105 protein-coding genes, 2 tRNA genes and 2 riboswitches (1 of these 109 running past the window's edge) are annotated in these 109,868 nt (G+C 72.3%); of the genes, 58 read left to right on the top strand and 49 right to left on the bottom strand.

All coding sequences use genetic code 11. The annotated features are described in order from the left end of the window. Window positions 1–311 carry the 3' portion of a ferric iron uptake transcriptional regulator gene (fur, locus tag G5B56_RS13110; RefSeq protein ID WP_009855794.1) on the top strand. The gene continues 121 nt to the left of window position 1, outside the view, so 311 of the gene's 432 nt are visible here — the last part of the coding sequence; its start codon lies off the left edge, out of view; its stop codon occupies window positions 309–311. A 31-nt stretch (window positions 312–342) separates the two neighbouring features. Here fur and hprK read toward each other — a convergent pair whose 3' ends face one another. From hprK to G5B56_RS13085, 5 genes are all read right to left on the bottom strand, one after another. Continuing rightward, window positions 343–1,296 (bottom strand): HPr(Ser) kinase/phosphatase, encoded by a 954-nt coding sequence (gene hprK, locus G5B56_RS13105; protein WP_009855793.1) that lies wholly within the window; start codon window positions 1,294–1,296, stop codon window positions 343–345. A 13-nt stretch (window positions 1,297–1,309) separates the two neighbouring features. Beyond that, complete coding sequence (locus G5B56_RS13100) at window positions 1,310–1,780, bottom strand: PTS sugar transporter subunit IIA (RefSeq protein ID WP_009855792.1); 471 nt, start codon at window positions 1,778–1,780, stop codon at window positions 1,310–1,312. A gap of 248 nt (window positions 1,781–2,028) precedes the next feature. After that, window positions 2,029–2,370 carry a ribosome hibernation-promoting factor, HPF/YfiA family gene (hpf, locus tag G5B56_RS13095; protein ID WP_009855791.1) on the bottom strand — a complete coding sequence of 114 codons (342 nt, stop codon included), beginning with the start codon at window positions 2,368–2,370 and terminating at the stop codon, window positions 2,029–2,031. 290 nt (window positions 2,371–2,660) lie between these two features. Next, complete coding sequence (locus G5B56_RS13090) at window positions 2,661–5,096, bottom strand: ATP-binding protein (protein ID WP_164963471.1); 2,436 nt, start codon at window positions 5,094–5,096, stop codon at window positions 2,661–2,663. A 46-nt stretch (window positions 5,097–5,142) separates the two neighbouring features. Beyond that, window positions 5,143–5,841: an HD-GYP domain-containing protein gene (locus tag G5B56_RS13085; RefSeq protein ID WP_230247307.1), complete on the bottom strand. Its 699-nt coding sequence runs from the start codon at window positions 5,839–5,841 to the stop codon at window positions 5,143–5,145. Between the two features lie 184 nt (window positions 5,842–6,025). Here G5B56_RS13085 and G5B56_RS13080 point away from each other — a divergent pair, with 184 nt between their 5' ends. Both G5B56_RS13080 and G5B56_RS13075 read left to right on the top strand, forming a co-directional pair. Beyond that, window positions 6,026–6,649, top strand: a complete 624-nt coding sequence (locus G5B56_RS13080) for a response regulator (protein WP_009855788.1) — start codon at window positions 6,026–6,028, stop codon at window positions 6,647–6,649. After that, on the top strand, window positions 6,646–7,374 hold the full coding sequence (locus G5B56_RS13075) for a response regulator (RefSeq protein ID WP_164963469.1): 729 nt from the start codon (window positions 6,646–6,648) through the stop codon (window positions 7,372–7,374). The genes G5B56_RS13080 and G5B56_RS13075 overlap by 4 nt, the downstream gene beginning before the upstream one ends. Window positions 7,375–7,422: 48 nt before the next feature. Here the strand turns inward: G5B56_RS13075 and G5B56_RS13070 are convergent, their stop codons facing one another. Beyond that, the gene (locus G5B56_RS13070; protein ID WP_164963468.1) at window positions 7,423–9,591 is read right to left on the bottom strand and encodes a prolyl oligopeptidase family serine peptidase; all 2,169 of its coding nucleotides are present in this window, start codon (window positions 9,589–9,591) and stop codon (window positions 7,423–7,425) included. A gap of 163 nt (window positions 9,592–9,754) precedes the next feature. Here G5B56_RS13070 and G5B56_RS13065 point away from each other — a divergent pair, with 163 nt between their 5' ends. The 5 genes from G5B56_RS13065 to G5B56_RS13045 all read left to right on the top strand — a co-directional run bounded on the left by G5B56_RS13065 (window position 9,755) and on the right by G5B56_RS13045 (window position 15,636). Then, window positions 9,755–10,858 (top strand): sensor histidine kinase KdpD, encoded by a 1,104-nt coding sequence (locus tag G5B56_RS13065; protein ID WP_009855785.1) that lies wholly within the window; start codon window positions 9,755–9,757, stop codon window positions 10,856–10,858. A gap of 32 nt (window positions 10,859–10,890) precedes the next feature. Further along, window positions 10,891–11,262, top strand: a complete 372-nt coding sequence (locus G5B56_RS13060) for a response regulator transcription factor (RefSeq protein ID WP_009855784.1) — start codon at window positions 10,891–10,893, stop codon at window positions 11,260–11,262. Then, window positions 11,262–13,886, top strand: a complete 2,625-nt coding sequence (locus tag G5B56_RS13055; RefSeq protein WP_164963467.1) for a PAS domain S-box protein — start codon at window positions 11,262–11,264, stop codon at window positions 13,884–13,886. The genes G5B56_RS13060 and G5B56_RS13055 overlap by 1 nt, the downstream gene beginning before the upstream one ends. 165 nt (window positions 13,887–14,051) lie before the next feature. Continuing rightward, complete coding sequence (gene corA, locus G5B56_RS13050) at window positions 14,052–15,029, top strand: magnesium/cobalt transporter CorA (protein WP_009855782.1); 978 nt, start codon at window positions 14,052–14,054, stop codon at window positions 15,027–15,029. Between the two features lie 124 nt (window positions 15,030–15,153). Next, window positions 15,154–15,636, top strand: a complete 483-nt coding sequence (locus G5B56_RS13045; protein ID WP_029718848.1) for a hypothetical protein — start codon at window positions 15,154–15,156, stop codon at window positions 15,634–15,636. 176 nt (window positions 15,637–15,812) lie between these two features. On the opposite strand, the gene G5B56_RS13040 is transcribed toward G5B56_RS13045, so the two are convergent. Genes G5B56_RS13040 through G5B56_RS13005 form a run of 8 tightly spaced genes read right to left on the bottom strand, consistent with a single transcriptional unit; the run spans window position 15,813 to window position 22,696 of the window. Further along, entirely contained in the window at window positions 15,813–16,259 is a 447-nt protein-coding gene (locus tag G5B56_RS13040; protein WP_009855780.1) for a nuclear transport factor 2 family protein, read from the bottom strand. Continuing rightward, window positions 16,256–17,041, bottom strand: a complete 786-nt coding sequence (locus tag G5B56_RS13035) for an SDR family oxidoreductase (protein WP_164963466.1) — start codon at window positions 17,039–17,041, stop codon at window positions 16,256–16,258. Before G5B56_RS13035 ends, G5B56_RS13040 begins: the two co-directional genes overlap by 4 nt. Window positions 17,042–17,046: 5 nt before the next feature. Further along, entirely contained in the window at window positions 17,047–17,574 is a 528-nt protein-coding gene (locus tag G5B56_RS13030) for a DUF3833 domain-containing protein (RefSeq protein ID WP_164963465.1), read from the bottom strand. Beyond that, the gene (locus tag G5B56_RS13025; protein WP_230247054.1) at window positions 17,571–18,869 is read right to left on the bottom strand and encodes an MFS transporter; all 1,299 of its coding nucleotides are present in this window, start codon (window positions 18,867–18,869) and stop codon (window positions 17,571–17,573) included. Before G5B56_RS13025 ends, G5B56_RS13030 begins: the two co-directional genes overlap by 4 nt. Next, the gene (locus tag G5B56_RS13020; RefSeq protein ID WP_009855776.1) at window positions 18,866–19,405 is read right to left on the bottom strand and encodes a chalcone isomerase family protein; all 540 of its coding nucleotides are present in this window, start codon (window positions 19,403–19,405) and stop codon (window positions 18,866–18,868) included. Before G5B56_RS13020 ends, G5B56_RS13025 begins: the two co-directional genes overlap by 4 nt. Beyond that, entirely contained in the window at window positions 19,406–20,629 is a 1,224-nt protein-coding gene (locus G5B56_RS13015) for a cyclopropane-fatty-acyl-phospholipid synthase family protein (protein WP_009855775.1), read from the bottom strand. Window positions 20,630–20,642: 13 nt separating this feature from the next. Beyond that, complete coding sequence (locus G5B56_RS13010; protein ID WP_009855774.1) at window positions 20,643–21,404, bottom strand: DUF1365 domain-containing protein; 762 nt, start codon at window positions 21,402–21,404, stop codon at window positions 20,643–20,645. Then, entirely contained in the window at window positions 21,404–22,696 is a 1,293-nt protein-coding gene (locus G5B56_RS13005) for an NAD(P)/FAD-dependent oxidoreductase (protein WP_164963464.1), read from the bottom strand. Before G5B56_RS13005 ends, G5B56_RS13010 begins: the two co-directional genes overlap by 1 nt. 480 nt (window positions 22,697–23,176) lie before the next feature. Between G5B56_RS13005 and G5B56_RS13000 the strand changes: the two genes are divergently transcribed. Both G5B56_RS13000 and G5B56_RS12995 read left to right on the top strand, forming a co-directional pair. Beyond that, the gene (locus G5B56_RS13000) at window positions 23,177–24,115 is read left to right on the top strand and encodes a MerR family transcriptional regulator (RefSeq protein WP_009855772.1); all 939 of its coding nucleotides are present in this window, start codon (window positions 23,177–23,179) and stop codon (window positions 24,113–24,115) included. Window positions 24,116–24,190: 75 nt separating this feature from the next. Further along, on the top strand, window positions 24,191–25,030 hold the full coding sequence (locus G5B56_RS12995) for a ferritin (RefSeq protein WP_009855771.1): 840 nt from the start codon (window positions 24,191–24,193) through the stop codon (window positions 25,028–25,030). A gap of 30 nt (window positions 25,031–25,060) precedes the next feature. On the opposite strand, the gene G5B56_RS12990 is transcribed toward G5B56_RS12995, so the two are convergent. After that, on the bottom strand, window positions 25,061–25,960 hold the full coding sequence (locus tag G5B56_RS12990; protein ID WP_164963463.1) for a DMT family transporter: 900 nt from the start codon (window positions 25,958–25,960) through the stop codon (window positions 25,061–25,063). 8 nt (window positions 25,961–25,968) lie between these two features. After that, window positions 25,969–28,698 (bottom strand): bifunctional [glutamate--ammonia ligase]-adenylyl-L-tyrosine phosphorylase/[glutamate--ammonia-ligase] adenylyltransferase, encoded by a 2,730-nt coding sequence (gene glnE, locus G5B56_RS12985; protein WP_164963462.1) that lies wholly within the window; start codon window positions 28,696–28,698, stop codon window positions 25,969–25,971. Window positions 28,699–28,822: 124 nt separating this feature from the next. Here glnE and G5B56_RS12980 point away from each other — a divergent pair, with 124 nt between their 5' ends. Continuing rightward, entirely contained in the window at window positions 28,823–29,623 is an 801-nt protein-coding gene (locus tag G5B56_RS12980) for a carbon-nitrogen hydrolase family protein (RefSeq protein WP_009855768.1), read from the top strand. Here the strand turns inward: G5B56_RS12980 and G5B56_RS12975 are convergent, their stop codons facing one another. Beyond that, window positions 29,624–30,775 (bottom strand): FAD-dependent monooxygenase, encoded by a 1,152-nt coding sequence (locus tag G5B56_RS12975; RefSeq protein WP_009855767.1) that lies wholly within the window; start codon window positions 30,773–30,775, stop codon window positions 29,624–29,626. It abuts the gene before it with no gap. 32 nt (window positions 30,776–30,807) lie between these two features. Further along, the gene (locus tag G5B56_RS12970; RefSeq protein ID WP_009855766.1) at window positions 30,808–31,476 is read right to left on the bottom strand and encodes a histidine phosphatase family protein; all 669 of its coding nucleotides are present in this window, start codon (window positions 31,474–31,476) and stop codon (window positions 30,808–30,810) included. 96 nt (window positions 31,477–31,572) lie between these two features. On the opposite strand from G5B56_RS12970, the gene G5B56_RS12965 reads away from it, so the two are divergent. Continuing rightward, window positions 31,573–32,553: an aldo/keto reductase gene (locus G5B56_RS12965; RefSeq protein WP_009855765.1), complete on the top strand. Its 981-nt coding sequence runs from the start codon at window positions 31,573–31,575 to the stop codon at window positions 32,551–32,553. 90 nt (window positions 32,554–32,643) lie between these two features. Continuing rightward, window positions 32,644–34,833, top strand: a complete 2,190-nt coding sequence (locus G5B56_RS12960) for a PhoX family phosphatase (protein ID WP_164963461.1) — start codon at window positions 32,644–32,646, stop codon at window positions 34,831–34,833. Between the two features lie 18 nt (window positions 34,834–34,851). On the opposite strand, the gene murU is transcribed toward G5B56_RS12960, so the two are convergent. Next, entirely contained in the window at window positions 34,852–35,544 is a 693-nt protein-coding gene (gene murU, locus G5B56_RS12955) for an N-acetylmuramate alpha-1-phosphate uridylyltransferase MurU (protein WP_164963460.1), read from the bottom strand. A gap of 78 nt (window positions 35,545–35,622) precedes the next feature. On the opposite strand from murU, the gene tkt reads away from it, so the two are divergent. Both tkt and gap read left to right on the top strand, forming a co-directional pair. Next, the gene (gene tkt, locus G5B56_RS12950; RefSeq protein ID WP_164963459.1) at window positions 35,623–37,650 is read left to right on the top strand and encodes a transketolase; all 2,028 of its coding nucleotides are present in this window, start codon (window positions 35,623–35,625) and stop codon (window positions 37,648–37,650) included. A 168-nt stretch (window positions 37,651–37,818) separates the two neighbouring features. Further along, the gene (gene gap / locus G5B56_RS12945) at window positions 37,819–38,814 is read left to right on the top strand and encodes a type I glyceraldehyde-3-phosphate dehydrogenase (protein WP_009855761.1); all 996 of its coding nucleotides are present in this window, start codon (window positions 37,819–37,821) and stop codon (window positions 38,812–38,814) included. A gap of 190 nt (window positions 38,815–39,004) precedes the next feature. On the opposite strand, the gene G5B56_RS12940 is transcribed toward gap, so the two are convergent. Genes G5B56_RS12940 through G5B56_RS12930 form a run of 3 tightly spaced genes read right to left on the bottom strand, consistent with a single transcriptional unit; the run spans window position 39,005 to window position 41,062 of the window. Further along, window positions 39,005–39,652, bottom strand: coding sequence for a hypothetical protein (locus G5B56_RS12940; protein ID WP_009855760.1), 648 nt, complete (start codon window positions 39,650–39,652; stop codon window positions 39,005–39,007). Then, window positions 39,646–40,569, bottom strand: coding sequence for a biotin--[acetyl-CoA-carboxylase] ligase (locus G5B56_RS12935; RefSeq protein WP_009855759.1), 924 nt, complete (start codon window positions 40,567–40,569; stop codon window positions 39,646–39,648). The genes G5B56_RS12940 and G5B56_RS12935 overlap by 7 nt, the downstream gene beginning before the upstream one ends. 4 nt (window positions 40,570–40,573) lie before the next feature. Beyond that, window positions 40,574–41,062, bottom strand: a complete 489-nt coding sequence (locus G5B56_RS12930; protein ID WP_029718853.1) for an SET domain-containing protein — start codon at window positions 41,060–41,062, stop codon at window positions 40,574–40,576. 98 nt (window positions 41,063–41,160) lie between these two features. On the opposite strand from G5B56_RS12930, the gene G5B56_RS12925 reads away from it, so the two are divergent. Then, the gene (locus tag G5B56_RS12925; protein ID WP_164963458.1) at window positions 41,161–43,755 is read left to right on the top strand and encodes a DNA topoisomerase III; all 2,595 of its coding nucleotides are present in this window, start codon (window positions 41,161–41,163) and stop codon (window positions 43,753–43,755) included. Then, window positions 43,752–44,063, top strand: coding sequence for a DUF167 domain-containing protein (locus tag G5B56_RS12920; RefSeq protein ID WP_164963457.1), 312 nt, complete (start codon window positions 43,752–43,754; stop codon window positions 44,061–44,063). The genes G5B56_RS12925 and G5B56_RS12920 overlap by 4 nt, the downstream gene beginning before the upstream one ends. 1 nt (window position 44,064) lies before the next feature. Here G5B56_RS12920 and G5B56_RS12915 read toward each other — a convergent pair whose 3' ends face one another. After that, window positions 44,065–44,682: a LysE/ArgO family amino acid transporter gene (locus tag G5B56_RS12915; RefSeq protein ID WP_009855755.1), complete on the bottom strand. Its 618-nt coding sequence runs from the start codon at window positions 44,680–44,682 to the stop codon at window positions 44,065–44,067. Between the two features lie 92 nt (window positions 44,683–44,774). Here G5B56_RS12915 and G5B56_RS12910 point away from each other — a divergent pair, with 92 nt between their 5' ends. The 3 genes from G5B56_RS12910 (at window position 44,775) to G5B56_RS12900 (ending at window position 47,242) form a co-directional block, all read left to right on the top strand. After that, complete coding sequence (locus G5B56_RS12910) at window positions 44,775–45,242, top strand: Lrp/AsnC family transcriptional regulator (protein WP_029718854.1); 468 nt, start codon at window positions 44,775–44,777, stop codon at window positions 45,240–45,242. Window positions 45,243–45,408: 166 nt separating this feature from the next. Next, window positions 45,409–46,692, top strand: coding sequence for a glutamate-5-semialdehyde dehydrogenase (locus G5B56_RS12905; protein WP_164963456.1), 1,284 nt, complete (start codon window positions 45,409–45,411; stop codon window positions 46,690–46,692). A 4-nt stretch (window positions 46,693–46,696) separates the two neighbouring features. Then, complete coding sequence (locus G5B56_RS12900) at window positions 46,697–47,242, top strand: LemA family protein (protein ID WP_009855752.1); 546 nt, start codon at window positions 46,697–46,699, stop codon at window positions 47,240–47,242. 1 nt (window position 47,243) lies between these two features. Here the strand turns inward: G5B56_RS12900 and G5B56_RS12895 are convergent, their stop codons facing one another. After that, window positions 47,244–47,669: a BLUF domain-containing protein gene (locus tag G5B56_RS12895; protein ID WP_009855751.1), complete on the bottom strand. Its 426-nt coding sequence runs from the start codon at window positions 47,667–47,669 to the stop codon at window positions 47,244–47,246. A 10-nt stretch (window positions 47,670–47,679) separates the two neighbouring features. Beyond that, window positions 47,680–48,429 carry a GTP cyclohydrolase I gene (gene folE, locus G5B56_RS12890; RefSeq protein ID WP_164963455.1) on the bottom strand — a complete coding sequence of 250 codons (750 nt, stop codon included), beginning with the start codon at window positions 48,427–48,429 and terminating at the stop codon, window positions 47,680–47,682. 91 nt (window positions 48,430–48,520) lie between these two features. On the opposite strand from folE, the gene rsmB reads away from it, so the two are divergent. The 6 genes from rsmB (at window position 48,521) to G5B56_RS12860 (ending at window position 53,640) form a co-directional block, all read left to right on the top strand. After that, window positions 48,521–49,852 carry a 16S rRNA (cytosine(967)-C(5))-methyltransferase RsmB gene (gene rsmB / locus G5B56_RS12885; protein WP_230764692.1) on the top strand — a complete coding sequence of 444 codons (1,332 nt, stop codon included), beginning with the start codon at window positions 48,521–48,523 and terminating at the stop codon, window positions 49,850–49,852. Window positions 49,853–49,871: 19 nt separating this feature from the next. Next, window positions 49,872–50,450 (top strand): DUF4390 domain-containing protein, encoded by a 579-nt coding sequence (locus tag G5B56_RS12880; RefSeq protein WP_009855748.1) that lies wholly within the window; start codon window positions 49,872–49,874, stop codon window positions 50,448–50,450. Further along, complete coding sequence (locus tag G5B56_RS12875) at window positions 50,447–52,738, top strand: ATP-binding protein (RefSeq protein WP_164963454.1); 2,292 nt, start codon at window positions 50,447–50,449, stop codon at window positions 52,736–52,738. Before G5B56_RS12880 ends, G5B56_RS12875 begins: the two co-directional genes overlap by 4 nt. Window positions 52,739–52,747: 9 nt before the next feature. Further along, window positions 52,748–53,461 (top strand): response regulator, encoded by a 714-nt coding sequence (locus G5B56_RS12870; RefSeq protein WP_029718855.1) that lies wholly within the window; start codon window positions 52,748–52,750, stop codon window positions 53,459–53,461. 26 nt (window positions 53,462–53,487) lie between these two features. After that, a tRNA-Phe gene (locus G5B56_RS12865) sits at window positions 53,488–53,563 on the top strand. Window position 53,564: 1 nt separating this feature from the next. Continuing rightward, window positions 53,565–53,640, top strand: a tRNA-Gly gene (locus tag G5B56_RS12860). A gap of 58 nt (window positions 53,641–53,698) precedes the next feature. Here G5B56_RS12860 and G5B56_RS12855 read toward each other — a convergent pair. The 5 genes from G5B56_RS12855 to G5B56_RS12835 are packed head-to-tail and all read right to left on the bottom strand — an operon-like array spanning window position 53,699 to window position 59,279. Continuing rightward, a complete protein-coding gene (locus G5B56_RS12855; RefSeq protein ID WP_164963453.1) occupies window positions 53,699–54,436 on the bottom strand; it encodes an ABC transporter ATP-binding protein in 738 nt (245 codons plus the stop codon). Window positions 54,437–54,438: 2 nt separating this feature from the next. Continuing rightward, window positions 54,439–55,413, bottom strand: coding sequence for an iron ABC transporter permease (locus G5B56_RS12850; protein WP_164963452.1), 975 nt, complete (start codon window positions 55,411–55,413; stop codon window positions 54,439–54,441). Next, window positions 55,410–56,339, bottom strand: a complete 930-nt coding sequence (locus tag G5B56_RS12845) for an ABC transporter substrate-binding protein (RefSeq protein ID WP_164963451.1) — start codon at window positions 56,337–56,339, stop codon at window positions 55,410–55,412. Before G5B56_RS12845 ends, G5B56_RS12850 begins: the two co-directional genes overlap by 4 nt. Then, complete coding sequence (locus G5B56_RS12840) at window positions 56,333–58,465, bottom strand: TonB-dependent receptor (RefSeq protein ID WP_240920811.1); 2,133 nt, start codon at window positions 58,463–58,465, stop codon at window positions 56,333–56,335. Before G5B56_RS12840 ends, G5B56_RS12845 begins: the two co-directional genes overlap by 7 nt. Window positions 58,466–58,496: 31 nt before the next feature. Beyond that, entirely contained in the window at window positions 58,497–59,279 is a 783-nt protein-coding gene (locus G5B56_RS12835; protein ID WP_164963450.1) for a class I SAM-dependent methyltransferase, read from the bottom strand. Between the two features lie 66 nt (window positions 59,280–59,345). Further along, window positions 59,346–59,571, bottom strand: a riboswitch (cobalamin riboswitch). A 35-nt stretch (window positions 59,572–59,606) separates the two neighbouring features. Then, window positions 59,607–59,866: riboswitch (cobalamin riboswitch) on the top strand. Between the two features lie 169 nt (window positions 59,867–60,035). Between G5B56_RS12835 and G5B56_RS12830 the strand changes: the two genes are divergently transcribed. The 7 genes from G5B56_RS12830 to G5B56_RS12800 all read left to right on the top strand — a co-directional run bounded on the left by G5B56_RS12830 (window position 60,036) and on the right by G5B56_RS12800 (window position 68,125). Continuing rightward, window positions 60,036–60,686, top strand: a complete 651-nt coding sequence (locus G5B56_RS12830) for an energy-coupling factor ABC transporter permease (protein WP_164963449.1) — start codon at window positions 60,036–60,038, stop codon at window positions 60,684–60,686. A gap of 12 nt (window positions 60,687–60,698) precedes the next feature. Next, entirely contained in the window at window positions 60,699–61,268 is a 570-nt protein-coding gene (gene cobO / locus G5B56_RS12825) for a cob(I)yrinic acid a,c-diamide adenosyltransferase (protein WP_164963448.1), read from the top strand. Between the two features lie 6 nt (window positions 61,269–61,274). Further along, on the top strand, window positions 61,275–62,321 hold the full coding sequence (gene cobW, locus G5B56_RS12820) for a cobalamin biosynthesis protein CobW (protein WP_164963447.1): 1,047 nt from the start codon (window positions 61,275–61,277) through the stop codon (window positions 62,319–62,321). Beyond that, window positions 62,321–66,100 (top strand): cobaltochelatase subunit CobN, encoded by a 3,780-nt coding sequence (gene cobN, locus G5B56_RS12815; RefSeq protein WP_164963446.1) that lies wholly within the window; start codon window positions 62,321–62,323, stop codon window positions 66,098–66,100. Before cobW ends, cobN begins: the two co-directional genes overlap by 1 nt. Beyond that, the gene (locus G5B56_RS12810) at window positions 66,097–67,104 is read left to right on the top strand and encodes an ATP-binding protein (protein WP_164963445.1); all 1,008 of its coding nucleotides are present in this window, start codon (window positions 66,097–66,099) and stop codon (window positions 67,102–67,104) included. The genes cobN and G5B56_RS12810 overlap by 4 nt, the downstream gene beginning before the upstream one ends. Window positions 67,105–67,211: 107 nt before the next feature. After that, window positions 67,212–67,760, top strand: coding sequence for a VWA domain-containing protein (locus tag G5B56_RS12805; RefSeq protein WP_240920810.1), 549 nt, complete (start codon window positions 67,212–67,214; stop codon window positions 67,758–67,760). After that, window positions 67,757–68,125 carry a DUF1636 domain-containing protein gene (locus G5B56_RS12800; RefSeq protein ID WP_009858490.1) on the top strand — a complete coding sequence of 123 codons (369 nt, stop codon included), beginning with the start codon at window positions 67,757–67,759 and terminating at the stop codon, window positions 68,123–68,125. The genes G5B56_RS12805 and G5B56_RS12800 overlap by 4 nt, the downstream gene beginning before the upstream one ends. A gap of 101 nt (window positions 68,126–68,226) precedes the next feature. Here G5B56_RS12800 and G5B56_RS12795 read toward each other — a convergent pair whose 3' ends face one another. Beyond that, entirely contained in the window at window positions 68,227–69,060 is an 834-nt protein-coding gene (locus G5B56_RS12795; protein ID WP_029718859.1) for a nidogen-like domain-containing protein, read from the bottom strand. 316 nt (window positions 69,061–69,376) lie between these two features. On the opposite strand from G5B56_RS12795, the gene G5B56_RS12790 reads away from it, so the two are divergent. After that, entirely contained in the window at window positions 69,377–70,933 is a 1,557-nt protein-coding gene (locus G5B56_RS12790; RefSeq protein WP_164963444.1) for a methyl-accepting chemotaxis protein, read from the top strand. Window positions 70,934–70,948: 15 nt separating this feature from the next. Here the strand turns inward: G5B56_RS12790 and G5B56_RS12785 are convergent, their stop codons facing one another. After that, window positions 70,949–71,518 carry a bifunctional adenosylcobinamide kinase/adenosylcobinamide-phosphate guanylyltransferase gene (locus tag G5B56_RS12785; protein WP_240920809.1) on the bottom strand — a complete coding sequence of 190 codons (570 nt, stop codon included), beginning with the start codon at window positions 71,516–71,518 and terminating at the stop codon, window positions 70,949–70,951. Between the two features lie 73 nt (window positions 71,519–71,591). Here G5B56_RS12785 and G5B56_RS12780 point away from each other — a divergent pair, with 73 nt between their 5' ends. Continuing rightward, on the top strand, window positions 71,592–71,969 hold the full coding sequence (locus G5B56_RS12780; RefSeq protein WP_237704896.1) for a cysteine-rich small domain-containing protein: 378 nt from the start codon (window positions 71,592–71,594) through the stop codon (window positions 71,967–71,969). A gap of 1 nt (window position 71,970) precedes the next feature. Here the strand turns inward: G5B56_RS12780 and G5B56_RS12775 are convergent, their stop codons facing one another. After that, on the bottom strand, window positions 71,971–73,485 hold the full coding sequence (locus G5B56_RS12775) for a cobyric acid synthase (RefSeq protein WP_164963442.1): 1,515 nt from the start codon (window positions 73,483–73,485) through the stop codon (window positions 71,971–71,973). Next, window positions 73,482–75,011, bottom strand: a complete 1,530-nt coding sequence (locus G5B56_RS12770; RefSeq protein ID WP_164963441.1) for a cobyric acid synthase — start codon at window positions 75,009–75,011, stop codon at window positions 73,482–73,484. Before G5B56_RS12770 ends, G5B56_RS12775 begins: the two co-directional genes overlap by 4 nt. A gap of 186 nt (window positions 75,012–75,197) precedes the next feature. Here G5B56_RS12770 and G5B56_RS12765 point away from each other — a divergent pair, with 186 nt between their 5' ends. Beyond that, window positions 75,198–76,193 (top strand): recombination-associated protein RdgC, encoded by a 996-nt coding sequence (locus G5B56_RS12765; protein ID WP_009858483.1) that lies wholly within the window; start codon window positions 75,198–75,200, stop codon window positions 76,191–76,193. A gap of 11 nt (window positions 76,194–76,204) precedes the next feature. Continuing rightward, window positions 76,205–76,807 (top strand): rhomboid family intramembrane serine protease, encoded by a 603-nt coding sequence (locus tag G5B56_RS12760; protein ID WP_009858482.1) that lies wholly within the window; start codon window positions 76,205–76,207, stop codon window positions 76,805–76,807. On the opposite strand, the gene G5B56_RS12755 is transcribed toward G5B56_RS12760, so the two are convergent. Beyond that, a complete protein-coding gene (locus tag G5B56_RS12755; protein WP_009858481.1) occupies window positions 76,808–76,990 on the bottom strand; it encodes a DUF3563 family protein in 183 nt (60 codons plus the stop codon). Window positions 76,991–77,230: 240 nt separating this feature from the next. Here G5B56_RS12755 and G5B56_RS12750 point away from each other — a divergent pair, with 240 nt between their 5' ends. The 5 genes from G5B56_RS12750 to G5B56_RS12730 all read left to right on the top strand — a co-directional run bounded on the left by G5B56_RS12750 (window position 77,231) and on the right by G5B56_RS12730 (window position 82,349). Further along, window positions 77,231–78,511, top strand: a complete 1,281-nt coding sequence (locus G5B56_RS12750; protein WP_164963440.1) for an HD-GYP domain-containing protein — start codon at window positions 77,231–77,233, stop codon at window positions 78,509–78,511. Then, window positions 78,508–80,604 (top strand): bifunctional diguanylate cyclase/phosphodiesterase, encoded by a 2,097-nt coding sequence (locus tag G5B56_RS12745; RefSeq protein ID WP_164963439.1) that lies wholly within the window; start codon window positions 78,508–78,510, stop codon window positions 80,602–80,604. The genes G5B56_RS12750 and G5B56_RS12745 overlap by 4 nt, the downstream gene beginning before the upstream one ends. Window positions 80,605–80,686: 82 nt before the next feature. Next, window positions 80,687–81,004: a DUF1840 domain-containing protein gene (locus G5B56_RS12740; protein ID WP_009858478.1), complete on the top strand. Its 318-nt coding sequence runs from the start codon at window positions 80,687–80,689 to the stop codon at window positions 81,002–81,004. Window positions 81,005–81,049: 45 nt separating this feature from the next. Continuing rightward, window positions 81,050–81,679, top strand: coding sequence for a YbhB/YbcL family Raf kinase inhibitor-like protein (locus tag G5B56_RS12735; RefSeq protein WP_009858477.1), 630 nt, complete (start codon window positions 81,050–81,052; stop codon window positions 81,677–81,679). Between the two features lie 31 nt (window positions 81,680–81,710). Beyond that, entirely contained in the window at window positions 81,711–82,349 is a 639-nt protein-coding gene (locus G5B56_RS12730) for a histidine phosphatase family protein (RefSeq protein WP_009858476.1), read from the top strand. An 18-nt stretch (window positions 82,350–82,367) separates the two neighbouring features. On the opposite strand, the gene G5B56_RS12725 is transcribed toward G5B56_RS12730, so the two are convergent. The 7 genes from G5B56_RS12725 to ruvB all read right to left on the bottom strand — a co-directional run bounded on the left by G5B56_RS12725 (window position 82,368) and on the right by ruvB (window position 89,952). Continuing rightward, on the bottom strand, window positions 82,368–85,712 hold the full coding sequence (locus G5B56_RS12725) for a pilus assembly protein (protein ID WP_164963438.1): 3,345 nt from the start codon (window positions 85,710–85,712) through the stop codon (window positions 82,368–82,370). Window positions 85,713–85,715: 3 nt separating this feature from the next. After that, window positions 85,716–86,276, bottom strand: coding sequence for a hypothetical protein (locus tag G5B56_RS12720; RefSeq protein WP_081467643.1), 561 nt, complete (start codon window positions 86,274–86,276; stop codon window positions 85,716–85,718). Window positions 86,277–86,281: 5 nt separating this feature from the next. Further along, entirely contained in the window at window positions 86,282–87,367 is a 1,086-nt protein-coding gene (locus G5B56_RS12715) for a PilW family protein (protein WP_164963437.1), read from the bottom strand. Continuing rightward, on the bottom strand, window positions 87,360–87,818 hold the full coding sequence (locus G5B56_RS12710) for a pilus assembly protein PilV (RefSeq protein ID WP_240920808.1): 459 nt from the start codon (window positions 87,816–87,818) through the stop codon (window positions 87,360–87,362). The genes G5B56_RS12715 and G5B56_RS12710 overlap by 8 nt, the downstream gene beginning before the upstream one ends. Further along, window positions 87,818–88,285 (bottom strand): GspH/FimT family pseudopilin, encoded by a 468-nt coding sequence (locus G5B56_RS12705; RefSeq protein WP_164963435.1) that lies wholly within the window; start codon window positions 88,283–88,285, stop codon window positions 87,818–87,820. The genes G5B56_RS12710 and G5B56_RS12705 overlap by 1 nt, the downstream gene beginning before the upstream one ends. Further along, window positions 88,273–88,698: a type IV pilin protein gene (locus G5B56_RS12700; protein WP_009858470.1), complete on the bottom strand. Its 426-nt coding sequence runs from the start codon at window positions 88,696–88,698 to the stop codon at window positions 88,273–88,275. Before G5B56_RS12700 ends, G5B56_RS12705 begins: the two co-directional genes overlap by 13 nt. Window positions 88,699–88,887: 189 nt before the next feature. Further along, on the bottom strand, window positions 88,888–89,952 hold the full coding sequence (gene ruvB / locus G5B56_RS12695; protein WP_164963434.1) for a Holliday junction branch migration DNA helicase RuvB: 1,065 nt from the start codon (window positions 89,950–89,952) through the stop codon (window positions 88,888–88,890). 80 nt (window positions 89,953–90,032) lie between these two features. Between ruvB and G5B56_RS12690 the strand changes: the two genes are divergently transcribed. Continuing rightward, complete coding sequence (locus tag G5B56_RS12690) at window positions 90,033–90,503, top strand: copper chaperone PCu(A)C (protein WP_009858468.1); 471 nt, start codon at window positions 90,033–90,035, stop codon at window positions 90,501–90,503. 119 nt (window positions 90,504–90,622) lie between these two features. Here G5B56_RS12690 and ruvA read toward each other — a convergent pair whose 3' ends face one another. The 3 genes from ruvA to embS form a co-directional block, all read right to left on the bottom strand. Then, window positions 90,623–91,201: a Holliday junction branch migration protein RuvA gene (gene ruvA / locus G5B56_RS12685; RefSeq protein ID WP_009858467.1), complete on the bottom strand. Its 579-nt coding sequence runs from the start codon at window positions 91,199–91,201 to the stop codon at window positions 90,623–90,625. Between the two features lie 43 nt (window positions 91,202–91,244). Then, entirely contained in the window at window positions 91,245–91,889 is a 645-nt protein-coding gene (gene embR / locus G5B56_RS12680; protein WP_009858466.1) for a response regulator transcription factor EmbR, read from the bottom strand. Window positions 91,890–91,951: 62 nt separating this feature from the next. Beyond that, the gene (gene embS, locus G5B56_RS12675) at window positions 91,952–93,820 is read right to left on the bottom strand and encodes a sensor histidine kinase EmbS (protein ID WP_164963433.1); all 1,869 of its coding nucleotides are present in this window, start codon (window positions 93,818–93,820) and stop codon (window positions 91,952–91,954) included. Window positions 93,821–93,902: 82 nt separating this feature from the next. Between embS and G5B56_RS12670 the strand changes: the two genes are divergently transcribed. Then, window positions 93,903–94,871: a PhoH family protein gene (locus G5B56_RS12670; protein ID WP_009858464.1), complete on the top strand. Its 969-nt coding sequence runs from the start codon at window positions 93,903–93,905 to the stop codon at window positions 94,869–94,871. Next, on the top strand, window positions 94,861–95,304 hold the full coding sequence (gene ybeY / locus G5B56_RS12665) for an rRNA maturation RNase YbeY (RefSeq protein WP_009858463.1): 444 nt from the start codon (window positions 94,861–94,863) through the stop codon (window positions 95,302–95,304). Before G5B56_RS12670 ends, ybeY begins: the two co-directional genes overlap by 11 nt. Here ybeY and G5B56_RS12660 read toward each other — a convergent pair whose 3' ends face one another. Genes G5B56_RS12660 through hemB form a run of 3 tightly spaced genes read right to left on the bottom strand, consistent with a single transcriptional unit; the run spans window position 95,305 to window position 98,291 of the window. Then, entirely contained in the window at window positions 95,305–96,186 is an 882-nt protein-coding gene (locus G5B56_RS12660) for a DMT family transporter (RefSeq protein ID WP_009858462.1), read from the bottom strand. A gap of 13 nt (window positions 96,187–96,199) precedes the next feature. After that, window positions 96,200–97,276 carry a magnesium transporter CorA family protein gene (locus tag G5B56_RS12655; protein WP_164963432.1) on the bottom strand — a complete coding sequence of 359 codons (1,077 nt, stop codon included), beginning with the start codon at window positions 97,274–97,276 and terminating at the stop codon, window positions 96,200–96,202. 10 nt (window positions 97,277–97,286) lie between these two features. Then, window positions 97,287–98,291 (bottom strand): porphobilinogen synthase, encoded by a 1,005-nt coding sequence (gene hemB / locus G5B56_RS12650; protein WP_029718861.1) that lies wholly within the window; start codon window positions 98,289–98,291, stop codon window positions 97,287–97,289. A gap of 244 nt (window positions 98,292–98,535) precedes the next feature. On the opposite strand from hemB, the gene G5B56_RS12645 reads away from it, so the two are divergent. The 10 genes from G5B56_RS12645 (at window position 98,536) to G5B56_RS12600 (ending at window position 105,919) form a co-directional block, all read left to right on the top strand. Further along, entirely contained in the window at window positions 98,536–98,964 is a 429-nt protein-coding gene (locus G5B56_RS12645) for a CopD family protein (protein ID WP_164963431.1), read from the top strand. A gap of 16 nt (window positions 98,965–98,980) precedes the next feature. Then, entirely contained in the window at window positions 98,981–100,096 is a 1,116-nt protein-coding gene (locus tag G5B56_RS12640; protein WP_164963430.1) for a VanZ family protein, read from the top strand. 46 nt (window positions 100,097–100,142) lie between these two features. Next, complete coding sequence (locus G5B56_RS12635) at window positions 100,143–100,469, top strand: ferredoxin (protein ID WP_009858457.1); 327 nt, start codon at window positions 100,143–100,145, stop codon at window positions 100,467–100,469. Next, window positions 100,466–101,083: an alpha/beta hydrolase gene (locus tag G5B56_RS12630; RefSeq protein ID WP_009858456.1), complete on the top strand. Its 618-nt coding sequence runs from the start codon at window positions 100,466–100,468 to the stop codon at window positions 101,081–101,083. Before G5B56_RS12635 ends, G5B56_RS12630 begins: the two co-directional genes overlap by 4 nt. Before the next feature lie 19 nt (window positions 101,084–101,102). Further along, complete coding sequence (locus G5B56_RS12625) at window positions 101,103–102,248, top strand: D-alanyl-D-alanine carboxypeptidase family protein (protein WP_009858455.1); 1,146 nt, start codon at window positions 101,103–101,105, stop codon at window positions 102,246–102,248. Between the two features lie 37 nt (window positions 102,249–102,285). Continuing rightward, entirely contained in the window at window positions 102,286–103,176 is an 891-nt protein-coding gene (locus G5B56_RS12620) for a D-amino acid aminotransferase (RefSeq protein ID WP_164963429.1), read from the top strand. Between the two features lie 7 nt (window positions 103,177–103,183). After that, the gene (locus tag G5B56_RS12615) at window positions 103,184–103,459 is read left to right on the top strand and encodes a DUF493 family protein (RefSeq protein ID WP_164963428.1); all 276 of its coding nucleotides are present in this window, start codon (window positions 103,184–103,186) and stop codon (window positions 103,457–103,459) included. A 5-nt stretch (window positions 103,460–103,464) separates the two neighbouring features. Further along, on the top strand, window positions 103,465–104,130 hold the full coding sequence (gene lipB / locus G5B56_RS12610; RefSeq protein WP_164963427.1) for a lipoyl(octanoyl) transferase LipB: 666 nt from the start codon (window positions 103,465–103,467) through the stop codon (window positions 104,128–104,130). 82 nt (window positions 104,131–104,212) lie between these two features. Then, the gene (gene lipA / locus G5B56_RS12605; protein ID WP_009858451.1) at window positions 104,213–105,181 is read left to right on the top strand and encodes a lipoyl synthase; all 969 of its coding nucleotides are present in this window, start codon (window positions 104,213–104,215) and stop codon (window positions 105,179–105,181) included. Between the two features lie 60 nt (window positions 105,182–105,241). Next, window positions 105,242–105,919 (top strand): DUF4197 domain-containing protein, encoded by a 678-nt coding sequence (locus tag G5B56_RS12600; RefSeq protein ID WP_164963426.1) that lies wholly within the window; start codon window positions 105,242–105,244, stop codon window positions 105,917–105,919. A gap of 9 nt (window positions 105,920–105,928) precedes the next feature. Here the strand turns inward: G5B56_RS12600 and G5B56_RS12595 are convergent, their stop codons facing one another. Next, window positions 105,929–107,176, bottom strand: coding sequence for a CaiB/BaiF CoA-transferase family protein (locus G5B56_RS12595; RefSeq protein ID WP_164963425.1), 1,248 nt, complete (start codon window positions 107,174–107,176; stop codon window positions 105,929–105,931). 98 nt (window positions 107,177–107,274) lie between these two features. Between G5B56_RS12595 and G5B56_RS12590 the strand changes: the two genes are divergently transcribed. Genes G5B56_RS12590 through ptsP form a run of 3 tightly spaced genes read left to right on the top strand, consistent with a single transcriptional unit; the run spans window position 107,275 to window position 109,763 of the window. Then, entirely contained in the window at window positions 107,275–107,724 is a 450-nt protein-coding gene (locus G5B56_RS12590; protein ID WP_009858448.1) for a PTS sugar transporter subunit IIA, read from the top strand. Further along, window positions 107,693–107,962: an HPr family phosphocarrier protein gene (locus tag G5B56_RS12585; protein WP_009858447.1), complete on the top strand. Its 270-nt coding sequence runs from the start codon at window positions 107,693–107,695 to the stop codon at window positions 107,960–107,962. Before G5B56_RS12590 ends, G5B56_RS12585 begins: the two co-directional genes overlap by 32 nt. A gap of 22 nt (window positions 107,963–107,984) precedes the next feature. Next, window positions 107,985–109,763, top strand: a complete 1,779-nt coding sequence (ptsP, locus tag G5B56_RS12580) for a phosphoenolpyruvate--protein phosphotransferase (RefSeq protein ID WP_164963424.1) — start codon at window positions 107,985–107,987, stop codon at window positions 109,761–109,763. Window positions 109,764–109,868: the final 105 nt, after the last annotated feature.

Raw genomic sequence — 109,868 nt, 5'->3', positions numbered from 1 at the left:
CGCTGCTCAACGAAGGCGCCGACATCGGCCTGGCCACCGTCTACCGCGTGCTGATGCAGTTCGAGCAGGCGGGCCTGCTGTCGCGCAGCAACTTCGAGTCCGGCAAGTCGGTCTTCGAGCTCAACGAGGGCCAGCACCACGACCACCTGGTGTGCATGGACTGCGGCCGCGTCGAGGAGTTCTACGACCCGGAGATCGAGGTCCGCCAGCGCGCCATCGCGTCGCAGCGCGGTTTCGAGCTGCAGGACCACGCGCTGGCGCTGTACGCACGCTGCACGCGGCCGGACTGCAAGCACCGCCACGGCAAGTGAGCGGCGCGCGCGGCCGGCGCGCGTTACGTCGTCAGCCCTGGCCGCGTTCCATCGCGCGCTGGTGGCGCTCGATGAATTCCTGGTAGGTGTCGATGCCGCGCAGCTGCAGCACCGTGTTGCGCACCGCGGCCTCGACGAGCACCGCGAGGTTGCGCCCGGCGTCGACCGCGATCACCACCTTGCGCACCGGCAGGCCGAGGATCTCCTCGTACAGCGGCTCGTAGGGCAGGCGCTCGAACTCGCGCTCCATCGTCTCCTTGCGCACCAGGTGCACGATGAGGCGCAGGCGCATCTTCCGCCGCACCGCGGTCTCGCCGAAGATCGCCTTGATGTCCAGCAGGCCGATGCCGCGCACCTCGAGCAGGTTCATCAGCAGCTCGGGGCAGCGGCCCTCGAGCGCGGTCTGCGAGGTGCGGTACAGGTCGACGGCGTCGTCGGCGACGAGCCCGTGGCCGCGCGAGATCAGCTCCAGCCCGAGTTCGCTCTTGCCCAGGCCCGATTCGCCGGTGAGCAGCACGCCCAGGCCGAGGATGTCCATGAACACGCCGTGGCGCGTCGTGCGTTCGGCGAACAGGTGCGCGAGGTAGGCGCGCACGACGTCGATGACGTGGCCGGCCGATTCGCGCGTGATGAACAGCGGGATCTCGGCGCGGTCGCACATCGCCACCAGCCGGTCCGGCGGCACCTGCTCGTCGGCGACGATCAGCACCGGCGGCTCCAGCGTGACGATGCGCGCGATGCGCCGTTCCTGGTCTTCCGGCGCGCTGGCGACGAGATAGGCGATCTCGCGCCGGCCGACGATCTGCACCCGGTACGGGTGGATGTAGTTCAGGTAGCCGACGAGGTCGGCCGCGGAGCGTGCGTCGCGCACCGCGCTGTCGTCGAAGCGGCGCTCGGGGTGCGCGTGGCCGGCGATCCACTCCCAGCGCAGCGCGGTGCGATGCGCCTCGAACAGTGCCTCGGCGCTGATCGATGTCGGCTTCATCGCGCGTGCGCCGTCATGCGACGGACTTCAGCGGTTCCCAGTCGTGGATCAGCTTGTGCACCGCGGCCGCGTCGGCCTCGGTCTTGAGCTTCTCGCGCAGTTCGCGGTCGGACAGCATCTCGGCGATCTCGGAGAGGATCTCCAGATGCCGCTGCGTCGCCGCCTCGGGCACGAGCAGGAAGATCAGCAGCGACACCGGCTCGTCGTCCGGGGCGTCGAACGGGATCGGCTGCTGCACCCGCAGCACGGCGGCGAGCGGATTCTTCAGGCCCTTGATGCGGCCGTGCGGGATCGCGACGGCGTGGCCCAGACCGGTGGAGCCCAGGCGTTCGCGAGCGAACAGGTTGTCGGTGACGAGGCCGCGTGCGATCGAATGCTGGTTCTCGAACAGCAGCCCCGCCTGTTCGAAGACACGCTTCTTGCTCGTCGCTTCGACGTTCACCAGCACGTTGCTGGCAGGCAGGATGGCGGCGAGTCGGTTCATGGGGACTTCCCCTCGCGGGCCGCGTTTCTGCTGCGCTGCTGCCGCGTCGTGTTGCTAGACGATGGATGATAGCAATCGGGGTTCCGACCGGCTCGCGAGCGGGCCACCCGATGCAGGGGAACCGAGAATTCTTGCGGCTGCATCACAACAAGTGTTTGCGGCAGATGAAAAACCCTGTGCCCGCGCGCCGCGGCGGTCCATGAAAAACGGCCCCCTCGGGGCCGTCGCAGAGGCCGGGCGCGGCGGCGTCAGCCGGCGTTGGCCTCCAGGCGCTTGGCCGTGGCGTGGTGGTGATCCTGGACCTTGTCCTTGTGGCGCACGACCTGGCGGTCGAGCTTGTCCATCAGCTGGTCGATCGCCGCGTACAGATCCTCGTGGGCCTGCTCGACGAAGATGTCGCGGCCCTTCACGCGCAGCGTCACCTCGGCCTTCTGGCGGCGTTCCTTTTCCTTGAGCTTCTCGACGGTGAGCAGCACCGTGACGTCCACGACCTGGTCGAAGTGGCGCGTGACGCGATCCAGCTTGGTGAGCACGTACTCACGAAGGGCCGGCGTGACTTCGAGGTGGTGGCCGCTGATCGTCAGGTTCATCTAGACCTCCTTTGAGAGGGGTGGGAACGCGCCGTGCCCTGGTGGTGCGAGCGGGCCCGGCTGGGTGAAAAGGCGGGAGTTCGGTAGCGGTGCTGGGAGGGGGGCGGAAGGGGCTTTTCGAGGGCCGTCCGGGCCAGTGTGCACCCGTTGCAGAACGATGACAAGCGGGCTCCGGAGCGGTCGTGAGGGCGTTCCGAACGGCGGTTTCAAAGCCCTTGACGGCGCGCAGAAACACACGATCCACAACCCCCGCCGGCCGCTGCCGCGCGGCATGATGGGCAGTTGTCCGGTCAGACGACGGTATCCGCGAAGCCGCGCGCCGGCACCGCGATCGTGAAGCGGCTGCCGCCGCCGTCGGCGTTTTCGGCCTGGATGCTGCCGCCGTGCGCCTCGACGATCTTGCGGCAGATCGCCAGGCCCAGCCCGGTGCCGCCCGAGCCGTCCTTCGTCTTGCTCGACTGCACGAAGGCCTCGAAGATCTTCTCCAGTTCGCCCGGCGGGATGCCCGGGCCGTGGTCGCGCACCGCGACGACGATCTGGTTGCGGGCGTCGACGTCGCCGCGCACCGTGATCGTCTCGCCGTCGGGCGAAAAGCGCACCGCGTTGGCGAGCACGTTGCGCACCACCTGCTGGAAGCGCATCGGGTCGACCTTGGCGACCAGCGGGCCTTCGCTGAGCGCCAGGTCCAGGTGCAGGCGTCGCCGCGCCAGCAGCGGGTCGATCTCGCGCGCGACCTCGCGCACCAGCGGCCGCAGGTCGGTGCGCTCGAGGTGGAAGGTGCCCACCGTGCTCTCGATCTTGGAGACGTCGAGCAGGTCGTTGACCAGCGCCAGCATGCGCTGCCCGGCGGCGTGGATGTCGCCGAACATCGACGCCAGGCGCTCGTGCGCGCGGCCGCGCACCATGCCCAGCTCGGAGAAGCCGATGATCGCCTGCAGCGGCGTGCGCAGCTCGTGGCTGATGTTGGCGATGAACTCGGACTTCGCGCGCGAGGCCTCCTCGGCGATGTCGCGCGCCTCGCGCATCGTGCGGTCGGCCTCGCGGAACTCGGTGATGTCGGTCAGCGCCGCGATCAGCCCGCGCGGGCGGCCGTCGGCGTCGGTCACGGCGGCCTTGGTCACGGCCATCGTGCGCCGCGTGCCGTCGGCCTGCGAGACCTCGGACTCGTAGCTCAGCGAGCCGCCACGCTCCAGCACCTCGCGGTTGTGGCGTTCGTGCACCTCGGCCTCGGCCGGCAGCAGGTAGTCGCTCGCCCGCTTGCCGACCAGGTCCTCGCGCGGCATGCCCGACTGCTGCTCCCAGGCCCGGTTGACCGTCACGTAGGCGGCCTCGCGGTCCATCAGCGCCACCGGCAGCGGCATCGTGTCGAGCATCAGCGCCGACAGCGCGAGCTGCTCTTGCAGCTCGCGTTGCGCCGCGCAGCGCTCGGTGACGTCGACCGCGCTGCCGGCGTGGCCGACGACCCGGCCGCCCTCGATCAGCGGCGACACGGCGAGGTCGAACAGGCGCTGCTCGGTGCCGGCGAAACTCACCTGGGCGGCGCGCGAGCCGCTGGCCGACGGCGCCAGCAGCGCCGCGACCGCCTCGCGCGACGACGGCGCCATCAGGTCGACGAGGGCCTGGCCGATCAGCCGTTCGCCCGGCTGCCCGGTGGCGGCCAGCCAGCGCGCGTTGACGAAGGTGAGCCGGCCCTCGGCGTCGGTGCGGAAGATCAGCTCCTGCACGCTCTTGACGATGACGCTCAGCTCGCGTTCGCGCAGCGCCACCGCGAGCTGCGCGGCGTCGCGCTGGCGCCGGGCGGCCTCGCGTGCGCGCACGCTGCGTTCGGCGACGAAGGTCATCGCCGCGATCAGGGCGGCGGCCGCGGCGGCCCCGGCGGCCAGCCACGCGACCATCCGCCGCCAGGTGGCCAGCGCGACGTCGAGGTCGCGCGTGACGAGCACCGTCAGCTCGGGCTGCGAGGCCAGCGTGCGCGCCGCGGTGACGTGCTGCGGCAGGTCGTCAACCGTGAAGCGGCCGTCTTCGCCGGCGGCGATGCGTTCGCCGGCGGCCCCGACGGCCGCGGGCGTCGCGCTCAGCACCAGCCCGTCGCGCCGCACCAGCATCGCGCTGGTGCCCGGGTCCTCGAGTGCGTGGCGCTGGAAGCGCGCCAGCTCGGCGGGGTCCAGCAGGCCCACCAGCGTCAGCGGCCGGCCGTCGGCGGCGAGCACGCCGCGCAGCACCGGCACCGCCGCCCGAGCCGGCAGCACCGGCGACGCGTCGGCGAGGTAGCCGCCATAGGCCAGCTGCCCGGGCGCCGGCAGCCGGGAGATCCGCGCCAGCTCGATCGTGCGTCCGCGTGCGCCCGGCACGCTGGACGCGAGGACGAGGCCGCGGCTGTCCACCAGGACGGTGGCGGCGACCAGCGGCTGGCCGGCGGCGGTCTGCGCGAACGCGGTGCCCAGTTCGGCATGGCGCTCCACCGGCACGCGGCTCGCCACGTCTGCGGCGGCGGCCAGCACCCGGCCGGCGTCTTCGAACTCGTGCGTCGCGTGCTCTTCGACCATGCGGGCCAGCAGTTCGGCCCGGTCCAGCTGAACGTCCCGCGCTTCGCCGTACTCGTAGGCGGCGATGGCGCCCGTGACGGCCAGCAGCAGCGCGACCAGCGCCGCGCCGCCGCCGATGACGAGGCGTGCGGTCAGCGGCCGCGGGCGTCGGCGGCGAGGGTTGGCCGCCTGCGTGTTCACGGCGACAACCCGCGGCCGGTTCCGCCAGGCAGCGACGAGCCCCGGCTCATGGCGCGAGGGCTTCGGCCGGGGTCGGGCCGTCGACGAGTTCGCCGAAGCTGGGCTTGCGGCGGTTGATCGTGTCGCGCAGCCGGATCAGCTGCGGCGCATGGTCCAGGAATGCCGCGGCGATGCGCGGGTCGAAGGCGCGTCCGGCCTGCTCCCGAAGCATCTGCAGGGCCTGGGCGTCGGAGAAGGCCTTGCGGTAGCAGCGGTCCATCGTCAGCGCGTCGAAGAAGTCGACGACGGCGACGATACGCCCCGACAGCGGAATCGTGTCGCCTTTCAGCCCCGATGGATAACCCGTGCCGTCCCAGCGCTCGTGGTGCGACAGCGCGACCTCGGCCGCCAGCCGGAACAGCGGAATGCGCGACTGGCCGAGGATCTCCGCGCCGATGCGCGCGTGCTCGTTCATCGTCGCGCGCTCCTGCTCGTCGAGCACGCCGGGCTTCTGCAGCACCTTGTCCGGGATGCCGATCTTGCCGACGTCGTGCATCGGGGCGGCCTTGCGCAGCATCGCGGCCCAGCGGTCGCTGCGCCCGACGGCCAGCGCCAGCGCCTCGCACAGGAAACCCATGCGGATGATGTGCTCGCCGGTGTCGCTGTCGCGGTACTCGGCCGCCAGCGCGAGGCGAAACAGCGTCTCGTGGTGGGCGCGCGTGACCTCCTGGTACATCTCGCCGAAGTCACGCAGGAAACACTCCATCTGTGCATGCGCGGCCTCGTCGAAGCGGTTTGCTGACGCGCTCGAGTCCGGGGGGCTGGGGTGGCCTGTCGCGGCGGCCATGGGCGAAGAATCGTTCATCGGTCGTGATGGATTATCAGCAATGATGTTTTTATCACTTGCTCCCAGGCGTTCCGCGAGCCCGGAAATTCGGCAGAATTACTCGATGGCCGAGACCCCGATGCCCGACGACGTACGAGACACCTTCAGCACGCTGGAAGTCGCGCGCCTGCTCGGAATGGCCGTGCGTTCGGTCCAGATGATGGTCGACCGCGGCGAGCTCGAGGCCTGGAAGACACCCGGCGGACACCGCCGCATCTCGCGCGAATCGGTCGAACGCTGGCGCGAGGGTCGGCGCTCCGGTCCGGCGCGCCCGGCGCCCGTGGCGCGAGCCGTCCCGGCGGCGCGGCGCGTGCTGCTGATCGAAGACTCCGCGCATTACCAGAACCTGGTGTCGCTGCTCGTGCGGCAGCACCTGCCCGGCGTCGAGCTGCACGTCGCCGACGACGGCATCGCCGGCCTGGCGCTGGCCGGCCAGTTGCAGCCCGACGTGCTGATCGTCGACATCCTGCTGCCGGGCATCGACGGCGCGACGCTGATCACCAGCCTGCGTTCGCACTCGCAGTTCAGCCGCAGCCGGCTGGTCGTGGTGACCTCGCTGGACGAGGCCGGCCGCGCGCCCTATGCCTTCGCGCTGGAGGGCGTGCCCGTCGTGCACAAGCCGCAGCTCGTCGCGCAACTGCCCGGCCTGCTGAAGGCGGCACTCGAAGCCACCACGGCGGCCGCATGACGGTGGCGCCCGCCGACGACGTCACGGCGTCGTTGCCGCGGGTGCTGCTCGTCGAGGACGATCCTTCCATCCGCCGTTTCGTCCAGATCGCGCTGGAGGAACTGCCGCTGCATCTGGTCGAGGCGGCGACGCTGGCCGAAGCGCGCGCCGCGCTGTCCCGGGAGCCGGTCAGGCTGGTGATCTGCGACCTGATGCTGCCCGACGGCAACGGCGTGGACCTGCTGCACGAGCTGGCCGCCACCGGCCCCGCGCGGCCGCGGCTCGTCGCCTTCAGCGCCGGCATCTCGGCCGAGCGCCGCCACGAACTCGAGGCCCTGGGTGTCGACGAGGTCCTGTCCAAGCCGGTGCCGCTGGACGAGCTGGAATCCTGCGCCCGCCGGGCGCTGCACGATCCGGCCGCCCCGCCACCGGTGCCCGCCCCGGGCGCCGTGGCGCAGTTCTTCGCCGGCGACGCCGTGCTGTACGAGGCTTATCGCGCCAGCTGCCTGCCGCAGTTCCTGCGCGACGTGCGCCAGGGTGACGCAGCACTGGACGCCGGCGACCTGGCGGCGCTGCGCCGCCTGGCGCACAGCCTGAAGTCGGTGCTGCTGACGCTGGGTTACGCCGCCGACGCCGAACGCGCCGCGGCGCTCGACCGCGCGTCGGCTGCCGGCGACGCGGCGGCCGCGCGCGACGGCTGGGCCCTGCTGCGCGGCGCGTTGCTGGCGATCGTCGAAGCCGGCTGAGACGGCACGGCCGCCGCGCCGGCCGGTCCGGCCCGCCCTCGCCGCGTGTCAGCGTGCGCTGCCCGTCGCCTGCCAGCGCAGGAAGGCGTAGATGTCGGCCGTCTCGGCGGCCTGCTGGGCGCGGGTCGCGCCACCGCCGTGGCCGCCGGCGTAGTCCAGCCGGAGCAGCACCGGCTTGCCGCTGGCCGTGGCCTGCCGCAGCCGGGCGGCCATCTTCAGGCTCTGCCAGACCTCGACGCGGGCATCGTTGACGCCGTGCGTCAGCAGCACCGCCGGATAGCGCACGCCGTCGCGCACCTGGTGGTAGCTGCTCATCGCCAGCAGCGCACGCAGTCCGTCCGCGGTGGCGACGCTGCCGAACTCGGGGATGTTGGGCGGGCCGTTGGGCTCGAGCTCGGCACGCACCATGTCGAGCGCGCCGACCGACAGCACCGCGGCCCCGAACAGGTCGGGCCGCTCGGTGATCGCGCGGCCGACGAGCACGCCGCCGGCGCTGGCGCCCCAGGCCCCCAGCCGCGCCGGCGTCGTGTAGCCCTCGGCGACGAGGTACTCGGCGGTGGCGATGAAGTCCTTCCAGCTGTTGGGTTTGGTCTCGCGCAGGCCGCCGCGGTACCAGTCCTGGCCGAAGGCGCCCGAGCCGCGCGGGTTGGCGACGGCAAAGACGCCGCCGCGGTCCAGCCAGGCCAGCCGGGTGGCCGAGAACCAGGGTTCGTCGGTCATGCCGTAGCTGGCGTAGCCCCAGAGCAGTGCCGGCGCGCGGCCGTCGAGCTTCAGCCCGGCGCGGTGCACGATGGCCAGCGGCACGCGCACGCCGTCGTGGCCGGGCACCAGCACCTCGCGCACGACGTAGCGCCCGGCCGCGGGCGTGCGTCCCGGGCGCAGCAGCCGGGTGTCGGTCACCGTCACCGCGCCGTCGGCGCCGGGGGCCACCGACCACAGGCGCTCGGGCTCGGTCCAGCCTTGCAGCGCGAGCATCACGCCGGGCAGGCCCGGGTCCGCGCCGGCGAACTCGAAGGCGCCGCGCAGCGGCAGCGCGACTTCCGTGGGTGCGGCGCCGCCGTCCAGCGGCAGGCGCAGCAGCGACGAGGCGCTGCCGTCGCGGCGGCGCAGGTACAGCGCGTCGGCGCCGCGCGCCAGCCCCGTCAGCACGCCTTCGCCCTCGGGCACGAGGACACGCGCGCCGGCCGGGTCCGGCGCCGCGACCGAGGTTTCCAGCAAGCGTGAGCGTGGCGCGCCGAGGTGGCTCAGCAGGAACAGCCGCTCGCCGGCGGTCTCCAGCGCCGTGACCCCGGCCTCGCGCCCGAACGCCGGGCGCCAGCGTGCGGTGCCGGCGACGGCGTCGGCCAGCGGCGCCACCCAGACCGCGAGCTCGCGGTCGGTGCCGTGGCTGACCAGCCCCAGCGCCCAGCGCGTTCCGGGCACCGGCAGCACCGACGGCGAGTCCTGGGCCTCGTCGATCGCCACGCCGGGCGACTCGAAGGACAAGGCCACCGGGGCGTGTTCGGGGTCGGCGCCCAGGCGCACGAAGACGGCGCGCGAACCGGCGTACTTGTCGGCCGGCGCGGCGTCGGCGGCCGGGGCGCGCAGCCGGGTGAAGAAGAAGCCGCTCTCGTCGTCGAGCCAGGCGACGTTGCCGTACTGGGCGCGCTCGACCGGGCCGAGCACGCGCCGGCCGCTGCGTGTGTCGACGACGTGCAGCCGGGCGTTCTCGGAGCCGCCTGCGGACAGGCCGAAGGCGACGTAGCGCCCCTGCGGCGAGGCCACGAAGTAGTCGATCGCATGCGGCGTGCCGCGCGGGCGGCCCAGCGCCTGCGGGTCCACCAGCAGGCGCTCGCGCCCGCCCTGGCGCAGGTAGAGGCGGAACTGGTCGTCGCGTGCGCCGCGCTTCTCGTAGAACAGCCGCCCGCCGGGGCGGCGCTGGACCTCGCCGAGCCGCGTGCCGGCGTCGGCCATCAGGCGCGCGACGTCGCTGGCCATCGCGGCGCGGCCGGGGATCTTGTCGAGCGTGCGCCGGGCCTCGCGCGAACGCGCCCGCATCCAGGCCGCGACCGCCGGGTCGCGCACGTTCTCGAGGTGGCGGAACGGGTCGGCCACCTCGATGCCGTGCAACGCCTCGACGACCGGGCGCGGGCTGCCGGCGTCGGGGGCCTTTGCGGGCGAGGCGGGCGCCGCGACGGCGACGAGCAGCGAGGCGGCGGACAGGAGCAGGCGGATCACGGCGCGGCCTTCCAGCGATGCGGGGCGCCCAGGATAACGAGCGGGCCGCGGCACGGCCTGCGGCGGGCCGCGGCGGCCGGCCCCCGGCTTGAAAGCGTGACCGATTACCGCGTGCAAAAGTGATAAAGATGCAAAATGCGATCCCAAGGGACGAACGCTGATCATGCATTCCACGCTGACCGAACTGCTTGAGAACATGAAGTCGGGGCTGCTGTGGGTTCACCGCGACGCCACGGTGCGTTATGCCAACAGTGATGCCGGCCTGCGCACCGGGCTGGCGCCGGGGCACCGGCTCTTCGACCCCGACCTCGCCGCCGCGGTGGCCGCCGCGGTGACGCAGCAGACCGCGCGCAAGCTGGTCTCGGTCGGTGTGGCGCCCGCGCCCGGGCTGCCGCCGCCGGACCTGCAGTGCCGCGTGATCCCGGGGCTGTCGCGCGAGGACGCCTTCGTGCTGATCGCGCCGGAGGCCGCCGACGACGCCGGCTCGGCCTTCGACAACCTGATGCAGGTGATCCGCGCCGACCTGCGCGACCCGCTGGCCGAGACGCGCGGCGCGATGGCCCTCGCCCGCGAGCACGGCGGCGGCCCGGAGCTCGACGCGCTGGTCGACGGCGTGCAGGAGCTGGTGCGTGTGCTCGACAAGCTGGTCGACCTGGCGCAGCTGTGGGGCAGCGGCGCGCTGTTCGCCAACGACCGCATCGAGCTGTGGGCGCTGCTGCAGTCGGTCTGGGCCGAGGTCGAGCCGGTGGCGCTGGCGCGCCAGATCAAGGTGCGTTTTCGCGCCCAGTCCGACGCCGCCAGCCTGGCGACGCTGTACGGCAGCGAGCACTGGCTGCGCCGCGTCTTCCTCGAGTGCCTGGAGTCGGCGCTGCGCAGCTCGCCGTCCGGCGCGGTGCTGGACATCGAGCACCGCCAGATGGGGCCGCGTGCGGTGATCGTGTTCCGCGACTGCGGCATGTTCGCGCCGCGCGTGGCCGATGCCGTCGACCTGCCGCGCAATCCGCCGTCCGGCCGCCGCGCGCCGGCCAAACGCGACGCCCGCGACCAGATCGGCTTCAAGCTCTGCCAGCACATCGTCTCGCTGCACGGCGGCCAGCTGCGCGAGGAGGACGACGACGGCATGCGCAACTTCGTCATCGACCTGCCCACCGGCGCGCCGCACCGCAGCGAGCAGCCGCAGCTGGACATCATGCAGGCCCAGCAGTACGCCCGCGACCTGGCCGAGCTGATGTCGCGTGCCCGCAAGCGCGACGCCGCCGCGCGCTGAGCAGCCTCCCACCCGTTTCACCAGGAGCCGCCATGAAGCGTGTTCTCATCGTCGAAGACCAGGCCGACATCCGCAAGCTGATCCGCATGACGCTGGAGTTCGAGGCCTACGAGATCCACGAGGCCGCCGACGGCGCCTACGGGCTGCGCCTGGCGCTGGCCGTCAAGCCCGACCTCGTGCTGCTCGACGTCATGATGCCCGGCGAGCTCGACGGCCTGCAGGTCTGCCAGCGGCTGAAGAACGACCCGTCGACGCGGGGCATGAAGATCGTGCTGCTGACCGCGCGTGGCCAGGCCCGCGACCGCGAGGCCGGCCAGGCCGCCGGCGCCGACGAGTACCTCGTCAAGCCGTTCAGCCCGCTGCAGCTGATCGACACCATCGAGCGCCTGCTGGAGACCGCCTGATGGCCCCGCGGCCATGGCCCCTGGCGGCCTGGCCGCGGCGGCTGCGGCACCAGTTGCTGGCGCTGCTGGTGCTCAGCACGGCGCTGGCGATGCTGCTGCTGCACCGCGTCTCGGCCTCGCGCCTGGACGAGGTGGCCACGCTGACCAGCCTGCGCTGGGCGGAGTCGATCGCCCAGGGCGTGTCGGCCGCGGCCACCGTGCCGCTGGAGGCCGGTGACGACGCCGAGCTCGAGAGCGTGCTGCGCAGCTTCGCCGGCATGCCGGGTGTCGAGCGGCTGGAGGTCGTCGACTCGCGCGGCGTGCAGCTGCTGTCGCTGCGCCAGTCGGCCGAAGGGCTGGTCGCGCGCGAGACGCCGAGCGCGGCGCCGGCACGCGGCGCGCCGGCCGTGGCCGGCCGTGCCGCGCGCGTCGGTGACGACGCGGTCCAGGTCTGGGCTCCGGTCGGCCCCGGCGGCCGCCTCGGCAGCTTCGGCGTGACCTACTCGCTGCAGGCCGAGCGCGAGCGCCTCGGCGCGCTGTCGTACGAGGCGGTGCTGGCGATCGCGCTGGTCAGCCTGCTGACCATCGTCGTCAGCTACGGCTTCATCCAGCGTGCGCTGGCGCCGCTGCAGCGGCTGGTGCGCTTCTCCACCGAGCTCGGCCGCAACGCCGGCGCCCGTCTCGAGATCGACGGCGGCAGCCGCGAGTTCCGCGAGCTGGCCGAGGCCTTGAACGACACCTCGTCGCGGCTGCGCGACCAGATGGCGGCGATCGGCCGCGCCGAGTCGCGCAACGAGGCCATCCTGCAGGCCGTGCCCGACGTCATCCTCGGCCTCGACGCCGGCGGCCGCGTGTGCGTCGTCAACCCTGGCGTGAGCAGCATCTTCGGCCTGCAGCCCGAGGAGGCGCTGGGCCGCCCGGTGTGCGACCTGCTGCCCGGGCTCGACTGCGACGAGGCCGAGCGGCGCACGCTGGCCGGCCTGTACATGCGCTCCAGCGGCACCTACGTCGCGCGCTTCGAGATCGAGGCGCTGCGCCGCGGCGGCACGCCGTTCCCGGCCGAGGTGTCGCTGTCGCGCACCGAGACCGCCGACGGCCTGCGTTATGCCGCCGTGGTGCGCGACATGACCGAGCAGCGCATGACCTTCTCGATGCTCAACCTGTACAGCCGGGCGCTGGAGTGCACGACCAACGGCGTCGTCATCTGCGACATGTCGCTGCCGGGCTATCCGGTCTTCTACGCCAACCCGGCGTTCGGCCGCATCACCGGCTACGCCGCCGACGAGACGACCGGCCGCAGCTGCGCCTTCCTGCAGGGCGACGACCGCGACCAGCCGCAGCTCGCCGAGCTGACGCGGGCCATCGGCCGCGGTGAGTCGACCCAGGTCGTGCTGCGCAACTACCGCAAGGACGGCACGCTGTTCTTCAACGAGCTGACGGTCTCGCCGGTGCCCAACGCCGAGGGCGCGCCGCAGCACTACGTCGGCGTGCTCAACGACGTCACCGAACGCGAGCGCGCGCGCATGGCGATCGCCGAGCGCAGCGAGCGGCTGAACGCGGTCTTCGACCTGTCGCCCGACGGTTTCGTCGTCTTCGACGGCGTCGACGGCGGCCGCCTCGTCTACGGCAACCCGGCCTTCTTCGCGATGACCGGCTGGGACTCCGGCGTGCTCGACGCCGGGCTCGGCGTCGACGACTTCGACCGCCGCTTCCTCAAGCAGTGCGACGCCTCGACGCCCTACTCCCCGGTGTCGCTGGCGCTGGCCGCCGGCGACCGTGCCGACGGCCCCGACCTGCTGCAGCTGGTGCGCCCCGAGCGGCGCGTGCTCGCGCGCATGGCCCGCCGCGCCGGTGCCGGCCACCACGAGACCATCCTGTTCTTCCGCGACATCACGCGCGAGACCGAGGTCGACCGCATGAAGAGCGAGTTCCTCAGCACCGCGGCGCACGAGCTGCGCACGCCGATGGTCAGCGTCTTCGGCTTCACCGAGCTGCTGCTGCGCCGTCCGGTCTCCGAGGAGCGCCGCCGCGACATGCTGCAGACCATCCACCGCCAGGCCTCGCTGCTGATCAACATGGTCAACGAGCTGCTGGACCTGGCGCGCATCGAGGCTCGCCAGGGCAAGGACCTGAAGCGCGAGCCCTGCCGGCTGGACAGTCTGGTGACGCAGGCCGTCGGGCCGATGCTGATCCAGGGTGGCGCGCACGAGCTGCAGATCGACGTCGCCCATCCCGACTGCGTGCTCGACGTCGACCCCGAGAAGACCAACCGCGCGCTGACCAACGTGCTGTCCAACGCCGTCAAGTACTCGCCCGACGGCGGCACGATCCTGGTGACGACGCAGTCCGGCGAGCTGCACGGCGAGCCGGCGGTCGGCGTGCGCGTGACCGACCACGGCATCGGCATGACGCCCGAGCAGCTGGCGCGCGTCTTCGAGCGCTTCTACCGCGCCGACCCCTCCGGCAACATTCCGGGCACCGGGCTGGGCATGAGCCTGGTCAAGGAGATCGTCGAGCTGCAGGGCGGTCGCGTCGACGTCGCCAGCACCCCCGGACGGGGCACGACGGTGACCTTGTGGCTGCCGCTGTCGCGTGCCGCCGCGGCCCTGCCGTGGAGCCCCGATACCGCGGGCGCGGTGCAATAATCTGTCCTTCCCCGTCCACCGGGACACCTCATGGAACAGCCACCTAGTCGCTGACCGTCGGCTCCGGCGTCGAACCTGGAGCGCGGCGGTCCGTCCAGCCCCTTCAGCCCATCGACCGGCCGCTGCGGACGCAGGTTCCGCCGTGGCACGACGCCGAGACTCGCGATGCTCAACGTCTTCACGCTGGCCAACGGCCGGCTGTTCCAGGAAGAGATCGACAACCCGCAGGCGCTGGCCGGCGTGCAGCCGGTCTGGGTCGATCTCGAAGCCCCCACCGCCGAGGAGAAGGGCTGGGTCCGCGCCCGCTTCGGCCTGGCCATCCCCGAGGACGTCGTCGACGAGGATCTCGAGGAGTCGGCCCGCTTCTACGAGGAAGACAACGGCGAGCTGCACATCCGCTCGGACTTCCTGATCGACGGCGACAACGGCCCCGACGGCCAGGGCTCGCGCAACGTGCGCGTGGCCTTCATCCTCTACGAGAAGGTGCTGTTCTCGGTGCACGCCGAGGACCTGCCGGTGTTCCGCCTGCTGCGCCTGCGTGCGCGCCGCATCCCGGCGCTGATCGAGGACGCCAAGGACGTGCTGCTCAAGCTCTACGACGCCGACGCCGAGTACTCGGCCGACGCGCTCGAGGGCGTCTACGACAACCTGGAGAAGGTCAGCGCGCGCGTGCTGCGCCAGGACGTCGACGACCGCAGCGCCGGCGAGGCGCTGGCCGCGATCGCGCGCGAGGAAGACCTGAACGGCCGCATCCGCCGCAACATGATGGACACGCGGCGCGCGCTCAGCTTCCTGATGCGCAGCCGCATGCTCAACGCCGAGCAGTTCGAGGAGGCGCGCCAGATCCTGCGCGACATCGACTCGCTGGACTCGCACACCGCGTTCCTGTTCGACAAGATCAACTTCCTGATGGACGCCACCGTCGGCTTCATCAACATCAACCAGAACAAGATCATCAAGATCTTCTCGGTGGCCTCGGTCGGGCTGCTGCCGCCGACGCTGATCGCGAGCATCTACGGCATGAACTTCCGCTTCATGCCCGAGCTCGAGTGGCAGTACGGCTATCCGTTCGCGATCGCGGTGATGGTGTCCTCGGTCGCCGCGCCGTTCCTGTACTTCCGCCGAAAAGGCTGGTTGCGTTAGTTCCTGCTCGCTCATTGCGGCGCCGGCGCATCCGCGTCAGCATGCGTGCGCCACCGACCATCGTGTAGTCTCCTGTCGCGGCCGCGCCCTGCGGCCGCGCCTCCACGATTCGGACGCAGGACCCATGAATCGACTCCCGCCCCTGACCGCGAGTGCCCGCCTGCGACATGCCGCCGCGGTGGCCGCGCTGGCGGCCCTGGCGTTCGCCGGCCCGGCCCGGGCCCAGTTCGCCACCGTGCCCGCGCCCGTGCTGGACCTGCCGCCGGCGGCCTCGTCCGCCGAGCACGAGAAGCAGTACCGCGTCGAGGCTGCGCGGCACGTCTACGCCGCCTATCCGGCACGCATCTACAAGGGCCGGCTGCCGCCGCTGCTGTACTCGGTGATGGTCGTCGAGACCGAGATCGACGCGACGGGCCAGGTCGCCGGCGTGCACGTCGTGCGCAAGCCCGCGGCCGACGAGGTCGCGCCCTGGGTCGTGGCAATGATCAAACGCGCCGCACCCTACCCGGCGCCGGCGCGCCTGGGCGGCGCACGCTTCACCGAGATCTGGCTCGTCGACAAGAGCGGGCGCTTCCAGGTCGACGCGCTGACCGAAGGGCAGCGCTAGACGCGGGCGGCGAAGCCGCCCGCGTCTAGCGCTGCGGTGACCGTTGAGCTCCCCCGAGCCCCCTCCGGGAGGGTGCTCCAGCTCGTTCGACGGCACCCTCCAGCCTCCCTCCGCGAGGGAGGCTCCAGACGGTTTGACGATGGGCGGCGTGCGTGCGCGCGAGGCACGCCCCGCGATCAGCTCGACGCGCGGCGCTTGAGCCAGCGCATCGCGGCACCGACGGCGGGCAGCTTTTCGTACAGTTCCTCGGCGGCGTCCCAGTAGTCGCGGTGCAGCACGACGCGGCCGTCGGCGGCAAAACGGACGTGGGTTGCGCCGCGGATCGTCTGCTCGCCTTGCACGAAGCGTTTCATGCGGTAGTGCATGTCCCAGGTCAGGAAGCACTGGTCGCCTGAAGCCACCGCCTCGTGCACGACGAAACGCGGCGCCTCCAGCGAGCGGAACATGTGCTCGAAGATCGCGGCGATCGCCGGCACGCCGCGCACCTCGTTGAACGGGTCCTTGAAGACGGCGTCGGGCGCGTAGACCTCGCCCAGCCGCGCCAGCGCGGCCGGCGACAGCGTCTCGAAGGCTTCCACCAGGCGCTGCACACGCGGGTCGGGATGCGGGCTCTTCATCGTCACAGGCCGGTGGAGCGCCGCACCGCGGCGAAATAGGGGCCGTAGCCGACGTGGCGCAGCGCCTTCAGCCACAGCGTGAAGCGGCGCGGGAAGTGGATCTCGAAGTCGCCGCGCGCCCAGCCGCGCAGGATGGCCTCGGCGGCTTCTTCGGGCGTCAGCAGGGCCGGCATGCGAAACCCGTTGTTCGCCGTCAGCGGCGTCTCGACGAAGCCCGGGTTGACGATGGACACGCCGACGCCGGCCGGGTGCAGGTCCAGGTACAGCGTCTCGGCGAGGTTGATCAGCGCCGCCTTCGTCGGCCCGTAGGCCAGCGACTGCGGCAGGCCGCGGTAGCCGGCGACGCTGCCGACCAGGCTCAGGTGCGCGCCCTGGCCGGCGGCGGCGCGCTCGCGCATCGCCGGCAGCAGCGCGTCCAGCCAGTGCAGCGCGCCGGCGTAGTTCACCTGGACGTGGCGCAGCGCGACGTCTAGGTCGAAGGCGGTGGCGCGCATCGGCGTGTAGGTGCCGGCGCAGTACAGGGCCAGGTCGGGGGTGCCCGAGCCGGCGATCACCTCCCGGGCCGCGGCCTGCACCGCGGCTCGGTCGGTCACGTCCAGTGGCAGCGCGACGCTGCCCGGATGCGCGGCGACGAAACGCGCCAGCGCGTCGGCGTCGCGCGCCGAGACGGTGACACGCGCACCCAGCGCGTGCAGCCGCGAGGCCGTCGCGCGGCCGATGCCGGTGGAGGCGCCGACCAGCCAGGCGCTGCGGCCCTGCCAGTCGCGCAGCGGTGGGTTCAGGGGCATGGTGTTCAGCGCTTGTGGAAGGCGAGCGTGACCTCGCCGAGGCGGACGCCGAACTTGCTCATCTCGGCCTTGTTCAGCATCACCTTGTCGTCCATCTGGAACATCCAGTCGTCGAACTGGACCTCGTAGACGCTGCCGTCGACCGGCAGCCGCAGCGTGTAGCGCCAGTTCAGCGCGTTGCCGGCGGCCGTGCCCTGGGCGACACCGACGACGTCGTCGGCGCGGCCTTCGTAGCGGCCGTTGCCCAGCGACTTCAGCTTCCAGACGCGGCGCTCGGTCTTGCCGTCGCTGTAGGTGAAGTGCTCGTCGAGCACGCCGTCGTCGCCGCTCCAGGTGCCGGTCATCTGCACCGTGAAGCGGCGCACGACCTTGCCCGAGCGGTCGCTGAAGATGCCGTGGGCCGTCATCTCGCCGTCGAAGAAGGTCTTCAGGTCGAGCTTCGGGGTCTCGGCGGCGTAGTCGGCCGGTGTCGGGCCGGCGCAGCCGGCCAGTACCGCGGCGGTGGCCAGGCCGAGCAGCAGGCGTCGCTTCATCGTGGGTTCTCCTCGTCGAGTCGGTGCCGCCAACGCCACAGCAGTGCGGCGGCGGCGGTCTTCAGCACACAGGGCAGCAGGCAGTAGGCGGCGGTGAGCGCCGCCAGCGCCTCGGGTTCGCGTGCGCCGGGCGCGTAGCCCAGCAGCCCGAGCAGCGGCAGCGCCAGCCCGGCGGCCAGCGCCAGGTTGAGCTTGGTGGCCAGGTTCCACCAGCCGAAGTACGCGCCTTCGCCGCCGCCGTGGCCGGCGCGGCGCACGATGCCGGCCAGCAGCGCGCCGGGCAGCGCCAGGTCGGCGCCGAGCGCGACGCCGCTGGCGACGCAGACCGCGACGAATCCGGCGGTGTCGCCCGGCCCCAGCGTCGCCGCCCAGACGAAGGCGGCTACGGCCAGCGCCATGCCGGCCAGCCAGGCGCCGGCCAGCCCGAGGCGCGCCACGAGCCGCACCCACAGCGGCATCGCCAGCGCGCCGGCGGCGAAGTAGGCGGCCAGGAACACCGGCTCCCAGGCCGGGGCCTGCAGCCGGTCGCGCACGAAGAACAGCACCAGCGTCGCCGGCACCGCGCTGGCGATGCCGTTGACGAGAAAGACGGCGAGCAGGCGGCGGAAGGCCGGCGTCGCCAGCGGCGCTCGCCAGTCGACCCGGGCCGCGGCCGGCGTCGCCTCGGCGCGCGGTGCGCCGGCCAGCAGCACGAGGCCGATCACCAGCGTGACGGCGAACACGGCGCTGGTCGCCGCCAGGCCGGCGGTCGACGGCAGCACGCTGGCCACCAGCACGCCGGCCAGCGCCAGGCCTTCGCGCCAGGACACGATGCGTGCGCGCACCGCGGCGTCGCCGCCCAGGCGCGCGCCCCAGGCCTGGTGCAGCACGGCGAGCAGGCTGTAGGCCAGGTAGGCGGCGACGAGCAGCGCCGCGCACCAAGCCAGCAGTGCCGTGCCGGCCGTCACCGGCGGGAAGAACAGGCCGTGGAAGGCCGCGGCCAGCAGCAGCGCCGCCGCCGCGGCGACGGCCAGCAGCCGAGCCGGCGAGCCGGTGAACAAACGGTCGACCAGGCGGCCGAGCGCCGGGTCGATGACGGCGTCGAGCAGCCGCACCGCCAGCAGCAGCGCGCCCAGCGTCGCCAGCGGCACGCCATATTCGGCGGCGTAGTGTGGCGGCAGCAGCACGTACAGCGGCAGCGCGACGAAGGCCAGCGGCAGCCCCAGCGCGCCGTAGCGCAGGCCGTCGGCCAAGCCGCCGCGCCAGCGGGCCGCCGGGGTTGCGGGCCCGCGTGCGTCCAGGCCCGCCGTGTTCATGCCGTCTGCCCGAACAGGCGCGCGCGCAGCGTCGGCTGCGAGGTCTGCGGCGCCAGCCAGATGCCGAAGAAGCGGCGGCCGAACTCGGTGTCGTCGACCTCGCCCAGGCGCCGGCCGTTGGCGTAGAAGCGTGTGCCGCCGTCGGCGCGGCGCACGCCGACCAGGCGGTCACCCGGCTTCACGTCGGGGAACAGTGCCGCCATCGTCTGGCGCCAGCGTTGCGCCTGTGCCTCGGGCAGTTCGCCCTGGCGACGCATTTCGTCCAGCGAGCGGGAGGCGATGTCCGCGCCGTCGAAGGCGCGGGTGTAGCGGATCTCCAGCGCCAGCGGCGCGTCGGCCCAGCGCTCGGGCGTGAAGCCCTCTCCGACCCACAGCCGGGCGTCGTAGACGGCGAAGCCCAGCACGCGCAGCCGGCCTTCGCCCTGCAGTGCCAGCGGCGCGTAGGCGGCGAGCTCGGGTGGCGGCGGCGTCCGGGCCGCGGCCGCGTACGCCGGGACCAGCGCGGCGGCGAGCAGGGCGCGGCGGGTGCGGTCCATTCAGGCACGGCGCAGCGTGAACTGCACGACGTTGGTGTTGCCGGTGGCGAAGGCCGCCTCGCAGTACGCGAGGTAGAACTCCCAGATGCGCACGAAACGCGTGTCGAAGCCCTGGGCGCGCACCGTGTTCTCGTTCGCGAGGAAGGCGACGCGCCAGCGGCGCAGCGTCTCGGCGTAGTCGGCACCGAAAGCCAGCTCGCCGACGACCTCCAGCCCGGCCTTGCGGGCTTCGGCGCGGAACGCCGACGCGCTGGGCAGCAGGCCGCCGGGGAAGACGTACTGCTGGATGAAGTCGGTCGATCGCACGTAGCGCGCGAACAGGTCGTCGCGGATCGTGATCGACTGGATGCAGGCGCGGCCGCCGGGCTTGAGCCGGTCGCGCACGGTGCGGAAGTAGCTGCCCCAGTACTCGCGGCCGACGGCCTCGAACATCTCGATCGAGACGACGGCGTCGAAGGGGCCGTCCTGGATGTCGCGGTAGTCCTGCAGCCGCAGGTCGGCCTGCGTGCCCAGGCCCAGGCGCGCCAGGCGTTCGCGGGCGTAGGCCAGCTGCTCGGTCGACAGCGTGACGCCGGTGACGCGGGCGCCGAACTCGTTGGTCGCCGCCTCGGCCACCGCGCCCCAGCCGCAGCCGATCTCGAGCACGCGGTCGCCGGCGCGCACGCCGCACTCGCGCAGCGCGCGCCGCACCTTGGCGCGCTGGGCCTCGGGCATCGGCTTGTCCGTGTCGCCGTCGAACCAGGCGCTGGAGTAGTTCATCGTCTCGTCGAGCCAGAGACGGTAGAACGGGTTGCCCAGGTCGTAGTGGGCGTGGATGTTCTTGCGGCTGCCGCGGCGCGAGTTGCGGTTCAGCAGGTGCTTGAAGCGGTGCAGCAGCGAACCCCACCAGCGGCCGTAGATCGCCTCCTCGACCGCATCGCGGTTGGCGATGAACAGCTGCAGCAGCGCGACCACGTCGGGCGAGGTCCACTGGCCGTCGATGTAGGCCTCGGCGAAGCCGATGTCGCCGCTCTTCAGCGTCGCCGAGCAGACGCCCCAGTCGATCATGCGCATCGACGCGCGGGGCTCGCCGTCGCGGCCGGTGCCGAAGTGGGCCAGGCTGCCGTCGGGCAGCTGCACGTCCAGCGTGCCGACGGCCAGCCGGCGCAGCAGGCGGAAGACGGTGCGTGCGGCCGCGGGGGCGGACTCGGGCAGGGCGAAGGCGTCGGCGGTCGTCGTCGTCATGGCGGTTCCTGGGTCAGCGGGTGGTGAAGGCCCGGGGCGGTTCGGGCTTGCTGAAGAACGGCACGCGCTTGAGCCACAGCTGCAGCGCCTGCCAGTGGATGCGCACGATGACGCCCAGGGACATCATCGGCATGCCGAAGAAGGCCGCGCGCGCGGCGGCCGTGGTCAGCGGGGCCAGGCGGCCGCTGACGCTGGTCAGCAGCAGCGGGCCTTCGTCGTCGTCGTGGTCCACGCGCGCCACCGTGCGCTCGGCGGTGCGCAGGAAGCGGAAACGGTAGCGGCCTTCGACGCGGCAGAACGGCGACACGTGAAAGACCTTGCGCGCGACGAGCTCTCGGCCCCAGCGCAGGTCCTCGCCGGCGAGCAGGTAGCAGTGGCGCTCGCCGAAGGTGTTGTTGACCTCGGCGACGATCGCCGCCAGCGAGCCGTCGCGGCGCTCGCAGTACCAGAAGCTGACCGGCTTGAAGACGTAGCCCAGCACACGCGGGTAGGTGTGCAGCCAGATCTCGCCGTCGGCGTCGGCGATGCCTTCGGCGGCCAGCAGCTCCTCCAGCCAGGCCAGCGAGTCGGCGCGGCCGTCGCCGTGGTCGGCGTCGTGGAAGGCGACGAGGCCGAAGCGGTTGCGCCGCACCGCGGCCTCGGGCTGCGCCCGCAGCCGCCGCATCGGCAGCAGCATGAAGTAGGTCGGGTACTCGAACGTGTGCCCGGCCGGCTTCAGCCGCCGGTGGCGCACGACGCCGGTGCCCAGCAAGGCCTGCGGGGTGGTGCCGTCCATCACGTCGCCTCGTGCAGCGCCGGGCGGCCGGCCTGCCAGTGCGAACGCAGCGAGCGCACCGCGTCCAGCGCCGAGGCCAGCCCGTCCTCGTGGAAGCCGTAGCGGGTCCAGGCGCCGCAGAACCAGGTGCGGGCGCGGCCCTGCAGCGCCGGCACGCGGCGCTGGGCCTCGATCGCGCCGAGGTCGAACACCGGGTGCGCGTACTCGATCTCGCGGAACACGGTGCCCGGTGCGGGCTCGGTGACGGGATTCAGCGAGACGACGACCGGCGTCGTCCACGGCAGCGGCTGCAGCCGGTTGAGCAGGTAGTGCAGGCAGACGGCCGCCTGCTCGCGGCCGCGGTCGGGCGAGCGCACGTAGTTCCACGACGCCCAGGCCAGCTTGCGCTTGGGCAGCACCGAAGCGTCGCTGTGCACGACGGCGCGGTTGGGCTGGTAGCGGATCGCGCCGAGCACGGCGCGCTCGTCGTCGCTGGCGTCGGCCAGCAGCGCCAGCGCCTGGTCGCTGTGGCAGGCGAGCACGAGCTCGTCGAACCGTTCGGTGCCGGCCGGCGAGGTGACGCTCACGCCGTCGGCGTCGCGGCGGATCTCGAACACCGGGCAGGAGACACGCGCGTCGGCGATGCGCGGCAGCATCTTCCGGACGTAGTTGCGGGCGCCGCCCTTGACCGTGTGCCACTGCGGCCGGTCGTTCACCTGGATGAGCCCGTGGTTGTGGCAGAAGCGGATCATCGTCGCCACCGGGAAGCGCAGCATCTGGTCGGTCGGGCAGGACCAGATGCAGCCGATCATCGGCAGGAAGTACCAGTCGCGGAAATCGTTGCCGAAGGCGTGGCGGTCCAGGAACTCGCCGATCGGCTCGGCCAGCGCGTCCTCGGCGGCGGCTTCGGCGATCGCCGTCGCCAGGCGGTTGAAGCGCACGATCTCGGCCAGCATCTTCAGGAAGCGCGGGCGCAGCAGGTTGCGGCGCTGCGCGAAGACCGTGTTCAGGTCCGAGCCGCTCCACTCCAGGTCGTGCTCGCGCGCCTGCACCGAGAACGACATGTCCGACGGCGCCGTCTCGACGCCGAGTTCGGCGAACAGGCGCAGCAGGTTGGGGTAGGTGCGGTGGTTGAACACCAGGAAGCCGGTGTCCACGCCGTGCGTGACGCCGCCGATCGTCAGGTCGATCGTGTTGGTGTGGCCGCCGAAGTAGTCGCCCGCCTCGAACAGCGTGACGCGGGCATCGGCGGACAGCTCGTAGGCAGCGGCGAGGCCGGAGATTCCGGAGCCGACGACGGCGACGCGGCGCATCAGCGGCTCCCCGCCGCGCCATGCGCGTTCAGCGGGCCGTGGCCCCGCAGGGCCGGCGCACCGCGCGAGGCGGTGCGCCGGGAAAGAAAAGCCGTCGTGCGGCGGCGCTGAGCGAACGAGGGAGGGAGGGAGGAGGAGGAGAAACGCTCAGGCTTGGCAGACAGGGAACCCGTGAGTCCGCACGACGTGAGAACCGTGGCCGCGGTGGCGACCTGCTTGCCCGCTGTGACCGGGACCGTCGCGCAAAGTTCCGCGGCCAATGGCGACGCGGGGGAGGCGAACCTGGGGATCGGCTGCGGCTTCGGTGTCATGTGAACCTCTCGGTATGAGGATGACTATACAGTCATCTTTCAGGTCTTGCAGTTCATGCCACGTCGTTGACGAGGCCGTGTCCTGTTCAAAACCTGGGCTTGGGCCTATATTAGGCCAACTTTTGAAATCAAGCATGGTTTTGTCCAGGACAACCACAAGGCGGAACGGATGAGCGATCGCACCACGGCTGAAGCGCTGACGCTGTCGATCGCCGCTGTCGAGCGCGACACCGGGCTCAGCAAAGACACCTTGCGGGTCTGGGAGCGGCGCTACGGCTTCCCGTCGCCGTCGCGTGACGCGCAGGGCGAGCGGGCCTACCCGCTCGAGCAGGTCGAGAAGCTCCGCCTCATCAAGCGCCTGCTCGACGCCGGGCACCGGCCGGGCCGCATCGTGCCGATGCCGGCCGCCGAGCTCAACGAGCTCACCGCGTCGACCGTCGACCAGCCCCAGCGCCGCGCCGAGAACCCGGTGGCGGCGGCCGATCTCGACCGCGCGCTCGAACTGCTGCGCCGCCACGACCCCGCCGCGCTGCGTCGCGAGCTCGGCCGCATGCTGGTGCGCCACGGCATCTCGCGCTTCGTCGTCGACGTCGTCGCGCCGCTGAACACCGCCGTCGGCGACGCCTGGCTGCGCGGCCAGGTCGAGGTCTACGAGGAGCACCTGTACACCGAGACCGTGCAGAGCCTGCTGCGCCAGGCCATCGCCTCGGTGCCCGAGCCGCTGGACGGCGGTGCGCCGTCGGTGCTGCTGACCACCTTCCCCGGCGAGCCGCACGGCCTGGGCCTGCTGATGTGCGAGACGCTGATGGCGATGGACGGCTGCCGCTGCGTCGCGCTGGGCACGCAGACGCCGCTGTGGGACATCGTGCTGGCCGCGCGCAGCTACCGCGCCGACGTCGTCGCGCTGAGCTTCTCCGGCTGCATGAGCCCCAACCAGGTCGTCGACGGCCTGGCCGAACTGCGCGAGAAGCTGCCGGCCGGCACCGGGCTGTGGGTCGGCGGCAGCGCGCCGGTGCTGTTCCGCCGCCGCATCGACGGCGTCACCGCCCTCGACTCGCTGGAGCGCATCGGCGTCGAGCTGCAGCGCTGGCGCGAAGCGCGGGGATGAAGCCGGAACAACCCGCCGCGCACGCGGGAGGCCGCCGCTGCCTAGACTGCAGCGTCGCGACACCTTTGCCCCGTCATGCTGTATCCCGAACTCTTCAAGCAGCTCGAAGCCGTGCGCTGGAACCTCGACACGGACATCCCGTGGGAGCGTTTCGACGCCGCCCTGCTCAGCGACGAGCAGGCGCAGACGATCAAGATGAACGCCATCACCGAGTGGGCGGCGCTGCCGGCCACCGAGATGTTCCTGCGCGACAACCGCGGCGACAGCGACTTCTCGGCCTTCATCAGCGTCTGGTTCTTCGAGGAGCAGAAGCACTCGCTGGTGCTGATGGAGTACCTGCGGCGCTTCCGCCCCGAGCTCGTTCCGACCGAGGACGAGCTGCACGCGGTGCGTTTCGAGTTCGACCCGGCGCCGGCGCTGGAGACGCTGATGCTGCACTTCTGCGGCGAGATCCGTCTCAACCACTGGTATCGCCGCGCCGCCGAGTGGCACACCGAGCCGGTGATCCGGGCGATCTACGAGACCCTGGCACGCGACGAGGCGCGCCACGGCGGCGCCTACCTGCGCTACATGAAGCGCGCCCTCGTGCGCTTCGGCGACGAGGCGCGCACCGCCTTCGCCAAGGTCGGCGTGCTGATGGCCAGCGCGCGCCGCACCGCGCAGGCCCTGCACCCGACCAACCTGCACGTCAACGCCAGCCTGTTCCCGAACGACACCGTGCAGAGCCGCCTGCCCGACCCGGCGTGGCTCGAGGCCTGGCTGGACCGCCAGATCCGCTTCGACGCCGAGTGGGAGGGCCGCGTCGTCGAACGCATCCTGCACAACCTCGGCCTGCTGTTCGGGCGCAGCTTCGCCAACGTCCAGGACCTGAACCGCTACCGCAAGGAACTGGGCCGCGGCGCCCAGCCGGCCTGAACCCCGGCGCAGCGCCGCCGCCGCGCGCGATCAGCCGCGGTTGACCAGCGCGATGCCGGCGCAGACGGCGGCCAGCGCCACCAGCAGCTGCGCCGTCGCCGGCTCGCCGAGCAGCAGCACGCCGGCGAGCAGCCCGAACACCGGCGTCAGCAGCGTGAACGCCGACAGCCGCGTCGCCGGGTAGTGGCGCAGCAGCCAGAACCAGACGAGGTAGCTGGCGAAGGTCACGACGACGATCTGGAAGGCCAGCGGCGCCAGCGAGGCCGGCCCCGGCATCGCCGCCAGCGTCTCGCCGCCGGCCCACGACGCCGCGGCCAGCGCGACGGCCGACACCGCCAGCTGCCACAGCAGCGTCTTCTCCGGCGCCGCGCTCGCCAGCCGGCTGCCGCGCAGCGTCAGCGTCGTCAGCCCCCAGATCACCGCCGCGGCGACGCCGAGCGCATCGCCCAGCCACTGGCGCTCGCCGGCCGTCGGCGCCTGCAGCCCTTCGGCGAAGGCCCAGACGACGCCGGCGAAAGCCGCCGCCAGCCCGGCCAGCTGCGCCGGCTGCAGGCGCTCGTCGTGCACGACGAAGGGCATGCCCAGCGCGACGACGAAGGGCGCGAGGTAGATGAAGACCACCATGCGCGACGCCGCGGTGTGCTGCAGGCCGATGAAGATGCAGCCGAACTCGAGCGCGAACAGCAGCCCCATCGCCAGCCCGGCGCGTGCCGTGCCGTCGGCCTCGAACAGCCGGATGCCGCGCCAGCGCGCCCAGGCCGCGACCAGCAGCGCGGCGCCCGCCGAACGCAGCGCGGCCTGCATCAGCGGCGGGATCTCGGCCAGCGCGAGCTTGGTCGCCACCTGGTTCAGGCCCCAGAGCGCGCAGCAGACGACGACGAGCACGATGGCGCGCGCGTCCAGCCGCGCGCGGCGGTCGGTCGGGGACATCGGGCGCGTCAGCCTTCGCCGAAGACCGCGCGCCACAGCGCCAGCACGGCGTCGCGCTGCGGCGCCAGACGCTCGGGCTCGAACTGCGTCGGCTGCTCGTCCAGGCGCGCGGTGTGCTGCGCGCGGCGCAGCTCGCGGTAGGCGTCGGCGGCGGCGCGGCCGACGCCGGCCGGCAGCAGGCCGCCGTCCTCGGCCATCACCAGCAGCGCGATGTTGCCGAGGTTGCCGATCAGCTCCGGATGCGTGCGCGAGTGCGCGAGCACCAGGTACTGGACGGCGAACTCGACGTCCATCATGCCGCCCGGCGAGTGCTTGACGTCGTAGCGCCCGGCACGCACCGGGTGCGCGTCGCGCACCTTGCGGCGCATCGCGCCGATCTCCTCGCGCAGCGCCTGCGGGTCGCGTTCGGCGACCAGCACCGCACGCCGCGTGGCGTCGAAGGCCGTGGCCAGCGCCGGGCCGCCGGCGGCGCAGCGCGCCCGTGTGATCGCCTGGTGCTCCCAGGTCCACGCGGTGTTGCTGCCGCGGCCGACCTGGTAGCGGTCGAACGAGGCGATCGAGGTCACCAGCAGCCCCGAGTTGCCGTTGGGGCGCAGCGCGGTGTCGATGTCGAACAGCTCGCCGGCCGCGGTGCGCAGCGTCAGCCAGGTGATCAGCTTGCGCACGAAGGCGCCGTAGATCTCCTGCGCGCGCGCCGGGTCGGCCTCGTCGGCGTCGTCGAAGAGGAAGACGACGTCCAGGTCGCTGCCGTAACCCAGCTCCTTGCCGCCGAGCTTGCCGTAGGCGATGACGGCCAGCGCCGGCTGCTCGCGGTGGGCCTGGCGGAAGCGGCTCCAGGCCCAGCGCACGGTGATCGCGAGCATCGTGTCGGCCAGCGCCGACAGGTCGTCGGCGACCTGCTCGACCGTCAGCTCGCCTTCGACGTCGCGCACCAGCGTGCGGAAGACCTCGGCGTGGTGCGCCTGGCGCAGCATGTCCAGCAGCCGCTCCTCGTCGCACTCGCCGGCGCGCTCCCAGGCCAGGCGCCGCTCCTCCAGCTCGGCGGCGAAGCTCTCGCGGTCGAAACGCTGGTGCTGCAGGCGGGCGTCGGCCAGTTCGTCGATGACACCCGGGTGGCGCATCAGGTACTGCATCGGCCAGCGCGCCAGCCCCAGCAGGCGCAGCAGCCGGCGCTGGACCTCGGGGCGCTCGGCGAGCAGCGCGAGATAACTCTCGCGGCGCAGCAGCGGCTCGACCCAGTCGACGAAACGCAGCGCCGCCTGCTCGGTGCAGCCGCCGTCGGCGATGCCGCGCGCCGCGGCCTGCATCAGCCGGCCCAGGCGCAGCCGGCTCTCGTCGCGCAGCGCCTGCACGCGCGGCTGCGTCGCCCAGTGGCGCAGGCGCTCGGCCAGCGCCGGCGGCATCTTCTCGAGCAGCTGTTCGCTGTCGATCGGCAACGGCCCGGTGCCGCACTGGCGGCAGCCGTTGCGGCCCTGGCCGTTGCCGCCCGCGGCACCTTCCATCAGCAAGGCGTCGAACTCGGCGGCGACCGTCTCGCGCGCCTCGCAGAGGCGGTCGAGCATCGTGCCGGTGTCGCCGCCGTCCAGGCTGGCGGCGATCCAGGCCAGGTCCTCGTCGCCGGTGGGCAGCAGATGCGTCTGCTGGTCGTCGAGGTACTGGATGCGGTGCTCGATGCGCCGCAGCAGCGCATAGGCGTCGGCCAGGCGCTGCGCGGTCTCGGCCGACATCAGCCCGCGTGCCGCCAGCTTGCCCAGCGCACGCAAGGTGCTGCGCGTGCGGATCTCGGGGAACTGGCCGCCGCGCACGACCTGCATCAGCTGGACGATGAACTCGATCTCGCGGATGCCGCCGCGCGACAGCTTGACGTCGTTGGCGCGCTCGGGGCGGCCGGCGGCGCGGCGCTGGGCCTCGTCGCGGATCTTGCGGTGCAGCTGGCGCAGGCCCTCGAAGACGCCGTAGTCCAGGTAGCGGCGGTAGACGAAAGGCGTGACCAGCGAACGCAGCGCCAGCGCACGCTGCGTGCCGACCGCCGCACGCGGCGCGACGATGCGGCTCTTCAGCCACGCGAAACGCTCCCACTCGCGGCCCTGGACCTGGAAGTACTCCTCCAGCATGCCCAGGCTGACGACCGGCGGCCCCGAGTTGCCGTTGGGCCGCAGCGCCAGGTCGACGCGGAAGACGAAGCCGTCCTCGGTGGTCTCGCCAACCAGCGTGTACAGGCGCTTGGCCACGAAGGCGAAGTACTCGTGGAACGAGACCGGGCGCGGCCCCGTGGTCTGGCCTTCGTCCTCGTAGACGTAGATCAGGTCGATGTCCGACGAGACGTTGAGCTCGCGTGCGCCGAGCTTGCCCATGCCGATGACCCACAGGTCCACCGGGCGGCCGTCGGCGTCGATTGCCGCGCCGTAGCGTTCGTCGGCGTCGAGCCGGGCCTGGGCCAGCGCCAGCTCCAGCGCGGCCTCGGCCAGCCAGGTCATCGTCGCGGTGACGGTCTCCAGCGGCGCGCCATCCTCGACGTCGAGCACCGCCAGGCGTTCGAGCACCAGCTGGCGCGCGACGCGCAGCGCGGCCGGCAGCTCGCGGCCGCGTTCGCGCAGCGTGGCGACGAGCGTGACGATGGTCTCGAAACCGGGCGCTCCCGGCGGCAGCAACGCACGCTCGGCTTCGTAGCGGCGCCGGATGCGCTGCACGAATCGGCTGTGCGCCGCTGACACTGCGGCGCTCTGGACGGCTGACATGGACGACCCTCCGAAGGTCTTTGCTCTTGTCGAGGGCGCCGATTCTGCGCTGAAGCCCCGTGGCGTGCAGGCGGCAGGGCTGAGTCCGGGCCCTGTGGGGCCGCCCTGACGCAGAATGGCCTGCATGAAGGTCGCCGCCGTCCAGATGGTCAGCACGCCCGATCTCGGGCGCAATCTCGAAGCCGCCGCCCGCCTCGTCGGCGAAGCCGCGGCCGCCGGCGCGGGGCTCGTCGCGCTGCCCGAGTACTTCTGCCTGATCGGCCTGCGCGACACCGACAAGCTGCCGTTTGCCGAACCCGAGGGCGACGGCGCGATCCAGCGTTTCCTCGCCGACATCGCACGCCGCCACGGCGTCTGGCTGGTCGGCGGCACGCTGCCGCTGCGTGCGCCCGACGGCCAGCGCGTCTACAACCGCTGCTGCGTCTACGGCCCCGACGGCGTCGAAGCCGCGCACTACGACAAGATCCACCTCTTCGCCTTCGACAACGGCCGCGAGCGTTATGCCGAGGCGACGACGCTGGCCGCCGGCGACACGCCGATCGCGCTGCAGTGCGGGCCGCTGCGTGTCGGCCTGTCGGTCTGCTACGACCTGCGGTTCCCCGAGCTGTACCGCGCGCTGATGGCGCCGCCCTGCGACCTGCTGTGCGTGCCGGCGGCCTTCACCTACACGACGGGCCGCGCGCACTGGGAGCTGCTGCTGCGCGCCCGCGCCGTCGAGAACCAGTGTTACGTGCTCGCGCCGGCGCAAGGCGGCCAGCACGAGAGCGGTCGCCGCACCTGGGGCCACAGCCTCGTCGCCGACCCCTGGGGCGAGGTGCTGGCGGTGCGGCCGGAAGGTGAAGGCGTGGTGCTCGCCGAGGTCTCGCCGCAGCGCCTGGCCGAGGTGCGCACGCAGTTGCCGGCGCTGGCGCACCGGCGGCTGTAGTCAGCGCGATCCGAACATCATCCTGCGTGCCAGCCAATGGCGCGCCGGCGTGATCTGCTGCAGCGCTGCCAGCCCGAGGCCACGCGCCAGGCCCAGCCCGGGCAGCTGCCAGGTGAAGCTGCGTGCCAGGAAGTCGGTCGTCGCGATCGTCGCCCAGCGGTCGGGCGACCGTGCCCATTCGACACGCGCCAAGGCGCTGTCGACATCGGCCGCGTGCCGCAGCGCGGCGACGAGTTCGTGCGCGTCGCGCAGGCCGAGGTTCAGTCCCTGGCCGGCGACCGGGTGCAGCGTCTGCGCGGCGTTGCCGATGCGCACCGAGCGGCCGTCGACCAGCGTGCGTTCGGCGTTCAGGCCGAGCGCGAAGTCTTTCAGCGGCGTGATCTCGCGCGGCCGGCCGGCGGCCGCCGGCAGGCGCTCGGCCAGCAGCGCCAGGCGCTGGCGCGCGGCCAGCGGGCGCACCGGGTCGTCGTCGCTGGGCACGCACCAGACCAGCGAGGCGCGGCCGTCGGCGCGCGGCAGCAGCGCCAGCGGCCCTTCGCGCGTGAAACGTTCGAAGGCCACGCCCTGCGGCAGCCCGTCCAGCGCCAGCGTGCCGACCCAGGCCGTCTGGCGATAGTCGTGCACGACGGCCTTGCGCACCTGGCCGGCGAAGACGCCGCCTTCGGCGACGACGGCGAGGTCGAAACACTCGGCGATGTCGGCGTCGAGCTCGACGCCGCCGGCCATCGGCTTGACCGCCTGCACCGCGGTGCCCAGGCGCAGCCGCAGCCTGCGCGGCTCGGCGGCCACCGCCGCTTCCCAGCCGCGCTGCAGCGGCGCGACGACCTCGCCGTACGTCGCCACCGCACCGAGCAGCGGCACGCCGAGCTCGGCGGCGCGGATGTGCACTTCGGCGTCGCCGAAGGACGGCGGCTGCTGCGACACCTGCACCTCGGCGATGGCCTGCGGCGGCGTCCAGTCGACGAGGCGCTGCAGGAACTGCACGCTGCCCAGCGACAGCGCCAGCGTGCGCGGGTCGGCGGCGACGTCGTGTGTCGCCGCGCGGGCGTCGAAGACGGTGATGCGGGCGGCGGGCAGCACGCGCGCGGCGTGCAGCGCCAGCGCCAGCCCGACCGGGCCGGCGCCGACGACGGCGATGTGGACCTCGTGCATGGGCCGATTCTCGCCGGCCGGCTTGGGCCCGCTCAGGTCGAGGTCACCCAGCCCCGGCGCTCCGGATGGTCCAGGTGCGGCAGGTGGTTGAAGGCGACCAGCATCAGCCGCTTCGGTGTGATCGCGACCTCGGTCAGCGCGCTGTTGCGGAGGCGCAGGTTGAGGTCGATCGTCACCTCGTGCGGCGTGCGCAACAGGTGGCCGAGCGCGGTGCAGATCGGCCCGCCGCTGGCGACCAGCAGCACGTTGCCGTCCTGGACGCGCTGCACCTCGTCGAGCACGGCGACGATGCCGGCGCGCCAGTCGACGTAGCTCGGCATGCCGGCCGGTGCGATCTCGCCGGCCATCCAGCGCGCCAGCGCTGCGCGCAGCAGCTGGAAGTAGCGGCGGTAGGACTCGGGCGTGTCGGCCGCCGGCAGCGGCTCGGGGTGCGCGGCCTTCAGCAGCGCCAGGCTGTCGTACTCGTCGAGCTGCGGCCGCAGCGCCGCCGGCGGCACCGCACCGTGGCCCTCGGCGATCGCCTCGTACGAGGCGCGCTGGCGCTTCAGCGAACCGTGGAAGGCGGCGTCGAAGCGGATGCCGCGCTCGCGGAACCAGATGCCGAGCTGGCGGCACTGGCGCTGGCCCAGCTCGCTGAGCACGTCGTAGTCGTCGGCGCCGAACGAGGCCTGGCCATGGCGCACGAGGTAGAGCGTTCCCATCGCGCCGATTGTGGACGCCCGCCGCCGGGCCGGCTGTCGCCGCAGCGACCCACTAGCATCGGCCTCCTGTCTCTCATCGTGCCTTCCGCCACCACCATGCAATACCGCCGTCTGGGCCGCTCCGGCCTGCGCGTCAGCGCGCTCTCGCTGGGCTCCTGGGTCACGTACCACAACCAGGTCGACGTCGACGCCGCCGTCGAGATGATGGCCGCCGCCTACGACGCCGGCGTCAACTTCTTCGACAACGCCGAGGCCTATGCCGGCGGCCAGAGCGAGCTCGTGATGGGCCAGGCGCTGCGCCGCCTGGGCTGGCCGCGGCTGAACTACGTCGTCACCAGCAAGTACTTCTGGGGCCTGGACCGCAGCGGCGAGGCCGTCAACCGCAAGGACACGCTGAACCGCAAGTACCTGATGCAGGCCGTCGACGGCTCGCTGCAGCGCTTCGGCCTGGACTTCATCGACGTCATCTACTGCCACCGCCCGGACCCGAACACGCCGATCGAGGAGACCGCGCGCGCGATGAACGACCTCATCGTGCAGGGCAAGGCGCTGTACTGGGGCACCAGCGAATGGAGCGCCGCCGACATCCGCGCCGCCTGGGAGCTGGCCGATCGCCACGGCTGGCACAAGCCGGTGGTCGAGCAGCCGCAGTACCACCTGTTCCACCGCCGCCGCGTCGAGCAGGAGTACGCCCGCCTCTACGAAGACCTGGGCCTGGGCCTGACGACCTGGAGCCCGCTGGCCTCGGGCCTGCTGACCGGCAAGTACCGCGGCGGCGTGCCTGCCGGCAGCCGCGGCGCGATGGAGAACATGGCCTTCCTGCGCGACGGCCTGACCGACGCGGCCAAGAACGAGGCCGTCGCGAAGCTCGAGCCGATCGCCGCCGAGCTCGGCGGCACGCTGGCGCAGCTGGCGATCGCCTGGGTGGCACACAACCCGCGGGTCAGCAGCGTCATCACCGGCGCCTCGCGTGTCGAGCAGCTGAAGGCCAACCTCGGCGCGATGGCGCTGGTCGAGCGCCTGACGCCGGAAGTCCTGTCCCGCATCAACGGGGTTACCCAGGGTCTAGCGGACTGACGTTTGTCATGCATCTGTCGCGGGCGCCCGGGAGCATCCGGGGTTTCGCGGCAGGCCCCCGCCTGCCCAGCACCCCAGCAGGAGCCAGGCATGAAGGGCAAGCAGCATCCGCGCAACGACGTCTCCCTCAATCCGTCGACCTCGCGTGACATCCACGCCGTCGTCGACGCCGTCGACCCGGCGCGCCGGCGTTTCGTCGGCGGTGGCCTGGGCGCCGCGGCGCTGGCCTCGGCCGGCGGGCTGACGCTCGGCGGCCTGGTCGACAGCGTCGAGGCGCGTCCGCTGGGCCGCCCCGCCGCAGCGGACGGCGGCCTGCCGGGCATCGGCTTCACCAGCGTGCCGCCGAGCCTGGCGCCGGTGGCCGACCGCGTCACCGTGCCGGCGGGTTACACCGCGCGCGCCTTCGTCGCCTGGGGCGACCCGATCATGCCGGGCGGCCCGGCCTTCGCCGGCGATGCGCGCGAGAGCGCCGCCGAGCAGGCGCTGCAGTTCGGCATGCACAACGACGGCATGCACTTCTTCCCGTTCCCGCGCCGCGACGGCCGCGAGAACCCCGAGCACGGCCTGCTGTGCGTGAACAACGAATACACGCACGAGGAGGTGCTGCACCCCGACGGGCTGGTCGGCGCCGGCTACACGCTGGCCAAGACGCGCAAGTCGCAGGCCGCACACGGCGTGTCCATCGTCGAGGCGGCGCGTGTGCGCGGCCAGTGGCGTGTCGTCAGGCGCTCTCCGTTCGGCCGCCGCATCACCGCCAACACCTTCATGCGCATCTCCGGTCCGGCGGCCGGCCACGCGCTGCTGAAGACGCGCGAGTTCACGATCACCGACGCCGCGACCACGCCCACCGGCGGCACGACCGACGGCACGGTGGCCTACGGCACGATCAACAACTGCGCCCACGGCTGGACGCCCTGGGGCACCTACCTGACCTGCGAGGAGAACTGGAACGGCAACTTCGGCGCCACCGGCGCCCTGGACACCACGACCGCCACCGAGACGGCCAAGCTCAACCGCCGCTACGGCCTGAGCACCTCGGGCAACGGCTACCGCTGGCACACCACCGATCCGCGTTTCGACCTCAGCACCAACCCGAACGAGCCGCACCTGTTCGGCTGGGTCGTCGAGATCGACCCCTTCCGCCCCGACAGCACGCCGGTCAAGCGCACGATGCTCGGCCGCTTCAAGCACGAGAGCGTGCAGCACGTCGTCGACGACGATCACCGCATCGCCTTCTACATGGGCGACGACGAGCGCAACGAGTACATCTACAAGTTCGTCGCCAAGCGCCGCTACAACCCGGCGCTGCGCGCGGCCAACCGCAACCTGCTCGACGAGGGCACGCTGTACGTCGCGCGTTTCGACAGCGACCTGACCGGCGTCTGGATCGCGCTGGCGCCCGACACCGTCGGCATCGACGGCGTCAAGCTGCGCGACAACCCGAACTTCGCCGGCGCCGACGACGCCGAGGTCCAGGCCAAGATCCTGATCAAGACGCGCATGGCCGCCGACGCCGTCGGCGCGACGATGATGGACCGCCCGGAGTGGACCGGCGCACGCCCGCGCATCGGCGGCTTCGAGGAGATCGAGGTCTACTGCACGCTGACCAACAACAACCGCCGCGGCACCAGCACCGCTTCGTCCAACGCCGCCGACGGCAGCACCGCCGCCGGCTCGGCGCGCCCGCCGGTGGACGCGGCCAACCCGCGCGAGGACAACGTCTACGGCCACATCATCCGCTGGCGCGAAGCCGGCAGGAGCGTCGCCGCGACGCGTTTCGCCTGGGACCTGTTCGTGCAGGCCGGCGACAGCGCGACGACGAAGACCGCCAAGCCGAGCAACGACTACCGCGGCAACATCGCCGACGACCCGAACGGCAGCGCCGACTACGGCGCGCCCGACGGCCTGTGGTTCGACCCCTTCGGCCGCCTCTGGGTGCAGACCGACCAGGCCGGCAACGCCCAGGGCGACTGGGTGCACATCGGCGCCAACTGCATGGTCTGCGCCGACCCGGCCACCGGGGCCACGCGCCGCTTCCTGACCGCGCCGCCGAACGCCGAGGTCACCGGCGTGACGATGACGCCCGACGGCCGCACGATGTTCGTCGGCGTCCAGCACCCGGGCGAGGACTCGAGCGCGGCCAACCCGACGCAGTACTCGAACTGGCCGCAGTCGCAGTGGTCGGTCGAGTCCGACGGCGTGACGCCGCTGCCGGGCGGGCGCCCGCGTTCGACGGTCGTCGTCATCACCAAAGACGACGGCGGGATCATCGGGACCTGAGGCCGCTGTCGGCGCTGCTCAGTCCAGCGCCGCGAGCTGCTGGGGCGTGCCGACGTTGTGCCACTCGCCGCGCCAGGGCTCGCCCGACAGGCGGCCCGCCGCGGCAGCGGCGAACAGGTGCGGGCCGAGTGGCGCACGCGTGCCGGCTTGCAGCCCGGCGACGATCGCCGGGCGCAGCAGCGCCAGGTTGGCGTAGGTCCAGGCGCGTTCGCCATCGCGCGACAGGCGGCCGCCGGGGCCGAGCGCGAAGTCGCCGCGGGTGTTGAAGTCCGGGTTGGGCACCAGCCACAGGTGGCCCAGGTCGCCGCTGTCCTCGAAGCGGCGGCGCTCGGCGTCGTCGAAGCCGAAATCTGGCGCGACGATGTCGCCCGAGACGACCCAGAAGGCCTCGTCGCCGTTCGGCGCCAGCCAGGGCAGCGCGGTGGCGATGCCGCCGGCCGTTTCCAGCGCACCGCCCCAGGCCGCCCCCTCGGCCGACCAGCGGATCACGAGGCCCCAGCGCGAGCCGTCGCCCAGCGCGGCCGGGAACTGCTCCTCCAGCCAGGCGGTGTTGATGACGACCTCGCGCACGCCGGCCTTGGCCAGCGCGAGCAGATGCCACTCGATCATCGGCCGCCCGCGCACCGGCAGCAGCGGCTTCGGTGTGGTGTCGGTCAGCGGTCGCATGCGCTCGCCGCGGCCGGCGGCGAGGATCAGGGCTCGGGCGCTCATCGGCCGGCAGTGTAGGGGCGCCCTAGAATCGAAGGCTTTCTTCACCCACGGCGGCGCCCTCGCGGTTGCCGGCGCAGCATGGCCAAGACCTCCTCCCCTGACACCGCGCTGATGGCCAACGCGGTGCGAGCGCTCGCGATGGACGCGGTGCAGCAAGCCAACTCCGGCCACCCCGGCGCCCCGATGGGCATGGCCGAGATGGCCGTCGCGCTCTGGGGCCGCCACCTCAAGCACAACCCGGCCGACCCGAAGTGGGCCGAGCGCGACCGCTTCGTGCTGAGCAACGGCCACGGCTCGATGCTGATCTACGCGCTGCTGCACCTCACGGGCTACGACCTGCCGGTCGAGGAGCTGCGCAACTTCCGCCAGCTGCACAGCAAGACGCCGGGCCACCCCGAGGTCGACGTCACGCCGGGTGTCGAGACGACCACCGGCCCGCTGGGCCAGGGCATCACCAACGCCGTCGGCATGGCGCTGGCCGAGAAGCTGCTGGCCCAGCAGTTCAACCGCCCGGGCCACGAGATCGTCGACCACCGCACCTACGTCTTCCTCGGCGACGGCTGCCTGATGGAAGGCATCAGCCACGAGGCCTGCGCGCTGGCCGGTGCCTGGAAGCTGAACAAGCTGGTCGCGCTGTACGACGACAACGGCATCTCGATCGACGGCCAGGTCGCGCCCTGGTACGTCGACGACGTCGCCAAGCGTTTCGACGCCTACGGCTGGAACGTCGTCGGCCCGGTCGACGGCCATGACGTCGCCGCCGTCGACGCGGCGCTGGCCCAGGCTCGCGCCTCGGCCACCAAGCCGACGCTGGTGATCTGCAAGACGACGATCGGCAAGGGCTCGCCGAACCGCGCCGGCACCTCCAAGGCGCACGGCGAGCCGCTGGGCGCCGCCGAGATCGCGCTGGTGCGCGAAGGCCTGGGCTGGGCCCACGAGCCCTTCGTCGTGCCCAAGACCGCCTACGCCGCCTGGGACGCGCGCAAGACCGGCGCCGCCGCGCAGGCCGCCTGGAACAAGGCCTTCGCCGCCTACCGCGCCGCCTTCCCCGAGCTGGCCGCCGAGTACGAGCGCCGCATGAAGGGCGAGCTGCCCGCCGGTTTCGCGCGCATCGCCGCCGACGCCGCGATCGCCGCCCACGACAAGGCCGAGACGGTCGCCACGCGCAAGGCCAGCCAGCTGGCGCTGGAAGCCTTCACCCAGGCCCTGCCCGAGCTGCTCGGCGGCTCGGCCGACCTGACCGGCTCCAACCTGACCAACACCAGCTCGACGCCGGCGCTGCGCTTCGGCGACGACGGCGCGGCCAACGGCGGCCGCCACATCAACTACGGCGTGCGCGAGTTCGGCATGGCGGCGGTGATGAACGGCGTCGCGCTGCACGGCGGCTTCATCCCCTACGGCGGCACCTTCCTCACGTTCAGCGACTACAGCCGCAACGCGATCCGCATGGCGGCGCTGATGAAGCAGCGTGTCGTGCACGTCTTCACCCACGACTCGATCGGCCTCGGCGAAGACGGCCCGACGCACCAGAGCGTCGAGCACGCCGCGTCGCTGCGCCTGATCCCGAACCTGGACGTCTGGCGTCCGGCCGACACCGCCGAGACGACGGTGGCCTGGACGGTGGCGATCGGCAACACCGATCGCCCGACGGCGCTGCTGCTGTCGCGCCAGAACCTGCCGTACGCGCCGAAGGCGACGCTGGAGGACATCGGCAAGGGCGCCTACGTGCTCGCCGAGCCCAGCGAGGTGGGCCTGAAGAAGGCGCCGCAGGCGGTGATCATCGCCACCGGCAGCGAGGTCCAGCTGGCGCTGCACGCCCAGGCCCAGCTGGCCGCCGCCGGCATCGCCGTGCGTGTCGTCAGCATGCCCAGCACGACGACCTTCGACCGCCAGAGCGTCGAGTACAAGCTCTCGGTGCTGCCGGCCAAGCTGCCGCGCATCGCCGTCGAGGCCGGCGTCACCGACGGCTGGTGGAAGTACGGCTGCGCCGCCGTCGTCGGCCTCGACCGCTACGGCGAGAGCGCGCCGGCCGGCGTGCTGTTCAAGCTCTTCGGCTTCACGCCGGAGAACGTCGCCGCGGTCGTGCGCAAGGTGCTCGACCGCTGACCGCCGTGGGCTGCGCCACTCGCGTTTGCCCTCCACCGCCCGCGGGCCGGCGCGTGACCCCTCGCGCCGCCTGCGGCAAGATCGCTCCCTAATGGCGCCGGCCGGGCCGCGAGGCCCGGTCGCCCAGGCGCCGAAGCCCGTTCACCTTCACCGTTCAGGAGAGACGACATGACCATCAAGATCGGCATCAACGGCTTCGGCCGCATCGGTCGCATGGTGTTCCGCGCCGCGATCAAGCACTTCGACGACATCGAGGTCGTCGCGATCAACGACCTGCTGGAACCCGACTACCTGGCCTACATGCTGCAGTACGACAGCGTGCACGGCCGCTTCAAGGGCGACATCGCCGTCGACGGCAACACGCTGATCGTCAACGGCAAGAAGATCCGCCTCACCGCGATCAAGGACCCGGCCGAGCTGAAGTGGGGCGAGGTCGGCGCCGACATCGTCGTCGAGTCGACCGGCCTGTTCCTGACCAAGGAAACCGCCGAGAAGCACCTGGCCGCCGGCGCCAAGAAGGTCATCATGAGCGCGCCGTCCAAGGACGACACGCCGATGTTCGTCTACGGCGTCAACCACGAGACCTACGCCGGCCAGGCCATCGTCTCCAACGCCAGCTGCACGACCAACTGCCTGGCGCCGGTCGCCAAGGTGCTCAACGACACCTTCGGCATCAAGCGCGGCCTGATGACCACGGTGCACGCCGCCACCGCGACGCAGAAGACCGTCGACGGCCCGAGCAACAAGGACTGGCGCGGCGGCCGCGGCATCCTCGAGAACATCATCCCCAGCTCCACCGGCGCTGCCAAGGCCGTCGGCAAGGTCATCCCCGAGCTGAACAAGAAGCTCACCGGCATGTCCTTCCGCGTGCCGACCTCCGACGTCTCGGTCGTCGACCTGACCGTCGAGCTGAACAAGGACGCCTCGTACGAGGAGATCTGCGCGGCGATGAAGGCCGCCAGCGAGGGCCCGATGAAGGGCGTGCTCGGCTACACCACCGACAAGGTCGTCGCCACCGACTTCCGCGGCGAGAGCTGCACCTCGGTGTTCGACGCCGACGCCGGCATCGCGCTGGACAAGACCTTCGTGAAGGTCGTGGCCTGGTACGACAACGAGTGGGGCTACTCCTGCAAGGTGCTGGAGATGGTGCGCGTGATCGCCTGAGCCCCCGGCCGCCTGGCGGCCGCCCCCCGAGGGGGCTCCGAACCCGACCGGGAGACCCGGATCGGGTTCGGCCCGCGCCGGGTGACGCCGCTCCCCCTGACCGCCTGCGGCGGTCTGTCCCCGAGGGGAGTTCGGCGGCTTGGCGATGACGACGGCCCCCACGCGGGGCCGTTTTTCATGGGCGGCGCGTTCAGCGCGGGCAGCGGTGGAAGCGGGTGCCGCCGGGCAGCGCGGTCTCGCCCAGGCGGGCCTGCAGCGTGGCGTCGGCGCGCGGCACACGCAGCCAGTGCTGCGGCGGCGGGGGCGGCAGCGCGACGGCGCGCGCGGTCTTCACGCCCTTGGCCGAGGCGGCGGCCAGCGCCCGTTCGGCGTCTTCGCGCGAACCGTGGCGCGACAGCACGAGACCGGGGGCGAGTTCGGCTGGCGCGTCCAGCGCTTCGTGGGCCACACGCAGCTTCTGCAGCGCGTCGCTGCGGGCGCGCCGCTGCGCGGCGTCGTTGAAGCGGCCCATGTAGACCAGCCAGACCGGCGGCGGCTGCAGCTCGCGGCGTTTCCAGAGGTCGCCGGGCAGGCCGGCGGCGATCAGCGCCTGCTCGGCGCTGCCGACGTCGGCGTCGTTGAACGGGCCGGCCTCGACGCAGGCGACGCTGGCTGCCGCCGCGCTGGCGGCCTGCGGGCTGACGATGCGCAGCGTGTCGGCGTTGAGCTGGGCGGCCAGCCGCGCCGGCTCGCGCTGGCCGTGCTGCGGCGGCGGCACCGCCGGGTCCAGCCAGCCCCGGGCCCAGGCGAAGAACAGCAGGTTGGCGCCGATCAGCAGGGCGGCCAGCGCTCTCAGCATGCGTCGTCCCGCAGGCGCACGCTGACCTCGCCGCTGACCAGCGTGTGCAGCGTGCCGGCGCGCACGCGCAGCGCGCCGCGTTCGTCGACGCCTTCGGCCACGCCGTGCAGAGGTTCGGCCCCGGTGGTCGTCACCGGCAGGCCGGCCAGCAGGTCGCGGCGCTCGAAACCGGCCTGGAAGGCGGCGAAGCCTTCGGCCTCGAAACGCTGCAGCGCACGCACCAGCGGCGCGGCCACCGCGGCCAGCGCACGCGGCGCGCTGGTGTCGCCGTCGAGCTCCTGCAGGCAGGCGTAGCCGTGTGTCAGGCCCTCGGCCGGCTGCGGCAGCACGTTCAGGCCGACGCCGACGATGCACATGCGGCGCTGGTTGACCGGCACGGTCTCGATGAGGATGCCGCCGAGCTTGCGGCCGCGGCCCGGGCCGTCGAGGATCCACAGGTCGTTGGGCCACTTCAGCCCGATGCGCGGCGGCGCGATGTCCAGTGCCTCGGCGAGCGCGACGCCCACCGCGAGCGACAGCCCCGACCAGTCGCGCGGCGCCAGCGGCAGTGCCAGCGAGAAGGTCAGCGACGCGCCCGCAGAGCCCAGCCAGTCGCGACCGAGGCGGCCGCGGCCGCCGGTCTGGTGTTCGGCCACCAGCAGGCAGGGTTCGGTGTCGCCGGCGCGGCGGCCGTAGGGGGCACGCGGCACGTCGCCGACGTCGCGCAGCTCGCCCGGCCGCGAGACCGGCGCGTCGCGCTGGCCGGCCTGGGCGCGGGCGCGTTCGATCAGGCGTGTGTTCGTCGAGTCGGTGCGCGCGACGACCTCGACGCTGACCCCGGGCAGCAGCGGCTGCAGCTGCTGCCAGATGTCCTCGGCGCCCCAGCGCAGCGGCGCGCCGCTGCTGGTGTGGAAAGGCGAGGGAACCGGGGCGTCCATCGGGTCAGCGGCGTTTGGGTGCGAGCATCGTGCCGCGGCAGTTCGGGCTGCCGCAATGGCAGGCGTATTCCTTCTTCAGCCTGGCGGTGTAACGCTCGTCGATCACCAGGCCGTAGTCGTAGAACAGCTCCTCGCCGGGCTGGATGTCGCGCAGCGCGTCGATGAAGACGCGGCCATCGTCGAGCTGCTGGGCCTCGCAGTTCGGGTCGCAGGCGTGGTTGATCCAGCGCGAGGCGTTGCCGCCGACGTTGGCGTCGATGACGTGCTCGTCGTCGACGTGGAAGTAGAAGGTGTGGTTGGGCTGCGCCGGGTCGTGCGGGTGGCGGCGCAGCGCCTCGGGCCAGTCGATCAGCTCGCCCTTGTATTCGATCAGCCGGGTGCCCGCGGCGATGGCCTGCAGCGCGAAGACACCCTTGCCGTGCACCCCGCTGCGCCGCACCTGGATGCGCCGCGAATCGCTCTTTGGCGCCGCCGGTTGCACGGTCTTATTCATTGGGTACATTGAAATTACAGGGGCGCGCGCGTGTGTGCGTGCGCGCGAAAGACGGCGGATTGTAGGCACGGCTTGCGTCGCCGTGAGCCAAGGCAGACATGACCAAGACTCTCATCATTGCGGAGAAGCCCAGCGTCGCGCAGGACATCGCGCGAGCGCTGACGCCGGTGGCCGGCAAGTTCGAAAAACACGCCGACCATTTCGAGAACGACCGGTACGTCGTGACCTCGGCGGTCGGCCACCTCGTGGAGATCAAGGCCCCCGAGGCCTACGACGTCAAACGCGGCAAGTGGAGCTTCGCCCACCTGCCGGTGGTGCCGCCGCATTTCGAGCTGGCGCCGATCGACAAGTCCAAGTCGCGGCTGTCGGCGGTGGTCAAGCTGGTCAAGCGCAAGGACGTCACCGACCTCGTCAACGCCTGTGACGCGGGGCGCGAGGGCGAACTGATCTTCCGCCTGATCGTCCAGTACGCCGCGGCCGGCAAGCCGTTCAGCAAGCCGATCCGCCGCCTGTGGCTGCAGAGCATGACGCCGCAGGCCATCCGCGACGGCTTCGACAAGCTGCGCAGCGACGAGCAGATGCAGGGCCTGGCCGACGCCGCGCGCAGCCGCTCCGAGGCCGACTGGCTGGTCGGCATCAACGGCACGCGGGCGATGACGGCGTTCAACTCGCGCGACGGCGGCTTCTTCCTGACCACCGTCGGCCGGGTGCAGACGCCGACGCTGTCGATCGTCGTCGAGCGCGAGGAGAAGATCCGCAAGCACGTCGCACGCGACTACTGGGAGGTGCGCGCCGCCTTCGACGCCCAGGCCGGGCAGTACGAGGGCAAGTGGTTCGACCCGAAGTGGAAGAAGAACCCCGACGATGCCGAAGCGCGTGCCGACCGGCTGTGGAACGAAGCGGATGCCCAGGCCATCGCCGCCGCGGTGCGCGGCCAGCCGGCCACCGTCACCGAGGAGGCCAAGCCCAGCTCGCAGAGCAGCCCGCTGCTGTACGACCTGACGACGCTGCAGCGCGAGGCCAACTCGCGCTTCGGCTTCTCGGCCAAGACCACGCTGTCGATCGCCCAGGCGCTGTACGAGAAGCACAAGGTGCTGACCTACCCGCGGACCGACTCGCGCGCGCTGCCCGAGGACTACGTCGGCGTCGTCAAGCAGACCTTCGCGATGCTTGCCGATGAAGAGCTGCCGGGGCCGCTGGCGGCGCTGTCGCAGCATGCGCGCAAGGGCCTGGACGCCGGCTACGTGAAGCCGACCAAGCGGGTCTTCGACAACACCAAGGTCTCGGACCACTTCGCCATCATCCCGACGCTGCAGGCCCCGAAGAGCCTGACCGAGATCGAGGCCAAGCTCTACGACCTGGTCGTCAAGCGTTTCATCGCCGTGTTCTATCCGGCGGCCGAGTACATGGTCACGACGCGCATCAGCAAGGTCGCGGTGGCCGAGGCGACGCACCACTTCCAGACCAACGGCAAGGTGCTGGTCAATCCGGGCTGGCTGGCCGTCTACGGCAAGGAAGCCCAGGACGAGGATGCCAACCTGGTGCCGGTGACGCAGGGCGAGACCGTGCGCACCGAGGGCGTGGACGTCAAGCAGCTGAAGACCAAGCCGCCGGCGCGCTACACCGAGGCGACGCTGCTGTCGGCGATGGAAGGTGCGGGCAAGCTGATCGACGACGACGAGCTGCGCCAGGCGATGGCCGAGAAGGGCCTGGGCACGCCGGCCACGCGCGCCGCGATCATCGAAGGCCTGATCCTCGAGAAGTACATGCTGCGCGAGGGCCGCGAGCTGCAGCCCACCGCCAAGGCCTTCCAGCTGATGACGCTGCTGCGCGGCCTGGCGATCGAGGACCTGACCAAGCCCGAGCTGACCGGCAACTGGGAGTACCAGCTGTCGCAGATGGAGCACGGCAAGCTGAGCCGCGAGCGTTTCATGGCCGAGATCGCCAAGATGGCCGAGCGCATCGTCAAGAAGGCCAAGGAATACGACCGCGACACGATCCCGGGCGACTACGCGACCTTGTCAACGCCGTGCCCGAACTGCGGCGGCGTGGTCAAGGAGAACTACCGCCGCTTCGCCTGCACCGGAGCCGCCGGTTCGCCCGAAGGCAGCGGCTGCGGCTTCAGCATCACCAAGCTGCCTGCCGGCCGCACCTTCGAGGTCGCCGAGGCCGATGCGCTGCTGCGCGACAAGCGCCTGGGCCCGCTGGACGGCTTCCGCTCCAAGGCCGGCTGGCCGTTCAGCGCCGAGCTGCGCATCGTGCACGACGAGGAGATCGGCAACTGGAAGCTGGAGTTCGACTTCGGCGACGACGACAAGCCCGCCGAAGGTGAAGGCGAGCCGGTCGACTTCAGCGGCCAGCAGAGCCTGGGCCCGTGCCCGAAGTGCCGCAGCCACGTCTACGAACACGGCAGCAGCTACGTCTGCGAGCACGCCGTCGGCGCGCACACGACCTGCGACTTCAAGAGCGGCGCCGTGATCCTGCAGCAGCCCGTCACCCACGAGGAGATGACGCGATTGCTGACCACCGGCCGCACCAAGCTGCTCGAGGACTTCGTCTCGAACAAGACCAAGCGCAAGTTCAAGGCCTTCCTCGTCTACGACGCCAAGGAAGGCAAGGTCGGCTTCGAGTTCGAGCCGCGTGCCGCGCGGCCGCCGGCGAAGAAGGCGCCGGCGCGCAAGACCGCGGCGTGAACGACGCGCCGCCGTGCCTGAGTGCGGCCGGCGCGGCGGCCAGCCGGCTGCGCGTGGCGGTGGTGCCCAACGCGCGCCGCACCGGCGCCGACGGCCTGCACGACGGCGCGCTGCGCGTGCGACTGAACGCACCGCCGGTCGACGGCAAGGCCAACGACACGCTGCTCGCCTGGCTGGCCGACGAGCTGGACCTGCCCAAACGGGCGGTGCGGCTGACGCACGGCCAGACCGGCCGCCGCAAGACGATCGAGCTCGACGCCGCGCCCGAGGCCGTGGCGGCCTGGCTGGCGCGCGTGCTCGGCGCCTGAATCAGCGCGCCAGCGCCGCCAGTTGCCAGAGCGCGAAGCCGGCGAGCAGCGCCGCCGACGCCAGGTTCACCCGGTGCTGCCAGCGCGCGTCGAAACGCGTGCGCAGCCGGCCCACCGCGCCGGCCAGGATGAACCACCACAGCGCCGAACCCGCCGCGACGCCGGCCACCATCACCCACGGCGAGGCGACCGCGCTGCGCCCGGCCAGCGCGCCGAAGACGGCGATGAAGGACAGGATCGTCGTCGGGTTGGCCAGCGTCAGCACGAAGGTGCCGGCGAACAGCCGCGCCAGCGGCGCGCGTTCGCCGGGGCCGCCGTCGCGCCGCGCCGGCGGCTGGCGCGCGATGCGCCAGGCCATCCACAGCAGCAGCGCCGAGCCGCCGCCGGCCAGCAGCGTGCGCTGCTCGACGAGGAAGGTGATCAGCGCCGTGACGCCGAAGGCGCCGACGGCGCCGTAGATCGCGTCGGCGACCGCCGCGCCCAGCCCGGTGGCGATGCCGGCGGCCGAGCCGTACTGCAGCGTGCGCTGGATCGCCAGCAGGCCGATCTGGCCCACCGGCGCGGCGATCGACAGGCCGATCGCGGCGGATTGCAGAAAGAGGGTGAGTTGCGGGTCCACGGCTTCATTGTGAGAAGCTGCTGGCGCTCGATCCAGATGATTCTTCAGGTGGTCTGGTTGCTTGTAGTTGAAATTTCAGGCCAAACTGCTGCATGACTGAAAACGTGCTCGACGACAAGGCCTGGAAGCTGCTGCTCGCGCTGCAGCGTGACGGCCGCGCGCCGCTGAAGGTGCTGGCCGAAGCCGCCGGGCTGTCGATCCCGGCCACCGCCGAGCGGCTGAAGCGCCTGCAGGACGCCGGCGTCGTGCGCGGCGTCGTCGCCGACGTCGACGCGGCGCGCGCCGGCTACACGGTGCGTGCGATCGTCGGCCTCACCGTCGCCGGCCAGCCGGCGAAGAAGGCCTTCCTCGAGCAGATCGGCCGCGCCGCCGAGGTGCTGGAATGCCACCACGTCGCCGGCGCCGATTCCTACCTGCTGACCGTCGTCGCCGCCGACCTGCCGGCGCTGGAGGCCTTCCTCGGCTCGATCAACGCCTGGGGCGAGACACGCACCCAGATCGTGTTCTCGACACCGATCCCGCGCCGCGGCCTCGTGCCGCCGGGCACGCTGCGCGGCTGATTTCGATCTGGGGTCAGGTCTCTGCGGCCAGGGGGTCAGGTCTCACGAGACCTGACCCCGCCTGCTCCTCGAGACCTGACCCCTGCGAGACCTGACCCCGCCTGCTCGCGCGAGACCTGACCCCGCCCCGAGGTGCCGCCGGCGCATTGCGGGACAATCCCGCGCCATGAACCCGACCGACGACATCGCCGCCTACATGGACCGCGTCGGCGCCGCCGCGCGTGTGGCCGCCACCGCGATGGCGCGTGCCGGCTCCGCGGCCAAGGACGACGCGCTGCGCCGCCTGGCCGCCGCGCTGCGCGCCAACCTCGGCCCGCTGCAGCAGGCCAACGAACTCGACCTCGCCGCCGCGCGCGCCGCCGGGCTGGCCGAGCCGATGGTCGACCGGCTCAAGCTCACGGCCAAGGTCGTCGAGACGGTCGCCGAAGGCTGCGAGCAGATCGCCGCGATGCCCGACCCGATCGGCGAGATCAGCGAGCTGCGCCGCCGCCCGACCGGCATCTCGGTGGGCCGCATGCGTGTGCCGCTGGGCGTCTTCGGCATGATCTACGAGAGCCGCCCGAACGTGACGATCGAGGCCGCGTCGCTGGCGATCAAGAGCGGCAACGCCTGCATCCTGCGCGGCGGCTCGGAGGCGCTGCATTCCAACCTCGCGCTGTGGAAGCTGGTGCAGGGCGCGCTGGTCGAAGCCGGCCTGCCGGCCGACGCGGTGCAGCTCGTCGAGACCACCGACCGCGCCGCGGTCGGCCGGCTGATCACGATGCCGCAGCACGTCGACGTCGTCATCCCGCGCGGCGGCAAGGGCCTGATCGAACGCATCGCCGCCGAGGCGCGTGTGCCGGTCATCAAGCACCTGGACGGCAACTGCCACGTCTACGTCGACGCCGAGGTCGACCTGGAGCAGGCGGTCACCGTCACCGACAACGCCAAGACGCAGAAGGTCAGCCCCTGCAACGCGACCGAGTCGCTGCTGGTGCATGCGGCGCAGGCGGCGGCCTTCCTGCCGCGCATCGGCGCCGTCTTCGCCGCCAAGGGCGTCGAGATGCGCTGCTGCCCGGCGGCCAAGGCGATGCTCGCCGCCGTGCCCGGCGCGCGCGTCGTCGACGCCACCGAGGCCGACTGGGACACCGAGTACCTGGCGCCGGTCATCAGCATCAAGGTCGTCGCCAGCCTCGACGAGGCCATCGCCCACGTCAACCGCCACGGCTCGCACCACACCGACACGATCCTGACGACGAACCACCCGAACGCGATGCGCTTCCTGCGCGAGGTCGATTCGGCCAGCGTGATGGTCAACGCCAGCACGCGTTTCGCCGACGGTTTCGAGTACGGGCTGGGCGCCGAGATCGGCATCTCGACCGACAAGTTCCACGCCCGCGGCCCCGTCGGCCTGGAGGGCCTGACCTCGCTGAAGTGGATCGTGCTCGGCCAGGGCGAGATCCGGCGCTGACGCCGTGTCCTCCGGGCAGATCCTCGTGCTGGCCCTGGCGGCCGTGCTCGTGTTCTGGATGGTCGGTGCCTACAACCGGCTGATGGCGCTGCGCACGGCGATCGCCGCGGCCTGGCAGCAAGTCGCCGAGGCGCTGGCGCGCCGCGGCGAGGCGGCGCAGGCCCTGGCCCAGGCGCTGCGCGAGCCGATGGCCGGCGAGGCCAAGGCGCTGGACGCGCTGCTCGCCGCCGAGGCCCAGGTGCGCGAGGCCGCCGACGCGCTGGGCGCACGCCCGGTGCGGCTGGAAGCGGCGCTGGTGCTGGTCAAGGGCGAGGCGGCGATGGGCGCCGCCGCCAGCCGCGTGCTCGCGCTGCTGGAGCAGCACCCGCTGCTGAAGGTCGAGCCGGCGATCGCCGAGCAGGCCGCGGTGCTGGCCGACGGCGGCTCGCGGCTGGCCTTCGCGCGCCAGCGTTTCAACGAAGCCGGCGCCGCCTACGACGAGGCGATCGCCGAGTTCCCGACGCGGCTCTTGATCCGGCTGTACCGCTTCGGCCCCGCCGGGCGGCTCTGACTCAGGACTGGCCGACGATGGCCGCGGTGGCCACCAGTTCGTCGAACAGCGCCTTGCTGACCTGGCCCGAGACGGCGTAGGGGTCCAGCGTCGCGGTCTCCGAGTACTTCAGCAGCAGCGCCGGGTTCAGCCGCGCGACGCTGACCTGGCCCATCGACCAGCCGGCGAAACGGCGTTCGGCGATCTCCTCGTAGACCAGGATCTCGACCTCGGTGTGGCGCGGGTCGCCGACGATGCGCGCGTACAGGCGGTTGACGGCGCTGCGGCCGCCTTCGAGCACCTGCACGAAGATCCCGTCGGAGTAGCAGAGCACCCCGGTGATGCCGAGCGCCGGGTTCTGCGCGCGCGAGGCGCGCAGGATGGCCTGCAGCTCCTCGGGGTCCAGCGCCGGCACGGCGCGGCTGACGTACATGAGGCGGACGAGCATCGCGGCCCTTTCAGTCTTGCTTGCGCGGCAGCAGCGAGAGGAATTCGCGCCGCAGGTTCGGGTCCTTCAGGAACGCGCCGCGCATCACGCTGTTGACCATCGCGCTGTCGGTGTCCTTGACGCCGCGCCAGTGCATGCAGAAATGGTCGGCTTCCATGACGATGGCCAGGCCGTCGGGGCGCACACGCTCCTGCAGCTCGTTGGCGAGCATTGTCACCGCCTCTTCCTGGATCTGCGGCCGGCTCATGATCCAGTCGGTGATGCGGGCGTACTTGGACAGCCCGATCAGGTTGCTGTGCTCGTTGGGCAGCAGGCCGATCCAGACCTTGCCGAAGATCGGGCACAGGTGGTGGCTGCAGGCGCTGCGCACGGTGATCGGGCCGACGATCATCAGCTCGTTCAGGCGCTCGGCGTTCGGGAACTCGGTCACCGCCGGCATCGGGTGGAAGCGGCCGCGGAAGACCTCGTCGATGTACATCTTGGCCACCCGCTTGGCCGTCTCCTGCGTGTTGTGGTCGCTCTCGGTGTCGATGACCAGCGCGCGCAGCAGCTCCTCCAGCTTGGCCTGGACTTCCTTCTTCAGCTCGGGCAGCTCGCCCTCGCGCACGAAGTCGGCGATGTTGTCGTTGGCGTGGAAGCGCTTGTCGGCGCAGACCAGGCGGTAGCGGATGCGCTCGGACACCGGCATCGAGGCCAGTTCCTCCTCGCTGCGCAGCAGGCGCGGCGGCGTGGACTCCGGGAGCGGGACGGTCTTGGCCATGGGGATGGGCGGGCCGGTCGGCCGGGGGCGAAGGGAGCCGGTATTGTGCGGCGCGCTTCGTCGGCGTGCAGGCAGCGCTTAGACTGCCCTGGTGACCACTCCGACTTCGTCCGTGCCGCTGTCGCGGCTGCTCGATCTGACCGCCGACGCCGTGCACGCGGTGCGCCAGGGCCGCTCGCTGACCGACGTGCTGGCGCGTGTGCCGCCCGACGCCCGCCCAGGCGTGCAGGCGCTCAGCTTCCACGTCATGCGCTGGCTCGGCAGTGCCGGCGAGGCGCGCGCGCTGATGGCACCGAAGTCGCCGCCGCCGCACGTCGAGTCGCTGCTGCTGACGGCGCTGGCGCTGCTCTGGCCGACCGGCGAGCCCTCGCCCTATGCCGACCACACGCTGGTCGACCAGGCGGTGCACGCCGCCCACCAGCGCACGCCGGTGGCCGCCGGCTTCATCAATGCCGTGCTGCGCCGCTTCGTGCGCGAGCGCGACAAGCTCGCTGCGGCGGCGCGCCACCAGCCGCTGGGCGCGTTCAACCACCCGCTGTGGTGGATCGAACGCGTGCGCCACGACTGGCCGACGCAGTGGCAGGCGCTGCTGCAGGCCTCGAACGTGCATCCGCCGTTCACGCTGCGTGTCAACCGCCGCCGCGGCAGCGGCGAGGCCTATGTGCAGCGCCTGGCGGCCCAGGGCCGAGCCGCGACGCTGGTCGACGACGCGGCGCTGGGCGGCCAGGCCGTCGTGCTGGCCGAGCCCTGTCCGGTGACGCAGCTGCCCGGTTTTGCCGAAGGCGAGGTCTCGGTGCAGGACGCGGCGGCGCAGCGTGCGGCGCCGCTGCTCGTCGGCGACGGGCTGCCGGCCGGCGCGCGTGTGCTCGACGCCTGCGCCGCCCCGGGCGGCAAGACCGGGCACCTGCTCGAGCTGGCCGATCTCGACGTGCTGGCGCTGGACAGCGACCCGGTGCGCCTGGCGCGTGTGCAGGAGAACCTGAACCGGCTGCAGCTGCAGGCCACGCTGCGCGCCGGCGACGCCCGCGACACCGCACGCTGGTGGGACGGCCGGCCCTTCGACGCCATCCTGCTCGACGCGCCCTGCAGCGCCGCAGGCATCGTGCGCCGCCACCCCGACGTGCGCTGGCTGCGCCGCCCCGACGACATCACCGCGCTGGCACGGTTGCAGGGCGAGATCCTCGACGCGCTGTGGCCGCTGCTCGCGCCTGGTGGCCGCCTGGTCTACGCCACCTGCTCGCTGTTCCGCAGCGAGGGGGCCGAACAGATCGACGCGTTTTTGCAACGCCACGCCGACAGCGGCGCGAGCCTGGATCCGCTGTCGCCCGGGCACCTGCTGCCGCTGGCCGACAATCCCTCGCAGCCGTCGGCGCGCCAGGCGCTGCACGACGGCTTCTACTACGCCCTCGTCCACAAGGCCTGACGCCCGAGCACCACCCGTCATGCGATCGCCGCCGGTCCGCCGAAGACTGCTGCTGGGCCTGGGGCTGTGGGCCGTGCTCGGCTGGCTCGGCCTGGGGGCCGCGCCGGCACGGGCCCAGGGCGTCGAGCTGATCCAGCTGCAGTCCGGCCGCAGCGACGGCGCGCTGACGCTGGAGTTCGCCGCCCGCGTGACGCTGCCCAAGGCCGTCGAGGACGCGATGGCACGCGGCGTGCCGGTCTACTTCGTCGCCCAGGCCACGCTGCGGCGTGACCGCTGGTACTGGCGCGACGAGCGTGTGGCGCGGGTCTCGCGCAGCTGGCGCGTCGTCTACCAGCCGCTCACCTCCAGCTGGCGTGTCGGCCTGGGCGGCCTGAACCAGACCTACGCGACGCTGGCCGAGGCGATGGCCGCGGTCACGCGCAGCGCCGGCTGGCGCATCGCCGAGCTGTCGCAGCTCGAGCCGGGCAAGGACTACTACATCGAGTTCAGCTGGCGGCTCGACACCAGCCAGCTGCCCAGCCCGATGCAGATCGGCCTGGGCGGCCAGGCCGACTGGGCGATCGGCGCGGAGCGCGAGTTGCCGGTCGAGCTGCCATGAACCGTCCGGCGCGCTGGATCTGGATCGTCGCGCTGGTCGCGGGCATCGGCGCGGCGCTGGTGCTGGCCTTCGTGCTGTCGCTGTCGACGGCCGGCGGCGGCTTCTACGAGCGCCACTTCGTCTGGCTGTTCTGGGTCAACGCGGCGGTCGCGGCGCTGCTGGTGCTGGTCATCGGCGTGGCGGCGGTGCGCCTGGTGCTGCGGCTCAAGCGCGGCAAGTTCGGCAGCCGGCTGCTGATCAAGCTGGCCGGCATCTTCGCCCTCGTCGGCGTGCTGCCGGGCCTGGTGATCTATGCCGTGTCCTACCAGTTCGTCTCGCGCAGCATCGACGCCTGGTTCGACGTCAAGGTCGCCGGCGCACTGGACGCCGGGCTGGCGCTGGGCAAGACGACGCTGGACGCGCTGCAGGCCGACGTCGCCGGCAAGGCGCGCCTGGCCGCCGAGCGGCTGGGCGACTCGCGCCAGCCGTCGCCGCTGGTGCTCGAACGCCTGCGCGAGCAGACCGGGGTGCGCGAGATCGCGCTGCTCAACCACAGCGGCCAGATCCTTGCCACGGCCGGTGTCGCGCCGGGCTCGTCGCCGCCGGAGCGGCCGCCGACGACGCTGCTGCGCCAGGCGCGCTCGCTGGGCGTGGCCAGCCAGATCGAGGGCCTGGATGACGAGGCGCTGAGCGCCAGCGACGGCGCCGGCGGGGCGCCGCGCCTGCGTGCGCTGGCGCTGCTGCCCGACGCCAGCATCCGCCTGTCGCCCGGCGACGACCGCTTCCTGATGGTGGTGCAGCCGCTGCCACGCAAGCTGGCGGTCGACGCGCTGGCCGTGCAGGCCGCACACGGCGAGTACCAGCAGCGCGCGCTGGCGCGCGACAGCCTGTCGCGCATGTACATCGGCACGCTGACGCTGGCGCTGATCCTCGCCGTCTTCGGCGCCGTGCTGCTGGCCATCCTGCTGGGCAACCAGCTCGCGCGGCCGCTGCTGCTGCTGGCCGACGGCATGCGCCAGGTGGCCGCCGGCGACTTGAAGCCCAAGCCGGTGTTCGCCTCGGGCGACGAGCTCGGCGGGCTGACGCGCTCGTTCGCCGACATGACGGCGCAGCTGGCCGACGCGCGCGAGCAGGTGCAGCGCGGCGTCGACCAGCTCGAAGGCGCGCGCACCCGGCTGCAGACCATCCTGGACACGCTGACCGCCGGCGTCATCGTCTTCGACCGCGAAGGCTGCATCGACACCGTCAACCCGGGCGCGACGCGCATCCTCGGCCTGTCGGTGGCCGCCTGGCGCGGGCGCCACCTGGGCGAGCTGCCCGAACTCGAGGGTTTCGCGCGCAGCGTCGAGCAGCGTTACGAGCAGCTCGCCGACCGCAGCGAACTCGGCGGCGACCACTGGCAGGACGCGTTCGAGCTCGCGCGCCCCGAAGGCGTGACCCTGACGCTGCTGGTGCGCGGCGCACCGCTGCCCGGCGAGCAGCGGCTGATGGTCTTCGACGACATCACCGAGGTCGTCTCGGCGCAGCGTTCGCAGGCCTGGGCCGAGGTCGCGCGGCGGCTGGCGCACGAGATCAAGAACCCGCTGACGCCGATCCAGCTGTCGGCCGAGCGGCTGCAGCACCGGCTGGAGAGCAAGCTCGAGGGCAGCGACCAGGCGCTGCTGCTGCGCTCGGTGGCGACCATCGTCGCCCAGGTCGACGCGATGCAGCGCTTGGTCAACGAGTTCCGCGACTACGCGCGGCTGCCGGCCGCGCAGATGAAGCCGCTGGACCTGAACGCCCTGGCCAACGAGGTGCTGGCGCTGTACGGCCAGGCGCACGATCGCGGCCAGCTCGTCGTGCGTCTGACCGAGCCGCTGCCGCGCATCCTGGGCGACGCGACGCAGATCCGCCAGGTCATCCACAACCTGGTGCAGAACGCGCTGGACGCGGTGTCCGAGCGTGCCGACGGCCGCGTCGAGATCGGCACCGCGCGCTCGTTGGGCGACAACGGCGAGCTGCGTGCGGTGCGGCTGTTCGTGCAGGACAACGGCCCCGGGTTCCCGGACAAGGTGCTCAAGCGCGCCTTCGAGCCCTACGTCACGACCAAGGCCAAGGGCACCGGTCTCGGGCTGGCGGTCGTCAAGAAGATCGCCGACGAACATCACGCGCGGCTGCGGGCCGTCAACATGCACTTGGACGAAGCCCCGGAATCCCCGGTGACCGGGGCCCGAGTTTCGCTATCATTTTCCTTACTCGCACCTGCGCCGAACCCCGAGACCGACGGCGGTCCGGCCACCGCTTCCGGTGACGCAACACAGGTGCTTTGACCTCAGCGCATGGCAACGATTCTGGTAGTGGACGACGAGCTGGGCATTCGCGCCCTGCTCTCGGAGATCCTCAGCGACGAAGGCCACACGGTCGAGCTGGCGGAAAACGCGGCTCAGGCACGCCAGGTGCGCGAGGCCTTGCGCCCCGACCTCGTGCTGCTGGACATCTGGATGCCCGACGTCGACGGCATCTCGCTGCTCAAGGAGTGGGGCACGAGTGGTCTGCTGACGATGCCGGTCATCATGATGAGCGGCCACGGCACGATCGACACCGCGGTCGAGGCCACCAAACACGGGGCCGTCGCCTTCCTCGAGAAGCCGATCACGCTGCAGAAGCTGCTGCGCGCCGTCGAGCAGGCGCTGGTGCGCCCGGGCCAGCGCCTGGCCGCGGCCGGCGTCGCGCCGGGCGGTGCCCGCGAGCCGCTGCCGGCGTCGAGGCCGTTCCTCAACGGCAGCCCGGCCCTGGTGTCCACCGGTGTCGCGGCTGCGCCGGTGCCGGCGGTGCCCCCGGGGCCGCGCCCCGAGCAGAGCTTCGATCTCGACCGCCCGCTGCGCGAGGCGCGCGACGCGTTCGAGAAGAGCTACTTCGAGTTCCACCTTGCCAAGGAAGGCGGCTCGATGACGCGCGTGGCCGAGAAGACCGGCCTCGAGCGCACCCACCTGTATCGCAAGCTCAAGCAGCTGGGTGTCGATCTCACGCGCAACAAGCGTGGCGTTTCCTGAAACCTGTGCTATAGTCGCGGGCTCTTGGCCTGGTAGCTCAGTTGGTAGAGCAGCGGATTGAAAATCCGCGTGTCGGTGGTTCGATTCCGCCCCAGGCCACCAAGCGGGATTAGCTCAGTTGGTAGAGCGATACCTTGCCAAGGTATAGGTCGAGAGTTCGAGCCTCTTATCCCGCTCCAAGATTCGAGGGCCCGGTTTCGTAAGAAGCCGGGCCCTTTGTCTTTTCCGCGACCCGCTTCAGCTCTCGGCCGTGAAGAAGCTCTGGCGGCCCAGGTCGCAGCGCGCCACGGCGCTGCCGTAGGCCTGGCTCAGCGAAGCGCTGCTCAGCACCTCGTCCGGATGGCCGGCGGCCAGCACGCGGCCGCCTGCCAGCAGCGTCACGTGGTCGCAGTAGCGTGCCGCCAGGTGCAGGTCGTGCAGCACCACCAGGACCGCGGCGTCGGCGGCGCAGGCGCGCAGCAGGCGCATCAGCTGGTGCTGGTGCGGCAGGTCCAGGTGCGCGGCCGGCTCGTCGGCCAGCAGCAGCGGCGGGCGGTGCGCGATCGCGCGCGCCAGCGCGGCGCGCGCCGCCTCGCCGCCGGACAGCGTGTGCAGCCGGCGCCGCATCAGCGGCCCGAGTTCGCAGGCCTCGATCAGCGCCGCGTCCGGCGGCGCCAGCGCCAGCTGCAGCAACTCCTCGACCGTCAGGTCCCAGTGGCTGTGCGTCTGCTGCGGCAGGTAGCCGATGGCCTGGGCCAGCGCGCGCGGCTTCCAGGCGGCCAGCGGGCGGCCGAGCAGGCGCACCTCGCCGGCGTGTGCCGGGCGCAGGCCGATCAAGGCCTGCAGCAGCGTGCTCTTGCCGGCGCCGTTGGCGCCGACCAGCGCGAACAGGCCGCGCGCCGGCCACGACGCGGTGATGCCGAGCAGCAGCGTGCGCGCGCCGGCTCGCACTTCCAGCCCGTGCGTCGCCAGGGCCGGCGATGTCGTCGTGTCCATCGTCACTCCCGCCGTCTCAGCAGCAGGCCCAGGAAGAATGGCCCGCCGACCAGCGCCGTCAGCAGCCCGGCCGGGATTTCGCTGGGCGCCAGCGCCGCGCGGGCGATCAGGTCCACCAGCACCATCGCCGTGCCGCCGGCGAGTACGCAGGCCGGCACCAGCCGGCCGTGCAGCGGCCCCAGCCACCAGCGCAGCAGATGCGGCACCACGAGGCCGACGAAGCCGATCAGCCCGCCCCAGCAGACCGCCAGCGCGGTGGCCAGCGCCGCCAGCAGCACCGCCTGCGCGACCAGCCGCGGCACGCGCACGCCCATGCCGTGCGCCGCCTGTTCGCCCAGGCCGAGCGCGTCCAGCCCGAAAGCCAGCCGCCGGGCGCCGGCGGCCAGCAGCACCAGCAGCGGCACGAAAGCCGCGCACTGCGCTGCGGTCGGTGTCTGCACGCCGCCCAGTTGCCAGGAGATCAGCGCGCGCAGATTGGTCGACTCGTCGCCGAAGAGCATCAGCAGCAGCCCGCGCAGCGCCGATAGGATGGCCGCCAGCGCGACGCCGGCCAGCAGCAGCCGTGCCGGCTGCCAGCCGCCGCCGGCGCGGCCGACGGCCAGCACCAGCCAGCTTGCGCCCCAGGCACCGGCGAACGCCAGCAGCGGCAGCGACCAGCCCGGCGGCAGCCACTGCGGCAGCAGCAGCGCGACGGCCGCGCCCACCGCGGCGCCCGAGGCGCTGCCCAGCAGATAGGGCTCGGCCAGCGGGTTGCGGAACACGCCCTGGAACAGCAGCCCGGCCAGCGCCAGGCAGGCGCCGACGAAAAACGCCGCCGCGACACGCGGCGCGCGCCAGACCCAGACCAGGTCGTGCATCAGCCCGTCGCCGCCCAGCCACTGCGCCGGCGCCACCCAGGCCGCGCCGCCGCTGAGCGCCAGCACCAGCGCCACCAGCAGCGCCGCGGCCAGCAGCGGCATCGCCTGCCGCGCCCTCATGCCGCCGCTCCGAAAGCCTGCGGATGCAGCGCACGCGCGTAGGCCAGCACGGCCTCGGCCTGGCGCGGCCCGGGGATCAGGAAGTGGCTGCGCGGCAGCACGACGACGCGCCCTTCGCGCACCGCGCGCAGCCGCGACCAGCCCGGCCGGGCCGCGATCTCCTCGGCCGGCCGTGGCACGGCCTGCAGCGACACGATGACCTCCGGGTCACGCAGCAGCACCGCCTCGGCGCTGACCTGCTGCGCGCCGGCCAGGTCGGTAAAGACGTTGCGCCCGCCGGCGCAGGCCAGCGCGTCGTCGGCGTAGTGCCCGCGGCCGACGGTCTGGTAGGCGCCGCGTGCGGCGGCCGCGGTCTCCAGGTACACGCTCGGCTGTGGCCGGCCCTGCCAGGCCTGGCGGATGGCCGCCAGCGCGCCGTCGAAACGCGCCAGCAGCGCCGCCGCGGCGGCTTCGCAGCCGGTGGCGCGGCCGACGAGGTCGATGTTGCGCCGCACCGCCGCCAGGTCCGGATGCGCCAGCACCAGCACCGCGACGCCGGCGCGCTCGAATGGCTCGACGAGGCCCAGCGCGCTGCCGTGCGACGGCGTCAGCACGATCAGGTCGGGCTTCAGCGCCGCCAGCGCCTCGGGCGAATAACCCAGCGCGCCGCCGACCGACGGTTTGGCCAGCGCCGCCTCGGGATATCGCACGCGGCCGCCGATCGCCGCGACACGCGCCTCCAGCCCGAGCGCAAAGACGATCTCGATGTTGCTCGGAAAGATCGCGACGATGCGCTGCGGCGGCGCGGCCAGCCGCAGCCTGCGCCCCAGCGCGTCGACGACGCTGCGCGGCCAGGTGTCCGCGGCCTGTGCCTCGCGCCCGGCACAGCACAGCGCGGCACCCGCCAGCAGCGCCCGCCGCGCCGGCGACGAAGGCCCGCTTACCACTGCGCCTTCAGCCGCAGGAACAGGCTGCGCGGCGTGCCGAAGCAGCCTGCTTCCTGCGACGAGAAGTCGTCGGCGATGTACTCGACGTCGGCGAGGTTGTCGACGCCGGCCTGCACCGACAGCCGCGGCGTCGCCTGCCAGGTGACGGCCGTCGCCAGCAGCGTGTACGACGGCAGGATCTGCGAGTGCTCGACGTTGTCGCGCAGCGGACGGCGGCCGACGTGGTTGGCGCTGCCCGTCCACTGCCAGTCGCCTTGCGACCAGGCGAGGCCGGCGCCGGCGATGTGGCGCGCCGACATGCGCATGCGGTTGCCGGCGTAGTTCGGCCCCGGGTTGCCGGCGCTGTCATAGGTCGGGAAGTCGCGCAGCCGCGCGTCCTGCCAGGTGTAGTGGGCGTAACCCGACCAGGCCGCCGACAGCCGCGCGCGCAGCAGCGTCTCCAGCCCGCGCACGCGCGAGCTGGCATTGGTGAAGATGAAGCTGTCGGGCCCGGTGCGAAACGATCGCTGGCCGTCGGTCTTGTCGGCCTGGAACAGCGCCACCTGGTAGCTCCAGCGGTCGTCGAGCGCGCGGCCCTTGGCGCCGATCTCGAGGCTGCGCGTGACTTCCGGGCGCAGCAGCGCCGGCACGACGACACCCGAGCGCGTGTTCAGCGCCACGGCCTGCGGCCGGAAGCCTTCGGCCCAGTTGGCGAACAGCGCGTTCTCGCTCGCCGCCGAGGCCGCGTAGCGCCAGTCGGCGCCCAGCCGCGGGCTGGTGCGGCTGGCCTCCTGGCCCGCCTGCACGGCGGTGCCGCTGCGCTGCAGCGTCTGCTCGAAGCGGTCGTGGCGCAGGCCGGCGCTGAGGCTCAGCGCGCCGATGTCGATGCGGTCCTGCAGGTACAGGCTGCGCACGCGCTGGTCGAAGCGCGAGTCGGTCACCGGGCCGCGGATGCCGCGCGGATCGCTGCCGACGTTGCTGACCGGCGTGTCGTAGTCGGGGCCGCGATAGGTCGGTGCGCCGCTGAACGACGGCGAGGCCTGGTCCTGCCAGCCGGACTCGAGGTTCAGCCCGAGCTGCAGCGCGTGCCGTGTCACACCGAGTTCGGCCTTGGCGTTCAGCGTGAACTCGTGGAACAGCCCGCGGTCCTGGGTGTCGGTCTCCGACCAGCCCTTGGTGACGGCGGCCGGCGGCGGCACGATGGTGATGCCGCCCTGGAACAGGCGGTCGTAGCGCGCCATGCTGCTCAGGTGCTCGAAGCTGATCGCCGGCGTCAGCCGCACGCGGTTGCGCCAGGCCAGGCTCAGGTACTCGCCGTCGACGTGCGCGCCGGGGATGCCGTAGTTGTCCTCCGGGGCTATGCCGAACATCGGATGGCCGTCCTTCAGCGGCACGATCGAGCCGCGTTTGGCGTTCACCTGGCTGGAAAAGAGCTGCACGCTGCTGGCCCAGTCGCGGGTCATCGCCAGCTCGCCGCCGACGCTGGCCGTGGCCTGGTCGCGCGGCGTGCCGTCCTGGAAGCCGTCGACGCGGCTGTAGGCGGCGCCCACCGACAGATGGCCGCGTTCGCCGTCCCAGCGCTGGCGCAGGCCGAGGTCGCGGCGGCCGAAGCTGCCCAGCGTCGCGCGCGCGCTGCCGCCTTCGGCCTCGGGTTCGATGAACATCTGCACGACGCCGCCGATCGCGTTGCGGCCGTACAGCGCCGAAGCCGGGCCCTTGATGAACTCGATGCGTTCCAGCAGGTCGGGCGCGACCAAGGTCAGGTCGGCGTTGCCCTGCAGCAGGCGCAGCGGCACGCCGTCGATCAGCACCAGCACGTCCTGGGTGTCGCGCAGGCCGCGGGTCTCGAACCGCGTGAAGTAGTTGCCCTGGGTGCCGTGCTGCAGCCCGGGCACCGCGCGCAGTGCGTCTTCCAGCGTGCGCGCGCCGACGGCGTCCATCTCGTCGCGGCCGACGGCGTAGGTGCTGAACGGCAGATCCAGCGGGTCTTCGGCGACGCGTGTCGCGGTGACGACGCGGCGCTCGGCGGTGATCTGCACCGTCTCGACGGCCTCGCTCTGGGCCTGGGCGGCGGCCGGCAGCAGCAGCGCCAGCACGGCAGGGCGCCAGTGGCGCGACGGTGATCTTTCCTGTGGCTTCATCTTCATCGTCTCTTCTTCTGGAGGGAGGGAAACAGGGTCAGTCGCGGTGCCAGAGCAGCACCGCGCTGCGTTTGGCGCAGCCCAGGCGCAGGCCGCGGCGGCCGGGCCGCGCCGAGGCGGCGACCTGGGCCAGCACCTGCGGCCGGCGGTCGTCGCCGGGCGGCAGACGCAGGCGCTCGATGACGTGCGCCTGGGCCGCGGCAAGCGACTCGAAACACACCTCGTAGCGCCAGTCGGCGAAGTGCAGCGCCTGCGGCGCGCGTGTGGGGCCCAGTGCGGCGAGCACACGTTCGACGACCGGGCGCGTGTCGGCGCCGTGCAGTTCGGGCGTCAGCACGCCGGCCAGGCAGAACGTCGCCGGCCCGGCCTGCGCCGGCACGACCCAGGCCATGCAGCGGCGCCAGCGTGTGGCCATCGCGTCGTGGAAGGCGGCGGGTTCACGCTGCGCCGGCGGCAGGTGCGCGGCCAGCAGCGTGTCGGCGGCGACGGCGGGCTCGAGCTGCGTCCAGTCGACGGGCGACAGCTCCAGGCGGATGCCGCGCACGGCCAGCGCCGGTCGCCGCGCGAGCAGCCGGCGCTGCATCTCGGGCTGTGGTTCGACGGCGTGCCAGCGCGCGCCGGGCGCGAGCATGCGGCGGCTGAGCACGCCGCTGCCGGCACCGATGTCGAGCAGATCGGGCAGCGAGCGCGGCAGCAGCGGCAGCACGGCGCGGGCGTAACCCGAGCGCACGATGGTGTGCGCGTAGAACGCGGCTTCGGCCTCGCCCCAGGCGCAGGGCGTGGCGGCGTCGGGCCGGAGTTCCGGCGCGTTGGAAGACATGGGAATACCGGCGTACGCGCCCTGGCCGCTTCCCCGCAGCCTGGCGCCTTACGGCCTGCCGCTCGCGCGGCACGCCACCTCGTTGGCCGGTATCCGGGCTGGCGGAGACGACCCGTGTGTCCTTCCCAGGAGACGACTCCCAGTGGCTTCGACACGAGCTGGGGCCTGTGAGGCCCCGTCCGCTTACCGTTGCGGGGGCAGCTCAGGTTGGGGGCACGAGGCCCCTCCCTGATTCCCGTTGAACTGCATCCACCGGAGGGTGGGCGCGAGCACCAACGGCCGGCATCATAACCAGCGCCGCCGGCGGCCCCGCCGCGAGACCTGACCTGTATCATGCGCCGCGTTGGTGCTCGCCGAGGCTCTCCGCCGAGGCAGTTCAACGGGAATCAGGAAGGGCGAGGCCGTCACGGCGCGAGCCCCAACCTGAGCTGCCCCCGCAACGGTAAGCGGACGGAAAGACGGCTTCGTGCCGGCTCTTCCGGCCCGTGACACGGCCACTGGGACGGCGGCGCGCCAGCGTCGCCACCGGGAAGGCGTCACGGACAGGTCCGCCAGCCCGGATACCGGCCAACGAGGTGGCGTGCCCGCGCGAGCGGCGCGCCGTGTAGCGCCAGCCGCGGGGAAGCGGCCAGGCGCGTCGAACCCGTCTCACGTTTTCCGAGCCGTCCCTTCCCAGCGCGTGCCGTGTCGCCGCGCCCGAGCCGTCGTGCGGCGGCGGGCCGCCGTCGTCGCGCCGTCTCGACCCAGGAGCACCCGATGCACATCGAACCCGGCGTCCTCGCCCAGACCAAGATCCTCGCCGCCAACGTCGCCGCCGGCGGCGTGCTGCTGGCGCACCTGCCGGCACTCGCCAAGCGCCCGGCGCTGTGGCTGCGCACGGCGCTCGCGGCGGTGTTCTTCTCGCTGTTCATGCAGTCCTTCCACATGGCCGTCGGCCCGTCGGAGCTGCACTTCATCGGCGCGATGCCGATCTACCTGCTGCTGGGCTATCTGCCGACGCTGTTCGGCTTCGCGCTCGGCCTGCTGCTGCAAGGCCTGCTGTTCGAGCCGCAGGATCTGGTGCACCTGGCGGTGAACACGCTGTCGCTGGTCGTGCCGCTCACCGCGGTTCACTTCGGCATCGGCCGCCGCCTGTCGGCCGCGCAGGTCAGCGAGGCGCGTGTCGCCACCGTGCTGCGCCTGGACGCGGCCTACTACGCCGGCGTCACGGCGATGGTCGGCTTCTGGCTGGCCATCGGCCAGGAAGCGACGCCGCTGGCCGACTGGGCGCGTTTCGCTTCGTCCTACCTCGTGCTGGTGGCGCTGGAGCCGGTGTTCACGCTGCTGATCGTGCGCGCCGTGCGCCGCTGGCGCGAAGCCGGCTGGGCGCGCGCCTGCCTGGACGAGCGGCTCACCGCCGCCGCCTGACGGGCCGCCGCCATGCAGATCGAAACGCCCCCGTTCGATCGCGACAAACCGCGCCCTCAGGGCGAACGCCGGGGGCTGGTGATCGTGCACACCGGGCCGGGCAAGGGCAAAAGCACCGCCGCCTTCGGCCTGGCGCTGCGCGCCCACGGCCGCGGCAAGGCGGTGAAGGTCTACCAGTTCATGAAGGTGCCCTCGGCACGGTTCGGCGAGCACCGGCTGTTCGAGCAGCTGGGCATCCCGATCGAAGGCCTGGGCGACGGCTTCAGCTGGAAGAGCCGCGACCTCGGCCACTCCGCCGAGCTGGCGCTGGCCGGCTGGCAGCGTGTGCGCGACACGGTGCTGTCGGGCGCGCACTTTCTCGTCGTGCTCGACGAGGTGATGGCGCCGCTGCGCTACGGCTGGATCCCGCTGGACGAGTTGCTGGCCTGCCTGCGCGCGCGCCCGCCGCAGGTCCACGTGCTGCTGACCGGGCGCGGCGCGCCGCCGGAGCTGATCGAGGCCGCCGACACGGTCACCGAGATGACGAAGCTGAAACACCACTACGACGCCGGCGTGCCCGCGCAGCGCGGCATCGAGGACTGAGAACCCATGCACAAGATTCCCGCGACCATCGTCACCGGCTTCCTCGGCGCCGGCAAGACGACGCTGCTGCGCCACCTGCTGACGAACGCCGGCGGCCGCCGCATCGCCGTCATCGTCAACGAGTTCGGCGAACTCGGCATCGACGGCGAGCTGCTGCGCGGCTGCGGCATCGGCTGCGACGAAGCGGGCCGCGACGACGGCAACCTCGTCGAGCTCGCCAACGGCTGCCTGTGCTGCACCGTGCAGGAGGAGTTCGCGCCGGTGATGGAGCGCCTGGCCGAGCGCCGCGAGCGCATCGACCATCTCGTCATCGAGACCTCGGGCCTGGCGCTGCCCAAGCCGCTGGTGCAGGCCTTCCAGTGGCCGACGCTGCGCCACGCGTTCACGGTCGACGCCGTCGTCACCGTCGTCGACGCGCCGGCGGTGGCCGAAGGCCGTTTCGCCGACGACCCGCAGGCCGTCGACGTCCAGCGCCGCGCCGACGACAACCTCGACCACGAGTCGCCGCTGGCCGAGCTGTTCGAGGACCAGCTCGCCACCGCCGACCTCGTCGTGCTGAACAAGACCGACGCGCTCGACGCCGCGACGCTGGCCGCCGTCGAGGCCCAGGTGCGCGCCGGTGCGCCGGCGGCCGTCAAGCTGCTCGCCGCGCAGCACGGCCGCCTGGCGCCCGACGTGCTGCTGGGCCTGGGCCGCGCCGTCGAGGACGCGATCGACGGCCGCCACACGCACCACGACGCAGAAGAGGACCACGACCACGACGAGTTCGACTCGGTCGCGCTGACGGTCGAGGTGAGCGACCGCGAGCGCCTGCTGCAGGCGTTGGCCGCGCTCGTCGCACGCCACGAGATCTACCGCGCCAAGGGCTTCGTCGCGCTGCCCGGCGCGGCGATGCGCCTCGTCGTGCAAGGCGTCGGCGCGCGCCTGGACAGCCACTTCGACCGTGCCTGGCGCGCGGGCGAGGCACGTGTCTCGCGCCTGGTGCTGATCGGCGCCGAGCTCGACGCCGCCGTGCTGCAGGCCGAGCTGCAGCAGGCGCTGGCCGCCGGCTGATGCACCTGCTGTCGACACGCGCCGCCGGCCTCGTCGACGACGAGGGCCGCGGCGTCGTGCGCCTGGCGCAGACGCCGGGCGAGATCGTCGTGCTCAGCGCCGCCGACAGCACGCTGGCGCTGCTGGCCGACACCGCCGCGGCGCTGCCGGCCGGCTTTCCGAGCATCCGCCTGGCCAACCTGATGGCGCTGCGCCAGCCGGCGTCGGTGGACCTCTACGTCGACGAGGTGCTGCAGCACGCGCGTGCGGTCGTCGTCGACCACCTCGGCAACGCAGCCGACTGGGCCTACCTCGTCGAGCAGGCCGGGCGCACCGCGCGCCGGCGCGGCCAGTGGCTGGCGCTGTTCTCGGGCGACTTCGGCGAAGACCCGCAGCTGCTCGCACGCTCGACGGCCGCGGCCGACGACTGCCGCCTGCTCTGGCGCTGCCTGCGCGACGGCGGGCCGGCGCAGGCCGAGGCCTTCTTCGCGCTGATCGCGCACGCCGCCTTCGGCCGCGGCGAACGCCCTTCGCCGCCCGAGCCGCTGCCCTGCGCGCTGCCTTACGTGCCGCGCGACGCCGCCGCCTGGCCGGCGCGCCCGGCCGGTGCGCCGGTGGCGCTGCTGGTTTTCTACCGGGCGCATCTGCAGTCGGGCAACACGGCGGTCTTCGACGCCCAGCTCGCGGCGCTGGCCGCCGCCGGGCTGGAGCCGCTGGCGCTGGCCGTCGACACGCTGAAGAACCCCGAGAGCCTGGCGCTGCTGCGCACGCTGGCGGCGCGCCACGCGGTCGACGTCGTGCTCAACGCGACGGCGTTCGCGCTCGGCGGCGCCGGTGCCGGTTTCGAGCCGCTGGCCGGCGACGCGCCGGTGCTGCAGCTCTTGCTGGCCGGCAGCACCCGCGAAGGCTGGGCCGAAGACCCGCACGGCCTGGCGCCACGCGACCTGGCGATGCAGGTCGTGCTGCCCGAGGTCGACGGCCGCATCGCCACGCGCGCGATCAGCTTCAAAGGCGTGGCCTGGCGCTGCGAGCGCACCGAGATCGACGTCGTGCGCTACCAGCCCGAACCCGAGCGCATGGCCTTCGTCGCCGAGCTGGCACGGCGCTGGTGCCGGCTGCGCCACGTGCCGCCGGCCGAACAGCGCCTGGCGCTGGTGCTGGCCAACTACCCGAACGACGACGCGCGCCTGGCCAACGGCGTCGGCCTGGATACGCCGGCCTCGACGCTGCTGATCCTGCAGGCGCTGCACGACGCGGGCTACGCCGTCGGCGCCTTGCCGCCCGACAGCGAGGCGCTGATGCACACGCTGGCCGCCGGCGTCACCAACGACACCGAGGCCAACGACGCGCGCCCGGCGCTGCAAAGCCTGGCGCTGGCCGACTACCGCGCCGAGTTCGAGCGCCTGCCGGCCGTCTGCCGCGACGCCGTGCTCGCGCTCTGGGGCGCGCCCGAGGCCGACCCGATGATGCGTGCCGGGCGCTTCATGATCCCGGGGCTGCGCCTGGGGCGCGTCTTCGTCGGCATCCAGCCGGCGCGTTCGCGCGGGCCCGACCTGCTGGCGCGTTATCACGACGCCGACCTCGTGCCGCCGCACGCCTATCTGGCGTTCTATTTCTGGCTGCGCCGCCACTGGGCGGCCGACGCCGTCGTGCACGTCGGCAAACACGGCAACCTGGAGTGGCTGCCGGGCAAGAGCGTCGCGCTCGGCGAAGCCTGCTGGCCCGACCTGCTGCTCGGGCCGATGCCGCACCTGTACCCGTTCATCGTCAACGACCCCGGCGAAGGCTGCCAGGCCAAACGCCGCACGCAGGCGGTCATCGTCGACCACCTGATGCCGCCGCTGACGCGTGCCGAGTCCTACGGCGCGCTGCTCGACATCGAACGCACGATGGACGAGTACTACGAGGCGCTGGCGCTGGACCCGCCACGCGCGCGCCGGCTGCGCCAGGTGCTGCTCGGCCAGGTGATCGGCGCCGGGCTGCACCGTGAACTGGGCTTCGACGCGCCCGAAGACGACACCCAGCGCGAGGCCCTGCTGCGCCGCCTCGACGCCTTCCTCTGCGAGCTGAAGGAAGCGCAGATCCGCGACGGCCTGCACGTCTTCGGCCGCTCGCCCGAAGGCCGGGCGCGGCGCGACACGCTGCGTGCGCTGGCGCGTTTCGAGCGCGGCGCGGCGCCGGGCGACGCCAGCCTGCTGCGTGCGCTGGCCGCCGACCTGGCGCTGGATTTCGACCCGCTGGCGCCCGACTGGGCCCGGCCCTGGGACGGCCCGCGCCCGGCGCTGCTGCTGTCGCTGGCCGACACGCCCTGGCGCCACGCCGGCCACACACGCGAGCGCCTGGAGCTGCTGGCCGAACGCCTGCTGGAGGCGCACGCGCTGCAGCCCGACGCACCGGCCGCCGACGCCGCCGCCTGGCCGCAGACGGCGCCGGTGCTGGCCGCGCTGCGCGACGTGCTGGCGCCGCGGCTGGACGCCTGCGGCGCCGAGGAAATGCGCCAACTGCTGCGTGGCCTGGGCGGCCGCGTCGTGCCGCCCGGCCCCAGCGGCGCGCCCTCGCGCGGCCGCGCCGACACCTTGCCGACCGGGCGCAACTTCTACGCCGTCGACACACGCGCGGTGCCCACCGTCGCCGCCTGGACCACCGGGCGCGCCGCCGCCGAGCGCCTGGTCGAACGCCATCTGCAGGACCACGGCGCGCTGCCGGCCACGGTCGGCCTGTCGGTCTGGGGCACGAGCACGATGCGCTCGGGCGGCGAAGACCTGGCCCAGGCGCTGGCGCTGCTGGGCGCGCGGCCGAAATGGGCCGCCGGCAGCGGCCGCGTGCTCGACGTCGAGCTGCTGCCGGTGGCGGTGCTCGGCCGGCCGCGCATCGACGTCACGCTGCGCGTCTCGGGTTTCTTCCGCGACGCCTTCCCGAACCTGATCGAGCTCTTCGACGCCGCGGTGCGTGCCGTCGCCGCGGTGCCGGCCGAAGACGAGAGCGACGACGAGAACCCGGTGCGCGCGCGTGTGCAGCGCGAGGCGCGGGCCGCCCAGCAGGCAGGGCTGGACGCCGAAGCCGCGCTGCGCCAGGCCAGCGGGCGTGTCTTCGGCCCGCGCCCCGGCGGCTACGGCGCCGGGCTGCAGGAGCTGATTGCCGGCCGGCGCTGGCAGGGCCGTGGCGACCTGGCCGAGGCCTATCTGCGCGCCGGCGCCTACGCCTACGGCGGCGGCCGCGACGGCGAGGCGGCGCGTGCCGCGCTCGAGACCCGGCTGCGCGGCCTGGACCTGGTGGCGCACAACCAGGACAACCACGAGCACGACCTGCTCGACTCCGACGACTACTACCAGTTCCAGGGCGGCATGGCGGCCGCCGTCGAGGCGCTGCGCGGCAGCGCGCCGGCGCTTTACCACGGCGACCTCAGCGTGCCCGGCGCGCCGCGGGTGCGGCCGCTGCGCGAGGAGATCGCGCGTGTGCTGCGCGCCCGCGCGGTGAACCCGAAGTGGCTCGAAGGCATCCGCCGCCACGGCTACAAGGGCGCGTTCGAGATCGCGGCGACGGTGGACTTCCTGTTCGCCTTCTCGGCCACCACCGGGCTGGTCGAGGACCACCAGTACGCCTTGGTCGCCGACGCCTATCTGCACGACGAGACGACACGCGAGTTCCTGCTGCGCCACAACCCCGAGGCGCTGCGCGCCGTCGGCGAGCGCCTGCTGGAAGCGATGCAGCGTGGCCTGTGGCGCGAGCCCGGGGCCGAACGCGAGCGCATCGCCGCGCACCTGCTGGCGCTGGAGCAGCGCCTGGAAGACAACGCATGACCGCCCCATCCGAACTCCCCGCCTACCCGTTCAGCGCCCTCGTCGGCCAGCCGCGGCTGCAGCAGGCGCTGCTGCTGGCCGCCGTCGACGAAAGCCTGGGCGGCGTGCTGATCAGCGGCCCGCGCGGCACCGCCAAGTCGACCGCGGCACGCGCGCTGGCGGCGCTGCTGCCGGGCGCGCCCTTCGTCACGCTGCCGCTGGCGGCCAGCCTGGAGCAGTTGGTCGGCACGCTGGACGTCGAGGACGCGCTGCGCGACGGCCGGCTGCGTTTCAAACCCGGCCTGCTGGCGCGTGCCCACGGCGGCGTGCTCTACGTCGACGAGGTCAACCTGCTGCCCGACGCGCTGGTCGACGCGCTGCTCGACGCCGCCGCCAGCGGCGTGCACACGGTCGAGCGCGACGGCATCTCCGAGCGCCACGCCTCGCGTTTCGTGCTCGTCGGCACGATGAACCCCGAGGAAGGCGAGCTGCGGCCGCAGTTGCTGGACCGCTTCGGCCTGTCGGTGACGATCGCCAACCCGGCCGACGTCGGCGCGCGCCAGGCGATCCTGCGCGCCCGCCTGGCGTTCGACCGCGACCCGCAGCGTGTACAGGCCGAACACGCCGCGCGCGACGCCGCGCTGGCGCGGGCGATCGCCGCCGCGCGCGCGCGGCTGGATGCGGTCGAGCTCGGCGACGCCGCGCTGGCGCGCGCCGCCGACCTGGCGCACGCCGCCGGCGTCGACGGCCTGCGCGCCGACCTCGTGATGCTGCGTGCCGCACGTGCGCTGGCGGCGCTGGACGGCCGCGACGCCGTGCGTGTCCAGGATGTCGACGCCGTCGCCGACGACGCGCTGGTGCACCGCCGCCGCACGCCGGCACCGCCGCCGGCCGCGCGCCCGGAACCGCCGCCACAGCCGCCTGCGCCGGACAACGCCGGCGACGGCGACTGGGGCGCGCTGCCGCCGCAGCCGGCGGGTTTCGAGCCGGCCTCGCTGCCCGGCGCCTGGCGCCCAAAAGCCTAGGCCGCCGCGGCCCGGGCCGGCACGCCGGCCTGCCGCGGTGGCCGCTTCCCGCGCCCGGCGGCCGCCTGGCCGGCGCCGCGGCCACGAGCGGCGGTGCACCCGACTGGGTGCGCACGCTGGTCGCCAAAGGCCCGCAGCCGCTGGCCCCCGCGCATCTGCGCCGGCGTGCCGCCGCCGCGCCGCCGCCGCGCTGCCACCTGGTGCTGCTCGACAGCTCGGGCTCGATGCGCCGCGGCGGCCGGCTGGCGCGCGCCAAAGGTGTCGCCGCCTGGCTGGTGGCGCAGGCCGCACGCCACGGCGATCAGCTCGGTCTGCTGGCTTTCGGCGGCGCCGGGCTGCAGTGGCTGATCACTCCCGGCCCGGCGCGGCGTGCCGCCGCCGTGCGCCTGCCGCCGCTGGGCGGCGGTGGTGGCACGCCGCTGGCGCAGGCGCTGGCGGCCTCCGAGCCGGTGCTGCAGCGCCATCCCGGCGCCTGGCTCTGGCTGCTGAGCGACGGCCGCTGCCCGGGCGAGCCGCCGGCGCCGCGTGCCGCGGCCCAGGTCGTCGTCGTCGACCACGACGACGGCCCGGTGGCCATCGGCCGCTGCGCCGCCTGGGCCGAACGCTGGGGCGCGCGCTGCGTGCCGGCCCACCAGATCCAAGGAGAACGACGATGAGCGCCACCACCGAACTGCTGGTCTGCCACACCTGCCGCCCGCCGGGCGCGCCGCGTGACGGTGTCGCCGCCGGCCAGCAACTGCTGGATGCCGTGCAGGCGCTGGCCGCCCAGACACCGGATGCGCCGCGTGTGCGCGCCGTCGCCTGCCTGTCGGCCTGCGGCCGCGGCTGCAGTGCCGCGCTGCAGGCGCCGGGCAAGACCAGCTACGTCTTCGGCGACCTGCAGGCCGACGCGGCCAGCGCCGCCGACCTGCTGGCCGCCGCGGCGCGCCACCAGGCGTTGCCCGACGGGCAGATCCCGTGGCGCGAGCGTCCGGAGTCGCTGCGCCGGGGCACGCTGGCGCGGCTGCCGCCGCCGGCCTGAGCTGCAGGCCGCGGGCCGGCGCCGCGTGATCCGGGATCGATGCCGGCCCGGCTCAAGAAGAAAGGGGCACCGAGGTGCCCCTTTGCCTTCTGCTGCGCCGTTCAGCTCTTGCGGCGGCGCGCCGAGAAGCCCGCGGCGCCCAGCGCCGCCAGCGCCAGCGCCAGCGTCGTCGGCTCCGGCACGTCGTTGGGGTCGACGACGTCGAGGTTGGCGTCGAACCAGATGTACTTGTTGTTCAGCGCCCGGAACAGGCCGGCCTGCGTCGAGCCCTGCAGCACCTCGGCGTTGCCCTGGCCGTCGCCGAAGCCCACCGCCGCGACCTGGCTGGTGTCGGTGACTTCCCAGAGCATCTGCTCGTAGAAGAAGCCGATCTTGCCTTCGCCGACGGGGACCGCGAACGCGTCCGAGCGCAGCACGAGCTGGAACGAGTTCAGCAGGTCGTCTCTGCCGGCGAAGCGGCCGACGTTGTCCCAGGTGACCACCAGCTCGTTGGCCGAGAGCTTGTAGTGCACGACGCCGGAGTTCTCGCCGCGCGTGTCGACGTCGCCGAAGTACGGCGAGATCACCGGCGCGTTGGCCCCGGTCGGCCCGCTCGGGACGTAGGCCGAGATGCCGCCGCCGAAGCTGACGTTGCCGTTGTTGTTGATGTACAGGCTGTTGTACGTCGTGCCGAAGAAGCTGAAGTCGAAGCCCAGGTTCAGCTGCATGAAGCCGTCGTCGTTGCGGCCGTCGGCCTGGCCGACGTTGGCCGCGCTGCCGCCGCCGGTGGTGACGATGTTGGCGCCGAGGGCATCGGTGTAGTAGCCGCCCGGGGTGTAGACGCCCGGCGAGGCGTTCAGCGCCGACTGCGGGATCGTGACGGTCGCGGCACCGGCGGACGCCATCGCCAGACCTGCCGCTGCCGCGAGCGCCAGGGTTCGGAGACTCGTGTTCATCTTGACCTTTCTCAGGTGTGGTGTGGTCCAGATCCGGCTCGTGCCGGGCAACCCGGGCGTCTGCAAAGTGCGGGCCAGTGTCACAACCCTTTGTCAGTCAATGAGTTATGAGCGGGCGTGTGGCCAACGCGGAACTTCTGTAAGGCCGGCCGACAGCCCGCGTGGGCGCTCCGATCGCGGGCGGAATGCCAGCGAATTCACTCTTTTCCCCGCGGTCGGCGCCGGGCGGCCTCAAGAAGATCGGGGGCGATGCCGAACTTGAACGCAGTTTCCGTCGCGCGCTGGCGCGGCTCGACCCGCATTGCAGGAGCCCGCGTTGAATCCCTTCTCGTCATTCCGCTCGAAGATCGTCGGCCTGATCGTGCTCGCCGTCGCCGGCATGGGCCTGCTGTCGGCGCTGTCGTTCTGGCAGCTGCGCAACCAGTTGATCGAGGGGCGGCGGGGCGAGCTGGTGGCGGCGGTGCAGTCGGCCTACACCATCGTCGACGCCTACCGGGCCAAGGCCGAGGCCGGCAAGATGAGCGTCGACGAAGCCCAGAAGGCGGCCGTCGACGCGCTGCGCGACTCGCGTTTCGGCCCCGACGGCAAGGACTACTTCTACATCTGGACGCTGGACTCGGTGAACGTGCTCGTGCCGAGCAAGCCGGAATGGGCCGGCCAGCGCATGGTCGGCAAGGTGCTCGACGCCAACGGCGTCGACGTCATCGGCGCGATGATCGCCAGCCTCAAGGCCAGCCCCGACGGCAGGACCTTCGTCGAGGTGATGTTCCCCAAGCCCGGCGAGACCGTGCCGCAGGCCAAGCTGCAGTACGTGCAGCGTGTGCCGGGCTGGGACTGGATGGTCGGCTCGGGGCTGTACATGGACGGCATCGCGGCGCAGGTGCGTGCCGCGGCGCTGAAGGCGCTGGCGCTGGCCGGCTCGCTGATCCTGCTGCTCGGTGCCGCGGGCTTCTGGATCGCGCGTGTCGTGCTGCGCCAGATCGGCGGCGAGCCCGAACAGGCGATGGCGGCGATGAAGGCCGTCGCCGCCGGCGACCTGACGGTGGCCGTGCACGCCGCCCATCCGGACAGCCTGCTGGCCGAGCTCGACGCCACCGTCAAGTCGCTGCGCTCGACGATCGCCAGCGTGCGCGGTTCGATCGACAGCATCTCCACGGCCTCCTCGCAGATCGCCGTCGGCAGCGCCGACCTGTCGGCGCGCACCGAGCAGACCGCGTCCAACCTGCAGCAGACGGCCTCGGCGATGGAGGAGCTGACCGGCACGGTGCAGAGCACCGCCCAGTCGGCGCGTCAGGCGCATGACCTGTCCGAGCAGGCGGCGTCGTCGGCGGTCAGCGGCAGCCAGGCCGTCGGCAAGGTCGTCGAGACGATGGGCGCGATCAACGACAGCTCGCGCCGCATCACCGAGATCATCAATGTCATCGACGGCATCGCCTTCCAGACCAACATCCTGGCGCTGAACGCCGCCGTCGAGGCGGCGCGCGCCGGCGAGCAGGGGCGCGGTTTCGCGGTCGTGGCCGGCGAGGTGCGCACGCTGGCGCAGCGCAGCGCCCAGGCGGCCAAGGAGATCAAGTCGCTGATCCAGGAGTCGGTCGAACGGGTCGACGCCGGCAGCGCGCTGGTGACCAGCGCCGGCGACGCGATGGCCGCGCTGGAGCAGAGCGTGGCGCGCGTGTCGACGACGATCTCCGAGATCACCGGCGCCGCGCACGAGCAGTCCACCGGCATCGGCGAGGTCAACAAGGCGGTCGCCGAACTCGACCGCGCGACGCAGCAGAATGCCGCGCTCGTCGAGGAGTCCGGCGCCGCCGCCGAGAGCCTGAAGGAACAGGCGCGCCGCCTGCGCGAGGCGGTCGAGGTCTTCCGGATCTGAGCGGGCGCCCGGCCGTCAGCGCTTGACGGCCAGCGCCTGACCGGCGACGACCAGGGTCACACGCGCACAGCTCGCGGCCACCGCCTGGTGCAACTGGCCCAAGGCGTCGAGCCAGCGCCGTGTCGCGGCGTCGGCCGGCACCGGGCCCAGGCCGGTCTCGTTGCTGACCAGCACCACCGGGCCGGGCGCGGCGCGCAGCGCCGTGCACAGCTCGCGGCAGGCGGCGTCGAAACCGGCGTCGTCCAGCGCCGGCGCGTCCAGGCCGACGATCGTCGGCCACAGCGAATTGGTCAGCCACAGCGTCAGGCAGTCGATGACCAGCATCCGCTGCGGCGCCGAGTGCGCGGCGATCACCGCCGCCAGCGCCAGCGGCTCCTCGATGCAGCCGGCGCGCGCCAGCGTCGCGGCGCGGTCGGCGCGGTGGCGCTCGATGCGCCTGCGCATCTCGTCGTCGCTGACGGTGGCGGTGGCGACGATGACGGCCTCGTGGCCCGGCGTGGCCAGCCAGTCTGCGGCCAGTTGCTCGGCGCGGCGCGTCTTGCCGCTGCGCTGGCCGCCGAGGATCAGTTCGTGTCCGGGATGCAAGGTTCTGGCGTCGGGCAAGGGCCGGCGATCATACGAGCCCCTTGTCAGGCAAGGCGGCGCGGTGCTGGTTAGCATGACGTTCCACGACGGAGCCCGCGCGATGCAGCCCAAGGACACGACGACCAACGAAGCCTACAAGGGCTTCACGAACAGCGACTGCCCGTTCTACCCCTGCCACCCGGGTGTCAAGCGCGAGTTCAACTGCCTGTTCTGCTACTGCCCGCTGAGCGCGCTGGAGTGCCCCGGCAACTACCAGGTCTTCGTCAGCGCCAATGGCGTCAAGCGCAAGGACTGCTCGGCCTGCACGCTGCCGCACGACGGCTACCGCCAGTCCTGGAACTTCATCCAGAAGTGGCTGGAGCGCCCGGTGCACTGGCGCGGCCTGCCGCAGACGCGGCGCTACCCGCAGCAGCCCGAAGACGCGCTGCCCGACGAGACGACCGGCGCCTGATTCAGCGCGCCAGCGCCAGCAGCGCGTCCAGATCGAGGTCGGCTTCGAGCTGGGCCGCGTAGGCGTCGAGCAGGGCCTCGACACGGGCGTCGTAGTCGACGCCGCCGGTGACGCCCAAGGCCGCCAGCCAGCGCCGGCGCCAGCCGTCGGCGGCGAACAGGCCGTGCAGATAGCTGCCGGCGACCCGGCCGTCGGCCGACTGTGCGCCTTCGGCGCGGCCGTCCAGCCGCAGCCAGGGGCGTGACAGCGCCGCGCCCTCGCTGCGGCCCATGTGCATCTCGTAGCCGCGCACGCGCTCGCCGCTGGCGGTGTCCAGCGCGTCGACGTCGAGCAGGCGCTTGGCCGGCGTGATCGTCGTCTCCAGGTCCAGCAGCCCCAGCCCGGGCGTCGAGCCGGGTTCGCCTTCCAGGCCCTCGGGGTCGTGCACCACGTGGCCCAGCATCTGCAAGCCGGCGCACAGGCCGACGACGTGGCCGCCGTGGCGCACGTGGGCGTGCAGGTCGTGCGTCCAGCCCTGGGCGTGCACGAAGGCGAGGTCGGCGCGTGTCGACTTGGAGCCGGCGATGACGACGACCTGCGCCTCGCGCGGAATCGGCTCGCCCGGCTGCACCCAGCGCAGCGTGACGCCGGGCTCGGCGGCCAGCGGGTCCAGGTCGTCGGCGTTGGCCAGGCGCGGCGTGCGCAGCACGGCGACGACGAGGCCGCCGCCGCCGCGGCGGCGGGCCGCGGCGTCCAGCGCCAGCGAATCTTCCTGCGGCAGCCGCGCGGCACCGTCGAACCAGCGCACCAGGCCGCGCACCGGCCAGCCGGTGGCGGCCTCGATCTGCGCCGCGGCCGGTGCGAACACCGCCGGGTCGCCGCGGAACTTGTTGACCAGCACGCCGGCCACCCGCGCACGTTCGCTCGCCGACCACAGCGTGTGGTGCCCGATCGCTGCAGCCGTGACGCCGCCGCGCGACTCGTCACCGAGCAGCAGCACCGGCAGGTCGGCGGCTTCGGCCAGGCCCATGTTGCTGATGTCCTGCGGCCTGAGATAAGCCTCGGCGCCGCAGCCGGCGCCTTCGATCAGCACCAGATCGGCCTGCTGCGACAGCCGCTCCAGGCTGTCGAGCACCGCCGGCAGCAGCCGCGGTTTCAGCGCCTGGTAACCCGCCGCCGGCCAGCGCCCGAGCACGCGCCCGCGCAGCACGACCTGGGCGTCGACGTCGCTGTCGGGTTTGAGCAGCACCGGGTTCTGGTGCACCGACCGCGGCACGCCGGCGGCGCGCGCCTGCAGCGCCTGGGCGCGGCCGATCTCGCCGCTGCCGCCGCCTTCGGCCTCGCCGGCGACGGCGGCGTTGTTGCTCATGTTCTGCGCCTTGAACGGCTGCACCACCAGGCCGCGGCGTGCATAGGCGCGCGCCAGCCCGGCGACGAGCAGGCTTTTTCCCACGTCCGAGCCGGTGCCCTGCACCATCAGCCGTCGCGCGCGCCGCGGCACGGCCGGCGCCGGGTCGAACGGCAGCGCGTCGTTCATCGCGCCAGCGCCAGCAGCGCGTCCAGATCCAGCGCGCGTTCGACGTGATCGGCCAGCGCGTTGAGCGTCGCCTCGACCTGGGCCTCGTAGTCCAGCGCCGAACGCTGGGCGCCGATGCGTTCGAGGAAGTGGCGGCGGAAAGCGTCGGCGGCGAACAGGCCGTGCACGTAGCTGCCCATCACGCGGCCGTCGGCCGAGACCGCGCCTTCGGGCGTGGTGCCGCCAGCGCCATCGTCCAGCTGCAGCCAGGGGCGCGCCAGGCCGTCGCCGGCGGTGCGGCCCATGTGCATCTCGTAGCCGCGCACGCGGCAGCCGCTGGCGCGGTCCAGGCGGTCGACCTCGACGAGGCGCTTGTCGGGCGTGATGACGGTCTCGACGTCGAGCAGGCCCAGGCCGGGCGTCTCGCCGGGCGCGCCTTCGAGGCCGTCGGGGTCGCGCACGACGCGGCCCAGCATCTGGAAGCCGGCGCACAGGCCGACGACCCGCCCGCCGCGGCGCACGTGGGCCAGGATGTCGGTGGCCCAGCCTTCGCGGTGCAGCGTCTCGAGGTCGGCCCGCGTCGTCTTGGAGCCGGGCAGCAGCACGAGGTCGGTGTCGGCCGGCAGCGCCTCGCCGGGCAGCAGCCAGTGCAGCGCGACGCCGGGCTCGGCGGCCAGCGGGTCGAGGTCGTCGAAGTTGGCGGTGCGGCCGAGCTGCGGCACGACGATCTTCACGCCGGCGCTGCCGCCGGGCAGCGCACGCTCCAGCGCCAGCGCGTCCTCGGCCGGCAGGCGTGTCGCGGCGTCGAACCACTCGACGACGCCCAGCAGCGGCCAGCCGGTGTGTTCGCTCATCACGCGGCAGGCCGGTTCGTAGAGCGAGAAGTGGCCGCGGAACTTGTTGACGACGTAGCCGACGATGCGCGCGCGTTCGGCCGGCGTGTGCAGCACGTGGGTGCCGACGACGGCGGCGATGGCGCCACCGCGGTCGTTGTCGGTGACCAGCACCACCGGCAGGTCGGCGTCCTCGGCCAGGCGCATGTTGGTGATGTCGCAGTGGCGCAGGTAGACCTCGGTGCCGGCGCCGGCGCCTTCGACGATCACGAGATCCGCCTCGGCGGCGACGCGGCGGTAGCTGTCCATCACCGCCGGCATCAGCAGCGGCTTGAGGTTGTGATAGTGGCGCGCCGGCCAGTTGCCCAGCGCGCGCCCGCGCAGCACGACCTGCGAGCCGACGCCGAACTGGGGCTTCAGCAGCACCGGGTTGTGGTGGATCGACGGCGGCACGCCGCAGGCGCGCGCCTGCAGCGCCTGGGCGCGGCCGATCTCGCCGCGCGGCAGGCTGCCGTCGGCGTTGGGCGGCAGGTCGGAGTCGGCGCTGACCGCCGCGTTGTTGCTCATGTTCTGCGCCTTGAACGGGCGCACGGCGAGGCCGCGGCGCGCGTAGGCGCGGCACAGGCCGGCGACGAGCAGGCTCTTGCCGACGTCGGACGCGGTGCCCTGCAGCATCAGCGCGCGGCCGCGCCGCGGCACGGCGGCGTCGAGCATCGGAACCTGGAGATCGGGCAGCGGCGGCGGGAGGTCGGGGACGGGCGTCACTTCGGCGGTCGGCGGGGCGCCACGGCGGCGCCGGGCGATTATCCCGGCGACCCGCCGACGTGCGGCGCGGTCGCCCGACCTGCTAGATTCGACCGTTTCCCCGCCCGCCGGGGACCGACTCCCCTCTCCCGCCGCATGTTCAAGAACGCCCTCGTCTACCGCATCGAACACTGGGACGCGCCCGATCTCGCCGAGATCGAGGACCGTCTGGCCGGCGCCCGCTTCCTGCCCTGCGGCGCCACCGACCCCGAGTCCTCGGGCTTCGTCGAGCCGCGCGGCGAGAACCACGGCGCGCTGGCCGAGAGCGTCGGCGGCCAGATCATCCTGAAGCTGCGTGCCGAGACCAAGGCCGTGCCGGGCGGCGTCGTCAAGGACGAACTCGAACGCCGGCTCGACGCCATCGAGCAGGAGACCGGCCGCCGCCCCAAGGGCAAACGCGCCAAGGAGCTGAAGGAGGAGATCGTGCGCGAGCTGCTGCCGCGCGCCTTCCCCAAGCGCTCGGCGACCATGGTCTGGATCGCGCCGAAGGCCGGGCTCGTCGTGCTCGGCGTCACCGGCGCGAAGAAGGCCGACGCCATCGTCACCCGCCTCGTCGAGCTGATGGGCGGGGGGTTCCGCCTCGGGCTGGCGCAGACCCAGCTCGCGCCGGCCACCGCGATGGCCGCCTGGCTGGCCGACAAGGAAGCGCCGGCCGGCTTCACGATCGACCGCGACTGTGAACTGAAGCAGCCCGACAGCGAGAAGGCCGCGGTGCGCTACGCGCGCCACACGCTGGAACTCGACGAGATCGGCGAGCACATCCGCGCCGGCAAGCTGCCGACGCAGCTGGCGCTGACCTGGCAGGGCCGGGTGTCCTTCGTGCTCGCGGAATCGATGGCCATCAAGCGCATCAAGCTGCTCGACGGCGTGCTCGAGCAGGCCGAGGCCCAGGCGCAACGTGAAGGCCGCGACTTCGACGGCGACGTCGCGCTGGTCACCGGCGAGCTGTCGCAACTGATCGCCGACCTGGCCGAGGCGCTGGGCGGCTGGCAGGAGCGCGGCGACGCCGCGCCGGCGCCGCTGCCGGTGCCCGCGGTGGCGCCCGGTGCCCCGGCCGCCGCGACGGCCAGCACGGACGCGCCCTGGGATTGAGCGCCGGCACGATGTTCGGCGCCCCGGTCGCGACGCTGCTGCTGCTCGTCATCGTCGTCGCCAGCGCGGTGGCGCTGAAGTGGCGCGAGGACTGGCTCGAACGCGGGCTGTTCCGCCCGTTCTGGGTGACACGCCGCGGCCAGTGGGGCACGGTCGTCAGCTCGGCCTTCCTGCACGCCGACTGGCCGCACCTGCTGTTCAACACGTTCACCTTCTGGGCGTTCGCGTTCATGCTGGAGCGGCGCATCGGCAGCGGCGCGTTCGCCACGCTGTACGCGGTGGGCATCGTCGCCAGCGCCTTCGGCACCTGGCTGCAGCACCGGCGCGAGCCGGCCTACCGCACGCTCGGCGCCTCGGGCGCCGTGCTGGCGGTGCTGTTCGCCTCGATCCTGTACTTCCCGAGCGGCTCGCTCTACGTCTTCCCGCTGCCGGTGCCGCTGCCCGCGCCGCTGTTCGCGCTGGGCTATCTGGCGTACACGATCTGGGCTTCGCGCCAGGACTTCGGCCGCGTCAACCACGACGCGCACCTGGGCGGCGCGGTCGCCGGGCTGGCCTTCGTCGCGATCACCGACCCGGCGGCACTCGCCGCGGCGGTGTCGACCTGGCTGTCCTGATCAGCGCTCGTACAGCCCCAGCGTGATCGCCTGGGCCGGCACGTTGCGGCCGCGGTCCTCGATCTCGTGCAGGCGGCGCTCGAGGTCGGCGTCGTCTTCGGCCGCCTCCAGGTAGTGTTCGTCGCGTTCGTGCTGCGATTCCAGGTCGGGCAGCAGGGCTTTCAGGATCTCGACAACGCTCATGGCTCCACAGGCCCGCTTTTGGCCGGCCCGCTCCGATGGTCTGGCGGCCAGTTTGACCTCGCTCAGGCCATGCCGGATTGTGATAAATCAGAGCCTCTTCCCGGGCGCAGCGCCGGGACCGTGAGCGTGTCACGCAGCGTGGCATTCTTCGTTCAAGTCCGGCTGGCGGCTGCCGAAATGGTGTCGATACCGCCCGTCGTGCCCGCCACGGCACGGCGCAACCGGCTTTGTCACCCACCGATGTCGCAAACGATCGCCGTCCATGACCTGCGGGTCGGCATGTACGTCCACCTCGATCTGGGGTGGATGTCGCATCCGTTCCCGCTGTCGAGCTTCCGCATCAGCTCGCCCGAGCAGATCGCGACGATCCGCTCGCTCGGCCTGAAGCGGCTGCGCTGGGTGCCCGAGCGCAGCGTGCTGGAGGGCGAGGAGGCGCCGGCCCCCGTGGCCGCCGAGGAGCGTGCCGAGGCGCCGTTCGAGACGCCCGAGCAGCGCGAGGCGCGCCGCCGCCGCGAGGCGCTGGCCGCGCAGCGCGCCGCCGCCCAGCAGTGCGAGCGCCAGTACCTCGAGGCCGGCCGCGCCTGGCGCGACGCGATGGACGCGGTGCCGCAGCGCCCGGAGCAGGCACGCACCGCGACCGAGTCGCTGACCGGCGCGCTGCTCGACAAGATGCTGATCGACGGCGAGATGTGCATCCGCCTGCTGAGCACCGGCGCGGGTGACCGCGCGACGGCGCATGCGCTCAACGTCGCGGTGATCTCGCTGCTGCTCGGCCGCTGCTTCGGCCTGCAGCGCGACGAGATGCTGGATCTGGGCGTCGGCGCGCTGATGCACGACGTCGGCAAGATCGACATCCCCGACCGCCTGCACCACCTCGACGACGGCTTCACCAGCGTCGAGCTCAACGCCTACCGCGACCACGTCGCGCGCGGCGTCGCCCAGGGCCGGCGCATGGCGCTGACTCCGGCGGCGCTGCTGGTGCTGGCCCAGCACCACGAGAACGCCGACGGCTCGGGTTTCCCGATGCGCCTGAGCGTCGAGCGCATGGCCACCGGCGCGCGCATCGTGTCGCTGGTCAACCGCTACGACAACCTGTGCAACCCGGCGCTGCTGGCGCGCGCGCTGACGCCGCACGAGGCCTTGTCGATCCTGTTCGCCCAGTCGCGCACCAAGTACGACCCGGCGATCCTCAACGCCTTCATCAAGATGATGGGCGTGTATCCGGCCGGCTCGGTGGTGCAGCTGACCGACGAGCGCTACGCGATGGTCGTCAGCGTCAACTCCTCGCGCCCGCTGCGGCCGCGGCTGCTGGTGCACGACGCGCGCATCGCCCGCGACGAGGCGCTGTTCCTGGACCTGGAGACCGAGCCCGAGATCGGCATCCGCCGCAGCCTGAGCCCGGCCAAGCTGCCCCGCGAGGCGCTGGAGTACCTCGCGCCGCGTCACCGCCTGACCTACTTCTTCGAGCCCGCGCCGACCGTCTCCGAGGTCGAGGCGCTCGACGCGGAGATCGGGGCGTGAACCTGATCGCTGCCTGGACGCCGCTTCTCGACAGCCTGCCGCTGGCCGGCTGCATCGTCGAGCTCGCCGGGCAGACCGTCGTCGCCGCCAACCCCGAGGCCGGACGGCTGCTGCAGGCCGGGCGCGGCGAACTCGTCGGCCGCCGCGTGACGCACTGGCTGGCGACGCCGGAAGACCTCGCGTACTGGGCCGACATCGCCACCGGGCGCTTCGCGTCGCTGCGCTCCGACAGCCTGCTGTGCACGGCCGGCGGCGGCATGCTGCACGTCGAGCGCCACGTGCAGCCGCTGCCCGGCGGTGCCGCCGGCGTGCCGACGCACGCGCTGGTCACGCTGCGCGACCGCAGCGGCGAGCAGCGCGCCGAAGACGAACGCGAAGCCGTCGTCGCCGAGCTGCAGGCCACGCTGGAGTCCACTGGCGACGGCATCCTTGTCACCGACCTGGACGGCCGCGTGCGTGCCTTCAACCGCCGCTTCGCGCAGATCTGGGGCGTGCCCGACGAGATGCTGGAAGCGCGCGACAGCGCCGGCATCCACGACTGGATGCGCCGCCGTGCGCTCGACGCCGACGGCTACGAGCGCCGGCTGGCCGCGCTGCTGGCCGCACCGCTGCTGTCGTCGACCGAGCGGCTCGAGCTCGTCGAGGGCCAGACCGTGCAGCGCGTGACGCGCCCGCTGTGGGGCCGCGCCGGGCCGCAGGGGCGTGTCTACTCGTTCTCCGACCTCACCGAGCTGGTCAAGGTGCGTGCGCTGTCGGAGGCGCTGTCCTCGCACGACGCGCTGACCCGGCTGCCCAACCGCGCGCTGCTGGCCGAGAAGGTGAGCGACGCGGCCGCGCGCTGGCGCCGCGAGCAGCAGTCGTTCGCGCTGCTGGTCGTCGACCTGGACCATTTCCGCCGCGTCAACGACAGCTTCGGCCAGCAGGTGGCCAACCGCGTGCTCTGCGAGGTCGGCGAGCGCATCGGCGCGGTGCTGCGTTCGCAGGACGTGCTGGCGCGCATCGGCGGCGACAACTTCGCCGTGCTGCTGCAGGACGCCGACCGCGCCAGCGCCCAGAAGGCGGTGCTGCGTGTGCTCAACATCGTCAACGGCCAGCCCTTCGAGGCCGAGGGCACGCCGTTCTCGCTGACCTGCAGCATCGGCATCGCGCTGTGCCCGCAGGACGGCCACGCGCTGGACGACCTGGTGCGCCAGGCCGAGGCCGCGGTGCGCAGCGCCAAGGCGGCCGGCCGTGCCGGCTACCGGTTCGCCGAGCCGGTGCCCGGCGGCGAGGCCCATTCACACGTGCGCCTGGTGCACGCGATGCGCGAGGCGTTGAAGGAGGGCCACTTCCGCCTGCACTACCAGCCGCAGATCCGCTTCCGCGACGGCGCCGTCTGCGGCGCCGAGGCGCTGCTGCGCTGGCGCGACCCGCAGCTGGGCGAGATCGCGCCGGCGGCCTTCATCCCGGTGGCCGAGGACAGCGGCTTCATCGTCACGCTGGGCAACTGGGTGCTGTCGCAGGCGGTGCGCCAGGCGGCGCTGTGGCACGAGGCCGGGCGTTCGCTGACGGTGGCGATCAACGTCTCGGCGCTGCAGTTCCGCCAGCCGGACTTCGTCTCGCAGGTGGCCGACGTGCTGGCCGTCAGCGGCCTGCCGGCGCACCTGCTGGAGCTGGAGCTGACCGAGTCCATCCTCGTCGACAAGGCCGACGAGGCGCTGGAGCGGCTGCAGGCGCTCCAGCGCCTGGGCGTGCAGCTGTCGCTGGACGACTTCGGCACCGGCTACTCCTGCCTGGGCTCGCTCAAGCGCGTGCCGATCGGGCGGCTGAAGATCGACCGCAGCTTCGTCGCCGGCCTGCCCGACGACGACACCGACGTCGGCCTGGTGCGGGCGATCACGCAGCTGGCCCAGGCGCTGGGCAAGCGGGTCATCGCCGAGGGCGTGGAGAACGAGGCCCAGCGCCGTTTCCTCGCCGAGCTCGGCTGCGACGCCTTCCAGGGCTTTCTCTACGCCCCGGCGATGGACGCCACGGCTTTCGACCGCCACCTTCCGCCGCCGCGCCCGCGGCCGATGCCGACGGCTGGCGGCCGCCACATCCGTCTCGTGCGCTGAGCGGCCGTCCGGCCGTCCGTTCGGCCCGGCGCGGAGCACAATCGGTGCCTCCGTTCAACCGCCAGCCTCGGTACCGCGTCGGATGATCTACAAGTTCAAGAGCCAGGCCACCGGCGACCTGATCATGCTCGGGCCGCACGGCGACCGCGTGCTGCGCCTGCTCGGCCGCGAGCCGGCGGCCCAGGGCATCATCGAGCCGGCGGCGATGCCGGCCGCGATCGCCGCGCTCGAGGCGGCCGCCGCCGAGGACGACGAGGCCCGGCGTGAAGCCGGCGCCGGCGACGAGCTGGAGGCCGCGCGCATCGCGCGCCAGGTCTCGCTGCGCAGCCGCGTCTGGCCGATGATCCAGATGCTGCGGCGCGCACACGAGGCCGACGAGCCGGTCGTCTGGGGCGTCTGAACCGGCTGGCGTGGTGCGGTGCACCGCAACCAAGAGGAAAGAGCAATGAAACTGTGGAGCGACAGCTGGACCAACGGTGACCGCATTCCGGCGCGTTACGCCGCCGGACGCCTGGACGAGGCGGGCCAGGTCGGCTTCGGCGAGAACCTCAACCCGCACCTGGCCTGGAGCGACCTGCCCGCGCAGGCGCGTTCGCTGGTGCTGATCTGCCACGACTTCGACGTGCCCAGCCGCGGCGACGACGTCAACCAGCCCGACCGCGAGATCCCCGCCGACCTCGATCGTGTGGACTTCTTCCACTGGGTGCTCGTCGACCTGCCGCCGCGGCCGGCGGTGATCGCCGAAGGCGAGTACAGCCGCGGTTTCACCGCCCGCGGCAAACCCGGGCCCGGCCTGCCCAACGGCGCGCGCCAGGGGCTCAACGACTACACCGGCTGGTTCGCCGGCGACGCCCGGTTCGACGGCCGCTACTACGGCTACGACGGCCCGTTCCCCCCGTTCAACGACTCGCTGGTGCACCACTACGTCTTCACGCTGTACGCCGTGACGCTCGAGCGCCTGCCGGTCGACGGCGACTTCACCGGCCCCCAGGTGCGCCGCGCGCTGGCCGGCCACACCTGCGGCGAGGCCACGTTCTCGGGCACCTACACGCTGAACCGGCGCCTGCTGCCGTGACGGCGGGCGGCACCGCCGCCGGGCCCGGCGCATGAACGAGGCGACCCGCCTCGTCGTGCTGCGCCACGGCGAGACCGACTGGAACGTCGGCCAGCGCATCCAGGGCCAGCTCGACATCGGCCTGAACGGTGTCGGCCGCTGGCAGGCCGGCCGCGCTGCCGCGGCGCTGCTCGACGAGGGCCTGCAGGCGATCTACAGCAGCGATCTGGCGCGTGCGGCCGACACCGCGGCGGCGATCAGCCGCGCCACCGGCCTGCCGGTGCACCCGGAGCCCGGCCTGCGCGAGCGCGGCTTCGGCCGCTTCGAGGGCCTCACCTTCGCCGAGATCCAGCAGCGCTGGCCCGAGGATGCGCTGCGCTGGCGCCGGCGCGACCCGGACTGGGGCGCCGAAGGCGGCGAGCGCCTGGCCGATTTCTACGGCCGGGCCGTCGCGGCGGCGCTGGCGATCGCCGCCCGCCATCCGGGCCAGACCGTGGCCCTGGTGGCACACGGCGGCGTGCTCGACTGCCTGTACCGCGCCGCCACGCGCATCGCGCTGGACGCGCCGCGCACCTGGATGCTGGGCAATGCCAGCATCAACCGGCTGCTGCACGCCGACGGCGCGCTGGCGCTGGTGGGCTGGAACGACGCCGGCCACCTCGAGGGTGGCCGGGACGACGTCAGCGCCTGAGCGCAGGCCCTGGCGGGCTCACTGGCGGCGGATCTCCCGCCACGAGTTCTTGGCCGCCGGGATCGGCGGGTTGGAGCCGATCAGCTTGTTCTGCGACTGGCCATCACCGGTCTGGATCAGGCCGCGCATGTCGCCGGTGTCGGTGAGCACCGCACGCACGCCCGACGACGTCGCCACCGACGAGATCTGCGTCGAGACGAAGGCCGCGTGTTCGTAGACCTTGCCGGTCTTGAAGTCCAGCACGTACATCCACGACGAGGCGCTGCAGTCGGTGGCGCCGATGACGTTGGTCGTGAACGCGATCGCGCCGTAGGCGATCGCCGGCTCGGTGTTGGCCTGCTCGCCGGCCGGCAGGTCGAGGTACCAGCCGCGCTGGGTGGTCCAGTCGAGGTCGTTGCCGGAGATGGTGCCGTTGGTGCCGTCGCGCGTGTAGGTGCGCTGGACCAGCGTGCTGCGCGGCGCGGTGATCGTCGCGCCGTCGGCGATCGCGTAGAAGGTCTGGACCGCGGGGCGGCCGAAGTCGTCGACGTCCAGCAGGCGCCCGGTGCCGACGAGCACCACGCGCTGGGTGCCGATGCGCGCGAGCTCGGGCGCTGCCGTCACCGGCTGCGCGTCGCCGTTCGAGCGCAGCAGCGTGGCGACCTTGTGCACCGCGCCGTCGGCGTTCGGCTCCAGCGACAGGTCGAAGCGCCAGACGTTGCCCAGCAGGTCGCCGCCGTAGACGTAGCGCACGGTGTTGTCCTGCTCGAGATAGCCCGACACGTGGGCCAGGCCGGCCTCGGCGTCCGCGCTCCCGGCGGTCGTGACGTACTCCTTGAGCACGCTGCCGTCGGCAGGGTCGAGCACGAACAGGCGGCCGTAGCCGTCGGCGGTGGCGTTGTAGCCCGAGGTCACCAGCACGCGGTAGGTGTCGTCGGCGACCTTGACGATCACCGGCTTGCCCAGCGTCTGGCCGACCTTGCTCGCGTAGCTGGAGGTGCTGGCGCCGGGGAAGCGCCACTTCACCCAGCTCGCGGCGTTGCTCTCGGTGTTGGTGCGCGGCGTGCTGACGTCCAGCGCGTAGTAGGCGCGGCCGGCGGCGCCCATGCCGGCGACGAGCAGCCTTGACGAGCTGCCGGTCTTGCCGATGACCGGCGTGCCGTCCAGGTGGGTGCCGAAGTTGTAGCCGCGCTGCGAGGCCGCGCCGATCGTCGACAGCGCCGCATGCGGCACGAAGGCCCACAGCTCCTGGCCGCGGTCGGTGCCGCTGGCGATGTCGATGGCGTGCAGCATGCCTTCGCTGGAGGCCAGGTAGGCGACGCTGTCGGTGTTGCTGATCACCGGCTCGGCGTTGATCACGGCGCCGATCAGGCTGGTGCGCCGGCGGTAGGTCGTGCCTTCGAGCGAGCGGTCGCCGCGCAGGTAGTTGAACAGCGCCGCGCCGTCGCCGTAGCTGCTGTCCGGGTCGACGAGGCTGCCGACATTGGTGCTGGTGAAGGCGACGCCGCCGCTGCCGCCGTCGGTCGCGATCTGGCGCGTCGTGTAGTTGCGCGCCGCCAGCAGCGTGGCAGCCGACCAGGTCGGCGTGGCGCTGATGTCGCCGGTGGAACGGTCGATCGCGTTGGCCGTCAGGTCGCCGGACCAGCCCGAGGGGTTGTAGGTGCCGAGGTAGGCGAAACCGTCGCCGCGCGTCAGGTTGACGGTGCTGACCGCGACCGCGCTCTGCGCGCCGACCTGGCTGATGATGTCGTCCAGGATGGCCTTGATGCTGGTGGCGGTCTCGGTCGGGCTCGTCGCCAGGAACATCTTGCCGCGGCCGTTGATCGTGGCGTGCCACTGGTCGTCGATCATCGACGGGTTGTCGGCCGTCGGCGTCGTCCAGGTCGGGGCGGTCACGAAGGGGTCTTCGGTGTTCGGCCACAGCGAGCCGCGCACGCCCAGCGAGATCGCGTAGGTGTTGATGTGCAGGTCGGGGTTGCGGTCGGCGTTGGCCTCGGTCGAGGTGCTGGCCGGCACGCGGCCGGCGGTGAGGTCGGTGCGCAGCCGCTTGGTGTACTGGTACAGCGCCAGGTCGGCCAGCGAGCCGGTGGGGATCGTCGTGTACGGCGCCGAGCCGCCGTAGGTGCTCGAGTCGTAGGTCGGCACCGAGATGCTGGTCGTGTTCGAGAAGCCGTCGGTGACGACGAAGGTGTTGTTGCGCTGGCAGGCGTACTGGATGATGCTGGTGTTGGTGTTGTACTCACCGCCGATGTACTTCACCGTCGCGTGCGTCGGCGTGCCCTCGGCCGACATCGCGTTGCCGTAGAACTGGCCCATCACGCGCATCGCGTTGCTGCTGGCCGAGGTGCCGTCGGTGTCGTACATCGTCACCGTGTTGTTGGCGTTGAACGGCACGACGCCCAGCCGCAGCCCGGTCAGGTTCTCGAGCACCTGGCCCATCGAGCCGCCGAGCATCAGCTTGCGCTTGCGGTAGTAGCTGAACCAGTTGGCGAAGTTCTGCATCTCCGCGTCATAGGTCCGCCCGGACGGGAAGGTGTTGCCGCTCTTGATCTCGTACCGCTTCAGCTTGGTCGTGCCGTCGGGACCGGTGATGCAGCTCGTGCCGTCGACGGTGCAGTCCTCCGCGTGCCAGAAGGTCGCCGGGTAGTACGGGATCGCCGCCCAGCAGGTCGACCCCGACGGCACCGTCAGCTCGGCGGTCAGCGTGCGCCAGGTCGAGCCGCTGCAGACGTCGCGGTTGCTTCGCTCGGCCGGGACGTACGCGCCCACCGGGACCTTCATGCCGGCCTGCATGTAGAACATGTAGCCGTTGTTGCTGAACTTCGAGTTGCCGCTGTCCCACTGCGTGTTCAGCGCCAGCTTCGGTCCCGTCGAGTACAGCGGATGCGACAGCGCCGCCGACGCGCTGGCGTTCGAGAAGCTCTTCGTCGCCCCCGAGACGTAGGCCGGCGCCCAGGGCTTGTAGGTCGTGTTGCTGTCGTAGTAGATCGGGTTGAAGTGCTTGGAGCGCAGCCAGGCGAACTGCAGCGTCGGCGGCAAGGCCTGGCCGTAGCTGCTGTTGGTGCCGTAGATCTGCCCGCCGCTGGCCGTGCCGACCGGCATCAGGTAGGCGTACGGCACGTAGGAGTTGTTGGTGCTCACCGGCTTGCCGGTGCTCGAGTTCCAGCCGGTGCTGCCGTTCCACCAGAACAGGCCCGAGCTGGTGTCGAGCAGCACCTCCCAGTCCATCGAGCCCGAGTCGTCCATCGCGAAGATGACGTTGGGCTTGGCCAGCACCGAGGTCTTCAGCGGCAGGTCGGCGATGTTCGTCGCCGACGAGGCGGGCCCGGTGAGCAACGCGGCCAGTGCGAACGAGCACGCGCCGATCTGGAATGCGGTCTTCATGGCTCAGCTGCCTTCCCTGGTGACAAGGGCCTGGACGAAGGTCTCGGTGCCCTTCTGGTTCGTCACGCGCACGGTGATGCGGAACTGCTTGGAATGCGGCGGGTCCGGCGGTTCGGGGCCGGCCTTCTGGCTCTTGGGCTGCGGGATCTGCTTGACCAGGCACTGGCGCAACGGATACGTCACGTTGGCCACCGTGCAGGCGCGCTCGGCGACGTACTGCACCGTCATCGTGCCCACCGTGATCGCCGGGATCGCGTTGTTGGACCAGTTGACCGTGCTGGGCAGGCCGTTGTTGTCCTTGGCCAGCTCGACCGGCGAGTACCAAGAGCCCGCCGCGCTGTTCTCGTTGGTCAGCGCGTTGACGGCGGCAAAGGCGGTGTTGACGCCGACCTCGCTGGCCTGCAGCGCCGCTTCGCGGTAGGCGACGTTGCCGCCGGACAGCGTGCCCACCTCGACCATGCGCGCCAGCGCCAGGCCGCCGAGCAGCATCACGGTCAGCAGGATCAGCACCAGCAGCATCGTCACCCCGCGTTCGGCCCGCCGCTTCAGGGTTCGCAGCCTCATCGTCGTCACCACACCAGGTTGCGCAGCGGCACGACCACCAGTTCGCTGCGGTAGCGGTAGCAGCGCCAGTCGTCGGGCGCGGCGACGTCGGGCTCGACCTCGACGGCCGCGTCCAGCGGGTCGCGGGGCTTCTCGGTGCTGGCCTGGCAGGTGCCGGAGGCGTCGGGGCGTTCGCGCTGCAGCGAGCGTGTCACCAGGCCGATGCGCAGCGCCCGGATGCGGTTGACGTCGTCGCCGGAGACGTTGCCCCAGGGGGTGCCGGTGGCGTCCTGCCAGCTCAGGTCGTTGAGCACGCCGTTGGTGGAGACGCCGTACTGGACGCGGAAGGACATCACGTTGCGCAGCAGCGTCGCCGAGGTCCCGGTCAGCGGCTCGGTGCGCACCAGCGTCGTGCCGTTCACGGCAAAGCGGCTCCAGCGCAGCGTGCCGAGCAGCACGACGCGGTCCTTGTCCTCCTCGTCGAAGCTCGGCGTGTTGGAGAACGTGCCCTGGTTGTAGACGCCGGTGGCGCCGAAGTTGATCGTCTGCGGCGTGTCGTCGGTGGCGGCGACGGAGCTCGTCACGGTGCGCACCAGGCAGGGCTGCGACGAGCCGGATGCGGTGCCCGGCACCAGCATCACCAGCTGGCCGTTGGCCACCGGCAGGCGCGACATCGTCTGCGCGCTGGAGGCGTCGGCACTGCCCGACAGCAGCACGTCGGCGCCGCCGTCGATGCTCGTCGCGTAGACGACGTCGAGGCTGTTGTTGGCCCCCGAGGTGCCGATGCGCACCGGCACGAACGACGCGGCGTCGGAGCGCACCGTGCCGCCCAGCGTCAGGTTCATGCGGTGGCAGGAGAACAGCGAGCGGTTCTGGTCGTCGCGCGTGCCGAAGAAGCCCAGGCCGGCCGACGAGGCCTCGTTCTTGATCGCCGAGATCGCCGTCGCCGCGCCGACGCTCACGCCGCCGACGCTGATGCCCTGGCGCTGCGCGGCGCCGAACATCTTGGCGCTGCCGGCGGCGGCCAGGCTGATGATCAGCGCGATGACCATGCCGACCAGCACCTCGATGATCGACAAGCCGCGCTGGGCACGGCGGGCGTGCTCAGACATAGGTGCTGGCCTCCATCCGGCGGGTGCTCTCGTCGTCGTCCTCGGTCTGGGCGCCGTCTTCGCGCTGGCCCTTGGCGGTCCAGGTGATGACGAGCGTCATCCGGCGCGTGCCGGCGTTGTAGCTGACCGAGACCGTGCCGTCGGGCAGCGCCTGGCCGACGCGGGTCTCGAAATCCTCGGCGTAGTCGCTGGCCGAATCGCTGCCGCAGGTGCCGCTGGCCGGCAGCGTGTAGCAGGCGGCGTTGGCCGCGTCGATCATCGCCGTGCCCAGCAGCTCGCTGCCGAGCTGCACCGCGCGCACGCGCTGGTCGGCCTCGGTGCCGTAGCTCAGCGAGCGCGCCTGCAGCCGCGTCAGCCCGAGCAGGCCGACCGACAGGATGACCAGCGCGATCAGCGCGTCGAACAGGCCGAAGCCGGCCAGCCGCCGACGTGCGCGTGCGCGGGGGGCCATCAGCAGGTTCCGGTGCGGTCGCCGCATAGTCTTATCGCTCCACCGCCTTCGACCCGCAGCCCGGGGCAGCGCAGGTCCGACGAACAGGTCTGGCCCGGCATCGACAGGTTGACCGAGGCATCGGCGCCGAGCATGCCGCTGCTGCCGAAGTCGAGGGTCGCCGCCGCGCTGGCCGTGACGCCGCCGCCCAGCTCGATGGTGCGCAGCGTCGTGTCGGCGCCGCTGCTGCGGTCGATGACCTCGATCGTGCCGCCGTCGATGGACAGCCGCACCGTGCCGTTGCGCTTGAGCGCCTCGCTCTGCGCGAACAGCGCCTGGGTGTAGAGCACGTTGCCGGCCTCGCGCAGGCGCGAGTTGGCCACCATGTCGCCGAACTGCGGTGCCGCCGCGAACAGCAGCAGCACCCCGATGGCCAGTGCGACCATCAGCTCGATCAGCGTCAGGCCGCGCTGCCTCAGGTGTCGCATACCGTGCCCTTGGTGCTCCAGCAGTTCAGGGAGTTGCTCTTGTAGGTCGTCGTGCGCGCGCCGCTTTCGTCGATCGTGAAGACGTAGTCCGACACCGGGCCGCTGCCGGTGGCCGTGGCGGTGAAGCCCTGGCCGCCGTCGGTCAGCTCGCAGCTGACGGCGAAGTTCGCGATGTTGGTCGGGTTCGCGATGGCGCAGTCGTCGGTGCCGTAGTTGCCGACGTCCTGGTAGCGCTGCTCCATGCGCGTGGCGAAGGCCGACAGCGCGTCGAGCCCGGCGGGCACCTTGGCGCGCCGGATGTAGCTGTTGTAGGACGGCAGCGCGACCGCCGTCAGGATGGCGAGCACCGCCAGCGCGATCATCAGTTCGATCAGCGTGAAGCCGGCAGGCGCGGGGCGGAAACGTGGCGTCATCGGGGTCTCGGGCGGGTCGACTGCGTCGGGCGGGAGGCACGGACCGGCCCGTGCCCTGGCCATCCGCTCCGACGGGTCTTCGGCCACGTCGGACGCGGGTTGAGAAAGTATGCCGGGGAGGTGGTGACCGGCTGTAAGACCGAGCGGTGCGGTGTGACAGCCTTCACGCAGCCGGCCCGGCCGGCCTGTTCAGCCGGTGCCGAACAGGTCGCCGCCGGCCCGCTGGGGCGGCGACAGGCCCAGGTGGCGGTAGGCCGCGAGCGTGGCGACACGGCCGCGCGGCGTGCGCTGCAGGTAGCCCTGCTGGATCAGGTAGGGCTCGATGACGTCCTCGATCGTGCCCGCCTCCTCGCCGATCGCCGCGGCGACGTTGTCCAGCCCGACCGGGCCGCCGTCGAAGCGGTGGATCACCGCCTCCAGCAGCTTGCGGTCCATGACGTCGAAGCCCAGCGGGTCGACGTCCAGCAGCGCCAGCGCCTTGTCGGCGATCGGCGCGTCGATGCGGCCGTCGCCCTTGACCTGGGCGTAGTCGCGCACCCGGCGCAGCAGCCGGTTGGCGATGCGCGGCGTGCCGCGCGAGCGCCGCGCGACTTCCAGCGCGCCGGCCGGGTCGACCTCGACACCCAGCAGCCCGGCCGAGCGCGTGACGATGCGCGTCAGCTCGTCGGCGTTGTAGAACTCCAGCCGCGCGACGATGCCGAAGCGGTCGCGCAGCGGGTTGGTCAGCATGCCGGCGCGGGTCGTCGCGCCGACCAGCGTGAACGGCTGCAGGTCGAGCTTGATCGAACGTGCCGCCGGGCCGTCGCCGATCATGATGTCGATCTGATAGTCCTCCAGCGCCGGGTAGAGGATCTCCTCGACGACCGGCGACAGGCGGTGGATCTCGTCGATGAACAGCACGTCGTTCTTCTCGAGATTGGTCAGGATCGCCGCCAGGTCGCGCGGCTTCTCCAGCACCGGGCCCGAGGTCTGGCGCAGGTTGACGCCCAGTTCCGCGGCGACGATGTGCGCCAGCGTCGTCTTGCCCAGCCCCGGCGGGCCGAACAGCAGCACGTGGTCCAGCGCCTCGGCGCGGCCGCGGGCGGCGTGGATGAAGATCTCCAGCTGCTCGCGCGCACGCGCCTGGCCGACGTACTCGTCCAGCACCTTGGGCCGCAGCGCACGCTCGATCGCCTCCTCGTTGGGCGACGCGGGGGCGGCGCTGACCACGCGCGGGGCCGGGAGTGAGCCGAAGTCGTCGGTCTTGATCGCCATGGGGCCGGATTATGGCGAGCTAGACTGCCTGCCCCGGCGCCCGTGTCGGCCGCCGGCGACGACCCAAGGAGTGTTTCGCGATGAACCGTAGCACCGCTGCCGTGATCGGCGCGCTGTTGAGCCTGGCCGCCGCGGCCGCCTCGGCCCAGACCACCGTCAAGGACGCCTGGATCCGCGGCACCGTGGCCCAGCAGAAGGCGACCGGCCTGTTCGCCCAGATCAGCTCGGCCCAGGGCGGCCGCCTGGTCGGCGCCTCGTCGCCGGTGGCCGGCGTCGTCGAGGTGCACGAGATGGCGATGGACGGCAACGTGATGAAGATGCGCGCGCTGGCCAACGGCCTGGCGCTGCCGGCCGGCCAGACCGTCGAGCTCAAGCCCGGCGGCTACCACGTGATGCTGATGGACCTGAAGCAGGCGCTGGACGTGGGTTCCACGGTGCCGGTGACGCTGATCTTCGAAGGCGCCGACCAGAAGCGCGAGAGCGTCGAGCTGCAGGTGCCCGTGAAGGCGATGAACGCCGCGATGCCGGCGATGAAGCACAGCGGTCACTGAGTCCGGCGAGCGAGGTCCGCTGATCCCCGCGCGACCCAGCTTCCCGCCACGGGCCGGCTCCGCCGGTCCGTTGGCGGACGGCCCCCTCGGGGGGTAGCGAGCGAAAGCGAGCTCGGGGGCTAACGGTTCAGTGCCTTGAGCGCCACCTTGATGCCTTCGCTGACGCCGACGTCCTTCGGCAGCGCCTTGGCCGCGGCCTGGGCCTCGCGCTCGTTGTAGCCCAGCGCCATCAGTGCCTGCACGATGTCGGCGTGGGCATCGCCGGCGCCGCCGGCGGCCGACGGCAGGCCCAGGTCGGGCGCGAGCTTGCCCTTCAGCTCGAGCAGCACGCGCTCGGCGGTCTTCTTGCCGATGCCGGGCACCTTGACGAGGCGGGCGCCGTCCTGCGCCGCGACGGCCTGCGACAGCTCGGCCACCGACAGCCCCGACAGCAGCGCCAGCGCCATGCGCGGGCCGACGCCGCTGATCTTGACCAGCAGCCGGAAGGTCGCGCGTTCACTCGCGGTGAGGAAGCCGAAGAGCTGCTGCGCGTCCTCGCGCACGACGAACTCGGTCAGCAGCACGACACGCTCGCCGAGCGCGGGCAGGTGATAGAACGTGCTCATCGGCACGTCGACTTCGTAGCCGACGCCGCCGACGTCGACGAGCAGCTGCGGGGGGGTCTTTTCGGCCAGCGTGCCGGAGAGTCGTCCGATCATGGCCGCGATTGTCGCCGCGCCGGGCCGCGAGCCCGGCCGGGGATCAGCGGAACAGGCCCAGGCGCTGCGCTTCCAGCGCCGCCTCGGCGCGCGAGCTCACGTTGAGCTTGCGGTAGATCTGCTTGACGTAGTCGGCGATCGTGTGGCGCGACAGGCCCAGCTGCACGCCGATCTCGGGCAGCGTGTAGCCCTTGGCCACGCGCAGCAGCACCTCGCTCTCGCGGTCGGTCAGCTGCACGTGCGGCAGCAGCGAGGTCTGCGGCTTCGCCTTCTGCGTGAAGTGGGCCATCATGCGCCGCGCGATCGACGGCGACAGCGGCGGCTCGCCCTGGCTGATGCGCTGCAGCTGCTCGACGATCAGCTCGCGCGGCTGCTCCTTCAGGATGTAGCCGAAGGCGCCGGCCTGCAGCGCCGGGAACAGGTGCTCGTCGTCGTCGTGGATCGTGACGACGACCGACTGCGCGTCGGGCTGCACGTCGCGCAGCTTGGTGACGACGTCGACGCCGCTGCCGTCGGGCAGGCCGAGGTCGATCAGCGCCAGCTCGAACTTGACGGCCGCGGCCAGCGAGATCGCGTCCTGGACGCGGGCGCTCTCCGAGATCTGCGCGGACGGAAACACCTGGAGCACCAGCTTGCGCATCCAGGCGCGGATTTCGGGGAGGTCTTCGAGCAGCAGGACGTTCTTCATGGGGCTGGGGCTCGTGGGGGCCGAAAACTGATCCTAACAGCAGCCGGTGCCGCGGCGCCGCACTAGGCGGCGCCCTCCAGCGCCCGGTCCAGCGGGATCGTGAGCCGTATCACGGTCCCGCGGCCGGGAGCGGATTCCACCAGGCACTGCCCCTGCAGCTGCTTGGCGCGGTTCTTCATCGTCGCCATGCCGTGGCCACGGTCCAGCCGGCCGTCGTTCTCGATCTTGATGCCGTCGCCGTCGTCCTGGACAACGACCTTGAAGTCGCCGTCGGCCACGGTGCAGGTCACCGAGGCGTGCGAGCCGCCGCTGTGCTTGATGATGTTGCTCGTCGCCTCGCGCAGGATGCGCGTGGTCTGCACGAAGGCGCGTGCCGACAGCATCTGCGTCAGGTCCTCGGGGGCGTCCCACTCGGCCTGGATGCCGGCCTGCGCGAGCCGGTTGACGACCTCGGCGCGCCAGTCGCCGAGCGCGTCGGCCAGGCGCACCGCACGGCCGGTGAGGCCGCGCACCGACAGCCGCATCTCCTCCAGCGCCTCGCGCGCCAGCGTCGAGATGCGCTGGTCGTCGCTGGTGTGCACGATGGTCAGCAGCTTGGCGCCCAGGTCGTCGTGCAGGTCGGCGGCGATGCGCTTGCGTTCGCGCTCGGTGATCTGCTCGACACGCAGCTCGGCGAGCTGGCGGAAGTTGCGCTCGATCTCGGCAGTGGCCTCGCGCACGCGCTCCTCCAGGTGGGCGCGGCCGAGTTCGGCCTCCTGCAGCGCACGCCCGTGCTGCTGCACCAGGCGCAGGCCGACGACGACGAACATCAGCGGCGCCACCAGCCGCGCGGCCTGCGCCGGCAGCGGGCTGCCGCCGATCTGCTGCGAGACGAACTCCACCAGCGCGGCCAGCGCCAGCGTGCCCAGCGTCGCCGCCATCACCCACGACGAGCGCGAGTGCGCGCGCCATTGCGCGCGCAGGTAGAGCAGGGCCGCGGCGCCCACCTGCAGGCCGAGCAGCAGCGACCACAGCATCGTCAGCGTGTGCAGATGCGCCGCGCCGGCGAGCACCAGCGAGGCCGGCATCGCCACGCACTGCAGCGGCAGCAGGCGGTCGGCGAGGCGGCTGCGGTGCCGGGCGTAGCGCAGCAGGAACTGCACCGCGGCCAGCGTGATGAAGGCCAGCAGCGAGCACAGCAGGAACTCCGCCACCGCCGGGTCCACCGGCACCGTGCGCAGCCACAGCCGGGCCTCCAGCGCCGACCACAGCACCGACAGTGCGCCGAAGTAGGCCAGGTGCGACTCGCGCCGGTTGATCGTGCCGAGCACGAACATGAAGCTGCCCATCAGCAGCAGCGTCGCCGACAGCGCCTGCGGCAGCGCCACGGCGAAGGTGTGCTGGCGCGCCTGGCGGTGCAGCAGCAGCGACTGCGGCCCCAGCTCCAGCGCCGACAGCCCGCCGGCGCGCCAGCGTGAGCCCACGCGCGCCAGCGGCTGGCCGGTGACCTTGATGTCCAGCGTGTTCAGCTCCGGCGCGATCAGCGCCGAGGGCAGCGTCACCAGCTGCGGCTGGCCGCAGTTGTTGGTCGCCGGCTCGCGCATGCGCCCGCCGCTGAAGACGAGCTGGCCGTTGAGGTGGACCTCGAGGTTGGTGCAGGCGCGTTCGATGTACAGCGCGCTCAGCTCGTCGTCGCCGGGCCGCTGCAGCGCGCGGAAGCCGACGCGGTACCAGACCGGCCCGGCCTCGTTGGGGCGCGTGCGCGACCAGTCGTCGGGCAGCGTGACCGGGCGCGCGTCGGCGTCGCCGGGGAATCCTGGCGTGTCGCCGGGGGCCACCAGCGCCGAGGTGATGCGCAGCGTCTGCGCCGCCGCCGGCAGCGCCGCCAGCGCGAACATCAGCAGGAGCAGCAGCGACGACAGGCGGCGGAGCAGGGCGGCGGGCGACGACATGTCGACCGATTCTGAGGCATGCCGCCGGCCCGGCGGCGCTGCGACAATGGCGCTTCCTGCCGTCCCCCCGCATCCTCGCCGCTTGATCCGCCGCCACACGCTCGCCCCGGCCGACCACCGTCGGCTCGCCCATCTCTGCGGCCCGCTCGACGCGCATCTGCGCGCCATCGAGGCCGGCCTCGGCGTGACGCTCGCGCGCCGCGACGACAGCTTCCGCATCGACGGCGCACGCGCCGCGGTCGAACGCGCCGTCGCGCTGCTCGACCGGCTGTACGCGCTGGCCGAAGCGCCGATCGGCGAACGCCGGCTGCAGCTCGCGCTGGCCGAAGCCGGCGCGATGCCGCCGCCCGCGCCCGGCACGCCGGCTGACGGCGGCGCCGAGCGCATCGTGCTGCACACGCGCCATGCCGACCTCGTCGGCCGCACGCCCAACCAGGTGCAGTACCTGCGCCAGATCCTGTCGCACGACATCACCTTCGGCATCGGCCCGGCCGGCACCGGCAAGACCTTTCTCGCCGTGGCCTGCGCCGTCGACGCGCTCGAGCGCCACGGCGTGCAGCGCATCGTGCTGACGCGCCCGGCCGTCGAGGCCGGCGAGCGCCTGGGTTTCCTGCCCGGCGACCTGGCGCAGAAGGTCGACCCCTACCTGCGCCCGCTGTACGACGCGCTCTACGACCTGATGGGTTTCGACCGCGTCACCAAGGCCTTCGAGCGCGGCCAGATCGAGATCGCGCCGCTGGCCTTCATGCGCGGGCGCACGCTCAACCACGCGTTCGTGATCCTCGACGAGGCCCAGAACACGACGCGCGAGCAGATGAAGATGTTCCTCACGCGCATCGGCTTCGGCAGCAAGTGCGTCGTCACCGGCGACGTCAGCCAGGTCGACCTGCCCAAGGGCATGGCCAGCGGCCTGGTCGAGGCGCGGCACATCCTCAAGCGCGTGCCGGGCATCGCGTTCACCGATTTCACCGCCGCCGACGTCGTGCGCCACCCGCTGGTGGCGCGCATCGTCGAGGCCTACGACGCCGCCCGGGAGCCGCGTGAAGCCTGAACTCCAACTGTCGCTGCAGTTCGCCGACGCCCGCCACCGCGGCGCGCTGGCGCGCCACCGCGTCGCGCGCTTCGTGCGCACGGCGCTCGAATCCAACGGCCGCATCGCGGTGCGCATCGTCGACGAGGACGAGGGCCGCACGCTCAACCGCGATTACCGCGGCAAGGACTACGCGACCAACGTGCTGACCTTCGACTACGAGCACGAGCCCGAGGTCGTCGCCGACCTGGTCCTCTGTGCGCCGGTCGTCGAGCGCGAAGCCGCCGAGCAGGGCGTCACGCTGGAGGCGCACTACGCCCACCTGCTGGTGCACGGCACGCTGCACGCCCAGGGCTGGGACCACGAGGACGACGGCGAGGCCGAGGCGATGGAAGCGCGCGAGACCGAGCTGCTCGCGGCGCTGGGTTTCGCCGACCCCTACGCGCGCGGCTGATCAGCCGGCCTTCGGCCGCATCAGCACCGAGGCGATCGCCGCGACGATCAGCAGCATCGCCGCGAAGTCCTGCCAGTGCAGCGTCTCGCCGAGCACCAGCGCGCCGGAGAAGGTGCCCAGCACCGGGATCATCATCACGCTGATCGAGCTGGCCACCGGCGGCAGCGTGCGCGCCAGGTAGAACCAGGCCGCCTGCGCGAAGCAGAACACGCCGACGGCGTTGTAGGCGATGGCCCAGGCCACCGGCGCCGACGGCAGGGTCCAGCTGTGCGACTCGAAGGCCAGTGCCAGCACGCTCATCACGGCGGTCGTCACGACCGTCATCCAGAACGCCACCGCGAGCAGCGGCACCGGGATCGTGCTGCGCCGCAGGCGATGCGTGCCGTAGGCCCAGGTCGCCGCGGCCAGCAGCATCGCCGCGGCCGCCCAGGGCGCGCCGGCCAGGCGGCCGGCCTCGTGCGCCAGCAGCAGCACGACACCCAGCCCGGCGGCGGCGACGCCGGCGAGCTGGCGCCAGCCCAGCCGGTCGCCGAACAGCCAGCGGCCCCACAGCGCCGCGAACACCGGCATCGAGTAGCCGAGGATCGCCGCGCGCCCCGAGCTCAGCGACGGGATCGCGAGGATCACGACGACGTGCCAGACCAGCATGTTGGACACCGTCAGCCGCAGCAGCTCGCCCCAGTGCTCGCGCGGCAGCGCCAGCGGCACGCGCAGCGCCAGCAGCGCCAGGCCGAACAGCGGCAGCCCGGCGAGCATCGACACGGCGCGGAAGGACAGCGGCGGGAAGCCGCTGACGCCGAGTTTCATCACCGGCCAGTTCAGGCCCCAGATCAGGGTCAGCAGCAGCAGGACCGCCAGCTGGCGGCGTGTCGGGCGGCTCATCGGAGAACGGGATTCAGCGGCGCTGTTCGCCGAGGTAGCGCTTGCGCCAGAAGAACACCGCCAGCCCGACGCCGACGGCCAGCATCAGCCAGATCGCGACCCAGATGCCGTTGCTCGAGTGCACCAGCGGCAGCATGTCGAAGTTCATGCCGAAGAAGCCGGTGATCAGGTTCAGCGGCAGGAAGACGGCGGTCAGCACCGTCAGCGTGCGCATGATGTCGTTGGTGCGGTGCGCCACCGCCGAGAAGTGCATCTGCACCGCGGTCTCGGCCGAGTGCTCGAGCCGGCGCACGTGCGAGAGCACACGTTCGACGTGTTCGAGCACGTCGCGCGAGCGCACGCGCAGCAGCTCGCGCTCGCGTTGCGCGGCGGCTTCGGCGGGTTCGGGCCATTCGTCGAGCGCGTCGACCCACTCCTGCACCGCGCTGCGCTGGTCCTCGCAGGTGTCCTCCAGCGTGTGCAGCGCGGTGCGCGACTGCAGCAGCACGCTCCAGTCGCCGAAGCGGCTCTTCGGGTCGAGCAGGCGCTGCTGCAGGTAGCCGAGCTGGCGCGTCAGCAGCCGGCGCAGGTCGAGGTAGCTGTCGACCATGTGGTTGACCATGCGCAGCATCAGGTCCGCCGGGCTGGCCGGCAGGCGCGTGCCGGCGCCGGCCAGGCGCGTGGCGAAGTGCTCGCGCACGGCGCAGTCGGTCGGGTGCACGGTGATCAGCACGCGGTCGAAGACGACGAAGCCGACCGGGCTGGTGTCGATCGCACGCAGCGCGCGTTCGGCGCTGGCCATCGTGCCGTGTTCGTCGTCGACGAACAGGTCCTCGCTGCCGGCGGCGGCGGCCAGCCGCCGGAAGACCAGCAGGTCGTACCAGGAGGTGTAGTCGTAGTGGCTCGGCAGCTGGTGGTTCAGCAGGTCCGAGACGTGCAGGTCGACCAGCGCCCCGAGGCCCCAGCGCTGCAGCGCCGCCTGGAGATCGGCCTGGCCGAGCTCGAAGACGCGGCGTGCGCTGCCGATCCAGAGGAAGCCCTCGGCCGGCAGCGCCTGCGGCAGCGCGTCGAGTTCGCGGAAGCCCGGCGCGCCGACGTGGAAGACCCGCATGCGGGCGGGATCAGCGCTGGCGCAGCAGCCGCGCGGCGTCGAGCGCGAAGTAGGTCAGGATGCCGTCGGCGCCGGCACGCTTGAAGGCGAGCAGCGCTTCCATCATCACGGCGTCATGGTCCAGCCAGCCGTTGGCGGCGGCGGCCTTGATCATCGCGTACTCGCCGCTGACCTGATAGGCGAAGGTCGGCATGCCGAACTCGTCCTTCACGCGGCGCACGATGTCCAGATACGGCAGGCCGGGCTTGACCATCACCATGTCGGCGCCTTCGGCGATGTCCAGCGCCACTTCGCGCAGGGCCTCGTCGGAGTTGCCCGGGTCCATCTGGTAGACCTTCTTGTCGCTCTTGCCCAGCGTGCCGCGCGTGCCGACGGCGTCGCGGAACGGGCCGTAGAAGGCGCTCGCGTACTTGGCGCTGTAGGCCATGATGCGCGTGTGGATGTGGCCGCCGGCTTCCAGCGCGTTGCGGATCGCGCCGATGCGCCCGTCCATCATGTCGCTGGGCGCGACGATGTCGACGCCGGCCGCGGCGTGCGTCAGCGCCTGGGCGGTCAGCACCTCGACGGTGGCGTCGTTGATGATGTAGCCGGTCTCGTCGAGCAGGCCGTCCTGGCCGTGGCTGGTGTACGGGTCCAGCGCGACGTCGGTCATCACGCCGAGCTCGGGGAAGCGCTCCTTCAGCGCGCGCACGGTGCGCGGGATCAGGCCGTCGGGATTGGTCGCTTCGCGGCCGTCGGGCGTCTTCAGCGACGCGTCGATGTTCGGGAACAGCGCCAGCACCGGGATGCCGAGTTCGACGCACTGCTCGGCGACGCCGAACAGCATGTCCTGGCTCATGCGCTGCACGCCGGGCATGCTCGGCACGTCCTGGACCTGACCCGTGCCCTCGAGCACGAACACCGGGTAGATGAAGTCTTCCGGCGCCAGCCGGTTTTCGCGCACGAGGGCGCGGGTGAAGGCATCGCGGCGCAGCCGGCGCGGCCGGCTCGCGGGGAACGGGGGAAGGGTACGCACGAGCTGTCCTGGGGGTTCTGGAGCGTGTCACACGCCTGCGAAGGCCCGACGGATTTCGGTTGGCTCTTCGCCGGTCACTCTGCTAAAGTGACCGATGAATGATAGCCGCACGCGCGGTGGTCATTCCCTGCTTTTCCTCCCTGAGCAGGTGCCTTACCGTGATGACAGCGATAAGGCTTGCTGGCCCCGGCTCCGCGCCGGGGCCTCCTTTTTTCAGCCTCGTGGCGCCCGCCATAATGGCCCGATGAGCTACCTCTGGGTCAAGGCCTTCCACATCATCTTCGTGGCGAGCTGGTTCGCCGGGCTGTTCTACCTGCCGCGTCTGTTCGTCAACCTGGCGATGGTGCCGCCGGACAGCCACGCCGAGCGCGAGCGCCTGCTGCTGATGGCGCGCAAGCTGTACCGCTTCATGATGATCCTGATGGTCCCGGCCTTCGTGCTGGGGCTGCTGCTGTGGCTGCACTTCGGCATCGGCGCCGGCGCCGGCTGGCTGCACGCCAAGCTGACGCTGGTGGCGGGCATCCTCGTCTACCAGGAGTTCTGCCGCCGCGTGCTGAAGGACTTCGAGAACTCGGCCAACAAACGTTCGCACAAGTGGTTCCGCGTTTTCAACGAGGTCACGGTGATCCTGTTCGTGGTGATCGTCGTGCTGGTCGTCGTCAAGCCCTTCTAGCGGGCGCTTCGCACGCGTGACGAGCGACCGTCACCGCAGCTCGGCCACGCCGCTGGCGGCGGCGTTCGCGGCGCTGATCGTCTACGCCAGCCTGTTCCCGTTCGAGGGCTGGCGTTGGCCGCCGGGGCAGGAGCTGACGGCGCTGCTGGCGCTGCCCTGGCCGCGCTGGGTGACGCCGTTCGACGACTGGTCCAACTTCGTCGGCTACGTGCCGCTTGGCGCCCTCGTGCTGATCGCCGCACGGCGCAGCGGTTGGGCGCCGCTGCCGTCGCTGGCGCTGGGCCTGGTGCTGCCGGCGGCGCTGTCCTACGGCGCGGAGGTCACGCAGCAGTTCCTGCCGACGCGCCACCCGTCGCTGAAGGACTTCGCGCTCAATTCGGCCGGCGGCGCCGTCGGCGCGCTGGCCGGTGCGGCGCTGCATGCCGCCGGGCTGATCGACCGCTGGCACGGGCTGCGCCAGCGCTGGTTCGTGCCGCGCAGCGCCGGGGCGCTGGCGCTGCTGGCGCTGTGGCCGCTGGGGCTGCTGTTCCCGGCGCCGGTGCCGCTGGGCCTGGGGCAGTTCGGCGAACGCCTGCGCGGCTATGCGCTCGACTGGCTCGACGAAGTGCCCTGGGCCGACCCGGTCTACGAGATGCTGGCCGCGGTGCCGACGCCCGGCGAGCGCCTGTGGCCGCCGGCCGAAGGCGCGGTCACGGCGCTGGGCCTGCTGGCGCCCTGTCTGGTGGCCTATTCGGTCGTTGCGCCGGGCTGGCGGCGCGTGGTGCTGGCCGCCGGCGCGCTGGCGCTGGCCGCGGCGACGATGACGCTGTCGACGCTGCTGAACTTCGGCCCGCAACATGCACTGGCCTGGCTGACGCCGATGGTGGGCCCGGCCTTGCTGGCCGCGGCCGGCGGCGCGCTGCTGCTCGCGCCGGTGGGGCGCCGCGTCGCCTGCGGCCTGGGGCTGGTGGTGCTCACGGTGCTGGTGACGCTGGTCGCGCAGGCGCCTGCCGACCCGTATTTCGCCGACAGCCTGCAGAGCTGGGAGCAGGGGCGTTTCGTGCGTTTCCACGGGCTGGCGCAGTGGATCGGCTGGCTCTGGCCGTATGCCGCGGGCGGCTGGCTGCTGGGTCGTCTGGCCAGCCGCGACTGAGGCCCCGCGCGCCGGCCGTGCCGGGGGCGGTGCCTACAATCCCGCCATGAGCTATTTCCGGCATCACATCTTCTTCTGCCTCAACGAGCGGCCCGCCGGAGAGTCGAGCTGCGCCCGCCATGGCGCGCAGGAGGCGTTCGATCACTGCAAGGCGCGTGTCAAGGCCGAAGGCCTGGCCGGCGCCGGCGGCGTGCGCGTCAACAAGGCCGGCTGCCTGGACCGCTGCGCCGGCGGCCCGGTGGCCGTGGTCTACCCCGAAGGCACCTGGTACACCTACGTCGACCGCGAGGACATCGACGAGATCGTCGAGTCGCACCTGAAAAACGGGCGGCCCGTCGAGCGCCTGATGCTGCCCCCCGACGTCGGCCGATGAACTCGGCCACCGAGCGCCGGGCGATCCCCGGCCCGGCCGGCGCGCTGGACGTCGCGATCGACGCTCCCGCAGCCGGCCTGCGCGGCGTGGCCGTGCTCTGCCACCCGCATCCGCTGCACGGCGGCACGATGGACAACAAGGTCGTGCAGACGCTGGCGCGGGCGTTCGTCCAGCTGGGCTATCGCGCGGTGCGCTTCAACTTCCGAGGTGTCGGCGGCTCCGGCGGTGAATGGGATGCCGGCGTCGGCGAGCTCGACGACGCGCTGGCCGTCGCCACCGCCTTCCGTGACCCGTCGCTGCCGCTGGCCGTCGGCGGCTTCTCCTTCGGCGGCGCGATCGCCACGCAGCTGGCTGCGCGCCTGGCCGACGCCGGCACGCCGGTCGAGCGCCAGGTGCTGGTCGCGCCGGCGGTGCGGAACTTTCGCGCCGCGCCGGTGCCTCAGGACAGCGTCGTGATCCACGGCGAGGCCGACGAGGTCGTGCCGCTGGCGGCGGTGCTCGACTGGGCGCGTCCCCAGTCGTTGCCGCTGACGGTGGTGCCTGGCGCCGGCCACTTCTTCCACGGGCAGCTCACGCTGCTCAAGCAGATCGTCGTCGGTGCCTGGCACCGCTGACCCACCCCATTCCTTCCCGATGAAACGACTCCTGTCCCTGGCGCTGGCCTTCTTCGTGGCTGGCGCCCACGCCCAGGCCCCGGTGCCGCCCGAGGTCGCCGCGCGCCAGTACATCCTGATCGACGTCAGCGCCAACCAGGTGCTCGCCGAACGCGACGCCGACACGCCGGCCGACCCGGCCTCGCTGACCAAGCTGATGAGCGCCTACCTGGTGTTCAACGCCGTGCGCGACGGCAAGCTGGCGCTGGACCAGCGTGTGCCGGTGTCCACCCGCGCCTGGGACGAGCGCAAGTACGGCGGCTCGCTGATGTTCATCGACACCCGGATGCAGCCGCGTGTCGACGAGCTGCTGCGCGGCATGATCGTGCAGAGCGGCAACGACGCGACGGTCGCGCTGGCCGAGGCGGTCGGCGGCACGGTCGAGAACTTCGTCGCGATGATGAACAAGCAGGCCCAGGCCTGGGGGCTGAAAAACACCCAGTTCCGCAACCCCTCGGGGCTGACCGAGGCCGGCCACAAGACGACGCCGCGTGAGATCGCCTACATCGCCACGCGCATCATCCAGGACCACCCGCAGTTCTATCCGATCTATTCGGAGCGGGCCTTCGCGTTCAACAACATCCGCCAGGACAACCGCAACCTGCTGCTGGGCCGCGACCCGAGCGTCGACGGCATGAAGACCGGCTACACCGAAGCCGCCGGCTACTGCCTCGTGGCCAGCGCCCAGCGCGACATGCCCAACGGCAAGCGCCGGCTGCTGTCGGTGGTGATGGGCACGGCCTCGATGCAGGCCCGCGCCAACGAGAGCCAGAAGCTGCTGAACTGGGGCTACGCCGCCTGGGACGCGATCCGGCTGTTCGACGCCGGCAAGGCGGTGGCCACGGTGCCGGTCTGGAAGGGCAACAAGTCCGAAGCCCGCCTGGGCGCGCCGGGCGCGATCTTCGTCGCCGTGCCGCGCGGCGAAGGCGACAAGCTGAAGACCTCGATCCAGCGCACCGACCCGCTGGTCGCGCCGCTGCAGCAGGGCCAGCGCGTCGGCACGCTGAAGGTGACGACCGCCGGCGGCACGCCGGTGGCCGAGATCCCGCTGCAGGTGCTCGAGCCGGTGGGCCTGGCCGGCATCTTCGGCCGCGCCTGGGATGCCGTGCGGCTCTGGATCAAGTAATCTGGGGCCTTCACGCGGCGTCCACACCGAGACCGTCATGGCGATCGCCCTGCCCGACACGCTCTGCTACCTGAACGGCCACTACACCCCGCTCGCCGAGGCGAAGATCCCGGTCCTGGACCGCGGCTTCATCTTCGGCGACGGGATCTACGAGGTCGTGCCGGTCTACGGCCGGCGGCTGTTCCGCTTCGACGAGCACCTGGCGCGGCTGGAGCGCAGCCTGGCGAAGATCCGCATCCCGAACCCGCACACGCGCGACGAGTGGCTGGAGCGCTGCCGCTGCCTGGTGCAGACGCTGGCCGAGACGCGCGGCGTCGATGACCAGGTGGTCTACATCCAGGTCACGCGCGGCGTCGCCCCGCGTGACCACGTGATGCCCGACGGCCTGGAGCCGACGGTCTTCATGATGGTCAACCCGCTGAAGCACGCGACGGCCGAGCAGCGCCACCACGGCGTGGCCTGCATCACCGCGCGCGACTTCCGCTGGGAGCGCGGGGACATCAAGAGCACCAGCCTGCTGGGCAACGTGCTCGCGCGCCAGATGTCGGCCGACCACGGCGCCGTCGAGACCATCATGCTGCGCGACGGTTTCCTCACCGAGGCCTCGGCGAGCAACGTCTGGATCGTGCAGGAAGGCGCGCTGATCGGCGCGCCCAAGAGCGAGTTCGTGCTCGAGGGCATCCGCTTCGAGCTGCTGCGCGAGCTGTGCGAGGACTGCGACATCCCCTACAGCCTGCGCCCGGTGTCCGAGGCCGAGCTGCTGTCGGCCGACGAGGTGCTGCTGAGCTCGGCCACCAAGGAAGTGCTGCCGGTCACGCGCCTGGACGGCGTGCCGGTGGGCCACGGCGCGCTGCGCGGCAAGCCGGGCCCGGTCTACGCCCGCCTGTACGAGGCTTACCAGCAGGCCAAGCGCCTGCAGTCGATCTGAAGTCAAGATGGCCGACATCCCGCCCGAACAAAGCCTCATCGAGTACCCGAGCGCCTTCCCGATCAAGGTGATGGGCGCGCACGTCGAGGGCTTCGAGGAAGCCATCGTCGCGGTGGCGCTGCGTTTCGACCCCGAGTTCGACCGCCTGCGTGTCGAGCGCCGCCCGAGCAAGGGCGGCAACTACATGGGGCTGACGATCACCGTCACGGCGACGAGCCGCGAGCAGCTCGACGAGCTCTACCGCACGCTGAGCACGCACCCGATGGTCAAGGTCGTGCTCTGACGGCGATGCGGCTGCTGCTGCAGGGCCGGCGCGACTACGCCGAGACCGAGGCCGCGATGCGCGGCTTCACCGAGGCGCGCACGGCCTGCACCGAAGACGAGATCTGGCTCGTCGAGCACCCTCCGGTCTTCACGCAGGGCATCGCCGGGCGCGAGGCCCACGTGCTGGCGGCCGGCGAGATCCCGGTCGTGCGCACCAACCGTGGCGGCCAGGTGACGTACCACGGCCCCGGCCAGGTCGTCGCCTACCCGCTCGTCGACCTGCGGCGTGCCGGCTACTTCGTCAAGGAATACGTCTTCCGCCTTGAGGAGGCGGTGCTCGACGTGCTCGGTGCCGTCGGCGTCACCGGCCACCGCGTGCGCGGCGCGCCGGGCATCTACGTGCGCCTGGACGACCCCTTCGGTCACGCCCGCCTGGTGCCTCGCGACGACGATCCGTTCGCCGGCCTGGGCAAGATCGCCGCGCTCGGCATCAAGGTCAGCGGCCACTGCACGTACCACGGCGCGGCGCTGAACGTCGCGATGGACCTGCAGCCTTTCGAGCGCATCGACCCCTGCGGCTACAAGGGGCTGAAGACGGTGGACCTGCGCTCGCTGGGCATCGAGGTCGGCTGGGAGGACGCGGCGCGCGCCTTCGGCCAGGCGCTGGCACGGCGGCTCGCGCCGGCCTGAGCCCGGCGCCGACCCTGACGGCCGGGCGGCGAAAGGCCGCGGCGGATAATCTTCGGGCTCCCACGCCCGCCCGCTCCGCGCCATGACCGATCCCCAGACCCCGGCCTACGACCCGACCGCCAAGCAGAAGTCGCAGGCCAAGACCTCGCGCATCCCGATCAAGGTGGTGCCGGCCGAGGTGCTGAAGAAGCCGGAGTGGATCCGCGTGAAGGCCGGCTCGGCGTCCTCGCGCTTCTACGAGATCAAGAACGTGCTGCGCGAGCAGAAGCTGCACACGGTCTGCGAGGAAGCCTCGTGCCCGAACATCGGCGAGTGCTTCGGCAAGGGCACGGCGACCTTCATGATCATGGGCGACAAGTGCACGCGGCGCTGCCCGTTCTGCGACGTCGGCCACGGCCGCCCGGACCCGCTGGACGCCGAGGAGCCGAAGAAGCTGGCCCAGACCGTCGCCGCGCTGAAGCTGAAGTACGTCGTCGTCACCAGCGTCGACCGCGACGACCTGCGCGACGGCGGCGCCCAGCACTTCGTCGACTGCATCACCGCGATCCGCGAGGCGTCGCCGGCGACGCGCATCGAGGTCCTGGTGCCCGACTTCCGCGGCCGCCTGGACAAGGCGCTGGCGATCCTGAAGACCGCGCCGCCGGACGTCATGAACCACAACCTGGAGACCGTGCCGCGTCTGTACAAGGAAGCGCGGCCGGGCGCCGACTACGCCTTCAGCCTGAACCTGCTCAAGCGCTTCAAGGAAGAAGTGCCGGCCGTGCCGACGAAGAGCGGGCTGATGGTCGGCCTGGGCGAGACCGACGAGGAGATCCTCGAGGTGATGCGCGACATGCGCGCCCACGGCATCGAGATGCTGACCATCGGCCAGTACCTCGCGCCCAGCGGCCACCACCTGCCGGTGCGTCGCTACGTGCACCCGGACACCTTCAAGATGTTCGAGCGCGAGGCCGCGGCGATGGGCTTCAGCCACGCCGCCGTCGGCGCGATGGTGCGCTCGAGCTACCACGCCGACCAGCAGGCGCACGCGGCGGGCGTCACCGAAGGCTGATCGGTTGCCAGCGTGCGCGCCCGCGCGCACGATCGCGTCTCCCGTCTTGATGGAGTTGCGATGGATCGCAGGCAATTCGCGTGGACCTTGGCCGCCGCGTCGAGCGTCTGGCCGCTCGCCGGCCGCGCCGCCGCGCTGACCGAGACCGATGCCGCCGCCGGCGTGCGTGCGGCGCTGGAACGTGGCGCCGTCGCCGCCGTCGGCTTGCTGGGGCGCACCGACGGCTTTCTCGGCAACCCGAAGGTGCGCATTCCGCTGCCGGGCGCACTGGAGGATGCCGCCGGGCTGCTGCGCGCCACCGGCCAGGGCAAACGCGTCGACGAGCTGGTGACGGCGATGAACCGTGCCGCCGAGGCGGCGGTGCCCGAGGCGCGCACGCTGCTCGTCAGCGCCGCCAAGTCGATCAGCGTCGAGGACGCGCTGGACATCGTGCGCGGCGGCGACACCTCGGTGACCGACTTCTTCGCACGCAAGACGCGCGAGCCGCTGGGCGTGAAGTTCCTGCCCATCGTCACCAAGGCGACCGAGAAGGTGAAGCTGGCGGACCGCTACAACGCGGTCGCCGGCAAGGCCTCGCGTTTCGGCCTGATCCGGCAGGAGGACGCCAACGTCCAGCAGTACGTCACCGCCAAGGCGCTAGACGGCCTGTACCTGATGATCGGCGAGGAGGAGAAGAAGATCCGCGCCGACCCGGTCGGTACCGGCAGCGCGATCCTGCGCAAGGTCTTCTCGCTCTAGCCGGCCGCGTCAGACCACGCCGCGGGCGTGCAGGTCGGCGATCTCGGCCTCGGCCAGGCCGATCTCGCGCAGCACCTCGTCGGTGTGTTCGCCGAGCAGCGGCGGCGCGCGGCGCAGCGTCGGCGGTGTCGCCGACAGCTTCATCGGGCTGGCGACGAGATCGATCGTGCCGAGCAGCGGGTGCTCCGCCTGCGTCACCATGCCGCGCGCACGCACCTGCTCGTCGGCGAAGACCTCGCCGAGGTCGTTGATCGGGCCGCAGGGCACGCCGGCGGCGTCGAGGGCGGCCAGCCAGTCGGCGCGCGCGCGCTGCCGCATCAGCGGCTCCAGCATTGGAATCAGCACCTGACGGTGGCGCACGCGCGCGGCGTTCGTCGCGAAGCGTTCGTCGGTGGCCAGCTCGGCGCAGCCGGCGATCTCGCAGAAGCGCCTGAACTGGCTGTCGTTGCCCACCGCCAGGATCAGGTGGCCGTCGGCGACCTCGAACACCTGGTAGGGCACGATGTTGGCGTGGGCATTGCCGACGCGCCGCGGCGGCGTCTTCGTCGCCAGGTAGTTGGCGCCGAGGTTGGCGAGCATCGCGACCTGGGTGTCCAGCAGCGCCATGTCGATCGCCTGGCCTTCGCCGGTGGCGTCGCGGTGACGCAGCGCGGCGAGGATGGCGACCGTCGCGTACATGCCGGTGAACAGATCGGCGACCGCCACGCCGACCTTCTGCGGCCCGGCGCCGGGCAGGCCGTCGCGCTCGCCGGTCACGCTCATCAGCCCGCCCAGGCCCTGGATCGCGTAGTCGTAGCCGGCGCGATCCTGGTACGGCCCGCTCTGGCCGTAGCCGGTGATCGAGCAGTAGACGAGGCGCGGGCGCGTCGCGCGCATCGCCTGGGCGTCCAGGCCGTAACGCGCCATGTCGCCGACCTTGAAGTTCTCGATCATCACGTCGGCGGTGTCGGCCAGCCGGCGCACCAGTGCCTGACCGTCGGGGTGCGCGATGTCGATCGTCACCGAACGTTTGTTGCGGTTGGTGCCGACGAAGTACGCGGCCTCGGCGCTGTCGTGGCCGGCGGCGTCCTTCAGGAACGGCGGGCCCCAGCCGCGTGTGTCGTCGCCGCCGGGGTGGCGTGCCGAGCGCGGGCGTTCCACCTTGACGACGTCGGCGCCGAGGTCGGCCAGTGTCTGCGTGCACCAGGGGCCGGCGAGCACGCGCGAGAGATCGAGCACGCGCAGCCCCGCGAGCGCGCCCGGTTTCAGCTGTTCCATGGCGCCGATTCTGGGCCCGCGCCGTGCGCCCAGGCCCTGATGCGAGTACGGTGCGCAAGACGGAGCGAAAGCTGCCGATAATCCGCGCTCCTGCTGCCATGGCCGCCCTGCTCGTCATCGCCCACGCCCCGCTCGCGTCTTCGCTGCGCGCGGTGGCCGCGCATGTCTACCCGGACTGCGGCCGCGGCCTGGCGGCGCTGGACGTCGAGCCCGGCATGCAACCCGAGCAGGTGGTCGAGCGCGCGCGTGCGCTGCTGGCCGAACTCGGCGCCCAGGAGGCGCTGATCCTGGTCGACGTCTTCGGCGCGACGCCCTGCAACGCGGCGCTCGAACTGGCCGACGGCGTGTCCGCACGTGTCGTCGCCGGGGTCAACGTGCCGATGCTGTGGCGCACCCTGTGCTACGCCCACCTTCCGCTGGATGAACTGGTCGCGCGCGCCGTGGCCGGTGGTACGCAAGGTGTCATGCAGATCGGCGGCGCGCGCCGGCAGAATCAGGCCGTCTCCCCGGGCCCTCATGATCAAGACCCGCATCACCATCAGCAATAAGCTCGGCCTTCACGCCCGCGCCTCGGCCAAGCTGACCAAGCTGGCGGGCACCTTCCGCAGCGAAGTCTTCATGAGCCGCAACGGCCGGCGGGTCAACGCCAAGAGCATCATGGGAGTGATGATGCTGGCCGCCGGAATGGGCACCGAGGTCGAGATCGAGACCGACGGCGAGGACGAGCAGGCCGCGATGGAAGCGCTGCGCGGCCTGATCGACGCCAAGTTCGGCGAAGGCCAGTGACGCGCCGACGGGAGCCGAACGCATGAGCATCCAGGTCTTCGGCACTCCCGTCTCGCGCGGCGTCGCGATCGGCCGCGCGGTGCTGGTGGCTTCCAGCCGCGTCGACGTCGCGCACTATTTCGTCGCGGCCGAACGAGTCGAGCAGGAGATCGACCGGCTGCGCCAGGCGCGCGACATCGTGTCCGCGGAGCTGACGGCGCTCAAGCGCGACCTGCCGCAGGATGCGCCGGCCGAGCTGTCGGCGCTGCTCGACGTGCACCAGATGCTGCTGCACGACGAGACCATGACCTCGGCGACCCGGCAGTGGATCGTCGAGCGCCACTACAACGCCGAGTGGGCGTTGTCGGCGCAGCTCGAGGTGCTCGCGCGCCAGTTCGACGAGATGGACGACGAGTACCTGCGTGAACGCAAGGCCGACGTCGAGCAGCTGGCCGAGAGGCTGTTGCGCTGCCTTGCCCGCAGCAAGCCGGGCCACAGTCCCTCTGCGGAGCCGGACGTGATGCGCATGCGCGACTTCGGCGGCGAGGATCCGCTGGTGCTGGTCGCCAACGACGTCGCACCGGCCGACATGATCCAGTTCAAGCGCAGCGTCTTCACCGGCTTCGTCACCGACGTCGGCGGGCGCACCTCGCACACCGCCATCGTCGCGCGCAGCCTGGACATCCCGGCCGTCGTCGGTGCGCGCGAAGCGAGCCGCCTGATCCGGCAGGACGACTGGCTGGTCATCGACGGCGACGCCGGTGTCGTCATCGTCAACCCGTCGCCGATCGTGCTGGAGGAGTACCGCTTCCGCCAGCGCCAGAGCGAACTCGAACGCGCCCGCCTGAACCGCCTGCGCCACACGCCGGCGGTGACGCTGGACGGGCAGCCGGTCGAACTGCTGGCCAATATCGAGATGCCGGGCGATTCGGCCGGGGCGCTGGAGGCCGGTGCGGTCGGCGTCGGCCTGTTCCGCAGCGAGTTCCTGTTCATGAACCGCGGTGGCGACCTGCCCGGCGAAGACGAGCAGTTCCAGGCCTACCGCGACGCCGTGGTGTCGATGCAAGGCTTGCCGGTGACGATCCGCACCGTCGACATCGGTGCCGACAAGCCGCTGGATCGCATGAGCCTGCAGGAGCTGCGACACGAGCATGCGCTGAACCCGGCGCTGGGCCTGCGCGCGATCCGCTGGAGCCTGGCCGAGCCGGACATGTTCCGCCAGCAGCTGCGCGCCATCCTGCGCGCGAGTGCCTTCGGCAAGGTGCGCATCCTGGTGCCGATGGTCGCGCATGTCGGCGAGATCCGGATGACGCTGGAGGCGCTCGAGCGTGCCCGGCAGCAACTCGACGACGCAGGCTGTGCTCACGGCGAAGTCGAGATCGGCGCGATGATCGAGGTGCCTGCTGCGGCGCTGATGATCGGCCGCTTCCTCGATCACTTCGACTTCGTCTCGATCGGCACCAACGACCTGATCCAGTACACGCTGGCGATCGACCGGTCCGATGATGCCGTCTCCCATCTCTTCGATCCCTGGCATCCTGCGGTGTTGCGCCTGATCGCGGACACCATTGCCAAGGCCAACGCTCGAGGCAAGGGTGTCAGTGTCTGCGGCGAGATGGCCGGCGACGCGGCGTTCACCGACTTGCTGCTGGCCATGGGGCTGCGCAGCTTCTCCATGCACCCGGCGCGCATCGCGTCGATCAAGCAGCGAGTGCTGCGTGCCGACACCCGTCGCCTGGCCGCGGCGGTCGAGGCGGTGCTGAGCGCCGAGGATCCGGCGTTGGAGGCGGCGCGCCTGTTCTCGGGCGGGCTCGCCCACTGACAAGGCCGGCAGCGGGCGGAGCTTCCGGCCTCGTCCGGATCGGCCGGTCCCTGGGTGCGCGGGCTGAGGTGTGCCGGTGCGCGGGCAGGCAGCAGCGAGGTGGTC

Source organism: Rubrivivax sp. JA1026, from assembly GCF_011065555.1.
Classification (GTDB): Bacteria; Pseudomonadota; Gammaproteobacteria; order Burkholderiales; family Burkholderiaceae_C; genus Rubrivivax; species Rubrivivax benzoatilyticus.
Note: the sequence above shows the minus strand (reverse complement) of the source record. Positions and strands in the feature narration are given on the sequence as shown.

What these genes read in the sequence shown, in the direction of transcription:
- G5B56_RS12880 (WP_009855748.1), top strand. Translation starts at nt 49,872, where the DNA reads ATGCGATCGCCGCCGGTCCGCCGAAGACTGCTGCTGGGCCTGGGGCTG.
- G5B56_RS12635 (WP_009858457.1), top strand. Translation starts at nt 100,143, where the DNA reads ATGAGCTATTTCCGGCATCACATCTTCTTCTGCCTCAACGAGCGGCCC.
- G5B56_RS13080 (WP_009855788.1), top strand. Translation starts at nt 6,026, where the DNA reads ATGGCCGAGACCCCGATGCCCGACGACGTACGAGACACCTTCAGCACG.
- G5B56_RS12830 (WP_164963449.1), top strand. Translation starts at nt 60,036, where the DNA reads ATGCACATCGAACCCGGCGTCCTCGCCCAGACCAAGATCCTCGCCGCC.
- G5B56_RS12615 (WP_164963428.1), top strand. Translation starts at nt 103,184, where the DNA reads ATGGCCGACATCCCGCCCGAACAAAGCCTCATCGAGTACCCGAGCGCC.
- G5B56_RS12935 (WP_009855759.1), bottom strand. Translation starts at nt 40,569, where the DNA reads ATGGACGCCCCGGTTCCCTCGCCTTTCCACACCAGCAGCGGCGCGCCG.
- G5B56_RS12810 (WP_164963445.1), top strand. Translation starts at nt 66,097, where the DNA reads ATGACCGCCCCATCCGAACTCCCCGCCTACCCGTTCAGCGCCCTCGTC.
- gap (WP_009855761.1), top strand. Translation starts at nt 37,819, where the DNA reads ATGACCATCAAGATCGGCATCAACGGCTTCGGCCGCATCGGTCGCATG.
- corA (WP_009855782.1), top strand. Translation starts at nt 14,052, where the DNA reads ATGCTCAACGTCTTCACGCTGGCCAACGGCCGGCTGTTCCAGGAAGAG.
- G5B56_RS12755 (WP_009858481.1), bottom strand. Translation starts at nt 76,990, where the DNA reads ATGAGCGTTGTCGAGATCCTGAAAGCCCTGCTGCCCGACCTGGAATCG.
- folE (WP_164963455.1), bottom strand. Translation starts at nt 48,429, where the DNA reads ATGGCCAAGACCGTCCCGCTCCCGGAGTCCACGCCGCCGCGCCTGCTG.
- glnE (WP_164963462.1), bottom strand. Translation starts at nt 28,698, where the DNA reads ATGTCAGCCGTCCAGAGCGCCGCAGTGTCAGCGGCGCACAGCCGATTC.
- G5B56_RS12975 (WP_009855767.1), bottom strand. Translation starts at nt 30,775, where the DNA reads ATGCACGAGGTCCACATCGCCGTCGTCGGCGCCGGCCCGGTCGGGCTG.
- ptsP (WP_164963424.1), top strand. Translation starts at nt 107,985, where the DNA reads ATGAGCATCCAGGTCTTCGGCACTCCCGTCTCGCGCGGCGTCGCGATC.
- G5B56_RS12625 (WP_009858455.1), top strand. Translation starts at nt 101,103, where the DNA reads ATGAAACGACTCCTGTCCCTGGCGCTGGCCTTCTTCGTGGCTGGCGCC.
- G5B56_RS12645 (WP_164963431.1), top strand. Translation starts at nt 98,536, where the DNA reads ATGAGCTACCTCTGGGTCAAGGCCTTCCACATCATCTTCGTGGCGAGC.
- G5B56_RS12660 (WP_009858462.1), bottom strand. Translation starts at nt 96,186, where the DNA reads ATGAGCCGCCCGACACGCCGCCAGCTGGCGGTCCTGCTGCTGCTGACC.
- G5B56_RS12780 (WP_237704896.1), top strand. Translation starts at nt 71,592, where the DNA reads ATGACGTTCCACGACGGAGCCCGCGCGATGCAGCCCAAGGACACGACG.
- tkt (WP_164963459.1), top strand. Translation starts at nt 35,623, where the DNA reads ATGGCCAAGACCTCCTCCCCTGACACCGCGCTGATGGCCAACGCGGTG.
- G5B56_RS12895 (WP_009855751.1), bottom strand. Translation starts at nt 47,669, where the DNA reads ATGCTCGTCCGCCTCATGTACGTCAGCCGCGCCGTGCCGGCGCTGGAC.
- G5B56_RS12700 (WP_009858470.1), bottom strand. Translation starts at nt 88,698, where the DNA reads ATGACGCCACGTTTCCGCCCCGCGCCTGCCGGCTTCACGCTGATCGAA.
- G5B56_RS13010 (WP_009855774.1), bottom strand. Translation starts at nt 21,404, where the DNA reads ATGGACGGCACCACCCCGCAGGCCTTGCTGGGCACCGGCGTCGTGCGC.
- G5B56_RS12750 (WP_164963440.1), top strand. Translation starts at nt 77,231, where the DNA reads ATGTCGCAAACGATCGCCGTCCATGACCTGCGGGTCGGCATGTACGTC.
- G5B56_RS12910 (WP_029718854.1), top strand. Translation starts at nt 44,775, where the DNA reads ATGACTGAAAACGTGCTCGACGACAAGGCCTGGAAGCTGCTGCTCGCG.
- G5B56_RS12930 (WP_029718853.1), bottom strand. Translation starts at nt 41,062, where the DNA reads ATGAATAAGACCGTGCAACCGGCGGCGCCAAAGAGCGATTCGCGGCGC.
- G5B56_RS12655 (WP_164963432.1), bottom strand. Translation starts at nt 97,276, where the DNA reads ATGCGGGTCTTCCACGTCGGCGCGCCGGGCTTCCGCGAACTCGACGCG.
- G5B56_RS12630 (WP_009858456.1), top strand. Translation starts at nt 100,466, where the DNA reads ATGAACTCGGCCACCGAGCGCCGGGCGATCCCCGGCCCGGCCGGCGCG.
- G5B56_RS12720 (WP_081467643.1), bottom strand. Translation starts at nt 86,276, where the DNA reads ATGAGGCTGCGAACCCTGAAGCGGCGGGCCGAACGCGGGGTGACGATG.
- G5B56_RS12835 (WP_164963450.1), bottom strand. Translation starts at nt 59,279, where the DNA reads ATGTCTTCCAACGCGCCGGAACTCCGGCCCGACGCCGCCACGCCCTGC.
- G5B56_RS12595 (WP_164963425.1), bottom strand. Translation starts at nt 107,176, where the DNA reads ATGGAACAGCTGAAACCGGGCGCGCTCGCGGGGCTGCGCGTGCTCGAT.
- G5B56_RS12690 (WP_009858468.1), top strand. Translation starts at nt 90,033, where the DNA reads ATGAACCGTAGCACCGCTGCCGTGATCGGCGCGCTGTTGAGCCTGGCC.
- G5B56_RS13030 (WP_164963465.1), bottom strand. Translation starts at nt 17,574, where the DNA reads ATGAAGCGACGCCTGCTGCTCGGCCTGGCCACCGCCGCGGTACTGGCC.
- cobN (WP_164963446.1), top strand. Translation starts at nt 62,321, where the DNA reads ATGCACCTGCTGTCGACACGCGCCGCCGGCCTCGTCGACGACGAGGGC.
- G5B56_RS12840 (WP_240920811.1), bottom strand. Translation starts at nt 58,465, where the DNA reads ATGAAGATGAAGCCACAGGAAAGATCACCGTCGCGCCACTGGCGCCCT.
- G5B56_RS13045 (WP_029718848.1), top strand. Translation starts at nt 15,154, where the DNA reads ATGAATCGACTCCCGCCCCTGACCGCGAGTGCCCGCCTGCGACATGCC.
- G5B56_RS12715 (WP_164963437.1), bottom strand. Translation starts at nt 87,367, where the DNA reads ATGTCTGAGCACGCCCGCCGTGCCCAGCGCGGCTTGTCGATCATCGAG.
- G5B56_RS12725 (WP_164963438.1), bottom strand. Translation starts at nt 85,712, where the DNA reads ATGAAGACCGCATTCCAGATCGGCGCGTGCTCGTTCGCACTGGCCGCG.
- G5B56_RS12870 (WP_029718855.1), top strand. Translation starts at nt 52,748, where the DNA reads ATGGCAACGATTCTGGTAGTGGACGACGAGCTGGGCATTCGCGCCCTG.
- G5B56_RS12760 (WP_009858482.1), top strand. Translation starts at nt 76,205, where the DNA reads ATGTTCGGCGCCCCGGTCGCGACGCTGCTGCTGCTCGTCATCGTCGTC.
- G5B56_RS12795 (WP_029718859.1), bottom strand. Translation starts at nt 69,060, where the DNA reads ATGAACACGAGTCTCCGAACCCTGGCGCTCGCGGCAGCGGCAGGTCTG.
- G5B56_RS12995 (WP_009855771.1), top strand. Translation starts at nt 24,191, where the DNA reads ATGCTGTATCCCGAACTCTTCAAGCAGCTCGAAGCCGTGCGCTGGAAC.
- G5B56_RS12770 (WP_164963441.1), bottom strand. Translation starts at nt 75,011, where the DNA reads ATGCTCGACGCCGCCGTGCCGCGGCGCGGCCGCGCGCTGATGCTGCAG.
- G5B56_RS12960 (WP_164963461.1), top strand. Translation starts at nt 32,644, where the DNA reads ATGAAGGGCAAGCAGCATCCGCGCAACGACGTCTCCCTCAATCCGTCG.
- G5B56_RS12875 (WP_164963454.1), top strand. Translation starts at nt 50,447, where the DNA reads ATGAACCGTCCGGCGCGCTGGATCTGGATCGTCGCGCTGGTCGCGGGC.
- G5B56_RS12620 (WP_164963429.1), top strand. Translation starts at nt 102,286, where the DNA reads ATGGCGATCGCCCTGCCCGACACGCTCTGCTACCTGAACGGCCACTAC.
- G5B56_RS13035 (WP_164963466.1), bottom strand. Translation starts at nt 17,041, where the DNA reads ATGCCCCTGAACCCACCGCTGCGCGACTGGCAGGGCCGCAGCGCCTGG.
- G5B56_RS13025 (WP_230247054.1), bottom strand. Translation starts at nt 18,869, where the DNA reads ATGAACACGGCGGGCCTGGACGCACGCGGGCCCGCAACCCCGGCGGCC.
- G5B56_RS13085 (WP_230247307.1), bottom strand. Translation starts at nt 5,841, where the DNA reads ATGGAGTGTTTCCTGCGTGACTTCGGCGAGATGTACCAGGAGGTCACG.
- G5B56_RS12710 (WP_240920808.1), bottom strand. Translation starts at nt 87,818, where the DNA reads ATGGCCCCCCGCGCACGCGCACGTCGGCGGCTGGCCGGCTTCGGCCTG.
- G5B56_RS12585 (WP_009858447.1), top strand. Translation starts at nt 107,693, where the DNA reads ATGATCAAGACCCGCATCACCATCAGCAATAAGCTCGGCCTTCACGCC.
- G5B56_RS12850 (WP_164963452.1), bottom strand. Translation starts at nt 55,413, where the DNA reads ATGAGGGCGCGGCAGGCGATGCCGCTGCTGGCCGCGGCGCTGCTGGTG.
- G5B56_RS12855 (WP_164963453.1), bottom strand. Translation starts at nt 54,436, where the DNA reads ATGGACACGACGACATCGCCGGCCCTGGCGACGCACGGGCTGGAAGTG.
- hpf (WP_009855791.1), bottom strand. Translation starts at nt 2,370, where the DNA reads ATGAACCTGACGATCAGCGGCCACCACCTCGAAGTCACGCCGGCCCTT.
- G5B56_RS12765 (WP_009858483.1), top strand. Translation starts at nt 75,198, where the DNA reads ATGTTCAAGAACGCCCTCGTCTACCGCATCGAACACTGGGACGCGCCC.
- G5B56_RS12775 (WP_164963442.1), bottom strand. Translation starts at nt 73,485, where the DNA reads ATGAACGACGCGCTGCCGTTCGACCCGGCGCCGGCCGTGCCGCGGCGC.
- G5B56_RS13065 (WP_009855785.1), top strand. Translation starts at nt 9,755, where the DNA reads ATGCATTCCACGCTGACCGAACTGCTTGAGAACATGAAGTCGGGGCTG.
- G5B56_RS13060 (WP_009855784.1), top strand. Translation starts at nt 10,891, where the DNA reads ATGAAGCGTGTTCTCATCGTCGAAGACCAGGCCGACATCCGCAAGCTG.
- cobW (WP_164963447.1), top strand. Translation starts at nt 61,275, where the DNA reads ATGCACAAGATTCCCGCGACCATCGTCACCGGCTTCCTCGGCGCCGGC.
- G5B56_RS12980 (WP_009855768.1), top strand. Translation starts at nt 28,823, where the DNA reads ATGAAGGTCGCCGCCGTCCAGATGGTCAGCACGCCCGATCTCGGGCGC.
- G5B56_RS12970 (WP_009855766.1), bottom strand. Translation starts at nt 31,476, where the DNA reads ATGGGAACGCTCTACCTCGTGCGCCATGGCCAGGCCTCGTTCGGCGCC.
- G5B56_RS13005 (WP_164963464.1), bottom strand. Translation starts at nt 22,696, where the DNA reads ATGCGCCGCGTCGCCGTCGTCGGCTCCGGAATCTCCGGCCTCGCCGCT.
- hprK (WP_009855793.1), bottom strand. Translation starts at nt 1,296, where the DNA reads ATGAAGCCGACATCGATCAGCGCCGAGGCACTGTTCGAGGCGCATCGC.
- murU (WP_164963460.1), bottom strand. Translation starts at nt 35,544, where the DNA reads ATGAGCGCCCGAGCCCTGATCCTCGCCGCCGGCCGCGGCGAGCGCATG.
- G5B56_RS12705 (WP_164963435.1), bottom strand. Translation starts at nt 88,285, where the DNA reads ATGCGACACCTGAGGCAGCGCGGCCTGACGCTGATCGAGCTGATGGTC.
- G5B56_RS13075 (WP_164963469.1), top strand. Translation starts at nt 6,646, where the DNA reads ATGACGGTGGCGCCCGCCGACGACGTCACGGCGTCGTTGCCGCGGGTG.
- G5B56_RS12730 (WP_009858476.1), top strand. Translation starts at nt 81,711, where the DNA reads ATGAACGAGGCGACCCGCCTCGTCGTGCTGCGCCACGGCGAGACCGAC.
- G5B56_RS12735 (WP_009858477.1), top strand. Translation starts at nt 81,050, where the DNA reads ATGAAACTGTGGAGCGACAGCTGGACCAACGGTGACCGCATTCCGGCG.
- embS (WP_164963433.1), bottom strand. Translation starts at nt 93,820, where the DNA reads ATGTCGTCGCCCGCCGCCCTGCTCCGCCGCCTGTCGTCGCTGCTGCTC.
- G5B56_RS12740 (WP_009858478.1), top strand. Translation starts at nt 80,687, where the DNA reads ATGATCTACAAGTTCAAGAGCCAGGCCACCGGCGACCTGATCATGCTC.
- G5B56_RS12590 (WP_009858448.1), top strand. Translation starts at nt 107,275, where the DNA reads ATGGCCGCCCTGCTCGTCATCGCCCACGCCCCGCTCGCGTCTTCGCTG.
- ruvA (WP_009858467.1), bottom strand. Translation starts at nt 91,201, where the DNA reads ATGATCGGACGACTCTCCGGCACGCTGGCCGAAAAGACCCCCCCGCAG.
- G5B56_RS13055 (WP_164963467.1), top strand. Translation starts at nt 11,262, where the DNA reads ATGGCCCCGCGGCCATGGCCCCTGGCGGCCTGGCCGCGGCGGCTGCGG.
- G5B56_RS13100 (WP_009855792.1), bottom strand. Translation starts at nt 1,780, where the DNA reads ATGAACCGACTCGCCGCCATCCTGCCTGCCAGCAACGTGCTGGTGAAC.
- cobO (WP_164963448.1), top strand. Translation starts at nt 60,699, where the DNA reads ATGCAGATCGAAACGCCCCCGTTCGATCGCGACAAACCGCGCCCTCAG.
- G5B56_RS12940 (WP_009855760.1), bottom strand. Translation starts at nt 39,652, where the DNA reads ATGCTGAGAGCGCTGGCCGCCCTGCTGATCGGCGCCAACCTGCTGTTC.
- G5B56_RS12965 (WP_009855765.1), top strand. Translation starts at nt 31,573, where the DNA reads ATGCAATACCGCCGTCTGGGCCGCTCCGGCCTGCGCGTCAGCGCGCTC.
- G5B56_RS12600 (WP_164963426.1), top strand. Translation starts at nt 105,242, where the DNA reads ATGGATCGCAGGCAATTCGCGTGGACCTTGGCCGCCGCGTCGAGCGTC.
- lipB (WP_164963427.1), top strand. Translation starts at nt 103,465, where the DNA reads ATGCGGCTGCTGCTGCAGGGCCGGCGCGACTACGCCGAGACCGAGGCC.
- G5B56_RS13015 (WP_009855775.1), bottom strand. Translation starts at nt 20,629, where the DNA reads ATGACGACGACGACCGCCGACGCCTTCGCCCTGCCCGAGTCCGCCCCC.
- G5B56_RS12905 (WP_164963456.1), top strand. Translation starts at nt 45,409, where the DNA reads ATGAACCCGACCGACGACATCGCCGCCTACATGGACCGCGTCGGCGCC.
- G5B56_RS13000 (WP_009855772.1), top strand. Translation starts at nt 23,177, where the DNA reads ATGAGCGATCGCACCACGGCTGAAGCGCTGACGCTGTCGATCGCCGCT.
- G5B56_RS12800 (WP_009858490.1), top strand. Translation starts at nt 67,757, where the DNA reads ATGAGCGCCACCACCGAACTGCTGGTCTGCCACACCTGCCGCCCGCCG.
- G5B56_RS13020 (WP_009855776.1), bottom strand. Translation starts at nt 19,405, where the DNA reads ATGGACCGCACCCGCCGCGCCCTGCTCGCCGCCGCGCTGGTCCCGGCG.
- embR (WP_009858466.1), bottom strand. Translation starts at nt 91,889, where the DNA reads ATGAAGAACGTCCTGCTGCTCGAAGACCTCCCCGAAATCCGCGCCTGG.
- ruvB (WP_164963434.1), bottom strand. Translation starts at nt 89,952, where the DNA reads ATGGCGATCAAGACCGACGACTTCGGCTCACTCCCGGCCCCGCGCGTG.
- G5B56_RS12990 (WP_164963463.1), bottom strand. Translation starts at nt 25,960, where the DNA reads ATGTCCCCGACCGACCGCCGCGCGCGGCTGGACGCGCGCGCCATCGTG.
- lipA (WP_009858451.1), top strand. Translation starts at nt 104,213, where the DNA reads ATGACCGATCCCCAGACCCCGGCCTACGACCCGACCGCCAAGCAGAAG.
- G5B56_RS12925 (WP_164963458.1), top strand. Translation starts at nt 41,161, where the DNA reads ATGACCAAGACTCTCATCATTGCGGAGAAGCCCAGCGTCGCGCAGGAC.